This window comes from Paraburkholderia sp. JPY419 (genome assembly GCF_050435705.1).
GTDB lineage: Bacteria > Pseudomonadota > Gammaproteobacteria > Burkholderiales > Burkholderiaceae > Paraburkholderia > Paraburkholderia youngii.
In genome coordinates this window covers 461374-576716 of the sequence record NZ_JBNDKV010000002.1, presented here as the reverse complement: position 1 = coordinate 576716, position 115343 = coordinate 461374, and the positions used below count along the sequence as shown (strand labels likewise).

Below are 115343 nucleotides of genomic sequence, written 5' to 3'. Positions count from 1 at the left end.
GCTCGCGTCGCTCGCCGAGGCGCCGCATGTCGCGTTGCTGCTCGCCCTGGTGGTCGGCGGCATCGTGCTGGGGCCGCGCCGTACGCTGTCGATCGCGGGCCGCTCCGGTGCCGCGGCGTGGATTGCCCGCAATGTGCGGCGCTCCATCGCGCAGTGATCGCTCACGCGCCGACCGGCTTCGCCCGTTTTGCCGCGAAGTCCCAGTACAGCGCCTGCTTCGTCTCGACCGGCGCGGGCAGCAGTCCCGCGCGATAGAACGCGTCGGCGATCGTCTGCTGCTCGCTGAAGTTCGGCGGCGCGAGCGCTCGCACCAGATAGCTGCGCCGGGCGTTGGCGCGTTCGATCGTCGGCGCGTCGAGTCCCCACACCGGCGCGAGCGTGTTGGCCGCGTCGAGCGGATTAGCGCGCAACCAGTCGCCTGCCGTCTTCAACTGCTCGAACACGGTCTCGATGATTTGCGGATGCGCGTCGGCGTAGGTGCGCGACGCGAGGTAGTAGCGCTGATAGGACGCAAGGCCCGCGCCGTCGCTCAGTATGCGCACGTCGCCGTCGCGCTCGACCGAGGCTACATAGGGATCCCAGGTGATCCAGACATCGACGCTGCCGCGCTCGAACGCGGCGCGGCCATCGGCCGGACTCAGGTAGTTCACGCCGACGTCGGCGGGCTCGAGCCCCGCGCGCGCGAGCGCCGCAAGCAGCAGATAGTGGCTGCCCGCCGCCTTCGTCACCGCAATGCGGCGGCCCTTCAGATCGGCCAGCGTGCGCAGGGTGCCGTCCTTCTTCACGATGATCGCTTGCGCGCCCGGCGATGGCGCTTCCTGTGCGACATAGACGAAGCGCGCATGCGCGGCTTGGGCGAAGATCGGCACGGTGTCGGCGACATCGGCGCTGAAGTCGACGGCATCGACGTTGAGCGCTTCGGTCAGCGGCAGTCCGCTCGCGAACTCGTTCCAGGAGATGCGCACGTTGAGCGGCGCGAGCGCTTTTTCTAGCGATCCGCGTGCCTTCAGCAACGTGATGAGCGTAGACGATTTCTGATAGCCGATGCGCAGCGCGACAGGCGGGGTTTGCGAGAAGCCGCGCGGAGCGCTGGCGGCCAGTAGTGATGCCACTGCGAAGCGGGTGAATGCGCGCCGTGTTATTTGCGTCATGATGTGGGCGTCCTGTCGAGCGTTGAAAACGGGGGAATCGAGCGATCGTAACAACCCGATGTCATCGCGCTAACCGACGGATTTAGCTATCGATCGCAGCGATCGTCATATGCGCCAAGCCACAACGCTTTTCGCGACTTCGCGATCCGTATAATGCCGCCCGGTTGCCTGCAGGCGTGCTCGCGTCAAGGCTGGCTCGGCTGTCCGGCGCCCATGAGTTACGGACAGCCGCAGCATGGCACTGAGTTCCTATACTGCGTCGTCCGCTGTTCATGGGACGCCATGTCGGCGGTGAGCGGAGCAGGACGTTGCGGACAAATAGAAGTAAAAAGCGCTGTGCAAATGACAGAAGCCGAGACCGCGCGCCCCAACTGACCTACACTCGTCGGCAGCGGTATCGGCGCGGTATCGGCCCTTACGCCCGCCTTGTGCGCGGGTGCCCGTCAACATCGGTGGAACATCATGGCTCCCAGTGCTGACGAATTAGCGAGCCGTCCAGCCAAAGAGGCTGATTACGCCCGAGAGAACCAGTCGCTGCTGCGGCTCGCGCGCGCGCAAACCGGCTCGCGTGAACAGCTGCTGAACGCGATTGCCAGCGAGGCCATGGCGTTATGCTGCGCGGGCAGCGCGGGCATCAGCCTGGTCGAGGGGCCACCCGACGGCCGGCGCTTTCGCTGGCTCGCGGTGGCAGGCCTGTGCGCCGGCCTGCAGGGGCGCACGACCGCGTGGGACGAATGTCCATGCGGCGTCACGCTCGAAGGGGGCGCGGCGCGCCTGTTCGTCGATCCGCAACAGCAGTTTCCCAGTCTGAACTTTCCGGGCGTCGAGGTGCCCGAGGGGATCGTCGTACCCATTCCGTGCGATAACGGCCACCTCGGCGCGATCTGGGTGATGTCGCACAACAAAGGGTGCCGCTTCGACAGCGAAGACGCACGGGTGCTGTCGGATCTCGCGATGGTCGCGGGCGCGGCCGTGACGATGGTCAACGTTCGCGACGACGGCGCGGACAACGACCGCCGCCACAACGAGTTCATCGCGATGCTCGCGCACGAGTTGCGCAACCCGATGGCGCCAATCGATGGCGCGATCGCCGCGGCGAAGCGTCTCGTGGTCGATAACGACAAGGCCGACGCGGTGCTGACCATCGCGCAACGGCAGATGAAGCATCTGCGCACCCTCGTCGATGACCTGCTCGACGCCGCGCGTCTGAAGCACGGAAAGCTGACGATCCGGCGCAGCGATACGTTGCTGGCCGAGATCGTTTCCGACGCGGTAGCCGCGATCGACCACGACGTGCGCTCGCGCGGCCATACGCTGAAACTGACCGGTCTGGACCGCGCGATTCCGGTGCGCGCCGATCATGTGCGGCTCAGTCAGGTGCTCGGCAATCTGTTGTCGAACGCGGCGAAGTACACGCCGGCGGGCGGACTGATCGAGCTGACGGTTCGCTCGGGAAATCCGTCCGACGCGCGGATGCTGGTGATCGAGGTCAGCGACAACGGCATCGGCATCGATTCGTCGATCGCCCCGCATGTGTTCGACCTGTTCGCGCAGTGCTCGAGCGGCAGCGCGCGCTCGGAAGGCGGGCTCGGTATCGGTCTGGCTGTCGCCAAACGGCTGGTGGAGCTGCACGATGGCGAAATCGACATCCATAGCGATGGACCGGGCTGCGGCACCCGCGTCACCCTGCGTTTGCCGATCCTGCGAACGCAGCCGCTAGCGACGCCTGGCGACGCCTCGGACAAAAGCAGGGACTTCCGGGCGCTGCGCATCGTTCTTGTGGACGACAACGTCGACGCGTTGCACGTTCTGTGCGTGCTGCTCGACCTGGAGGGTTATCGCGTGTCCGCGGTCGACAACGGTCTCGCGGCCATCGACCTGATCACGCGAACGAGGCCGGAGCTTGCCATCGTCGACGTGGCGATGCCCGTGATGGACGGCTTCGAGGTGGCACGCAGAATTCGCGCGAACCCCGAGCTGGACGGCACGATACTCGTCGCGCTGACCGGCTATTCGTCGGACTCGGACCGCAGCCAAATGCTTGCCGCGGGCTTCGATCATCATCTGAGCAAGCCGTTGTCGCTGGAAAAGCTGCGGGACCTGCTGGCGGATTCGGCGGAGCGGCTGGTTGGGGGCGCCCGGTGACCCGGCGGAGCCTGCGCAACTCTTCCAGCCTGCTAGACTGGAAATTGCCCTGCAAGCTACGGAGGGAGATATGACGACCGTCTACGTCGTAAAGACCGGCGAGAAGTTCCTCTGCACCGCGGAGGATGGCGACATCGGCATGGCGCCGGAGATCAAGGAGGCCACGTCGTTTCGCTCGTACGAGGAAGCGAATAAAGTCGCGACCGAGAACGCCGATCCCGGATACGAAATCCTGACCGTCGACGTTAATAAACGTTGATATGTGTTAGCTGTTCGCGCCCAGGCGCTCAGCGAAAGAGGATCAGCGATTCAGCAGGCGTCATGCAAGATGGCGCCGGGTGCGGGTGCGGGCGAAATTCGGCAAATATTCCAAAGCAAGCGCGTAAAGCACGACACTCCATGCCGTCCCGGGCAGGGACGGCATTTTCAGCATCGTCGAGCCGGTCAGACGAGCAGCTCAAGATCCGCCAAAGAACACCGGCTTCATCCCGGTCGCGCCGGCCGGATGGCCCATCTGCTGCGTACCGCTGGTCGCAGGGCCATAGCCGCTGCTCTGACCTGCGGCAGGGGCGGTGATGGTCGGCATATAGGTAGGAAAGTCGACGGTATTCGCATTGGCCGGATTGAAGCCGGCTTGTTCGAGTTGCGCGATCTCTGCCTGGACTTGTGCGTGCGTCAGCGTGCTTTCGGTCTGTGCCGCCGATGCAATTGGCAAAGCCATGACAGCGACCGCGCAAACCGTGTGGACTAACGTCTTCATGATGGCCCACCTCCTTGTTAATTACTCCAACTGACTCGCGCTTCGCTTTTCGCGGTCAGCTGATCAAAGATTAGGTGAGGAACCATACAGTGTTCGTTTATTTTTTATGGTAACGGACTCGTCGATCAGCCGAGGCTGATCGACGTTCGCGCCCGAACCCAGCTCAGGTACGGGTAATTGAAGCCCCACCGTCGACCAACGAAGCCGTACCCGTCACGAAGGACGAGTCGTCGGAAGCGAGGTACAGCGCCGAGCGGGCAATCTCTTCTGGCCTCGCGACCCGCTTGAGCGCATGCAGCCCGCTCACGAACGTCTGCGATTCAGCGGTATCGTTCATGCCGCGATACATCTCCGTGTCCACCGCGCCCGGCAGGATCGCGTTGACGCGCACGCCTTGCGCACCGTATTCGGCCGCGAGCGCTTGTGTCAGTCCGATCAGCCCGGCTTTGCTCGCGGCATAGGCGGCCGTTCCCGGGAAGGCGAACGAGTAGCCGACGAAGGTCGACGTGAAGATGATCGATCCGCCGCCTTGCTTGATCATTTCAGGAATCTGATGCTTGGCGCCGATAAACGCGCTGGTCAGGTTGGTGGCCAGCGTCGCTGACCAGCCTGCTTCCGACACGCCGGTCGACGGTCCCATCTCACCGAGCTTCCCCGCATTGTTGTACGCGATGTCGAGACGGCCGAAACGGCTGACGGCGAGTGCGACCAGCGCTGTCGCGAATTCTTCGGATTGCACGTCCCCTGCCAGCGGGACAGCCGTACCGCCGTCGCGAGCGATCTCGCTGACCAGCGTGTCGAGTTCGGCTTCGCGGCGTGCGGCCACCACAACCTTCGCGCCTTCCGCGGCGAACAACTTTGCGGCAGCGCGACCAATGCCCGCGCTGGCGCCGGTGACGATAGCGACTTTTCCTGTCAAGCGTTGCATGTTGAATCTCCGGTTTGATCAGCGGCCGATGCCCACTGCGTCGGCTCGTTGAGAAGCACTATAAGATTCCGTTCTTGAGACAGAAAGACCAAAAACATCGCAGTATCATTCAGGTTTTATGAATGATCGGAGCGCCATATGGACCGGCTGCGCGCGTTTGAGGTTTTCGTAACGGTCGTCACCCGGGGCAGCTTTGCGCGCGCGGCCGATGCGCTCGAAACCTCGCCCGCGAACGTGACCCGCTATGTGAATGACCTGGAGGCGCACCTCGGCGCGCGACTGCTGAATCGCACCTCGCGCAGATTGTCTCTAACCGAGGCCGGTGAAACGCTTTATTCGCGCTGCAAGGCCATTCTGGAAGACGTTGCCGAAACGGAAGGACTCGTATCGACAACGTCGATCGAACCGCGTGGACGGCTGCGTATCAATGCACCGGTCAGCTTCGGCATCCAGCATCTCGCGCCGCTGTGGCCACGGTTCATGCAGCAATATCCCGACGTCGAGCTCGACATCACGCTGATAGACCGCGTCGTCGATATCGTCGAAGAGGGCTTCGATCTCGCCATTCGCATCTCGCGCGCCGGCACGGTCGATCACGCGGCCCGCAAACTGGCGACGTCGACAAACATCCTGTGTGCATCGCCCGATTACCTGAAGCGTTCGGGATATCCGGAAACGCCGCTGGACCTGCTCGGACATCGATGTATCGGCTATACGTACGCGGCCACGGCGGACGTCTGGCAACTGATCGACAAAGACGGCAAAACGCATGCTGTCGAGGTGAACTGCCAGATGCACACCAATAACGGCGACACCGCGCGCGCGGCGGCGCTCGCGGGGCACGGCGTGATCTGGCAGCCGACGTTTCTGATCGGCGAGGACCTCCGCGCGGGCCGGCTGCTGCGGGTATTGCCTGAATACCGCTTGCCGGATATCGATGTGCTCGCGCTGTATCCGAGCCGTCGCCACGTGAGCGCAAAAGTTCGTGCGGCAATCGATTTTCTGGTCAACGCGTTCTCGGGCGTGCCGCCGTGGGACAAGACGTGAAGGGATGGGGTCGGCAATTCCCGACACGGGATGTCTGCAAAACCGGCGGCGGGCGCCGGCCGTGGCGCGTTCGATAGCATGATTCAACTGGAATTCGGCCAGGCACCGTTCTTTAATGTGCGATATGGCGCGTAATGCAGGAGAGCCACACCCCGGATGAAAGCTGCACATTGAATCGCCGGCACGGTCGCCCTCCAACGAGTTCACGCACTGCAGGTCTGGATCAGCGATGTCCCGGAACAAGAACCGACGGGAGACATTGGTGAGAACACTGAGCGCCATCAGCGCTGGTCTGATTTGCTGTTCATGCGCGGCCGCTGCCTACGCGGCCGACATCAAAGGAGCCGGCAGCACGTTCGCCGCTCCTCTCTACACCCGCTGGGCCGCCGACTACCAGAAGTCGGGTGGAAGCAGGGTGATCTATCAGGGCACGGGTTCGTCCGATGGGCTCAAGCAGGTGATCGCCCGGGAAGTCGACTTTGCTGGCTCGGACGCGCCACTGAGCGACGATCAACTGACCCGCAACGGCCTGCGGCAGTTTCCAATCGCGATCGGCGGCGTGGTGCCCGTCGTGAACCTTCCGGGACTCAAAGCCGGCGAAGTGAGGCTGACCGGGCCGGTCATCGCCGATATCTTTCTCGGCAAGGTTCAGTTCTGGGACGACCCGGCAATCGTACGGTTGAACCCGAAGATCAAGATGCCGAATTACCCGATCGCCGTGGTGCGTCGCCAGGATGGCTCCGGCACGACGCTGATCTGGACTCACTACCTCGCGCAGGTCAGTCCCGAATGGAAGCGCAGGGTCGGCGAAGGCACTAGCGTGCGATGGCCGCTCGGCATCGGCGGCAAAGGCAACGAAGGCATTGCCACGTACGTCGGCTATCTGCCCGGCGCGATAGGCTATGTCGCGTGGGATTTCACGAAACAGAACCGCTTGAAGTACGTGGCCATGACGAATGCGGCGGGCAATGTCGTGCAGCCCAGCGCCGCCACCTTCAACGCAGCGGCGGCGAGCGCCGACTGGTCGGGCTCCCTGTCGCAGTTGCTGACCAACCAGCCGGGCAAGGACGCCTGGCCGGTCATGGGCGCGACCTATGTGTTGCTACCCGCGACGCCGAACCAGCCGGGCCACGACAAAGCCACGTTGAAGTTTTTCGAATGGGCGTTGAGCCACGGCAGACCGACGGTCAACGCACTGGACTACGTAGTGCTGCCGGACCTGGTCGTGACGAAGATCCGCTCACAATGGCCCGCCGATACCGGCGAAAAGCCGGTGCGCAAAGTGCTCGCGGTGCCGTGAGTCGAACTGCGCTTCGTGTCGCCGCGATGGCTAGCCTGAGCTGTGACGCGCGGTCATGTCGCCGGTGGCGAGGGTTTAGCGACGTGTCCGGGGCGTGCATAGAGGGACCTACGATGTACGCGAACTCGACGAGAGGGGGGCGTCAGGACGAGTGGGGTGAGCTTGTCCTGATCGTGATGAAGACCAGCCTGGCGGTGGCGCACGAGCTGGAATTGACGCCCGACGCCGTGCTCGACTGTGCCGCGAGGCATCTGCGCTTCGATGATTTCCGGTGTTTCGCAGCGGCGATGCTGGGTGCGGCGCGCGCGCAAGCGTGGTGTCGCCGGCGCGACGCCGGTCCATCAGTGCAGGCGTCACACATCAAGACCCTTGCTGCGCGCGTCGATATCGACAGGAACGTGCTCGCCTTCATGCCGGCGCTGTGCACAGCCGAACCTCCGGACCACACGAAAGCGCCTGCTCACGCGTATGAAAAGGTCGTCGCGGCCCTTCAGCAGTTGAAAGAAGACGTGCAACGCGTCTTTTCGCGCGGCAGCAGTGCTTTCAGCCGTGCGGACATCGAAGGCGCATCCGGCTTCGCAAAGGCGCTCGAGGCGATCATGCCGGCCGACGATGCCAACGCCTTCGAGCGCGCGTTCGCCGCGGTTTTGCAGGTGCGGTTTTCATCCCAACCCCAGCTCGTGCCTGGCGATGCGAAGCCCGTGATGCGGGTTCAGGGTATCGATGTCAATGCTCAAGGCAGCCAGACGCCTTTACCCTGATCGAGAAGCGTTCTGTAAATCGGAGCAGGCGTGTGTTGCGCATGTCGATTTCTCCCGTGATGATTCGTCGTAGTCACTGGAGGCGCCGTTGCCTTCAGATATTTTCGTCTTCAAAGGGAAAACCCAAATGCGCGTCATGGTCATCATCAAGGCAACCCCCGAATCGGAAGCGGGGCAAATGCCGAGTACGGAACTCCTCACGGCGATGGGGCAGTACAACGAGCAACTGGTCAAGGCCGGCATCATGCAGGGCGGCGACGGGCTGAAGCCGAGCTCGGCCGGCGCTCGCGTGCGGTTCTCAGGGAAGGACCGCACCGTCATCGACGGCCCGTTTGCGGAAACCAAGGAATTGATTGCCGGGTACTGGTTGTGGCAGGTTGAATCGATGGACGAAGCGATCGAATGGGTCAAGCGCTGCCCGAATCCGATGATGAGTGATTCGGAGATCGAGATTCGCCCGTTCTTTGAGCCGGCGGACTTTGGCGAAGCCTTTACGCCCGAGCTTCAGGAAGAGGAAAACCGTCTGCGCAAGCAAATCGACGGGCAGATGCGTTGACGATTCTCACCCCATCGGCGTGCGGGCTTCCGGTCCGTTGTCCGGAAGCCCGATTCCATGGGGCGACGATTGCCGTCAATGCGAAGGTATCTGCTCGATTTTGGCGGCGCTCAGGTCGCTCGGGAAGCAATGCGGATGCTCGAAGCCCATCGGAGATCCGCTCGTCGAGTAGACGATGTTATCCGTGTTGTTCGGACCTTGGCCGGCGGGCACACTGCCGAGCCCCGCGAGCTTGCGCATGCGATACGCGATCGCATGATCGGCGCAGGCGCTATCGCCGCTCACGCCTAATCCTCCGATGACTTTCCCTCCCGCATAAAGTGCGACGCCGCCGCCGAAGGTAATCACGCCGCCAAGCGTGTGTCCGATGCCGCTGCCCTGTTCGAGGAAGCGCGCGTCAAAAGGATTCGAATTATTCAGTCCGTAAAGCGAGCCGCCGGGTTGCGTGGCCGCGTAGAGGTTTGCCGTGGATAGCGCGAGTGCATCGTTGCTAAAGCCGTTCGCGGTATAGGCCTTCGCGATGGCGATGGCCCGACTGCCAGGCCAGGCGTCCCCGGTCACGATCACCGAACAGAGATGTCCCTGGCGATCGACGATGGCCGCCCACATCCGGTTGGGTGTGAAGATCCCGCCGTTGCCATCGGGCAGGTTCACGACCGTACGCAACTGTTTTTCCACCAAGGCGACCGTACCTTGAGGTAGCGTGCATCGGGCTTGTGGGACGTCATCGTCGCCAGACGCGCGACTTTCGTGTGAAAAGGACGCAATGCAAAACGCTGCGACAGCGAGGGTAAGCATCTTACGCATGACGATTCTCCTGACGATCGATTTGACAGCAGGCACGCTGCGGGCGAGAAGGTGCGCAAACAGTAGGAGAGCCAATGAAATAAACGACTCATTGTTGTTGAATGCGGGGCGCGAGTTCATGACAGCGAACTCGCGTAAATAGTGAAGACCGTCATGCAAAGTGAATAGCCAAAACAGAGTCCACGTCGGCCACGCGGCACGTCGGGAACGGGATAGCAATGGCGATGGTTTTGATCGATTTGATGGTGCGGCATATAGTTGGCGCGTGCGAAAAACTTTCCTCGGAGATCGACGCGATGCCTTATCTGCAGCTTGATGTAAACGATCACTACTCTGTCGAGAGTAAAAGACTGCTCGCAGCGAAAATGAGTGAGACGTATGCCCGAATGATGTCGGTCGATGTCAGGCGAATCAGCGTAGCCATACGAGAACTCGGTCCGGGCAGCGTGTGGCGCATTGAGGAGGAGAGCGGGGAGCCAGTGCCTGTCGCGTTGATGATGCTCGATATCAGAAGAGGGCGGCCGCCGGAGTTACGCATTGAGTTGGCCAAAGCACTTTGCTCGCTCTGCATCGAGATTCTGGGCTTGCGCGAAGACCGGCTCAACGTCGAATTCACTCAGCACTCGGGCGATGAGATGTATCACCCGGCGCTTGGAGGTTATAGTCCGGAGTGGGAGCCGGGCCAGCGATGAGTGTTCGCAGGATCGTGTCCGCACCCGTTGCGCCACAACCTGATTCGAAGTAGGAGAAGGACCATGAGCAGGCTTGCCACATCCCTGGCAGAGAATCGGCGGATGCGATCGCGGTGGATCGTCCTGATCGCCACGGTGTTCTGCTTCTTGTGCCACAGCCTCGTCGCGCAAGCGGACGACAGCGCGGCTCGCCTGCGCGAGAAATATCAAAGTCTGACGCAGCAACTCGCGCACAACCAGTTTCATCGACCGCTGTTCCTCGAATCGCAGGAGTTGCCGTCGGCGCTCAAGGGTGACATCTACGGCGTGCTCAACCATCCTTTCGCGATAGTGAGCGGCGCGCTCAGCGACCCGACTCAAGGCCCGGCCAACTGGTGCGACGTGCTGATCCTGCATCAGAACACCAAATACTGTCACGCGTCCACTAGCGACAGCGGTACGGTCCTCACCGTGAACATCGGCAAGAAGACCGAGGAAGCTCTTTCGTCGTCGTACCGCGTGCAATTCAACTTTCGCCCGGTAGCGAGCACGCCTGATTATTTTCGCGTCGAGCTCTCCGCGGCCACGGGTCCGCTGAGCACGAAAGACTACCGTATCGTGCTGGAAGCGATCCCGGTCGGCGATAACCGCACCTTTATTCACCTGACCTACGCATACGGATACGGCACCGCGGGACGGATTGCGATGAAAACCTATCTGGCGACGATCGGCAGCGACAAGGTCGGCTTTTCCCTGACACCCGATTCGTCGGCGAGCGAGCCGCAATACATCGGCGGCGTGCGCGGCCTGGTCGAACGCAATACGATGCGCTATTTCCTCGCCATCGATGCCTATCTTGGCGCGCTTGCCAGCCCGCCCAACGCCCGTCTCGACAAACGTCTGACCGACTGGTTCGATGCGACCGAGCAGTATCCGCGGCAATTGCACGAGGTCAGCCGCGCCGACTATCTGCAGATGAAACACAACGAGTATCAACGTCAGCAGACCGCCCAGTGACGTGCGCGTGATCTGATCAATGCAACGGCCTATCGCGTTGAAGATTTTTTCCGCCTGGATGTCGATCCGGTGGTGCGTCGAGCGTCGTTACCTGGCAAGACAATCGGTCAGGAACCCCTCGTAGTCCCACTCAGGAGCACACACTGTGAACAAACTCGACAATCCGATCCTGCAAGTCCTGGAAGGCTACAAGGCCGCGGTATGGGCCAAAGACGTGGACTCGTTCGTCGCGCTCTACGACCGCGATGCGGTGGTGTTCGACATGTGGGGTACATGGTCGTACAACGGCATCGCATCGTGGCGCGCGATGACTGAGGGCTGGTTCGGTTCGCTGGGTGCGGAGCGGGTGATCGTGGATTTCAGCGCCGCGCACACGATGGTTGCCGCTGACCTTGCCGTCGTTCACGCCTTCGCGACATACAAAGCCGTCGACGCCGGCGGCGTGGAACTGCGTGCGATGGACAATCGCCTGACCATGGCGCTGAGGCAGCAGGCCGACGGATGGAAGATCGTCCACCAGCACACCTCTTCTCCGATCGAGGCCGGCACGGCGCAGGTCATTTTCCGGCGCTAGCGGTTTGCCGGTTCGACATCGCGCTTCGACTCGCGAATAATCATGGCTGCGCGACTTTCCAATTAGCGATGTACCTTCTGTCTAAAGGCAGCCATGAAACCATTGCTTGCCGGCCGATGCCTTTGCGGCGCCGTCCATTACTCGGTAAGAGACGAATTCGTCTATGCGTTGAACTGCCACTGTTCGAACTGTCGGCGCGCAACCGGCTCGGCGTTCAAACCCTTCGCAGGGATCGAGCGCGACAAGCTGCGCATCACGGAGGGCGAAGACAGCCTGTTGATCTTCGGTGATGAGCAGGCGTCGCACGATGTGCGCTGCAAAAAATGTGGAAGCCTGATGTTCTCAGTGGTTCGTAACGGTGAATACGTTCACGTCACGCTGGGAACCCTCACGGACTCGCCTTCCATCTGTCCCACTGCCCACATTTTCGTGTGTTCCAAGGCGCCGTGGTATTCGATCACTGATCAACTGCCCCAACACGACGAATTCGGCTAACTCTTTTCCTATCGCAGCATCGCCTCGAAAGACCGTACCACCTCGGCATTGAATCGTTGATGGAACGCCGCCCGGTCGAAGCCCGGCGCGCTGTCGCAGATCTGCGGGCGCAGCCGCGCAAGACGCGTATCGCAGGGCGGCAGGAAGTCATAGTGGCCTGCGTTAGCCACCAGACGATAATCGGCAGCGCGGGGCAGGTCGTCCCGCACCGGCTCGTCGTACCACGGATGCGGCTGATGACGATCGTCGGCGGCGCTCCACAGCTGGAGCGCAGCGCGCACGCGGCCCAAGCCCGCGCGGCCGAACGCGAAGCCGAACGAAGGCGCGGCGATAACAACGGCTTTGATGCGCGCATCGTGGACCCAGACACCGGCGGGAACATGCGCGCCGAAATGGACGTCGACGCTCGCATGCCGCAAAGCGTCGCACAGGTCATGATCCGGGTGGACTTCGCAAAACGGGGCGATTTTCGACAGATCCGGGATGCCGCCCGCGGCCACGAGCACGGTGAAGCCGCCGTTGGAAAAGCCGAATGCGCCGATGCGGTCTGCATCGAGCCGCTCGTGCCCCCGCCAGTCGTCGAGCATGTAGTCCACCAGCCGATTAAGCTGCGCGGGCCGGCGCCAGAGTTCCAGCACGTGGCTCTGATCATCGAAGGTATCACCGGCGTGACTGACCGCCGCCGCGACGAAGCCCGCGCGAGCCAGCGCGAGAGCCGTGTCGTAATGAGCGCCGTACCAGCCGCCGCCGCCGTGCGACAACACCACCAGCGGCAGGTGATCGCCCGCGATCGGAGCGTCGGCGGCGACGGTCTGGGTAGCGCCGCCCAACGCGTGCGGTGTGGCCGGCGCGTCGGTCGGGTACCAGATTCCGGCAGTGAGCGGCGGCTCGGCCCCGTGCGGTATGTCGACCTTCTGAAAGCCGACCCCGGCGGCGCGGGCTGGCGCGCCAGCAACCAAGGCCAGCAGAACGGCGACGATAAGCATCAATCTCACGGTGCTCTCCATGATCGTCGTCGGCGAGCGGAACGCCGGACGGTTCAAAGCTATGAGACCAAAGTCCAATTGAATATTCGAGGTGCGGGTTCAATAGTAGTGAAACGCCGCGTTCTGTCGACGACAAGGCCGGCGCGATTCTCTTCCTGAAGATGCCGAAATTGCAGGCAGGCCTTGATATTGGCGTCAAAAACGTTCCAGTGGGTTCGAGTTTTCGCGTTGCTGGCATATCACGGTGTCGCCGCGCCACCGCGCCGCGACCTGGCCGGAGAGGAACCTATGCTGCTCACACCGCTTTCCCAACGCACGCCTGCGAGAGAGATGCTCGATGTGCTGATCCGCGCCGGACTCATTGCGATCCTGGCCGTGTTCTGCTTTCGGATCTTCGCGCCGTTTCTTAACCTGATGGCCTGGTCGGTGATTCTGGCGATCACGCTGTATCCGCTGCAGGTCCGTCTGCGCCATGCGCTCGGCGGCAAGGATGGTCTGGTCGCCACGCTGATCATCCTCGTCGCGTTTGCCGTGATTCTGGTGCCCACGTATGCATTGGGTCTCGCGGTTGCCGATTCGATCGAGAAATCGATAGCCATTGCGAAGAGCGGTAGCTTCCAGATTCCGCCTCCGGCCGAGTCGGTGGAGAGTTGGCCGCTGGTCGGCCAGCGTGTGTACGACTTCTGGCAACAGGCATCGACGGATCTGACCGGCCTTGCACAAAGGTTCGCACCGCAGCTGAAGGAGGCCGGCCTCGCCGTGCTGGCAACGGTGACGGGCCTCGGCGCCGGACTGGTGATATTTTTTGTCGCGCTGATCATCGCTGGAATCCTGATGGCCCACGGTGAGAAGGGCTATCAGAGCGCGGTGCAGATCGCCTCGCGCATTTCGGGTCCCGAGAACGGGGTACAGATCGCCGATCTGTGCACGGCGACGATTCGCGCGGTGGCCCAGGGCGTGGTGGGCATCGCGTTTATCCAGATGCTGCTGATCGGCATCGGCTTCGTCGTGAAGGGAATACCCGGCGCGGGGCTGCTCGCGCTGGCCGTGCTGCTGCTCGGCATCATGCAATTGCCGGCCACGCTGATCACCATTCCGGTGATCGCCTTCGTGATCGTCACGGACGGCGTGAGCACCGCAAACATCATCTTCGCGGTGTATGTGTTCGTCGCGGGCCTCGCCGACAACGTGCTCAAACCCTTGATGCTGGGCCGCGGCGTTGCGGTGCCGATGCCCGTCGTGCTGATCGGAGCGCTCGGCGGCATGGTGACGGGCGGCGTGATCGGGCTATTCGTCGGGCCCGTGATGCTGGCCGTCGGCTATCAGCTGTTCTGGCGCTGGGTCCGTGACCAGCCGCAACCCACGCAAACCGCGCAGATCCACGAACAAAAGCAGACCTGAAGCGCGAGGATGGCTCCGTGTCACCGTTCACGCGTCCGTACGGGATCGCAGCGCTCTTTGGGGCGCTCGGCCTGAGCGGATGCATGCGGGTGGGTCCGGACTTCAAGCCGCAGCATGAAGCGTGGAGCGAGCACTGGAGCAGTGCGTCGATCACGCAGGTCACGCAGCAAAGCGCACAGCCGGACGTGCGCCAATGGTGGCTGATTTTCGGCGACCAGAATCTCGAACGTCTGATCGCGGAAGCCGACGCGAACAACGGCGACCTGAAGATCGCCGGACTGCGCGTTCTCGAGGCGCGCGCACAGCTCGGCATCGCGCTCGCGGGACGCTATCCGCAGGTGCAGCAGGCGAGTGCCGAGGTACTCGCGTCGGCGCGCAAGCGCTCGGGGGGCTCCAATCCGCGCTCGGGTGCGTTCGTGCAGTACGGCGCGGGTTTCGCCATCGGCTGGGAGCTGGATTTCTGGGGGCGTTTCAGCCGCGCGATCGAATCGGCCGACGCCGCGTTCTTCGCCGCGCAAGCGAACCGCGACGATGCGCTGGTTCTGTTGCACGCTCAGGTCGCGGATACCTATTTCACGCTGCGGGTCGCACAGGCGCGGCTACGTATCGCGCGCGAGAACGCGCAATTGCAGAAACGCAGCTACGACATCGCGCAAAAGCTTTTCAAGGCCGGCGAATCCGATGAACTCGACTTCCAGCAGGCGAAGACGCAGTACCTGGGGACACTGAGCAGCATCCCCGATCTCGAAAGCCAGATCGTGCTGGCGCGTCATGCGCTGTCGGTGCTGATCGGGCGAGCGCCTGGGCCGCTGCCGGAACTCGACGTGCAGGCGGGCAAGGAAGGCGTGGTGCCGCTAGTCGATCATGCGGTGCTGCAAGACGTGCCGGCCGATCTGCTGTTGCGCCGCCCCGACGTTCGCGCGGCCGAGTATCAGATGGCTTCGCAGTCGGCGCTGATCGGCGTCGCCAAAGCGGATCTGTACCCGTCCGTATCGTTGCTCGGCACGCTGACGTGGAGCGCCAGTTCGCTCGCGGGCGCACCGAGCACACTGCTTTTTGCGGCGGGCCCGAGCGTCACGTGGAACGTGTTCGATTACGGCAGGATCACGAACAACGTGCGCGTCCAGGACGCGCGGCTGCAAGAGTTGACGCTCGCTTATCAGAACACGGTGCGCGAGGCAGCGCGCGAGGCCGACGATGCCGCGACCGCGCTGATCGCCGCGTTGCAGCGCGACACCATTCTGAATGACGCGCAAGGCGCGGCGCGGCGCTCGCTGACGCTCGCCAACACGATCTATCGGGAAGGGTATTCGGACTTCCAGCGGGTGCTCGATGCGCAGCGCGCGCTGTTTGCGCAGCAGGACGCGTACGTGGTCAATCGCAGCAATGCGCTCGGCAGTGTGATCGCCCTTTACAAGGCGCTCGGAGGCGGCTGGGAGACCGAACAGCCGCTCGTCGATGCGGCGACGCGCGCGCAGATGCGGCAACGCACGGATTGGGGCGACCTGCTCGACGAAACGGCGCCGGCTTCCGGTACGCCGGGGCAGGCCGAAGGGGCGTCACGATGAGCGATACCCAGGATACCCGCGAGCCTCCAACCGCCGCCGCGCCGAAGTCGTCGACGCCCGCCGCCGACCCTTCCGGTAGGGCGGTCAAAGTGGTGGTCTGTCTGATCGTACTGAGCCTGATCTGGTATCTGCTCGCCGACCGTTTCACGCCGTATACGCAGCAGGCGCGCATTCAGGCCTATGTCGTGCCCGTTGCCGCCGAGGTGTCGGGACGCGTGACCCGGGTGTTCGTCCACAACAACCAGGATGTCAACGCCGGGGACGTGCTGTTCGAAATCGACAGCGAGCCCTACCGCATTGCCACTGACCGCGCGCGCGCCGATCTGGAGTCCACGCGCCGTCAGGTCGGTGCCGGCACGGCCGGCATCGAGTCGGCTCTCGCGGCGTTGCGGGCCGCCGTCGCGAACGAGGTCAAGGCGCGCCAGGACAGCGACCGTCTCGAGCGGCTCTATCGTGAAGACGAGGGCACCGTGTCGCTGCGACGTCTCGAGGTCGCGCGGGCGACGCATGAACAGGCGCGAAGCCAGGTCGACGGAGCGCGTGCCGAAGTCGAGCGCGCGCGGGAGCAACAGGGCGGACACGAGGCGGAAAACGCCCAGTTGCGCAGCGCAGCCAGCGCATTGGAGAAGGCCGAACTCGATCTCGCCAACGCGCGGATCAGGGCCCGCTCGAGCGGTGTCGTGACCGATCTGCGCACGGAAGTCGGTCAGTTCGCGGCGGCGGGCAATCCGGTGATGACGCTGATCGCGATCCGCGACGTGTGGGTTAGCGCCGACATGACGGAGAACAATCTGGGCCATCTGAAACCCGGCACGCGCGTCGAGATCGCATTGGACGTGCTGCCCGGTGAAGTGTTCGACGGGCGGGTCCGCAGTGTCGGCTATGGCGTGAGCGTGGGACAGCCCACGCCGGCCGGCAGCCTGCCCACCGTGCAGAATAGCCGCGATTGGCTGCGTCCCGCGCAACGTTTTCCGGTGATCGTCGAATTCGACGACAGCGAGCGCGCCCGTCTGCGTGATCTGCGGGTGGGCGGGCAGGCCGAAGTGATGGCGTTTCCGACCCAGGGCAATCCGCTCAATCCGCTGGGCCACGCGTTCATCCGGCTGATGAGCTGGCTTTCCTACGTCTATTGAGAAGCCTATGCAGCTCATGACCCAGCGCCTCGGTTATCGCGCGATACGTGTTGCCCTCGGAACGGCCACCGCTGTTGCGGTTAGCTTCGGACTCGATTTTCCGATCCCGGTCGTCGCGCCGGTATTCACGGTTTTTTTGCTGGCCACGCAGAATCGTCCGCTGTCGTTGAAGGCCGGCGTGATTCTGTCGCTGGTCGTCGCGTCGACCACCGGCAGCGGCTTGCTGCTGGTTCCGTTGCTGCGTCATTACGCGCTGGCCGGCGTGATGATCGTCGGCCTGATGTTGTTCTTCGCGTTTCGTTATGGTCTGCGCGGCGGCAACAATCTCGTCTCCACTTTTCTGGTCGCGGGACTGACGATGATTTCCGCCGCGGGCACGGCCGACTTCGAGCTGGCCTTGACAGTAGTCGGCGCGCTGGCGAAGGGGCTGCTGCTGGCCGTGCTGGTGTCGACGCTTGCGCACAACCTGTTTCCCGAGCGGACGGACGCACGAGAACAGCCCGCCGCGGCAGCGATGGCGCAAGACAAGGCCGCCTATATCGCGCTGCGTGCCGCGCTCGTCGTGATGCCGGCTTATCTCCTCGCGATGACCGATCCGGCGAATTACATGCCGATCATCATGAAGTCCGTGAGCCTCGGCAGACAAACCTGCACGACCTCGGCTCGCGGCGCCGCGCGCGATCTGATCGGCTCGACGCTGCTCGGCGGTCTGCTCGCGATCGCGTTCTGGTTTGCGCTGAGGCTGTTCGTGCATCTGTGGATGTTCTTTCTGTGGATGCTGCTGTTCGGCCTGCTCGTGGGGCGCAGACTGTACGGCCTGCAACCGACGCGTTGCTCGCCGGGCTTCTGGCTGAACAGTCTCGTGACGATGATCATTCTGCTCGGGCAATCGGTGCAGGACAGCGTGGCGGGCAAGGATGTCTACACCGCGTTTGCAGTGCGAATGGGGCTCTTTCTGGCCGTCACGGTCTACGCATGTTTGATGCTTCTGCTTTTCGAACAACACCGCCGGGTGGAGTGAGGTGGTGCGTCATGCCGCAAAGCCGACCCGGTGATCGCAACAGGAGCGTGCAATGGGAAATGCGACAGGCGACGGCGCGGGCCGACCTCGGGCCGGCGAGATCCTGAAGGAAATGGCGATCACCGTGTGGTATCTGCGAGCGATTCTGATCGGCCTGCTTCTGCTATTCGTGCTGCTGACGATTGGCATGTACTACTGGGGCGCGCCTGTCGAAACCGCGAACCGCACACCGTCGCCGCTGGGCGAAACGGTGTACTTCTGTGCGATCACGGCGCTTACTATCGGGTACGGCGACGTCGTGCCTACTTCGTCGTTTGGCAGGATCGACGCCGCATGTCTCGGGCTGATCGGCGTGGTCTTCACCGGCTTGATCGTGGCCGCCGCTGTACGTGGTGTGCAGGAGGCCGCGCATCGGGCGCAAAGAATCGGATAGCAAGGTAAGGTATCGCGTGCGGGCAAAGTCCGGCCGTGCGATGTCGACGTCGCCGTCGCCGGGAAGACGGGCTGGCGCGCGGTATGCTTCCCTCGAAGTCTTGACGCAATGGAGACGACACACAATGGCACGCTTGCTTTGCGATATCTGCGGTGTCCGGCCGGCGACGGTGCGGCTTGCCGTACTTCAGAACAACCAGCGTCAGGTGCTCGACGTCTGTGATTTTCACTACGCGCAACTGACCCGCCATCAACGCTCTATCTCGCCGCTCGAAGCGCTGTTTCGCGCGCAGGCATCGGCCCAGGAGCCGTCCGCTGCCGATCCGCATGCCGCGCAGCAGCCCGTCGAAGGCGGCGAATCGTTCAGCATCGAGCGGCATTTCAGCGACGTCGCAATGGAGATGCTGCAGCGCGCCGCTGAAACCGCGGCGCAGTTCGGCCGTCGCGAGGTCGATACCGAACACCTGCTATACGTGCTGGCCGACCATGCGGCCGTCGAAGCGATCCTCGCTTCGCTCGGTGTGAAGGGGAGCGATTTGCGCGCCTATATCGACGCGAACGCAGAGAAGCGCGAACCCGCCGCACCGAGCCCGCGCGAGCCGATGGGCGTCTCGCCGCGGCTGAAGAGCGCGCTCGATCGCGCGTTCCTGGCTTCCCGCCAACTGGGTCACAGCTCGGTCGGCGCCGAACATTTGCTGATCGGTCTGGCCGAAGTGCCGGAGAGCTTTGCGGGGCAACTGCTGGGCCGGCTCGGCGTTCAAGCGCCGGCGCTGCGCCAGCAGACGCTGCGCGCGGCCGGCGTGCAGAAGCCAGCGGCGCCGCGCCAGCCGTCGCGCACGCCGCAGCTCGACAAGCACAGCCGCGACCTCACGGTCCTCGCGCGCGAAGGCCGGCTCGACCCCGTGATCGGACGGTCCAGCGAAATCGAAACGATGGTCGAAGTGCTCGCGCGCCGGCGCAAGAACAACCCGGTGCTGATCGGCGAGCCCGGCGTCGGCAAAACGGCGGTCGTCGAAGGGCTGGCACAACGAATGGTCAACGGTGACGTGCCGGAGTCGCTGCGCAATAAGCGGCTCGTCGAGCTCAACGTGAATTCGATCGTCGCGGGCGCGAAGTATCGGGGCGAATTCGAAGAGCGTGTGAAGCAGGTGATCGACGAAGTGCTGGAAAACCAGGACTCGCTGGTGTTGTTCGTCGATGAAGTGCATACGATCGTCGGCGCGGGGCAGGGCGGCGGCGAAGGCGGTCTCGACATCGCCAACGTGTTCAAGCCGCCGATGGCGCGCGGCGAACTCAATCTGATCGGCGCAACGACGCTCGCCGAATATCAGAAGTACGTCGAAAAGGATGCGGCGCTCGAGCGGCGCTTTCAGCCGGTGCTGATCGCCGAGCCGTCCGTCGTGCAGACCATCAACATTCTGCGCGGGCTGCGCGACAGGCTGGAGGCGCATCACAAGGTGACGATCCAGGACGATGCGATCGTCGGCGCGGCGGAGTTGTCGGATCGCTATATCTCCGGGCGGTTTCTGCCCGACAAGGCGATCGACCTGATCGATCAGGCCGCGGCGCGTGTCAATCTGTCGTCGACATCGCGGCCTGCCGCCGTGCTCGAACTCGAAGCGGAAATCGGCCAATTGCGCCGCGAGCAGGACTATGCGGCATCGCGCAAGCAGTTCGATCGCGCGCATGCGCTCGGCGGCGAGATCACCGCGAAGGAAGAGCAGTTGCGCGAGTCGACCGACGCGTGGAAGAAGAGCATCGGCACCCACACATCGCATGTGAGTATCGGGCAGGTCGCGGAAATCGTCGCGCGACTCACCGGCATTCCCGTCGCGCAGTTGACGGCCGAGGAAAAGGAGCGGCTTCTGAATATGGAGCAGCGCTTGCATCAGCGCGTGATCGGCCAGGATGAAGCCGTCGTGGCCGTCAGCGATGCCGTGCGGCGCGCGCGTGCCGGCTTGCAGGCACGGCACCGGCCCACCGCCGTGTTTCTGTTTCTGGGGCCGACCGGTGTCGGCAAAACCGAGCTGGCGAAAGCGCTCGCCGAAGTCGTGTTCGGCGACGAGGATGCGATGCTGCGCTTCGACATGAGCGAATACATGGAGCGCCATACCGTCGCGCGTTTGATCGGTTCGCCGCCCGGATACGTTGGCTACGAAGAGGGCGGCCAACTGACCGAACGGGTGCGGCGCAGACCGTACAGCGTGATCCTGCTCGACGAAATCGAAAAGGCGCATCCCGACGTGTACAACGTGCTGCTACAGGTTTTCGACGATGGACGCCTGACGGACGGCAAAGGGCGTGTCGTCGATTTCAGCAATACGCTGATCATCGCGACGAGCAATCTCGCGTCCGACGTGATCACCGGACAGAATCGCACGGGGCCGGGATTTTTCAGCCAGGCGGGCTCCGTCAGCGTGGAAAGCGGCGTGATGAACGTGCTGCGGCAGCATTTCAGGCCGGAGTTCCTCAACCGGATCGACGACATCATCGTGTTCAAGTCGCTGGGCCGCGACGAGACGCGCCATATCGTGCGGATTCTGCTGGAGCAGGTGCGGCGCATTGCCAGCAGTCAGGACATCGAGTTGAGCTTCGACGACTCGCTCATCGACCATCTCGCGACCGAGGGCTACCGGCCCGAGTTCGGCGCGCGCGAACTGCGCCGGCAGATTCAGCAGCGCGTCGAAAATCCGTTGGCGAAGGCGCTGATCAATGGCGATATCGGTGAAGGGATGCGGGTGGTTTGCCGCTACGACTCGCAGGAGCAGCGGGTGGCGTTCGAGCCCGTCTCCGAAGCAGGGGGAGCATCGTCGTAGAAGGCGCTCAAAATGCTTACAGAGCCTCTTCGCTGGGGGCTCTCGACTATTGACTACCGGCGCAAAAAGGGGGAGCTTGTCTGCTTGGGTTGGGTTCGCTGTTGTCTCGATCGTTTCGACTATCCGAGGTGACCATGTGGATCTTCCGTGTCAATGAGCCTCGTCTTGGAGCCATCCGTATTCGCGAATGGCGCCGCCGCGCACGCCACACGGTCGGCCTTCTCGTTCTGCTGCTCTGCAGTGCCGCCACCGGGCTGTTCATTCTGGATCAGTCCAATACCTCGTTCCCAAACAAAGTACTTACATCGGTGTGGGATGGGCTCAACCTCGTCACGACACTCGGCGCCTTTGGCGAATTCAATCGGCCTCAAAAGATCTTCATGCTGGTAGCCATGATCGCGACCATGCTGATCGGCGGATTCGCGGTTTCGAGACTCACTGGCATGCTATCCGGCGACGACGTGATGGCTTATCGGGAGAACAGGATCATGGAGCGCAAGCTCGACCAACTTGCCGATCATGTCGTGGTAGTGGGATTTCATTCGCTCGGTGAACTGGTCGCCGGGCGGCTGCGCGACGCCGGACATACGGTGCTCGTGCTCGTGGGCGATCAGGGGCAGGCCGAACGGGCGGCGGATCACGACTTTCAGGTCGTGCAAGGTCCGCCAGGCGAATTCGACGACGTGCTTAAGCACGCGCGGCTGGACCGTGCCAAAGCGCTCGTCGTGACGACCCCCGACAGCAACAACAATCTGGCGATCACGCTGGCGGCGCATACGCTGAATGCGTCGCTCGCGATTGCAGTGCCCAGTGAAAACCCCTTGAGAAAGATGTTGTTCGAGAGCGCGGGGGCATCCAACGTGGTGATCGCGAACGAGATCATCGCGAACGCGCTGGTCGGCAAGCTCACGACCTGAGTGGAGGTGGACACATGAAACCAGCGGCTTCCACGCGCGCTCATCTGCATCACTCGCCGTTTCTGCAAGGGCTTCTGCCCTTCAATTCCTCTCAACTGCCGCGCGACATCATCGCCGGGCTCACGCTGGCGGCTCTCGGCATACCCGAGGTGATGGGATACACGAAGATATCGGGCACACCCACCGTCACGGGCCTTTATACGATCCTGTTGCCGCTGGTGGCGTTCGCGGTTCTGGGTGCTTCGCGTCAACTGGTAGTCGCGGCGGACTCCGCGACGGCCGCAATCCTCGCCGGTACGTTGACGACCGTCGCAGCATTGGGCAGCAAGGAATACATCGGGCTGACGAGCACGGTGGCCCTGACGGTCGCCGTGATGCTGGTGATCGCGCGAATCTTTCGGCTCGGCTTTCTGGCCGACTTTCTTTCACGAAGCGCGTTGATCGGCTTTCTGACCGGGGTAGGCGTGCAGGTCGCGGCGGGGGAACTCGCCGGGCTGCTCGGGCTCGCGAAGCAGGGGCATGGCCCCGTCATGCAACTGGTGAGCGTGGTTCAACGTGTGGCCGAAGCGAACTATCCGACCACGCTCCTTTCGCTTGCCGTACTCGCGGTGATCATCGGCTGCAAGCGTCTCGCGCCGCACGCGCCAGGCGCGCTGATCGCCGTGGTCGGCTCCATCGTGGCGAGCGGGGTGTTCAATTTCGCCGCACACGGCATCGCGGTGACGGGCGAAGTGCCCGGCGGACTGCCGTCGCTGTTCGTGCCGCCGCTGCACATGAGCGAGATCAACCAGGTACTGGCGACGGCGGCCTCGTGCTTCATCGTCATCATCGCGCAGAGCGCGGCGACGGCGCGTGCCTACGCGGCCCGCAACAACGAGAAGGGCGACGATAACGCCGACATCATCGGACTCGCGGCGGCGAACGCGGCCGCGGCGTTTACCGGCACCTTCGTCGTGAACGGCAGTCCGACCAAGACCGAGATCATCGACGATGCGGGAGGACGCACCCAGGTCGCCCATTTGAGCACCGCCGTGATCGTGCTGCTGGTGCTGCTGTTCCTCACGAGGCCGCTCAGCCTGATGCCTGCCGCCGTGCTGTCGGCAATCGTCTTCATGATCGGTGTGAAGCTGATCGACGTGAAGGGGATGGTCGAACTGTTTCGCATGCAGAAGGACGAATTCGTCGTTGCGTTGCTCGCGGCGGGCGTGGTCGTGTTCGTCGATGTGATGCACGGCATTCTCGCCGCCGTCGTGCTGTCGCTGATCGCGCATGCGCGGCATAGCTATCGGCTGCGCACGCGCGTGTTGACGCGCGGCCCCACCGGCCACTGGATTCCCCATCACGTCGAGCCGAATGTGCTCGCGGCACCCGGCATCGTCATCTACCGGTTCGAGGCGGATCTGTTCTATGCGAACACGGGGCGCTTCACCGAGGAAGTGCTGAAAATCGTCAACGAAGCGAACGTTCCGTTGCGCTGGGTCGTGATCGACGCAACCGAGATCAGCAATATCGACTACACGGCCGGCAAGACCTTGCTCCAGCTGGGTGCCGAACTCGACCAGCGCGGCCTGGGTATCGCGGTGGTCGCGGTGCCGGCTGGCGTGCGGCACGAACTCGAGCGGTATAAGGCACTGCGGATGAGCGGCGCGCATCGCGAGATCTTCGAGACGGTCGATGCGGCGATCGACGCACTGCGCGATCTGTCGCCACCCGCGTGGGCGGCAGCCCCGGACGCCGACAAGCCGGGATAAAGCAAGGCAAAGTGAAGTGACGGGAAGGGAAGTGACATGACAAGGCCGCTTGATCCCGATTCGAAAGGAGTGACGCGTGTCTGATTCCGCTGCTGAGAAGTCCATCCAACCCGCCACGGATCGCGCCGATCCGAAGACGCTGGCGGCACAGGAAGATCCGTCCATGCTGTTCGCCGGGCGTGGCTCGCTGGCCGCGCGCATGGAGCAGGGCAAGGCGGCGCGCAAGAAGGCGCCGCGCGCGGAGCTGGGAATCTGCAAGATCGTCGATCGCGATCCCATCGCTCTGCTCGATGCGTCCAACGTGGGCCGCGTGCCGGAGCTGATACCGATCCGCTACGGTCGGATGGTCGCGAGTCCGTTCGCGTTCTATCGGGGTGCCGCGCCGCTGATGGCGCACGACCTGTCGAAGCTGCCTCATTCCAACGTGAGCGTGCAATTGGGCGGCGATGCGCATCTCGCTAATTTCGGGCTGTTCGCGAGTCCGGAACGGCGCATTCTTTTCGGCCCCAACGACTTCGACGAAACCCTGCCGGGTCCGTTCGACTGGGACGTGCGCAGGCTCGCCGCTTCGTTCGTGATTGCCGCGCGCGAACGAGGCTTTACGATTCGCGACCAGCGCGCCGTGGTACGCCGGCTCTGCGAGACCTTCCGGCAACGGCTCGCCGGATTGAGCAGCATGGACACGCTCGACGTCTGGTATTGCCAGTTCAAGGCAGCGAGCATGCTGGCGATTGCCGATTCGGTGGAGGAAAGACGGAAAGAACTGGCCGTCATCGAAAAGGCGAGGCAGCAGTCATCACGTTCCGTGCTGACTCGCGCAACCGAGATGGTCAACGGCAAGCTGCGCATCAAGGACTCGCCCCCGCTCGTGTACCACGTCCCGCTCGAGAGCAAGCACGACCAGAAACAGTACCAAACGCTGGTACGGCGCTTTTTCGCCGACTATCGACTGACGCTTCCCGATGACAGGCGCGCACTGTTCGATCGCTATGAGCTGGTGGATATCGCCATTCGCGTGGTGGGCATCGGCTCGGTGGGAACGCGTTGCTACGAGACGCTCTTCATGGCCGACGGAGAGTGCCCGCTGTTCCTGCAACTCAAGGAGGCGCGGGCCTCCGTGCTGGAGGAGTATCTGCCGCCGAGCCGCTATGCCAATCACGGCCAGCGCGTGGTGAACGGGCAGCGTCTGCTGCAGTCGGCCAGCGACATTTTCCTCGGCTGGTCGAAGATGCATCACACCGGCAACGACTTCTATGTGCGGCAATTGCGCGACATGAAGGGGGCGTTCGACTTCACCACGTTCGACGTCGAAGATCTGGGCGAATATGCGGTGTCCTGCGCTCACGCGCTGGCGCATTCGATGGCGAAAGCAGGCGACCCCGCATTGCTCAGCGGATATGTCGGCAAGTCGGAGGCATTCGACGAAGCCGTCGTGCAATTCGCGCTGGCTTATGCGGAGCAGAATGAGGCGGACTGGACGGTTTTGAAAGCGGCAGTCAAGGCGGGACGTATTCAGGCCATTCGTGAATGAGGTTCAAGTCCCAGCCTGACTTCTTCTCAGCCAGATCGCCTAATTGCCTTCCGGCATTTTCGACGAATGATGGCTGGTAATCAGCCACTTGTGTCCGTTCCACGAGTAGGTGAACGTATAGCGCGCCTTGACGACCGAGCCGTCCGCGAACTTGAACGTATAGAGCCCCGAGTCGATCGCCGTATTGCATTCAATCATGATGTCGCGGAAGTCGATCGTGCCGACCGGTTTGTTTTCGAGGAAGTGTTTGAAATAGTCGAGCTTTTCGTCGGCGGTCAAACGCGGCTTGTTCGAGACGGTCGGCAGCAGGATCGAGTTCGGTGCGTAGTTCGCCACGACCTTCTGCGGGTCGCCGGTTTTCAGCGAGTCGTTCCAGCGATCGAACAGTGCGGAAATCTGCTTCTCCGAGGCCGGATGGCACGCTTCGGACCTCGCGAAGGCGCTGCCATGCACCACGAGCGCAACCATCGCGAGGGCGACGGACGGCCCATATACGTTGATTCTCATGATGCCCTCCGCGATCGACATTAGAGGACGACAGACCGGGTGATTTGGGTAACTTCAGCTCGCTTCTTCCAGGACCACGACACTGCGTGCTTCCACCCGACATTGCTCGCTTTCGATGACGCCCTGCTGCGCAACTTGCACGATGTCATGCGGACTGTCGCGCGCGGTATCGACGATACGCCGCCAGTGCGGCGCGTCTGGCGCGGGCAACTCGACCGTGCGCGCGCAATCGCTCATGTTGAACACCATGTGCAGTGCCGGCTCGCCCGGCTTTTCGCCGCCCAGCGTGACGGCGAGAAGCCGCGCGCCGGCATCGTGCCAGCCGGGCTCGTTCAGGCGCTCGCCATGCCATGCCACATCCGGCCGCGTTTGCCCGGGCGGTGGCCGGCCGGTCAGGAAATTTTGCCGGCGCAAACTTGCGTGGCGCATGTGCAGCGCAATCAATTCACGCACGAAGCGCGACATGGCCGAGCCGGTTTCAGTGGGTGTCCAGTCGAACCAGCTGAGCGCGTTGTCCTGACAATAGGCGTTGTTGTTGCCGCGCTGGCTGCGCAGCACCTCGTCGCCGGCGAGCATCATCGGCACGCCCTGGCTCAGGAACAGAATGGCCATCAGGTTGCGCGCCTGGCGCAGCCGCAGCCCGAGAATCGTCGGGTCGGAGGTCTCGCCCTCGGTCCCGCAGTTCCACGACAGGTTATTGGAGCTGCCGTCGCGATTCCCGTCGCCATTGACCTCGTTGAGTTTCGTCTCGTAGCTCACCAGATCGATCAGCGTGAAGCCGTCGTGGCACGTGACGAAGTTGATGCTGTTGTCGGGCAGCCTGCCGCCGTCCGCATACAGGTCCGAACTGCCCGCGATGCAGGTGGCGACCTCCCCGATCAGGCCCGGGTCGCCGCGCACGAAACGGCGAATCACGTCCCGATAGCGGCCGTTCCACTCGGCCCACGCCATGCCGGGAAAGGCGCCGACCTGGTACATGCCGGCGGCGTCCCACGCTTCCGCGATCAACGGCACATGCGCAAGCACACGCGAAGACTCCATCGCCCAGGGCAGCGGTGGATCGGCCATCAGCTCGCCGTGCTGGTCGCGCGCGAAGACACTCGCCAGATCGAAGCGGAACCCGTCGACGCCCAGCTCCTCCACCCAGTATTCGAGGCAATGAACGATGAACGCCGTCACCAGCGGATGGTTGCAATTGACCGTGTTCCCGCAGCCGGTGTAGTCCCGATAGCGACGCCGGTCGGTCTCGTCGAGGTGGTAGAAAATATCGTTGACGAGGCCCTTGAAGTTGATGACGGGTCCCGTCTCGCCGGCTTCCGCCGTATGGTTGAACACGACGTCGAGCAGCACCGCGATGCCGGCGGCGTGCATCGCGTCGGTGAGCGCGCGAAACTCCTGCGGCGCGCGCGCGGGGTCCCGGCAGTAGCGAGGATGCGGGCTGTAGAAGCTATGCGTGCTGTAGCCCCAGTAGTTGATCAGGCCGAGGGCTGCCGTCCCGGGCGGAACGTCCTGCTCGTCGAAGGCCATCACCGGCAGCAGCTCGACGTGGGTCACGCCGAGTTGCGTGAGATACGGAATCTTCTCGATCAGGCCGGCGAAGGTGCCGGGATGCTGGACGCCGCTCGACGGATGACGCGTGAAGCCGCCCACGTGCAACTCGTAGATGATCGCGTTGTCGAGGCCGCGCGAGATACGGTTGGGGGGCGCGTGCAGCGGTTCCGTCACGATCGCGCGGTGCGTGGCGTGCGCGGCGGGGTTCGGGTTGCCGGCCCGACGCCGTGTCCACAGAACGTCGCTGACCGCGCGGGCATACGGATCGAGGAGTTCGCGTTCGGGATCGAACGCGAAGCCGCCGGTCTGCGTATCGCGCGGACCATCCACTCGCCACGTGTAGTGCGTGCCGAACGGCAGTCCTTCCACCATCACATGCCAGAAGAAGAAGGTTCGATTCTCATCGGTACAGAGAGGGATGATCTGAAACGGCTCGGGACTGTCCGCGGCCTCGTACAGCAATAGCTCGACGCGCGTCGCGTGGCGGCAGAAGATGCAGAAATTGATGCCCCCGGGCACCGCGCTGACGCCCGTCGGAAACCGCGAGCCGGGGCGAACCGCGTGAGCACGCAGCAATGCCGTTTCACGGTCATTGGTCAAGGGTGATCCTTATCGGGCAGATCCTCCAGATCTTCTTGCAGTATTCGCCGATGGCCCGGTCGGAGGAGAACTTGCCCGAGCGCGCGGTGTTCAGGATCGACATGCGGGTCCAGCGCCGCGTGTCCTGCCAGGCGGCGCTGACGTCGTCCTGACGCGCCACGTAAGCGGCGTAATCGGCGAGCACGAGAAACGGGTCCGCGTGCAGCAGATTGTCGATGAGCGGGCGGAACATCTCACGGTCGCCGCGCGAGAAATGACCGTCGGCGATCAGTTGCAGTACTTCGCCCAGTTCCGCGTTGTCCTTCACGTAGTCCGCGGGGTGATAACCCGCGCGCTTCACGCCTGCCACTTCGTCGGCGGTCAGGCCGAACAGGAAGAAGTTTTCGTCGCCGACTTCTTCGCGGATTTCGACGTTGGCGCCGTCGAGCGTGCCGATCGTCAGCGCGCCGTTCATCATGAACTTCATGTTGCCGGTGCCAGACGCCTCCTTGCCGGCCGTCGAAATCTGCTCGGACAGATCGGCGGCAGGGTACATGAAGTGGGCATTCTTCACGTTGAAGTCCGGATAGAACACGACCTTCAGCCGGCCGTTCACCACCGGGTCGTTATTCACCACTTCGGCGATGCCGTTGATCAAACGGATGATCAGCTTGGCCATCACATAGCCGGGCGCGGCCTTGCCGCCGAAGACGAAACAGCGCGGCGTCAGCGCGAGTTGCGGATCGCGCAGCAGGCGCCGGTACAGCGTGACGATCAGCAACGCGTTCAGATGTTGCCGCTTGTATTCGTGGATGCGCTTGACCTGCACGTCGAACAGCGCGGCAGTATCGACGCCGATGCCCGTGACGCGGCGGATATGCTCGGCGAGCACCGCCTTGTTCGACTGCTTCACGCTACGCCAACGCTGCTGGAACGCGGCGTCGTCGGCATAGGCTTCGAGCTTGCGCAATCGCGCGAGATCCGTGACCCAGCCAGCGCCGACGGTCTCGTCGAGCAGCCGCGCGAGCCCCGGATTGCAAAGCAGCATGAAACGGCGCGGCGTGACGCCGTTCGTGACGTTGTGAAAGCGCTCGGGCCACAATTCGGCGAAGTCCCGCAGCACGGTCTGCTTGAGCAGCCCGGAATGCAGTTCGGCCACGCCGTTGATCGCGTGGGCGCCGACGGTCGCGAGATGCGCCATGCGCACGAGCTTGTCTCCGCGCTCGTCGATCAGCGACATGCGTGCGAGGCGCGCTTCATCGCCCGGAAAGCGTTGCCGGACCTCGTCGAGGAAACGCCGGTTGATCTCGTAGATGATTTCGAGCAGGCGCGGCAGCAGGTTGCGCATCAGCGGCAGCCCCCAGGTTTCGAGCGCCTCGGGCAGCAGCGTGTGATTGGTGTACGCGAGCGCGCGCCGTGTGATGTCCCAGGCCTCGTCCCACGGCAGCTCCTTGTCGTCCACCAGTAGACGCATCAGCTCGGCGACCGCGATCGACGGGTGCGTGTCGTTCAGCTGCACGTTGAACAGATCCGCGAAGTGTCCGAGCGGTTCGCCCTTGATTTCGAGCAGGCGCAGCATGTCCTGCAGCGAGCACGACACGAAGAAGTATTGCTGCGCGAGCCGCAGGCGCTTGCCGATCTCCGGCTCGTCGTTCGGATACAGCACTTTCGACAGCGTCTCGGAGATGACCTTTTCGTTGACGGCCTCGTAATAGTCGCCGGCGTTGAAGTCTTGCAGGTCGAACGACTCGACCGCTTCGCTTTTCCACAGCCGCAAGGTGTTGCAGGTGTTGACGCGATAGCCCAGCATCGGGATGTCGCAGGCTACGCCTTTGACCTGCCGCGTGGGGGTCCAGCGCACACGCAGATGCCCGCGTGCATCGATTTCGTTGTGCGTGCTGCCGCCGAAGCCGACGTAGTACGCCACCTCGGCGCGCACGATCTCCCATGGATTGCCTCTTTGCAGCCACTTGTCGGTGGTTTCGACCTGCCAGCCGTCGCGAATCAGTTGGTCGAAGATGCCGAATTCGTAGCGGATGCCATAGCCGATGGCCGGGATTTCCAGCGTCGCGAGCGAATCCAGATAGCAGGCCGCGAGCCGGCCCAGCCCGCCATTGCCGAGCCCCGGTTCCTCCTCGATCTCGAGCAGCGTATCGAGGTCGACGCCGAGCGAGGCCAGCGCTTCACGCGCGTTGGCCTCGATGTCGAGGTTGGCGAGGTTGTTGCCGAGTTGCGGGCCGATCAGGAATTCGGCGGAAAGGTAGCAAGCTACGCGCGAATCGCTGACGGCGTAGGTCTGGACGGAGGCTGCCCAGCGCGCCAGCATGCGGTCGCGCACACTGTAGGCGAGCGCCATATACCAGTCGTGCGGCGAAGCGATGGCCGGATAGCGGCCGAGCAGGCACAGCAGATTGTCGAGCACGCCGCGCTGCAGCGCGGCGGCGCTCAGGCCGGTGCGCGCCGCATCCGTGCTTTGCGGCGTGGTCGTGGTGGGAGCGTCATCCATGGAGCTTTCCCCCGGTGCGTGCTGCGCGTGAGGTTCAGAAGGGCCAAACCCAGTCGGCGACCTCGGCGCGGTCCGTGGCGTGCGTATGCGCATGGTGCAAGTGGTGGGCGCGTTGCGCAGGCGCTTCGATGATTGACGGGGTCCGGATCGCACCTGTTCGCGAACCTCTGCGACCGCGTATTTTTTGCCAGCCGACGAAGATTCATAACGCAGAATATGTTACTGCGCGAAGATTGCAAGGATGATCCGACACCGTATTGCGCGGCCCGGAAAACCGCCTCTGGTATCAGGCTGCGATCCGATGTTCGTAAAACGGCCGGTCCCGATCGTCGAGAATCGCGTGCAACGCTGCCAGATCGTGCGGATCGGGATTCAACCACGCGTCGATATGCTCGGGCTTGATCGGAATGATGCAGCGATCATGGCCGGCGGCGGCAACCTCGGGTGGCGGATCATCGGTGATAGCCGCGAAGGACAAGAGATCGGGCTCGCCTTTGCCGCTCCAGCGGGACCATAAGCATGCGACCAGCATGTCGTGGGGCGGGTTGGGGCTGAACTCCAGCTGGACATTTTCATCTTTGTCGCCGGGCGCCAGTTCACGGCCTTCCATCCGCGCGCGCGATACGTTCTCATAGAACGAACTGGCCAGCACGAGTCCATGCGAGTAGCCGAATAGCGTTTTCCAGAAACCTTCGAGACTGTCCCGACGAGCGTTGTACGTGCCCGGATAGCGGGTGTCGTACGATGCGGGCTTGCCGGCGAGGCGGCACTGATAGCGCATCGGCTTGACCACGCGCTGGCCGTTTTCCATCACCAGTACCGGCGCGTAGTAGCCTGGAAAGATGCGCGAGTCGGCTGCTTTGGGATCGACCCGGCGGAGGTCGTCGAGCCGTTCGAGCGTGCGGTCGATCTTGTCTTTGGCGATCCGTTGGCTCTCGGTCGCCGCCTTGGTGACTTTGGTCTGCAAGGAGCGCTCGGCATCGGCGAAGCGGGTGCGCTGTTTGAACAGTTCCTGTTCGAGCTTCACGGTCTGCTGCGACCGGAAGCGTTCGATCAGCGCCCAGACTTGCCGTTCCGCGTCGGACTGCGGTTCCGAGAAGGCGTCTTCCATCGCTTTGGGAATCCTGGCCTGACCGTCCTCAGCGCGTTCGAAGAAAAGACGCGCGAATTCCTCGATGCTCATCTGCGCGCCGAACATGCGGACATAGCGCCGGTAGTCCGCCAGAATCTGAGCCGAATAGCACATGGATGCCCTCCGTTTGCTGTTCCGATGATACGCATTCGCGCGCTCGCGTCAGCAGAAGTTTCTGCTCGTCGTTTGCAACTTGCCCAGCAGATGAGACATATCGACGAGCCGCTGCGCGACGAGGTGCCGTACTTCTCCCTGACACTGCCACGTGCCGTACACGGCGAGCAGCGTGGCGCCCAACGCTTCCTTGCGCTGTTTTTCGAGCAGGCCCGGCCAGATGATCACGTTGACGTTACCCGTCTCGTCTTCGAGCGTGACGAATACGACGCCCTTGGCCGTGCCAGGTCGCTGACGCACCGTCACCAGTCCACAGGCGCGCGCGAGGCGGCCGTCGCGATAGGTCCGCAGCGTCGCGGCCGGCATCAGGCGGTTCGCGAGCAACTGCGGCCTGAGCAGTTCCAGCGGATGGCGGTTCAGCGTCAGGCCGAGCGAGCGGTAGTCGGCGACGATGTCGTGCGCTTCGGTCGGTGCGCCCAGTTCGGGCGTTTCGTCCTGAGTCGCCGCGGCCGCGAGCATGTCCTTGTCCGGCACCGCGGCGACCGACTGCCACAGCGCTTCGCGGCGGTTTCCCGCGAGCGCTGCCAACGCATTCGCATCCGCGAGCGCATGCAGGTCTTTGCGGTCGAGCTGCGCGCGGCGCGCGAGATCGTTGACGCTCGCGAACGGACGAACCGCGCGCGCGTTCTCGATCCGTTCGGCGGCGCCGTCCTTCATGCCGCGCAGCAGCGAAAGACCGAGCCGCACGGCGGGGCGCATCGCCCCCGCACGCGGTTCGAGCGAGGAGTCCCAGCCGCTCACCGTCACATCGACCGGCAACACCGTGACGCCGTGCCGCTGCGCATCCTGAACCAGTTGCGACGGCGAATAGAAGCCCATCGGCTGGCTGTTCAGCATCGCGGCGAGAAATGCCTCCGGTTCGTGACACTTGAGCCAGCTGCTCGCATAGACGAGCAGCGCGAAACTGGCCGCGTGACTTTCGGGGAAGCCATATTCACCGAAGCCCTTGATCTGCTCGAAGATCGCCTCGGCGAAGGCCTGGTCGTAGCCGCGCTCCTGCATGCCGAGCACGATGCGGTCATAGTATTTTTCGAGCCCGCCCTTGCGTTTCCACGCGGCCATCGCGCGCCGCAGCTGGTCGGCTTCGCCGGCCGTGAAGCCGGCCGCGAGAATCGCCACCTGCATCACCTGCTCCTGGAAGATCGGCACGCCGAGCGTGCGGCCCAGCGCGGTCTTCAACGCGTCGCTCGGATAGGTGACGGGCTCGAAGCCCTGGCGGCGCTGCAGGTACGGATGCACGGCGCCGCCCTGAATCGGACCCGGCCGCACGATCGCGACTTCGATCACGAGGTCGTAGAACGTCTGTGGCCGCATGCGCGGCAGCATGCTCATCTGCGCGCGCGATTCGATCTGGAACACGCCGACCGTATCGGCGGCTGAAATCATCGCGTAGGTCGCCGGATCTTCAGACGGAATGTCCTGCATTTCGAAACGTTCGCCGCGCTGTTCCGAAACGAGGTCGAGTGTGCGCCGGATCGCGGACAGCATGCCGAGCGCGAGCACGTCCACCTTCAGCAAGCCCAATGATTCGAGATCGTCCTTGTCCCACTCGATCACCGAGCGGTCGGCCATCGCCGCGTTTTCCACCGGCACGAGCCGCGTGAGCTTGCCGCGGCTGATTACGAAGCCGCCCGAATGCTGCGACAGATGGCGCGGAAAATTCAGCAGTTGCGCGGCGAGCTTCGCCCAGGCCTGAATCAGCGGCTTGTCCGGATCGAGGCCGGATTCCGCGAAGCGCGCGAGCAGATCCTGGCGGCCATCGAACCAGTGATGCGACTTCGCGACTGCATCGACGATCTGCGGATCGACGCCGAGCGCCTTGCCGGTTTCCCGCAGCGCGCCACGCGGACGATAGGTCGACACCGCCGCCGCGATCGCGGCCCGGTCGCGGCCGTACTTGCGATAGATGTACTGGATCACTTCTTCGCGCCGCTGGTGCTCGAAGTCGACGTCGATATCGGGCGGCTCGCCGCGCTCCTTGCTGATGAAGCGCTCGAACAGCATGTTGCCGCGCGCGGGGTCCACTTCGGTCACGCCGAGGCAGTAGCAGACCGCCGAGTTCGCGGCCGAGCCGCGCCCCTGACACAGAATGTGCTGGCTGCGCGCGAAGCGGACGATGTCATAGACGGTCAGGAAATACGGCTCGTACTGCAGGTCCGCGATCAGTTCGAGTTCGTGCTCGATCTGCTGCTGCACGTGATGCGGGATCCCCGCCGGAAAACGCCGCTGCGCGCCGATATAGGTCTCCTGGCGCAAATACGAGGCCGGCGTATGGCCGGCCGGTACCAGCTCGTCGGGATACTCGTAGCGCAGCTCATCGAGCGAAAACGTGCAGCGGCTCATGATGTCGACCGTCGCGGCCAGCGCGTCTTCCGGGTACAGGTTGGCCAGGCGCAACCGCGAGCGCAGATGCTGCTCGGCGTTCGGCGCGAGCTCATAGCCGCACTCATGGACCGGCTTGCCGACCCGGATCGCGGTCATCGTGTCCTGCAGCGGCTTGCGCGAGCGCACGTGCATCACGACTTCGCCGAGCGCGACGACGGGCACGTCGCGGCTCTTCGCGACGAATTCGACCGCGCCGCGATGCATGTCGTCCATCGCGCGTTGATGCAGCACGAGACCGACCCATGCGCGGCCGGTGAAGGTTTCGTCGAGCCATTCGACCTGCGCGTCGAGCGCGTCTTCGCTGGCCGGGAAATCCGGCACCAGAATCGCGAGGCAGTCGGGCATGCCGAGCAGGTGGCGATATTCCTTCTCCGGCCGCGACAGATCCTGCGGCGTGAGCCGGTATTCGCCCTTGGGCGCGCGCATGCGCGCGAGCGTGATCAGCTCGGACAGATTGCCGTAGCCGTTGCGGTTGCGGGCGAGCAGGATCAGGCCGAAGGCCGGCGAACCATCGGCATTGACGAGCCGGAAATACGAACCGACGATGAACGGCAGCTTCGCTTCCTTCGCCGCGACATGCGCGCGCACGACTCCCGCGAGCGAGCATTCGTCGGTGATCGCGAGCGCGGAGTAGCCGAGTTGCGCGGCACGCTCGGCCAGTTCCTCAGCGTGCGACGCACCGCGCAGAAACGTGAAGTTGGAAAAGCAGAACAGCTCGGCATACGCCGGCAGCATCGTGAAGGTGGTGTCCATGGCCGTTCATCCGCGCATATCAGCCGCGCCTGTCAGCCGAACAGGCCATGAAGGAACCAGCGTTGCTCTTCTTCCGCGTCGCGGCTGCTCACGCGTTCGCGGTAGATCCAGTAGCAGCTCTGGTCGTCCGCCTGCGCGACGAAGTAATCGCGCGTGACGAGCTCGCCGTCGAACCAGCCGCTCTCGATACGCTCGCCCGGCGACACCATGCGCAACGGCGAGCCATAGAACGGACGGTGCTGGCGCATCAACAGACGCACGGGCGTGTCGAGCATCCACGTCGGGCGCGGCAGATTCTGCGGCAGCGGTTCGGGTTTGACCGGCTGCGACACCGGCAGCCAGCGGTTCGCGATCTCCGGGCGATGATCGGCGCTCGGTGCGGGTTTCAGCACGTTCTCTTCGCCGAGCCGCGCGACCAGCAGTTCGAGCAGCCGCTCGTGATCTTCCTGCGAGCCGCCCGGTTCGGGAAACAGCGTGTCGGACGCGGGCGCGGCCGACTCGACGTTCGATGCGTCGAGCCGCAACGCAATCACGGGCGCGGCGAGCTCGATGCGATGCAGCCGCTCTTTCAGCAACCGCATCAGATGTTCTTCGCGCCAGGTCGGCTCGCCGAGCGCGATGTCGATCGTGGTCGGCTCGATCGCATTGCGTCCGCGCTCGTGTTCGAGCGACAGGCGAATGCCGCTGACCGCAAGCTGCTTCGCGCACAGCCATCCGCACAGCTGCACGACGAGCCGCTGCGCGCCGAACACCGCGCCATCCGCGTGTTCGAGCCGGTCCGGCATCTCGATGCGCGCCGAGAACGTGGGCGGCAGTTCGAGCCAGTCGAACAGTTCGGGCGCGGTTCCGAACGCGCGGTCGAGCGAGTCGAGCAGATGTTCGCCGCAGCGGCGCTGCAAGCCGGCGCGGGGCAGGCGGCGCAGATCGGCGATGCGCTCGCAACCAAGGGCCGTGAACCAGTCGGCGAACGGGCGGACTTCGGGCACGGCGAGCATCGGCAGCGCTGAGAGGCGCTGTTCGAGCGACGCGAGCTTCAGCACGCGGCGGTTGCCGAACTTCGCGAGCAGCCACGCGCCCTGGCCGGTCGGCGCGGCGCTGATGCGCGCGGTGAAGCCGAGCGCATCGAGGATGGCCTTGGCGTCGCGACACAGCGCGAGCAGGCCGCCGAAGAGCCGCAGACTCGCGCCGATCTCGACGACCACCGTCGCCTCATCGAGCAGCGCGACTTCGGGCGAGAAGCGCATCAGCGCGATCCCCACCTCGCGATGGGCCGCCGCCTCGCGGCCGCTGTCGCGCTCGTACATTGCCGTTTCCGGCGACAGCGTCAGCACGCCGCCGCGCTTCATGCCGGGACGCACGCCTGCCGAGCGCGCGGCGGGGTCGGCCATGACCACCTTGTCTTTCTCCAGCACCGCGCAGCCATGCGCGGGCTCAGGCGACCACTTCGGTCTGAAGACCTCGAGCGGCAACTTTGGCAGATGAACGGCGAGAAAGACGCGCATGTCGGGAAAGCAGAACGGGTGTGGGTTGAAGGGGAATCGACAGGGGCTCTGCGCGAGCGGGCCCTCGTCGTTTCACGATGTCGATGGTGAGACCCTCGGCCGATGGCCTGAGCGCGAGCCGCAGCAGCGCGGGCGACGCGTCCTGCGCGGTGGCGAGCGGCCGCACCATGATGAACAGCGTCTCCGACGACTGCGCGGCCAGATGCAGGCGGCGCAGCGACGACGCCTGCGCGTATTGCGCCCAGAAGATCAGCGCGCCGCAACTGCCGGCGCGCAGGATCTGCTCGGCGGACCACAGCGCGTCGGCGGTTTTCGGCGCGTTGATGCGCAGCACCTGCTGCAGCGACAGGCCGATGTAGTTGAGCCCGAGGCCGTCCGGCGTGTGCGGCGGCTGCACGAAGGCGACCGGACGCTCGCCGACGGCGCTGAGCGCCGGCTGCAACAGCCGCAGTTCGCCGACGCCGGCCTGCTGCACCAGCAGATCGACCAGCGCGCCGAGCGGCCAGCCGCCGCCGGGCAATTCCGCCGACAGGGCCGGATAGCCGGTATCGACGCTGCGGCCGCGGCCAGCGCCAAGCTGGGACGCCCGCCACAAGGACGGGTGAATGGCTTCCGGTGCTGGCAGGGCGGTTGTCATTTGCGAAAATACCTGTATGGATATACAGTATCCTACATCGTTTTTAAGATATGGCGAAGAGGCACTTTTTTCGGGAGCGGATGAATGGACATGCGAGTGCGCAAGCCGGCCGGGCATCCGATGCCCGAGATCGCGGCGTTCGTGGCCGAACTGAAAGCGGTGTTCGGCGAGCCGGGCATCGATGAAGCGATTCGCCGCGGCAAGGCCGGGCGAGCCGAGCTTTCATGCGCGGGAAAACGGCCGCTCGGTGGGAACGGCGCGGCCGGCCGAGGCTAACGTCTGGCGCGTGGATCGCGCGGTGCGCGACCGCCACTACTGCGAGGGTTGCGACGGCTCGTGCGTTGGCAGCGCGAAGTCGTGCCGTCCATAATTGCAGCGGCCCTCAACCTCGGAGAACCCCATGCTGCGCACGTACCTCGGAAGCTGCCATTGCCAATTCGTGAAGTTCGAGGCTCGCATCGATTTCGACAAGGGCACGTCGAAATGCAATTGCAGTTATTGCAGCAGGCTGCGATTCTGGCACGTGCAGGTTCGCCGGGAGGACTTTCGTCTGCTTTCGGACGAAGCCGCGCTCAGCGAATATCAGGGGAAAAATGCGGTCGCGCATCACCCGTTCTGCCGGCGCTGCGGGGTCCATGTATTCGATCGGATCGATATGCCGAACGGCACGGGGTATCCGTATATCAACGTCAACATCATGTGTCTCGATGAACTCGATCTCGATGCGGCGTTGAGTGCGTCCGTGACTTATCGCGATGGGTTGCACAATGACTGGGGCAATCCGCCCGAGCAAACGCGGCATCTTTGATCGCCGCGTCTCCTGAATAATGCAAAATAATCGGTTTCCAAGATGCGGAGACCGGTCGTGGGCGTCAACTTCGACTTGAACGACTTGCAGGCGTTTCGCGCGGTGGTGGAGCTGGGCAGCTTCCGCAAGGCCGCCGAGGCGGTGAGCATTTCCCAACCGGCCTTGAGTCGTCGGATCGACAAGCTCGAGGAAGCGCTCGGCGTGCGTCTCTTCGAGCGAACCACGCGTAGCGTCACACTCACAACTGTCGGCCGCGTGTTCGCCCCGAGCGCAGAACAACTGCTGGATGACCTTGACATCGCACTGCTCGGCATTCGCGATGTTTCATCGAGCCGCCTGGGTCATGTGACTATCGCGTGCGTGCCATCGGTGGCGTACTACTTTCTGCCGGGCGTCATCGCGAGCTACCATCGCCGCTTTCCACGCATCCGGGTCAAGCTTCTGGATGCGAGCGCCAACGAGGTGCTTGGCGCCGTCATCAGCGGCGAGGCTGATTTCGGCGTGAGCTTCATGGGCAGTCAAGAGTCCGAGATCGAGTTCAAAGTCCTGCTGCAAGAGCGGTTCGTTGCTGCTTGCCGCCGCGATCATCCCCTCGCACGCAAGAAGCGCGTGACCTGGACCGAGCTTTACGAGCACGATTACGTCTCGGTCGACAAGACTTCCGGCAACCGTCTGTTGCTCGACCAGGCGCTCTCGAGCGTCGCGCCACGTGCGCCGAGCGTCTGCGAGACGCGACACGTGACGACCATGCTCGGGTTAATCGAAGCGGGGCTCGGCGTCGCCGCCGTGCCGTCGATGGCCATGCCCGGACATGACCACCCGATCCTCACGAGCGTGCCGCTCGTCGAACCGGTGGTGAGACGACGCGTGGGAATCGTAAGACGGCGCGGACGGCCGCTCACACCGGCCGCCCAGGAGTTTCATCGGACGATCATCGAGATGAAGCGCGCCGGAGCCGCAAGCGGTGATGCCGTGGGCAATAACGTAACGGCGACAGTCAAGACAGGAAGGAAGTCCGCATCGTGAGGTTGGCAAGACCGCTTCGTCCGCTCTATGTGCAAGTCCTGCTGGCCATGGTGCTCGGCATGATCCTCGGCCATTTCTGGCCGGCAACGGGCGCGCTGCTCAAGCCGCTCAGCGACGCGTTTCTCGGGCTCGTGCGGATGATGGTCGCGCCGATCGTCTTCTGCACGATCGTCTCGGGCATTACGTCGCTCGCCAGCGGGAAGGCCATCGGACGCACGATCATCCGGGCGCTGGCGCTTTTTTATTGCCTGACGGCCGTCGCGCTCGTGTTCGGACTCGGCATCGCGTTCGTGCTGCGACCCGGCGCGGGCATGCACATCGACGTACATCATCTCGATTCGAGCATCCTCGCGCAATATGCGAAGCACGCGCAGGCGGGCGGACTCGTGGCGTTCGGGTTGAGCGTGATCCCGGAGACGATGCTCGGGGCCTTCGAGAAGGGCGAGGTGCTGCCGGTGCTGCTGCTCTCGCTGCTGTTCGGCTTCTCTCTGAATTCATATCCGCAGGCCGGCCGGCCCGTGCTGGCGCTCATCGACGGCGTCGCCCAGATCCTGTTTCGCGTCCTCGCGACGATCATGCGGCTCGCTCCGCTCGGAGCGTTCGGCGCGATGGCGTTCACGGTGGGCCGCTTCGGCATCCGCTCGGTCGGCTCGCTCGGCATGCTGATGGTGTCGTTCTACGTCGCATGCGTGATGTTCGTTGCGCTGGTGCTCGCGCCGCTTGCGCGGCTGCACGGTTTCGCGCTTTGGCGACTTCTGCGCTACATGCGCGAGGAATTGCTCATCGTTCTCGCGACATCGTCGACGGAGCCGGTGCTGCCGCGTTTGATCGGGAAGCTGGAGGCGCTCGGTTGCGACAAGGGCGTCGTCGGGCTCGTGCTGCCCGCGGGCTATTCGTTCAATCTGGACGGCACCGCGATCTATCTGACGCTCGCCTCGATGTTCATCGCTCAGGCGTGCGATGTGCCGCTATCGGCGTCTCAGACCGCGACGATGCTCGCCGTCATGCTGCTCACTTCCAAGGGCGCGGCCGGCGTGTCCGGCAGCGGGCTGGTCGCGCTCGTCGCTACGCTTACGGTGATTCCGGACTTGCCGGTTGCCGGGGCGGCGCTGCTGGTGGGCATCGACCGCTTCATGTCCGAGGCGCGGGCGCTGACGAGCGTCATCAGCAACGCGTGCGCAGTGATCTTCGTTTCGATGTGGGAAGGCGCGTGCGATCGAGCACGTCTCGCACAGATGCTCAGGGCGCCCGAGCCAGCCCGCCCGGACGTCGCGAATGATCCCGCGACAGACGCCTTGCGGTGACGTGAATGCTGGCTGAGACAAGCCTTCCCGTGTTTCTGCCTCAATGCGCCGGGACGGAATCGAGCCCGGTCGATTTCACTTCCGCTTGCACATCGGGTGAAGCAAGATAGTCGAGAAGCGCTTTCGCTTCCTTCGGATGCCGCGCACCGACGGGAATGCCGGCGGCGAAGCGCGTGACGGACTGCAGAGACTCGGGAATCTTGCCGACGAACGTGGCGCCCTGGACGGGCAGCAATTCGCTCACCTGCTGGAAGCCGATTTCGTAGTCCCCGTTTGCCACCACCGACGCCACCGGAATCCGCGGGATCATCTTCGCCTTCGACCTGACCTGATCCTCGATGCCCAGCTTCTTGAACAGCTCTCGCTCGATATAGACGCCGCTCGCGCTGTCCGAGTAGGCGATCGACTTCGCCCGCAACAGGGTCTGCCTGAGGCCCTCGGGGGAGCCGATGTCGGGCTTCACCGCCCCTTCGCGCACGACCATGCCGATGCGCGAATCGGCCAGCTCTACCCGCGATCCGGGGATGACCTTGCCTTGCTTGATCAGCTCGTCGAGTGCGTAGCCGACCATGATGACGGCGTCCGCGGGCTCGCCGCGCTCGAGCCTGTTGGGGATCGCTTCGGGCGATTTGCCCATCGAGGGCCCGAGCGAGGTGTCGAGCGTGTTGCCAGTCTGGGACGCGAACCTCGGGCCGAGCACCTTGTACGCGGCGGTGAAGCCGCCGGAGCTCATGACGTGCAGGTCGGCGGCCTGCACGTTCGCCGCAGCGGCCGAGCTTGCGACGAGCGCCGCGGCGCAAAGTTTCAGAAGCAGATTTTTCATGGTGATGGTCGTGTGCGGTTGCGATGGATGCGGGGCAAGCGCATCAGTGCGCCGGCGTCAGCGTGACTGCGCGGCGGCGATAGAGCGCGAACGTCGCCAAAAGCGCGCACGCTGCGGCGAGGCTCATCCAGTATCCGGGCGCGGCCTTCTCGCCAGTCATATGAATGAGCGCCGTCGAGATCGCGGGCGTGAAGCCTCCGAACACGGCCGTCGCGAGGCTGTAGGCGAGCGAGAACCCGGCAACGCGCACCTGCACCGGCATCACTTCCGTGAGCGCGACGACCATCGCGCCGTTATAGATGCCGTACATGAACGAGAGCCAAAGGAGGACGAGCAGCATGTTGACGAAGCTCGGCGCGTGAGCGAGCAGCGACAGTGCCGGGTAGGCGGTCGCGATGGCGAGCACCGTCATGGCGACGAGGAGCGGCCGGCGGCCGAGCTTGTCGGAGAGCGCCCCGCCGATCGGCAGCCACACGAAGTTCGATACGCCGACACACAGCGTCACGAGCAGGCTGTCGGCGGTGCTCAGGTGCAGGACCGTCTTGCCGAAGGTCGGCGCGTAGACCGTGATGAGGTAAAAGCTCGTGGTGGTCATCGCCACCAGCATCATGCCTGCGACGACGACGGCCCAGTTCTGGACCAGCGTGCCGAATACTTCCTTCATGGTCGGACGATGCTGGCGCGCCTTGAACTCCTGCGTTTCCTCCAGATTGCGACGCAGCATGAAGATGAACGGCACGATCATGCAGCCCACGAAGAACGGCACGCGCCAACCCCACGCTGCGATGTCCGATGCGCTCAGCCACTGATTGAGCCCGAAGCCGAGGCCCGCGGCGACGACGATCGCCACCTGTTGGCTCGCGGACTGCCAGCTCGTGAAAAACCCTTTGCGGCCGGGCGTGGCCATCTCGGCAAGATACACCGACACGCCGCCCAGCTCCGCGCCCGCCGAGAAGCCCTGCAGCAGCCGTCCGAGCAGCACGAGCGCGGGCGCCAGAAGTCCGATCGTCGCGTAGCCCGGTACGAACGCGATCAGGATCGTGCCGCTCGCCATGATGGAAAGCGTGACGATGAGGCCCTTGCGGCGGCCGACGTCGTCGATGTAGGCGCCCAGCACGATCGCGCCCAGCGGGCGCATCAGGAAGCCGGCGCCGAACACGGCGAACGTCATCATCAACGAGGCGAACTCGCTGTGGGCGGGAAAGAAAACGTTGGCGATCTGCGTGGCGTAGAAGCCGAACAGGAAGAAGTCGAACTGCTCCAGGAAATTCCCGGCCGTGACACGGAAAACCGTGGCGGCCTTCGAACGTCCGGTGGAAAGGTTAGACGAGGGGTGCATCGAGGTGTCTCCTGAGATCTTGAAAAGACGCGGTGGTCCGGCCGATTGTGATTTTGGAAATATTGGCCTGGAGGCGGCCAAACGATAAGTGCAACTTTCGGAACGATTGATGTTCTGCCGTTATCAATCGCGGCGGCTTTGCATGCGACCAGTGCTGCGCTTCGTTCGCAGCAGGTGCGAGCGAAACCCGCATCATCGAGCGCGTTCTTATGGCAGCGGGAATCAACGGCGACGTGTGTCTTGCAAAAGATGCGTTGGTGCGCAGCGCCGCGAACGTAACTCGAGCTCGCAGTCGGATGCGCTGATAGGAACGGCGTCACGCGCTTGTAGGTTCTTCTTCTAATGCGCTGTTCTTTTGAACCGTTTTCTCGGGCTTCTGGTGACACATAGTTGCCCAAGAAGACCAAGAGTAGAAGTGCGATTTTTGGAAGCATTGATGCATAGGCGTTATCAATGCCAATGCTGCGACCGGTGAAGGCAGGCCCTGATGAGGCTTTTTGACGTCAGTGAGGTATTCCGCTCCGCTTTGACTGCGTCTGATCGTGATGAAGTGCAGGGGATACGGACAGTGACAGCGCTCGTAGTTTCACGAAGATCTTTCGAGTCCAACTAGCTCCAACAGCGAGAACATTTGAACCGGAGCAGATCGATGTCAACTCCCTGGACGGGGCGCTGCCTGTGCGGCGCGGTGCAATACAAAGCTCACGGTGATTCACTCGCGCAACTCATCTGCCATTGCAGCGATTGTCAGCGCGCTTCCGGTTCCGCGGGTTTGCCGGTCGTCGTGGTGAGAGCCGCCAGCTTTTCGTTCGAAGGTGAAATCAGGCGCCTTATACGAAGATCGGCGGCAGCGCAATGCCGACGACGCGCAACTTCTGCCCTCATTGCGGCAGGTTCGGGAGACCAAGAATACATGCGGCGGACAGTAGCTTAGCAGCGCTCCAACGTCGTTCAGCAATCGCATCGAATCAGCGAGCGAAGCGTCGGCAGATCCGTCGCGCGTGCGCCGTTTCGCGCCGCACCCACGGACCAGCGCTCAAGCTCGTGGCGCATAGACGTTGCACCAGCCTTCAGCGGCAACGGATTTGCCGGGGAACATCGGGCACGGTCCGGCGGCCTCACCCGCTGCGCCGGTATAGAAACGACAGTTCGCGCAGGTCTGGCCCGCGTGGTACTTGGGGAACTTCGCGGCGTCGACGCTGCTCGCTTTCGCACGATAGCCGAGCGAGCCGGCCGTGGCGTCGTTTTCATCGACGGGCGGCGGCGCGGCGAGCGCGAGGTCGGCGCTGGCGAGTGCGGCACACAGGCCCGCGGCCTGGAGAATGAAGTGTCTGCGATTGTGAGAGACCATGATGATGTCCTGAGAAAAGAAATGGGTCGGCCATGCCGCATCTCATTCGATCGAAGCGGCGTGGCATTGCAATGCAGTGCGATGCAACGTGTCAGTGGCGCGGTCCGGCGTTCAGCGGCGTGGTAGAGGATTGCGCGGCCTGCGCGGTCAGCTTCGCGTTGCCGGTGTCGTAGCCATTCGTATAGAGCAGGAAGGCCATCAGATCGGCGTACTCCTCGTCGCTCATCTTGCCGGGATGGTCCGCGGGCATGTTGGTCGACATGTACTGATAGATGCCGCCGATCGTGAGATGCGAGTTCGCCGCTGGCGCGAAAGCCGGTCCGATCAACGAGGGCGCCGTGTTGCCTTCGAGCTTTTCGCCGTGGCATTTCGCACACGAATCGGCATATAGATGTTCGCCGTGGGCGACCTGATCGTGATCGAACGATGGTGCCTCGGTCGTCGCCGCAACCTTGATGAAGCCGCCGGCGGCCGGCATGCCGCTCACGCGCCATACATTCGCACGCGGCGACGGCTGCGTCGGGCCGTCGAGATAGCGTGCGGGACTGCGCACGAGGCTCGCGCGAGTGGTCGCCGAAACGGTCGCGATGGTGGCTGGTAACGCCCAGTTGCGCGTCAGCGCCGCGAGCCGGCCATCGCTGCGCAAGCGCGCGAGCGCGCCGTCGATGCGCTTTTGCAACTGCTGCGTGCCGGGTCCCGACGCGAACACGAGATTCCAGTCGGCATAGGGCGATTCGGTGACGGCGACGTCGAAGTGCTGCTGCGGGTGCGCACGCCGATATGCCACCACGGCCGGGTACCAGACGATCGCGCGCTGGGCGCGTCCTTTCGCGACGGCGTCGACGGTCAGCCTGGAGGTGGTTTCCAGATCGAAGCGCGCGTTCTTCTGCTCGACCGCGATCAGTTGCGACGGGCTCGACCAGGTGGCCGCAATCGTGATCTTGCCGTCCGGTGCCGCGACGTTAGTGTTGGCCGCATGGTCGCCGCGCAGCGCAATGCTGACATAGCCGGAGTGAAGATAGCCCTGGGAAAAGAGTAGCTGCGAGTCGGAGCCGTCGGCCACGCTCGAACGCGGAAAGCCCGCGATCACATCGCAGTCGCGCTGCAGCGATTTCGACAGCTCGCGAGCGGAGATGCCTTCGTCGCCGCCGTTGTCGTCGATGCCGCGCGACGCGAAGGTCGCGGCGATGCCCGCGGTGTTCAACACCGCGCGTGCAACGGACTTGTCCAGCTCGGCCGAAGGGCTGCCGGGCATCGTGCATACGCGGACGCTGGATGGCGTCTGCGCCGCCGCATGGACGGCAACCTGCGCGGCGCCGGCGACGAGCGCGCTGGCGAGGGCAACCTGAGTGAGTCGAATGTTCATGATGGTGCGTTCCTGTGATGGCGGGAACACCGCGCCCGCCTGAACTGCGTGCGGGCGCGGAGAGACGCAGCTGCGAGAGTCGGAGGTGCAGAACGATGCGCGTGCGGTGGCTGCTATGCTCAGCCGCGATCGAGCGCGAACACATACAACGTGCCGCCGCGCGGAACGTCCTTCGCGACGTCGGCCATCGGGCCGCCCCAGATCGGGTTCGCGCCGCCGTAGCCCGCGAGCACGGCCACGTATTCCTTGCCGTCGACTTCGAACACGGAAGGTTGCGCGACGATGCCGCTCGCGAGTTGCGGGCTCTCCCACAACACCTTGCCCGTCGTCACGTCGAACGCGTACAGATGGCCGTCGAGCGAGCCGCTGAAGGCGAGCCCGCTCGCGGTCGTGGCGACGCCGCCGTTCCACGGCATTTTGGTCCAGTGACCCCACAGCTTCTTGCCGGTATTGACGTCGATGGCCTGAAGCTCGCCATAGCCCTGGCTGCCCGGTTCGGGCTGAATCTCAAAGCCTTCGCCGAGGTAGGGCAGGCCCTCCATGTAGCTGACCGACTTGCCGGACAGGCTCATGCACGCATGCAGCGATGGCACCACCGCGATGTGCCGCTCCGGATCGTAGGAGGTCGACCACCAGTTCTTGCCGCCGAGAAAGCTTGGGCAGGTGTTGATCGTCGTGCCGGCCTTCGGAAATCGGCTGGCGTCCTGAACCGGTTTGCCGTCGCCGGTGTAGCCGGTCACCGACAGCGCCTTGACGAACGGCTCCGCGTAGATCAGCTTGCCGGTCTTGCGATCGATCGCGTGGAAGAAGCCGTTGCGGTCGGCATGGATGATCGCGTCATACGGCTTGCCCTTGTAGCTGATGTTGGCAAGCACCGGCGTGTTGACGCCGTCGTAGTCCCACGTGTCATTGTTCGTGTACTGGTAGTGCCACTTCAGCTCGCCGTTTTTCGGGTTGAGCGCGAGCAGTGAATCGGAGTACAGGTTGTCGCCCGGACGCAGCGCGGCGAGCCACGGCCCCGGATTGCCGACGCCCCAGTACAGCGTCTGCGAGGCCGCGTCGTAAGTGCCGGTCAGCCACGCCGCGCCGCCGCCATGTTCCTGCATGCCGTCGGGCCATGTGTCGCTACCTTTCTCACCGGCACTCGGGATCGTGTAGCGCTTCCAGATGATCGAGCCGTCGTCGGGATTGAGCGCGGCGATATAACCGCGAATCCCATACTCGCCGCCCGACGTGCCGACGACGATCGCGCCATCGAGCGCGAGCGGTGCAAGCGAGAACGCGTAGCCGAGACCCGGCTCGAACATCTGCTTCTTCCACACGAGGTTGCCGCTCTGCGCGTCGATCGCGGCCACCTCGCCGCTCAGCATCGCCACGTAGACGTTCTTGCCATACAGCGCGACGCCGCGATTCACGACATCGCAACAGGCGGTCTTGAACGATTCCGCGCCGAGCTTCGGCTCGTATTTCCACAGCTGCGTGCCGGTTTTGACATCGAACGCATAGACGTTGTCCTTGGGTGTGCTGACGAAAAGGTACCCGCCGTTGACGATCGGAGTTGCTTCGAATCCCTGCTTGAGTTCCGCGGGGAAACGATAGCTCCAGGCCTGCTTGAGACCGGCGACGTTCGATGCATCGATCTGCTTCAGAGGGGAATGCGACTGGCCGCTATAGCTGCGGTAATAGGTGAGCCAGCCCGGGTCGCTTTGCGCTTGAGCGAGGCGCTCGTAGGTCACGGCGGGATAGTCCGGGGCGGCGCCCACCGGAGCCACGTTCAGTGCCATCGCGATCGCGATGCTCGCTCCAAGGACAGCCAGCCGGCCAGCGGCGGGCGAACGGTTCTTCATGGTCGTCTCCTGAGTGTTTGTCGATGCAGTGCCGGGAGAGGCGTCGCCCCTCGTTCCGTGTCGTCGATCCGGATGCGATGCCGTTACTGCAAGTCGCATGCCATTTTTGTGAGCGAGTCCGAAAGGGCGGCGCGCCTGAACGTGCTGCGGCATATATCGCTTGCGCGGCGTTCCATCTGTTGCATCCCGGTACAACGCCGCGCGATAGAGTGTTGAGAAACAGCACAGTTGCGGCGCTCGCGCACATCGCTCGGGGCGAGGGCGACGCCAGCAGCGCGGGTCGAGCGCCACTCGGGGTGACTCCGCATATCGCAACGCGCATCGATTTGCGGTAATACAGCCTCTTCGCTTCGCCACCGTCGATGAAATGAATGGCCCGGAGCTTGCTTAAGAGAACGGAGAAAAGTCTGGCAAGGTACCAGGCTCCGGAGGGAGACAATGCGCGATGACGTTCATCCGGCCGTGGCTCAGACGACCGTCCGGTCCAATGACTTTCCCGCGCCGGCGATTCAGAAAGCGCACCAACGGTCCGAAACGTTTGGCCTGTGCGCATCGGCGCGGCCGGAGTACGAGGTTCTTTCGAACGCGGGACTCGTGCTCAAACGCGAGCAGAACCGGGTGCTGTGCGCGCACGCGATGCCGGTGATGGAGACGCTGCGCGAGCAGATCGCCAACACGCAAAGCATGATCGTGCTGACCAATGCCGAAGGGCTGATCCTGCATTCGATCGGTGACGACGATTTTCTCGCGCGCGCGGAGAAAGTCGCGCTGCGGCCCGGCGCGAACTGGGCCGAGGACCGCCAGGGCACCAATGCGATCGGTACGGCGTTGGCCGAGCGCTGCGCGATGGTCGTGCACGGCGACCAGCATTACCTCGCGGCAAACCGCTTCCTGACCTGCTCGAGCGTGCCGATTCTCGATCCGTATGGTGATGCGATCGGCGTGCTCGACGTGACGGGCGACTACCGCAGCTATCATCAGCACACGATGGCGCTCGCCAAAATGTCGGTGCAGATGATCGAGAATCATCTGTTCACGACCACCTTTCACGAAACGCTGCAAGTGTCCTTCCATAGTCGTCCGGAGTTTCTCGGCACGCTGATGGAAGGCATCGTCGCGTTCACGAGCGACGGACGTTTTCTGTCGGCCAACCGCAGTGCGCAGTTTCAGCTCGGCATGCCGCTCGCCGGGCTGCGCGCGCATACGCTGTCGTCGCTGTTCCAGACCACCAGCGCGCAACTGATCGATCGTGCGCGCGCGAGCCTCGACCCGCACCTGATGCTCAATCTGAGCAGCGGCGCGGTGGTTTGCGCGCGCGTGCAGTTCAGGCGGGCGTCGCTGGCCGAAGGCAGCCGCCCGGTCGCCGTGCACGAGGGCGCGCGGGCGGCGGCGCGCGAGGAGCCGCCGCAGACCGTTGCCGGGCTTTCACGTCTGAGCTATCTCGACACGGGCGACCCGCAGATCGCCGCGGTCATTGCGAAGGTCAAAAGAGTGATCGGCAAGGACATTCCGATCCTGATCAATGGCGAGACCGGCACGGGCAAGGAACTGCTCGCGCAGGCGATCCACAACGATTCGCCGCGGCACGCCGGGCCGTTCGTCGCGGTCAACTGCGCTTCGATTCCCGAGACGCTGATCGAATCTGAACTGTTCGGCTACGAGGAAGGCGCATTCACCGGAGCGCGGCGCAAAGGCGCAATCGGCAAGCTGCTGCAAGCGAACGGCGGCACGCTGTTTCTCGATGAGATCGGCGACATGCCGTATTCGCTGCAAGTGCGGCTGCTGCGCGTGCTGCAGGAACGCGTCGTCAACCCGCTCGGCTCGACGCGCAGCATAGCGGTGGACGTCGCGATCATCTGCGCGACGCACCGTGACCTGCGCGTGATGATCGCGCAAAACCGCTTCCGCGAGGATCTCTACTACCGGCTCAATGGCCTCGTGGTGCGTCTGCCGCGTCTGCGCGAGCGGACCGATCTCGCGGTCGTGATCCAGAAGATGTTGCTGCGCGAATCGCTCGCGAGCGCGAGCGGGCAGCCGCTTCACGTCGCGCCCGACGTGATGGCGATGTTCGAGCGCTGTCCGTGGCCGGGCAACTTCAGGCAGCTCGGCAATCTGCTGCGCACTGCGGCGGCCATGGTCGACGCGGACGGCGAGATCCGGCGCGAGCATTTGCCCGATGACTTCTTCGATGACCTGCGCTGTAGCGTTGCGTCGAGCGGCGCGGCGGATACGCGAGGCGCGGGCAATGCGTCCGTGCCGGAGTGCGCGCGCCTGCAGGACGTGACCGTATCTGCGATTGCCGCGGCGCTCGCGCGGCATGGCGGCAACGTTTCGGCGGCGGCGCGCGAGCTCGGCGTGTCGCGCAACATGATCTACCGGAAGATGCCCGCGGTCGAACCGGGGCGTGCGGTGGACGATTTTTGAGCCCATCACCGCTTTCATCGGCACGTCGGTTTCCGCCAATGTGTTGTCGCACCGCTGTTGCATTGCGCAGCAGCGGTGCTCCAAAAATCAACACCGCCCATCTCCAGAATGCCCGCGCCTCGCATTACGACATCGGCATATCCTTTGCTTTGAAGGGAGCGGCCGCGCATCGAGTGCGGTTTTTCATCCAATCGCAAACAAGGAGACATGCCATGCAATGGATTACCCCGTCGTATGCCGAAGTGCGTTTCGGCTTTGAAATCACGATGTATGTCGCCAATCGCTGAGCGGGCTGCGGCGTGCCGCCCGCGCTGCACGTAGGGCGCCGCGGGCGGCGCAACGAACGACCATGAACACACTGGGAACGCAATGAACACGCGTGACTCGGATAGCGGCGTGCCGCTGCGCCCCCGCCTGCGAAGCGTCTTCCGCCTGCAGTGGGAAGCGGCGCAGGACGCCTACGTGCTGCTCTATGCCGAAGGGATGGTGAAGCTCAACGCTAGCGCCGGCGCGATCCTCGCGCGTTGCGACGGAGAACACGAGCTCGATGACATCATCGGCGAACTCGAACGGCTTTTCGGCACGTCCGAACTTGCGCCCGACGTCTACCGTTTTCTCGATCACGCGCGGCTGCGCGGCTGGCTGGATTGACCAGCCCCAGGACTTTGTGCTCGTTGCCCGCAGGTTCGATGCCGTTGACATCGTGGCAGGAGATGACTCGCAGGGGCCAACAAGTGTGTAATATCGAATGCAACGTTTCTTTGGGAGCAATCCCATGCTACGGGTACTTGAGCCGGGCGACTACTTCGGCGCTACCACCCTGCAATACAGGGATGATGGCATCTCGGTCGTGGAGACCCAATTCGCAACGGATCTCATCATTCCGCAGCACGAACATGTGAATCCGTTTTTCTGTTTCGTGCTGGACGGCCGCGGTACACGATCCTGGCCGTCACGCGGTGGCGAAGATGGGCCCATGTCACTGACGCTTTTCCCCGCAGCCGTACCGCACGCAAATTGCTGGTACGGGGCCGGCGGCAAGGCGCTCCATGTCGAATTTTCGTCTTCGTGGCTGGAGCGGATGGGCGGTCGGACCCAAGTCCTCGATCGCCCGGATGACTTCGCCAGTGGAGCTCCGTTGTCGTTCATGCGCCGTCTCGTCCGCGAGTGCCGTGAGCAGGATTCGGCTACATCGCTAGCAGTCGAAGGGCTGGTACTCGAACTTCTTGCGGCGTGCGAGCGGGCCGTCCCGCGCGCGGCGACGGTTGGCGGTTCACGTCGATGGCTCGCTCGCGTGGAAGCATTGCTGCACGATCGTTTTCGTGAGACGTTGACGTTGGACGAAATCGCTTCGGACAGTCATGTTTGCGCCGACCACCTCGCGCGGGAATTCCGCAAGCACTATGGCTGTACTGTCGGAGATTACGTGCGCCAGCTTCGACTCGATTTTGCATGCGCTCAATTGACCGGTGGACGCCATTCGCTCAAAGCGATTGCTCAGGCCGCCGGTTTCGCCGACCAAAGCCACTTTACACGCGTGTTTCGGCGCAGGATGGGGCTGACACCAGGCGCGTACCGCGCGCAGTTGCTCGAAGGTCGCTCCCGTACCAAAGATTGACGGTCCGGTACAAGACCAACAGAACTGGCAACGCCTAGTGGCTCGCATCTTCGACACGAACTAACGTTCACGGAGACTGATGTGAGCACCGATTCCTTTCCGTACTCGACCCACCTTAACGTCCTCTACTCCTTCGGCGAAGTCATCGACGTGCCCGCCCTCGTGGCGGCAAACGGCCATCCCTGGTACAACCAGACGCTGTGTCAGGTGGACCAGTCGGTAGTTCGGCTGGGTGTCGTGCAGGGCGAATATCATTGGCACAAACATGACGCGCAGGACGAATTCTTTTATGTGGTTAGCGGACGCTTCCTGATTGACCTCGAGGACCAGGTCGTCGATCTGGGCCCGGGACAAGCGTTTGTCGTGCATAAAGGCCTGCTGCATCGCCCTCGAGCGCCTGAGAAAACGGTGATCCTGATGGTCGAGGCGGCGGGAATCGTTCCCACCGGTAACACCTGATGCAGATCGTCAGCGAGGCTCGGTCAGCAGGACGGTCTGGCCAGCCGAATCCAGACCAATTCCGCCGTCGCATATGATGGTTTGCCCAGACATGAAGGAGTTCGAAATCAGAAACTCAATCGCCATGGCAATGTCGTCAGGCTGGCCAATTCGTCCTACCGGCGTTCTCGCCGCATAACCGGCAAAAGCGGACTCCTTATCTTGCTCCGAGAGAAAGTCCCACCACGGCGTATCAATGACGCCAGGCGAAACTGCGTTAATCCGCAACGGGCGTAGCTCTGCCGCCAGGATCGGCACGATCGCAGCGATCGCCGCGTTCGCTGCGCCGAGTCCCGCTGTTCCGGGCATGGCCGAGTGTGCCGATACGGCAGAGAGAAAAGTGATGCTTCCGGTTTCCGCAATAGACGCAAGGGCCGCCTGGGCACACGCGAAATGAGGAAACACTTTCTCATCGAATCCCATACGCACCGCATCGAGACTGACGGCTGAAAACGGGCCGCCACCCTTGCCACTGCCGAGCGCGAGAACGAGGTGATCGATTGCGCCAATCTCGGCAAACGTGCCGGCGATGGTCGATGCATCGGATGCATCGAATCTCACCGTATTTGCAGCGCCGCGCAACGCGGCCTTCGCTTTGGCCAGTTTCGCCGAATCTCGCCCGGCAATCGTAACCGCGTATCTCCGCTCCAGTAGCCGGCTCGCTGTAGCGAAGCCAATTCCGGAAGAACCGCCGACAATGAAGACATGATCTGACATGGTTGAAGTTTCCGCTCTTTGAAAAATGCCGGGTATCCGGAACCCGGGCGGACCGACATCGAAGTTCGATGTGTCAATGTGCCAGCGACGGGTCCGTCAACTGAAAGCTGAGCTGACGCAGTCGCTTGCGAAGCGCAGGGTTGTAGGCGTCGGGATGAGCTCTGGCGAGCCTCATCCCGTCGAAATAGAGGCCGGCACGGCCTTCCATTGCGGTGCTGGCCGCAAGATGAAGAACCGCGTCAGCACCTTCCTCGACCGTGCTCAGAGGCGTGATTCCCCCATTCCTCACCATGGTCGTATCCATGTATGTGGCCGGATGCAGACAATTCGCCGTCACGCCGGTCTGCGCCAGTTCGTCGGCCAGATCGAACGTGAACATGATTTGCGCGAGCTTGCTCTGGCAATAGGCCGCGGTACCGCTATAGCCGTGGCTCAACATCACGTCGTCGAAATCGATCGGGCGTTGTCCCACGGAAGCAACATTGACAATCCGCGATCTCGAGCCCGTCAGCAAAAGAGGCAGCAGAAGCCTCGTCAGGGCGAAGCCCGCGAGGTAGTTCACCGCGAACCGCAATTCGATTCCATCCGCCGTGACTTGCCTGATCGAGCCACGCGGACCGGTCCCGATGCCGGCGTTGTTGATAAGCAGGTCGAGTCGATCGTGCGCGCGCCCGATCGCGCTTGCCAGCGATTGAACTTCCGCGAACGTAGACAGATCGGCCGGATAAAAAGTCGCTTTGCCTCCCGCACCCGCTATCTCGCGAACGACGGATTCGCCCCGTTCCATGTTTCGCCCGTGAATGAGCACGTGCGCGCCCTCGGCTGCCAGTCGCTTCGCGACGCAGCGTCCGAGTCCGTCGGTGGAGCCGGTAACCAGTACAAGCTTGTTCGTCATGTTCATGATTGAATAGACTGGAAGTTGGTTTCGTCTTCATCCTGTGCGCTTTGCCGCGCGACAAACAGTGCTGGATCGATACTGGTATAGGGAGCTACCACGATGACGATGAACGTCAGAACCCTCGCCGCCGAACGGCGCCGTGGTGAGCTAGGAGCATTCCTGAGGTCGCGGCGCGAGCATCTGAGTCCGGCCGCGGTCGGATTGCCGGACGGTTTTCGACGACGCACGCCGGGGCTGCGCCGCGAGGAAGTCGCGATGCTCGCGGACGTCGGTATCACGTGGTACACCTGGCTCGAACAGGGGCGCGACGTCCGCGCGTCCGAAGAGGTGCTGATCGCAATCGCGGATGCGTTGCGACTGGACGCCGTTGAGCGGCGGCATCTGTTCGTATTGAGCGATCGTCCGTCGCCGGAACTCCGCTCGACGAATCCGGAAAAACTCGAGGAGCCGGTGCAACGGATGCTTGCCAGCCTGTCAGGCCAGCCCGCTTACGTCACTGGCCGTCGCTGGGATATCCTGGGCTGGAATCGGGCCGCCACCTTGGTATTCGGTGACTACGGGCAGCTTTCGGTGGATGAGCGCAATCTGATGTTCATGGTTTTCGCGAATGCGCGGCACCGCCGTTTGCTCGTTGACTGGGAGGAAGTGGCGCGTGCGTCCCTTGCGATGTTCCGTAACGACAGTGCGCGCTATGTGGGCGATCCTGATTTTGAACGGCTGATATCGACGCTGCGACACAGGAGCGACGAATTCAATGCGTGGTGGCGCAGGCACGAGGTGCTCAATCCGTTATCGAATATCAAGCGCATCAGGCATCCGCGAAAAGGCCTGATGGTCTTCGAATACACCAGTTTCGCGCTGCTGGACGGCTCCGATCGCAAGCTCACCGTCTACACGCCGCTTGACGAATGCCGGACCGCGGACAAGCTGGACGCTCTCATCGTGTCCGCCAGGCGCGAGCTATAAAGCATTGAGGCAATCAATTCTGCGCGCGGGATGCCAGCCTCAAACACATGAGGTGGACGGTGTCCTTTCCGAGCGCAGTCAACTGCGGGACTGAAGTTCGCAGCGCGATGCCCAGAATCTTCATCAGCCACGCCAGCGCGAATAATGCTCTCGCGCTTGCGATCGGACACTGGCTTGCCGATAACGGCTGGGATGATTACTTCCTGGACCTCGAGCCGGTCGAGGGGGTGGCTGCTGGGGAACGCTGGCAGGAAGCGCTCAAGTCTGCGGCCGACCGCTGCGAGGCCGTGCTGTTTCTGATTTCGCCCGCATGGTGCGACTCTCGCTCGTGCCTGGCTCAGTTAACCTTTGCCAGATTCCTGGGCAAGACAATCTTCGTTGTGCTCGTCGAGGCGACGCCGATCGACGCCTTGCCGAAAGAATTGACGGCGCAATGGCAGGTCTGTGACCTCACCGCCGGGACTCAACGCCAGAGCTTCCGGGTCTCGCATGACCCGCTCGTTTCGGCAACTGAAGTCTCGTTCGCCAAAGCGGGGCTTGCCCGGCTCGAGCTTGGGCTGCGACGGGCCGGCTCCGCTCCGTCGGGCTTTCCGTGGCCGCCGGCCAACGATGCCGAGCGCCCCCCTTATCCGGGACTGAGAGCGCTGGAGGCCGCGGATGCGGCCGTGTTCTTTGGCCGGGACACGGCGGTCTTGCGCGGGCTCGATACGCTACGCAGCGTCCGCGAGCAGGGGATCGAGCGGATGTTGGTCATCCTCGGCGCATCCGGAGCGGGCAAGTCGTCCTTTGTGCGGGCCGGCCTGTGGCCGCGCCTGAAGCGCGATGACCGAAACTTTTTGCCGCTTCCAGTGATCCGGCCGGAGCGGGCTGTTGTTACTGGCGCCACCGGACTCGTCGTCAGTATCGAGCTGGCCTTTCAGGAACTCGCGGTAGTCAGGACGCGCGCCGAGATCCGCCAGGCAGTTCAGACTCCTGATGGATTTGGGCACTTGCTTGGCCAGCTTCAAACGCTGCACTGCTCGCGGCTCGCGTCAGATGCCGTTGCGCCGACCGTTCTGGTCTGCGTCGACCAGGGCGAGGAATTATTCAGCGCGGAAGGCGAAGAGGAGTCTTCGCACTTCCTGTCCCTGCTTGCGAGGACGCTCGCCACGGCGGAACACGAGGGCATTCAGACGATCGGCAACCGGCAGCGTGCGCTTGCGGTCGTGGCAATCCGCACAGACGCTTACGAGCAATTGCAGAGCGCGCCAACGCTGCGCGGCGTGCCACCGCGTGTGTTCGGTCTCCCTCCATTGGAGCGCGCGGAATTCAAGGCGGTGATCGAGGGTCCTGCCGCGCGGGCTACCGCCGCTGGGCGTAAGCTGACGATCGAGCCAGCGCTGACCGAGCGGCTTCTTCGGGATACTGAAGGGGCAGACGCATTGCCCTTGCTGGCCTTTACGCTCGAGCGGCTATTTACCGACTATGGCGCCACCGGAAACTTCAGCGTAGCCGACTATCAGGCGATCGGGGGTATGCGCGGTTCCATCGAGGCCGCGGTCGAATCGGCATTTGCCGATCCCGGACGGGAGCCCGCCGTTCCAGCAAATAAGGCCGAGCGCGAGCGCCTGCTGCGCGAGGGCTTGATCCCATGGCTCGCACACGTCGAACCGCTGACGCAACAGCGCAAGCGCCGCGGGGCACGCTGGGATCAGCTTCCCGAATCCGCCCATGCCGTCCTGAAGCGTCTCATCCGGTATCGACTGCTATTGCAAGACCGGCGCAAGGCCGAAGCTGGCAATGAGGAAGGCACCATCGTTGAAATCGCGCACGAGGCGTTGTTACGGCAGTGGCCTGTCCTTGCCGCCTGGCTCGACGCGGACGCGGATGCGCTCAAGACAGTCGCAACCGTGCAGCGAGCGGCGCACGAGTGGCAAAAGCACGGGCAGGGGACGGCCTGGCTGGCCCACGCCGGCGAGCGGCTGACGAGCGCGGAAGCAATCCTGCAGCGTTCGGACTTCGAACGAATGCTGGGCACGGATGACCTTTCCTATGTGCGGGCTTGCCGCGGGCGCGAGGAGCGCGAGTCGCAGTTGCAGCGAATCGCTCAGACACGGACAGCGGCCACGCAGCGACTCATCCAGGTACTGATGGGCGTAATCGCGTTCATTCTGATTGCGACAGGGGGGTGGATCATTCATCAGACCCGGACGGTCGCACGCCAGACTTCTGTTGTGCTGGCGTCGGCGGCGACGTTGGCGAACGACGCGGGAATTTACGACCGCGCAATGCGCTTCGCGATACTGGCGATGCGCAAGAGTTGGCTCGCGCCGGGATCGGTTGACGCAGAGCTGGAGCTCATGCGCGGCGCGCAGGCATCAATGCAAATTGCGTTGCTCGGCGGGCATCAGGATGCGGTCGATTCGGCCGTGTTCAGCCCCGACGGTAAGCGGGTGGTGACCGCGTCCTGGGATGGGACCGCGCGGGTGTGGGACGCGGCTACCGGCAAACAGATCGTGCAGCTCAGCGGACATCAGGGGCTGATTTATTCCGCCGCCTTCGGCCCGGACGGCCGGCGCGTGGTGACCGCGTCCGCGGACAGGACCGCGCGAGTGTGGGACGCGGCTACGGGCAGACAGATCGTGCAGCTCAGCGGGCATCGGGATCTGGTTTATTCCGCCGCCTTCGGCCCGGACGGCCGGCGCGTGGTGACCGCCTCGGCGGACAAGACCGCGCGAGTGTGGGACGCTGCTGCGGGCAAACAGATCGTGCAGCTCAACGGGCATCAGGGGCCGGTTTTCTCCGCGGCCTTCAGCCCGGACGGCCGGCGCGTGGTGACCGCGTCCGCGGACAGGACTGCGCGGGTGTGGGATGCGGCGACCGGCCAGGTGATCGCGCAGCTCAGCGGGCATCGGGAACTGGTGAGCTCCGCGGCCTTCAGCGCGGATGGCCGGCGCGTGGTGACCGCGTCCGATGACAAAACCGCGCGGGTGTGGGATGCGGCGACCGGCCACGTGATCGCGCAGCTCGCCGGGCATCAGGGACCGGTTTTCTCCGCGGCCTTCAGCCCGGACGGCCGGCGCGTGGTAACCGCGTCCGATGACAAAACCGCGCGGGTGTGGGATGCGGCGACCGGCCACGTGATCACGCAGCTCACCGGACATCAGGGACCGGTCAGCTCCGCCGCCTTCAGCCCGGACGGCCTGCGTGTGGTGACCGCCTCCGATGACAAGACTGCGCGGGTGTGGGATGCGGCGACCGGACAGACGATCGTGCAGCTCATCGGACATCAGGGGCCGGTGAACGTCGCCGTCTTCAGCCTGGACGGTCAGCGGGTGTTGACTGCATCCCGTGACAGGACAGCGCGCGCGTGGGACGCGGGGAAGGGGATCTTGCTGCTCAGCGGACATCAGGAGCCAGTCGTTTTCGCCGCCTTCAGCCCGGACGGTCAGCGGGTGGTGACGGCGTCCCGTGATAGGACCGCGCGGGTGTGGGACGTCGCCACGGGCAAGCAGATTGCGCTGCTCAGCGGGCATCAGGGGTGGGTTGACTCCGCTGCGTTCAGCCCTGACGGCCAGCGGATAGTGACTGCGTCCGCGGATCAGACCGCGTGGCTGTGGGATGCGGCCGCGGGCAAACAGATCGCGCAGCTCAGCGGGCATCACGGGGCAGTTTTTTCCGCCGCCTTCAGCCCGGACGGCCAGCGGGTGGCGACGGCGTCCGCGGATGGGACCGCGCGGGTGTGGGACGCGGCCACGGGCAAACAGATCTTGCTGCTCAGCGGGCATCAGGAGCCGGTTGATTCCGTCGCCTATAGTCCGGACGGCCAGCGGGTGGTGACTGCGTCCTGGGATGGGACCGCGCGGGTGTGGGACGCGGCCACCGGCAAACAGCTCCTGGCGCTCAGCGGCCATCGCGGCACCGTTTTTTCCGCCGCCTTCAGCCCGGACGGACGGCGCGTGGTGACCGCGTCCAAGGATGGGACCGCGCGGGTGTGGGACGCGGCGACGGGCAAACAGATCGGCCAGTTCAGCGGGCATCAGGGGGCAGTGGACTCCGCCGCCTTCAGCCCGGACGGCCAGCGGGTAGTGACCGCGTCCGCGGATCAGACCGCGCGAGTATGGGACGCGGCGACTGGCCTGGTGATCGCGCAACTCGCCGGGCACCTGGGAGCCGTGAGCTCCGCCGCCTTCAGCCCGGACGGCGAGCGGGTGGTGACCGCGTCCGCGGATCAGACCGCGCGGGTGTGGCCTATCCGATGGCTTATGCGGAATCGAGGGCGGAGCCTGGCGATGGCGGTGTGCAAGGAAAGGATTGTGGGAGCAAACTTGCTCACAACCGGTGATGGAGCCGCCCTTTCTCTCGTACGCGGGCGCCGGGGCGAAAACGTATGTGGATCCTGATTTGCCGACCGGACGACAGGAGCATCGAATGAAGCCGACACGCAACGCCGATTCCGTCCCAGGCGAGTGGTACATCGACACAGCGTGCATCAATTGCGGTGCATCGCGTCACGTCGCGCCGGGGCTGATTGTCGAACGAAACGACAAGAGTGTCTTCTTGCGGCAGCCCGTTACGCCCGAAGAGCACGTCGACGCATGGCGTGCGGTGCTCGTGTGTCCCACGGCGTCGGTACGGAGTGAAACGAAGCAGCCTCGTCCGGGTGCCGCGATCTTTCCACAGCCGATCACATCGGCTGTGTGGCGCTGTGGATTTAACGCGCGGTCGTCGTTTGGCGCGCACTCTTACTTTGCGAGGCGTCCGGACGGCAATCTGATGATCGACTCACCGCGCTACACGGCGGAACTCGTGAAATGGTTTGATGAGAACGGTGGTATCGCGCACATCCTTCTATCGCATCGTGACGACGTCGCGGACGCAGATAAATACGCCCGTCATTTCGGCGCGCGCGTCTGGATTCACCGGGAAGACATGTCGGCCGCGCCTTATGCAACGGACCTGCTCGACAATGGATCGGCAACGGACATTGCGGTCGGCGTAAGCGCGATCCCTGTGCCCGGGCACACGCGCGGCAGCGTCGTGTACCTGCTCGACGACAGCGTGTTGTTCTCGGGTGATTCGCTTGCGTGGAGCCCGCGCGCGGGGGACCTCGTCGCGTTCAGGGACGCGTGCTGGTATTCATGGTCTGAGCTCACCGAATCGCTTGGCAAGCTAGCCGCGTATCGCTTCGACTGGTTGCTTCCTGGTCACGGCTGGCCCACGCACTTGCCGGCCGATGAAATGCGCGCCCGCTTGCTCGCGTTGGTTGTTCGCATGCGGAAGGATTGATGTTGACGGGCTTTCGTGGCGAGATCGGCGCATGTGCCGCAATGCAGGTGGGGCTGAGAGCGTGGCCTGGCGCTCCGGAAGCCCAGCTGTGAATAACAAAAAACCCCGTAAGACTTGATCTTACGGGGTTTCTCGAACTACTTCGGCTTACGCCGGAACAACTTGTGGTGCCCAGGAGACGACTCGAATTAAACACATAACAAACTGAAAAATAACAAGAAAATTGATTTCTATAACGGCAGTATACGTACCTGTATGCGCAAAAAACTTGGATGTTAGCGGCGCGTTGTGGCTCACGTGGGACGAATATTATCTCGGGAGGACGCTACCCTAGCCGCCTTACGAAATGCGACAACGTCGGGGGCATTGTGGCCAGAGCGTCGCAGGAAAACGTCCGCTGTGGGTCATCGGCGAGCAGGCGGAAGCGCTGGAGATATCGCTTGGCAATGCAGCTGTACCACCGCGACAACCCGGGCTATGACGGGGTCGCGCCCGACAGCTTCCCGAGCTACAGCTACAACTATGTCTACGGCAACGGCAGCCCTGACGTGCGCAAGCTGTTCGACATGACGAAGTATCCGGCGGCCGGCGTGCCGCAGACTGCGACCAATCCGTAAGCTGAACGGGCGATAGCGGTTACGGGCGTTCGCCGCGGTGAAGAACCTTGGAAAGCACGGCAGGTGTGAATCTCACCGGCCGTGCTTTCTCATTTCACTTTCTTCCGGCATGGAACACAGAATGCAGCGCCTGACGGGCCGCTGCCCATGTGCTGATTGGCTATTCGAAAGGCGCGCCGGACGTCCTAGAAGCGCTGGTCGCCAATCCAGAGGTCCGCAGCCGCCTTGCGGCTGTGGTGAGCACCGCCGGCGCGGTGGGCGGATCGCCGCTTGCCGACGCCGCGAGCAGTTACCAGGCCGACCTGCTGCGCCATTTTCCCGGCGCGACCTGCACGTCGGGCGACGGCGGCGCGGTGCAAAGCCTGAGACCAGCGACCCGCAAGGCTTTGCTCGCGCAGAACCCGCTTCCGCCCGGCGTCACCGACGTTTGGTGAGCATGACGGTATCACCTTTTTAGGTAGTACCCACGCGCATCACGGTGCCAGATACTGTTGTGCCGCACATGCGCACCGTTGAATCTGGCTGGCCGTTCAAATGGCCGCTGATCACCGGAGGAGTGGCCATCGATGTTCCAACAACCGGTGGTCCGCTTCAGGTCGAACTGAGTCGGCCGGCACACGATCGGGGACGCTCATCTGTGAAACGCAGCAGAGAACACGCGCATCAACCAGACGCTCCTTTCTGGAAGGTGGGTATGTCGACCTTCGTTGTGGCGTCGGATAGCGCCCCGTCGGGCAATGGCAAACACATTAGGGTGCAACTGATTGCATTGAAAGGCCGTGGGACGAGCGCAATACCGCGAGGCCCGAATGCCCCTCGGTCCGTCGCTATGTCATTCGCGCGCTTCGATTTCTCACCCGCACCCGGAAAGGAGAGTCACATGAGTTTCCTACGCCCGATCAGCGTCGGTTCGACTCCGCGGGCGTCTTCAGAGGCTTCGGTCGTCAAGACTTTCTGCGTGCTGCTCGCCTTCCAGTGGCTGGGCGAGACGATCTCCTACGCAACCGCGGCGCCCGTTCCCGGCCCTGTTCTCGGGATGGTCCTTTTCCTTTGCATGCTGTGCGCGGCACCCTCTCTTTCACAACATGTCGAAAACGTGTCGCGCAGCTTGCTGAATCATCTCTCGCTTCTCTTCGTTCCCGCTGGAGTTGGCGTCATGGTGTTCGCTGGCCAGTTGAAGGTTCAACTACTGGCGATCGGAGTTGCACTGACTGTCAGCACCGTCCTGGCGATCGCCGTCGCGGCACTCGTCACCAGCGCGTTGATGGTGCGAGCCGAACGAAACAAGGTTGCCATGGACGAGGTGCAGGCCAGCAATCACGCTGATGTCCGCCCAGACTGAGGAGGCGGGAAACCGTCATGAATATCCAGGACATGCCCGGTATCGCAACCGCGTTCATCGGTAGTTCGCCAGTACCGGCGCTCACGACGACACTTGGTGTCTATCTGGTTGCGTGCAGGCTGCACGCGCTGGCCCGGCGAAATCCATTGGCCAATCCCGTCGCGATCTCCGTTGCACTTCTCGTTGGCCTGCTCAGATTGACAGGTACGCCGTACAGCACCTATTTCGACGGAGCGAAATTCCTTCACTTCCTGTTGGGTCCGGCCATTGTTGCGCTCGCCGTACCGCTTCACCGTCAGATTCCGAAGCTTCGGGGCGCCCTCGTGCCGCTTCTCGCCGGCCTCGTGGCAGGGTCGGTCACGGCCGTCGTTTCGGCGGTGACTATTGCGATGCTGCTGGGTCTGCCGGGGAGGACAGTTGCTTCTATCGCACCCAAGTCGGTCACCGCGGCCATCGCCATGCTGATTTCAGCCACGATAGGCGGCGTTCCGTCGTTGACCGCAACCATGGTCATTGCCACCGGCATTTCAGGCGCGGTGCTCGGAAGCTTTGTGTTGGGCTCGCTCGGCGTTCGCCGCGACGATGTGTGTGGCTTTGCATTAGGCATTGCCGCTCACGGCATCGGCACCGCGCGTGCGCTCCAGATCAGCGAGGAGGCAGGGGCGTTCGCGGGGCTCGGCATGGCGGTGAATGGCATCCTGTCGGCCTTCGTGCTACCGGTCGTTTTCCCGATAGTGATGGCATGGGTGTCCGCATAGACGATATACGGGCTCTCCGACGGTTCGCGGCCAACAAGCGTCGTTCACCCCTCCCCGTGGACTGACGTTCAGCGTCGGCTCCGCCCTGCGACCGGTCCCCGGCCTTTCGCGTCCGTTAGCAGTTTCACATTGATGTTCTGGACGCATAAGGTGAGCCGCCAAACAGCGACCGCAACCGCACAAACAATAAGGCGCAAAACGCAGAGACATCGGCAGGCATGCGCAGGGCCAAGAGCTATTCTTCAGACGCTGCGACCATTGCATTTGCGCTCGACTCAGCGGGTCATCGGCAGCCCTCCCGCGTGCACGCGGGAAAGGGGGGTGTATGTCACGTCAAAAGCTACCTCGTCCGGCGCGACGCGAACTGCGTCGTCAACTTTCAAACGCAGGCTTCTTGCTGGTCATCGGCATTTCGCTGACTGGACTGTCCCTGACACCCCTGGTGTTCGCGGCGGGTGTCCTTCCACAAGGCGGGACCTACGTCGCCGGCGCGGGCACGATAGCCAGCCAGGGGAATGGCCTCCTGATCACGCAGTCAGGCTCGACGCGCGGGGTGATCGACTGGAACAGCTTTTCGATCGGCAAGATCAACAGCGTGACGTTCGACAACGGCTCCGGCGCGACGCTGAACCGGGTGACGGGTGGTTCGCCTTCTGCCATCCTGGGCAGGCTCAGTGCGACGGGCAGCCTCTATGTGATCAATCCGCAGGGCGTCGTTGTCGGGTCATCCGGCGCTATTTCAACCGGCGGACGTTTCGTCGCGTCGACGCTGGACATCTGCAACGACGCATTCATGCGCGGCAGCAGCACGCTCACGCTGTCGGGCAACTCGAACGCAGCTGTGATCAATCTCGGCAAGATCAGTTCGAGCGGCGGCGATGTGTTCCTGATTGCGCGACACGACGTGATCAACGCCGGGACCGTGGCGGCGCCCAGCGGCACGGCGGAACTCGCCGCGGGCGAGCAGGTGCTGCTGCAGGACTCGGCCGGCAGCAGGCAGGTATTCGTGCAGACGGGCAGTCAGGGCACGGTCGTCAACAAAGGGCGGATAGCCGCCGCGCAGGTCAGCCTGCAGGCGGCCGACGGCAACGTCTATGCGTTGGCGGGCAAGCACAGCGTGGTCCGCGCGACCGGCACCGCGACGCGCGACGGACATGTCTGGCTGGTTGCCGACAGCGGGACCGTCGCCCAGTCTGGTGCGATTCGCGCGACCAATGCCGACGGTCAAGGCGGCACGGTCGACACGACCGCGAAAAACGTATCGTTCAGTACCGGTGACAGAAGCGGCTACTTTGACAAGCCGTTCGTCACGGCGGCTCAGTGGAACATTTCCGCCGCGACCTTCACGGTCAACGACACCGCTTCCGGTGCAATGTCGCGCAGCCTGAATGCCGGCACTTCAATCGATCTGGCGACAACCGGCGCTCAAGGTAGTAGCGGCGATCTGAACGTCGCGTCGAATATCCATTGGCAAGGCGCGGCATCGCTGACGCTGGCCGCTTATCGCAGCCTCACAATTGCCCCGAATACGACCCTCAGCAACAGGGGCAGTGGCAACCTGACGTTGAACGGCGATGCATTGGCGCTCGATAACGGCGGCAGCGTGACCAATCTTGGGACCGTCGACTGGTCGAAAAGCACAGGCATCGTGACCGCGCTCTACGATATGGGCGCATACGGCGGGAGCTTTACGCAGGGAACACTCCTCAGTAACGCCGCATGGTCGGTCCCGTCAAATAGCGGCCTCGTCACGCAGATTACAGCTTATCGGCTCGTCAATTCGCTGACCGATCTTCAGAGCGTGTCGGCTAATCTCGCGGGCAACTATGCGCTCGGCAAAGACATCGACGCGAGCGCCAGCACGAACATCGGGTTCGTCCCATTAGGCAATTACAGCACGCCGTTTTCGGGGCAGTTCGACGGACGAGGCCACCAGATTCAGTCGCTGACGCTCGCGCAGTCCGTGGACGGGGGCGTTAGCCAGCCGCCCTTTACGTTGCAGGCAGAAGGCCTATTCGGTCTGATCGGCAGCGCTGGCGTCGTGCGCAACATCGCAGTGAATGGCTCAATCAACGCATATGGCACATATGGCGGCTTCGGCATCCTTTCCGGCGTGAATGAAGGTACCATCGTGCGCGGCGCCAGTTCAGGTTCGATCAGACTGCTCGGTAGCGCTTACGATGCATCGTCCGGCGGTCTGGTGGGAATGAACCTGGGCACGGTCGCGCGCTCGTCAAGCAGCGTCGGCGTTTATACAGAAGGCTTGCCCGGGGGGCTCGTCGGCGATAACGAACTCGGCGGCGTCATCGAGCAGTCGTATGCGAGCGGCGCGGTTACTGCTGTCGCCCACACGACTGGCGGCGGTGGTCTTGCCGGCGGCAATGAAGGGACCATCACGCAGTCGTATGCGACTGGATCTGTGGCGTTCCAGCCCGACTATTGCGGCGGAACATCCTACGCTTGCCTCTCCGGAGCCGCAGGGCTTGTCGCATCCAACTCCGGGAAGATCACTCAGTCGTTCGCGACGGGCCAGGTCATGCAGGCGGGCCTGCCCGGTCAGGTTCCCCCGTCAATCGGTATCGCGTTTTCGAACACAGGCACAATCGGTAGCGACGTCTACTGGAACAAGGACACCACCGGGGCGAACCTCGGGGTGAATTCTGGTACCGCCATAGCCGCCGCTAATGGGCTTACGAGTGCGCAGATGAGCATGCCGTCGTCCTTCGTCGGCTACGACTTTGGACCGAACGGCGTATGGTCGATGCCTGCGGGTGCACCGCATCCAGTGCTGAGCTGGCAGCTCGCACCTTGACCAGCGGTGACTGCTATCCTGGGAGCGACATTTACTGGAACGTCCAGACGACGGGGCCAACCATCAAGCGGCGGCAATCTGCCGGCGTCGAACAGGCTCACTACCGCCCAGATGAGCGACCCGACGAGTCTTGCCGGGGTGGGACTTCGCTCCGAACGGCGCGTGGGTGATGCTGCCCGGTGGCACTGCGTCTACCGCGTTGCACGACGCGGTAGCGTCGTTTCCCCATAATTTGCGTTGCCGTGGTCGTTGTTCCGTCCGGACGACGTTCACCGATCCTGCCGACCTTACGATGTAACGCCATCTTGCTGTGCGTACACATGGCCTGCAATCGCGAACATTCGTCGACGGAGCAGTCCATCGGTCCGCCTGATCAGTTGCGACGACCGATGTGGCACCCGAAACCGCCATTGGGTCGGTGAATGCGCGACCGGCGGCAAAGGGTCGTGAGGACTCGTTCGCCAATAGGGAAAGCTGACACACCCCGGCACCGGGTCGCGAGTGTCCGCGAGACGATCTAAAACGGCCACACGTTCCTGATCGGCCGCCGTCGGCTTTGGCCGATCAGCCGCCGTCCGGCTCAGTTAGGCAACTGTGACCTGACGGTATCGCAGACGGTCTCAACCTCCGAAGTCATCTGGAGACGCATGGTTTAGACGATCTTTCTCAAGCAGGCCTTGCTGATTTTCCGATGCGGCCCACCCAAGGCCGTTGAGTGCCGGGCGGGAATGTCGGTATCGCTGACGGTATCGGCGGGCGCCATGGGACCCGTGTCAGGCCCAGCGTTGGGTTTGCGGTGGGTAGTTGCTAATCGAGTGGGGATTCGCAGCCATCGGTATGCGCATTCGTGAGCGACATATCGTGCGAACCGCGGTGTCAATCGACTGCGCCACCTGCCGGCGTTGTTCTGCATAGTCCGTCGATATAGTCCGCCCACTCTTGCATCACGCGGCGAGGATCGTCGTCGAAAGTTGTTCGGTCATAGGCTTTCTGTACGTCGCCTCGTTTTGCATGTGCGAGTTGCGCTTCGAGGACGTCGATGTCGATGCTGAGTCGCTCCCGGCCAACGGTTCGCAGCATGCCCGGAATCCGTGCGTGGCGTGCTTTCCTTTGAATCCCATCTCGCGCAGAGCCTTGCTTAACCCGTCTCGATGCAGATGCGGCGTTTTCTGGCGAGCCGGAGATGGAAACACATAGTGTCCCCGGCCTGTGAGCGACTGCAACTCGCCGAGCAACGTAACCGCTTGCTTAGGTAAGGGCACAATATGGTCGTGGCGCATCTTCATCCGCACGGCCAGAACATGCCACTCGCCCGCTTTTAGGTCAATTTCGTCCCACGGTGCGGCTGCGATCACTCCGGGGCGTAAGCCCGTGAGCATGGTCAGTTTCAGTGCGGCCCTGGTGATCGGTGACTTATAGGTATTGATCGCTTGCACCATCGGGACGATATCCGTGGTTTTCGTAATCGCCGGGATGTGGCCTTTCTCGTGTCGCGGGATGACGCCGCGCAGCGACAACGGAACACCGTCCTCCCGCAGACTATGGTGGATTGCGTACGTCACGATGCCGCCCACGTATTGGCGTGCCTTGGTTGCGAGGTTGGGGGCATGCTCCGCTATTGCTTCCAACACCGGTTTGACTTCCGATGTCGCGAGCGTCGAAATGGGCTTGTTGCGTAGTGGCGGGATCAGGTATTGCCGAACTACGAACTCCGCTTTGCGGTAAGTCTCGTCGGCCCACTCGTTGCGCTTGAACGCGAGCCAGTTCTCTGCGACGAGATGGAACGCTCCTTCAGCGGCGCGCTTGCGTGCAGCGGCTTCGGCTCTGCGGTGCTCGACCGGATCAGTACCATCACGCACGAGACTACGCGTGACCGCAGCCGACTTGCGCGCGTCGACGAGTGCAACTTCGGGATAGGGACCAAGACTGAGAAAGTTCTCTTTACCAGTACTCGGGCGGCGATAACGGAGCAGCTACGTTTTGCTTCCGTCCGGCCAGATGCGTAAGCAAGCCCGTTCCCGTCTGAGAGCAGGTAAGGGCGCTCGCGCGGTTTGGCGACGCGAAATACGACTTCGGACTTCGGTTCGGCGCGTTTGGGCATCGCTCGGCACCTCGATTCCGTGTATACGCAAGAGTACGCAAAAATCGCTGATGCCCCCGGTATATGACGGCTGCCCCCGGAAACAAAAAACCCCGTAAGACTTTGATCTTACGGGGTTTCTCTGACTTCACCGGCTTTCGCCAGAACAACTGTTGGTGCCAGGAGAGGACTCGAATTAAACACATAACCGATTGAAAAATAACAAGAAACATGGTTAAAAGAACGGCGGTATACGTACCTGTATACGCAAAAAACTTGGACGTTAGCGGCGCGTTGGGGCTCTCGTGGGACCAATATTCGCTCGGGACGACGCTACCCTAGATTCTCCGAAGAGCGAACCAGTGACCTAAGACGGCCTTTTGGCGGCTCGCTCCTGGGACATTGCGCCTCGTACTAACTGCAGTCGTCCCCAATTGATGAGAATCAGGTTTTGCTGAGTCGTCCGCACCCGCTCAAGCAACCATTAAGCCAGACCACGCCATCGTTCAAGAAATTCGCATTATGAGGAGTCGATACACTATTGGCTGCCGCTATTGGGCAGATGAAACCGAGCAAACTAAGCTGAAGTATTGTTTGATGCGGCTTTTTCTTTCGGGTGGCTTTCAGTCATGGCAAGCGCTACATGCGAACTGGGTTTTCTCTGTCCCAAATGCAGTGTTCCGATGGAAGACTGCTGGGAAATCCTCGCCGCAGGTGAGGTTCACCGCCTCACTTGTCAGTGCTGCGGCGCCGTGTTTAACGGTTTGATCATGGAGTGTGATGCGTGTGGGTCCGAGGACTTTATCTCTAGTACGTCAGAAATCGATGCTGAAGGGATTGCCTGCTCCTCCTGTGGTCATCGCAATCTCCGTGACGGAGTCGATGATGAAGAGCCTTATTTTTGAGCGCGGGCTCCTTATCGGCGGAGAGCGGGTTGTGCTCAGTCTTTTTAGGGCTCCCCGGGGGTTCGTTCTGGAGCGACGACTGATTGAAAGAGATCAATCGACATTCGTCCAAGTGCTTCCCATAACGGTTCCGTACGATGTCCAACGATTCGCCGTTGCAGATAACTATTCGAAAGAACTCGCCCCGTTGTATTACGAGGTTCGGCGTCAACTTCTAGAAAGTCGCACGCTCGGATAGCTGGAGAGATCGGGAAGGGATAGAGGCGGAAGAGATGGCCACCCAACTGACGCCCCCAGACCTAAGCGTCCTTTTTGAAAGGCTCATCACCGCCAGCGGCGATTGCGAATTGGCCGATTACGTGAAGGCCATAGTCAGCGCACTGGGCGGAGAGTCGTACGTCTTCGTTGCCATTTACCCCGGAGGGTCGACGGCGGCCCGTCCTACGCATCGTTTTTTGATCGGCTGCAGCCCCGAATGGTGCCAGATGTACAACACCAATAAGTGGTATATGACCGATCCATTTTTGGAGTACGCGCGAAGCAACACTGCACCAATCACAGGTTCGGAGATTGCGCTCGAGACGCAAGGCCAGTGTGAAATGCTTGCAGCCGCGAGTGAACATGGCTTCAGAAGTGGAATCGTCGTTCCCGTCCACACGAGCGTTTCAGACCGTCTGGGCGTTCTGTACATCGGTTCCGACGATAGCCAGGAAATCGGGGAAAAAAAGCTCGCTACACATCGGTTGTACTTCAGGGCGCTCGCCTCGGAGCTACTGGATTGGTTCAATCGAGTCTCAAAGCGCGAGCTAGTTGAGGCGCATGGAATTACCGAAATGGATCTTCGTGTAATGGGCTACTTGAAGATGGGATTTACTGCTGAAGATATTGCTCGCGAATTAGATGTTTCTATTCAGACGGTCTACGGAAATTTTAAAAAGATAAAAGACAAGATTGGGGTTTCTCATATTTCGGAAGCGGTTAAGTTCGCTCAGATAAATGACCTTCTGGCGTAACTCGTATAGCGCATTTTGGTTATCACTAACTTTGCCGATAGCCGCGGCTGGTCTGTTCCTTATCGGACGCCCGTGGGTGTTCGCGATGATCGTCCTTCTTCTCGTTCCTATGCTGGACGCGGCGATAGGTCGTGGTGCTCCGGGAGCGGGGAAAGTCTTCGATAAAACAACTGAGGGTCAGGTGCCGTGTTGGTTCGCGGTCGCGTGGATGGTCGCGATGGGAGTCGGCGCATGGCGCGCAAGCATGTCGTCTTGGATAGAGTTGATCGGACTTGCGACAGCTTGCGGATTACTCAGCGCGACCGCGATGGCGCACCTTCATGAACTTGCGCATCGACCGAATAGATTCTGGAGGGAGACAAGTGACATCGCATTCGCCGTCGCCGGCTATCCTCACTATCGATTCGCACATCAACTACATCATCAACACGTGGGAAATCCGAAGTTCGGTTCGGCGGCGCCGTTGGGAACGTCGGCGTGGCGCCATGCCGGTAGATCCTACACGGCTGCCTTTACCTCTTCACTCTCTCCGCAGTCATATCGTGACGGGAAGGTACCGTTGAGTTTGTTTAGAAATTTAGTTTTCTCCTCCTCTCTACTGATCATAGCAGCGGTTCTGCAAGGTCGAGTTGCAATCTTCTATATTGGCTATTCCATTGTTAGCATCTTTGTTGTCGAAACAGTGGGGTATATCCAGCATTACGGTATCGCCGCGGATTCCTCCCATCCCGCGATAACAGCTTGGGACGTCGACTTCTGGCTGTCGAACTGTCTGCTTGTCAATAACGGATTTCACAACGCTCACCATCGCGAAAGTGAAGTGAGATATTTGAATCTCAGTTCGCAAGGCGTCGCTATGCCCGCAGGCTACTTTCAGATGCTTTGGCTAGCGCTGTTTCCGCCGGCTTGGTACTACCTAATGGATCGACGCGCAAAGATCTTACTCACGCGTCAATGACGTCGGCGTCTCGCTCTCAGAAATCAAACGCTTTGCGACCGTAGCAAGATATGATGAATCTAATGTCTCAAGTTCGACCTCTATAGGACAGCCGCTACGCGAGTAGTTTTTTTTCGTGGAGCGCGAGTATGCAGGATCATAGTAATCGAGCATGATACTCTCGAACAAGGCGACGATTTCATGTCGCTCAGCTAGCGACACCCATTTTTGTAGGGTTACGCCGCTTATAAGGGCTTTTAGATAGCTTAGGCGGGCGACTAGACCCTCGGGGTCTTTTTCGAAGTGGGGATACTCGCGACGCCACATTTCGATTCGCTCGTGCATTGGCGTTTTGACCGAAAACAAACGTCCCTCATGCATTCGATCGAACAGCGCAGTAGGCAATTGGACTTGCCCAATACGTTTGCTCTCACCTTCAATCCAGACACGTTTTGAAGCGTCCAGCCGATAAAGCTCGGCAAGCAACATGCTGTCGAATAGCTTCTGAGTGGGTTGTTGTCGTCCGGGAATTGCCCCAATGATCGATCCTCGGTGCGAGGCGAGAGCTTCGAGGTCGATGATCTGTGCACCAGACTCTCTCAAAGCAATCAACAAACGCGTCTTCCCGCATCCTGTGGGACCGGAAAGCACATTGAACTGCAAGCGGGAAGGGATCTTTTCAAGAGTTTCACGAACCCAGCTCCGATATCCTTTCCAACCCTTCGGGAGCCGTTCGACCTTGTAGCCAATTGTTTCTAACGTGTCTGCCCAAAGCTTGCTTCGTTTCCCACCCCGGAAGCAATAAACCAGAATTGACATTTTTCGACTTGGCCGAAAATACGGAAGCTCAAGGTGACGCGCAATGTTTTTTAAAGAATAGGCGACGCCGATCTGATACGCGCGCATAGGATCGGTTCGATGCGTAGTGCCGACTTCGGCGTACTCATCATCGAATACAACGGGCAGGTTTATCGCGCCTGGCAAATGGTCTTCGGCGAACTCACGCGGGCTCCTCGCATCAATCACCAGGTCAAACTTCTTCAAAGCATCCACGTCGTACATGTTTTGCCTCAGCTATCACATTGACGGTTAAAAGTCAATGTAGTTTGGTATGGTGCCGATCCCTCAGCCAGCGAACTAGACTTTTTCTTGCCGCGCTGCGTCCGACAACAGGTGCTGCCAGGCCAGCTCGTACGATCGTTCGACTACTGACCGGCCGTCAGAGTGTCATGTCTGACTTCAGGATACGCCGCCCCAACGGGGCGCTGTAGTAATCGAGTGAGGGAATTGCGGGAGTTGCAGGTCAACGCTAAGGGACCGTGCTGCACATTTGGATCGGCTGGACGATCGATGTCGCCGTCCGGTTTGATTTGTGGCAAGTAACGGGGAACTGATGCGGCAGAACGCTGCAGGCGATGAGGACGATCATGGATCACTCAGAGAACCCATGTCAGCCAGCAGGAGCACGCGACGATAGCACGCTAGCGCTTGCTCCAAATTCACTGCAGAGGCGCGTCGACCAGGCCGAGGCTGACGTTCGCCGCCTAACGGAGCAATTGAGAGGGAAGGAGCGACAACTGAGCGATATGGGAAAGGCGTTGCTTCGTACCGTGGCCGTGCATCATGCGATAGAAGAGCGACAGGAGCAGGAGCTCGAGTCGTTGCGTGCGATGGCCCCATCATGGAGGACGTTGCAATGCGCCTGCGGGGAGCAGCCGGAGCATTCTTACGGGATCACCGTTCGGCTGCCGTTTATTACCGAGATTCTTTCCGGAATGTTTGATGTCATGCAAATTTTCTGGTCCGACTATGACGAGAACAATCCGCCCAAGTCGTCCGTCGTAGCGCGGGCGATCGACGAACGGTTGAATCTGAAAGCTCAACCCGACGGCGAGGCGTCTCGAAGCGCGCAGACCTATGCGTCAGCAATCCGACCTGACTGGCTGAAGGAGACGGGCAGCCGATACCCGAGGTCGCGGTCCTGACGGAGTGTCGTGACGGTAAGACGGACTTCCCCGTCTGTGCTTCCTGTTGCTTGAATCGGATCTGTGCCGGGCTGATCCGCACAAAGCCAGGAGGACGGAAGTCATGTCGGATTCGATACGTGTGGCAGGCGCGATCCTGCGCCGCAAGCAGGTCGAGCAGGTCGTTGGCCTGTCCCGTTCCACCATCTATCAGCGCATCAAGGACGGAATGTTCCCGAGGCCAGTATCGCTGGGCGGCCGAATGGTCGGATGGCGAGCGACGGATATCGAACTATTCCTGGTCGATCCGGCCGGATATCGCGCGGCAGCGAGTTCATCCGACGGGGAGCACGATGATGATTGATCCATCCCGTGCGTCCCTGGAGTCCCGTCTCGATAACTGGGCCAATGCGCCACGTGGCGCCTACGATCCGATCGACGCAGCTAGGATCGAGGCAGCTTGGCGATGTCTCGATCCTCGTCACAGGGAACTGCTTCGTGTGGTGTTCCTGTGGCACGCCGGTCGCGAAGTGGCCTGTCGCCGCCTCAGGATTCCGCGCCATCCGCGCAGTCGTTACGAGCTGGAGCTCGCTGCCGCCGAGCACGCGCTCGCCCGACTGCTGGAGACCAAACGGCCGTAAAAGATATTTCCGGAATTTGCCGGATACCCCCGGAAACTGACGGACGGTAGAACGGAAATGCCGGGGATTTTTGACACTTGCCTCACCGCAAAATCACACCTAGAGTGCAGTCAACAACCTGTTTCCGGTCGACGCGCAAATGCGCGACCGAGTACGCGCCAGCGGCCCCGATGTCCCTACGTATGTGTGTGGGCGTAGTGGTCGCAATGCGAGTCAAGCCTGTGAACCTCATGGTCGCAGGCGTTTTTTTCTGCTGATCCCCCTTGAACCCGCGGCGTGCCTACCCGGCCTCGCGGGTTTCTTTTCCGCGCACATCCGTTCCGGTACATCGGTGCGCAACGGATTGAATCGATGGAAGGTGGATCATGAAGATGGATCGTTTCGTTCTCTGGTGTTGTGAACCGCGCGCGATGCGAGGTATTGCGCGGCGCTGGTCGCTTGCGCTGGCACTGCTCGCCGGCACCTCGTTTTTCGCGCCGGGCGTGGCACATGCGGACGACTGGGGCTGCCAGGTCATGCTCTGCCTGTCGAACCCCGGCGGCCCCGAGCAGTATGGCGAATGCGTGCCGCCGATCGAGAAGCTATGGCGCGCGCTACGGCACGGCGACCCATTTCCGACCTGTGATTTCGGTGCGGGCGGGGCGCACGGTACGTCTGCCACCAGCACGTTCGCGAGCGGCGGTTATTGTCGCGAAGATCTGCTGGTTTGGGGCGGTCCGGAGCAGAGCGAACTGCTGTGTCGCGCAACCGGTGCCATCAACGTCACGATTGACGGCCAGCTCTATACGCGCGTCTGGTGGGACGTCGGCGGACAGGGGCCAACGATCACCGAATTCTATGGGGCAGGCAGTACGCAAGCGCCTTATGACCCTACACAGTCCGCGGCGCTCTTCCTGCAGCGCATCGACGAGCAGTGGGATCGCTTCGGCGGGGGAAACTGATCATGTCTCTCGACTTTATGGCACTCGCGCAGCAATGCGCGCCGCAGATCGCGCCGGTCACGATGGCCGCGATCGTGCGCACTGAGTCTGGATTCAATCCCTATGCGATCGGCGTGGTGCATGGCCGGCTACTGCGGCAACCATCGAATGCCGCCGAAGCGATGGTAACGGTGCGCGCGCTGGAGGCGACGGGCTGGAACTTCAGCGTCGGACTCGCGCAGGTGAATCGCGCGAACTGGCGGGCCTATGGCCTGACTGCCGGGAACGCTTTCGAGCCGTGCCGCAACCTGGCGGCGGGCGCCGCGATCCTGCAAGGCTGCTTCGTCGCGGCGCGGAACCGGCAGGGCTATGCAGACGCCGATTCCCAGTCTGATTTGCAGACCGCGCTACGCGCGAGCCTGTCCTGCTATGTGAGTGGCAATTTTTCGACCGGCTACCGGACGGGGTATGTACAGCGCGTCGTGGACAACGCGGCGGATCGGTGGCCATTGCCGCCGGGCGTGCCGGCGATCCTCCCCCTCCCGGTCGTGCCTGTCGACTCTGCGACGCCGGTTCGCCCAGTTCGCTCCCTCTCTGTCATTCGACAACCATCGCGGCAAGCCCGCAATGGAGAGACTGACACATCACCCGCGAAGGATCAGCGGCATGAGCCGGACAGCAGTGCCGTGGTGTTCTAACCCGTCGTTCTGAAGAGTCAGATAGTGATCGATTGAACAGGAGCCGGTCATGTACTTAGGAATACTCTATAAATCACGAAAATTCGGCATGTGGACGATGCGATGGCTGTCCGGCCGAACGGCGGCGCGCGGAATCGCGATCGCCACTTCGTCCCTGATGTTCGCGGAGCCGGCATGGGCGCAGCTCTCCCAGGTCAATGCGCTGCTGAGCACGATCCAGACGACGTTGCTGGGCGTGGGGGGCGTGATCTGCTCGATCTCCATCATCTGGGCGGGCTTCCGGATGATGTTCCAGCACGCCCGCTTCGGTGATATCGCGAACGTGTTCATCGGCGGACTTTTCGTCGGCTGCGCGACGGTCATCGCCGGCATGCTGATTCCGACGAGCTGATCCGGGAGCGCCGAACCATGAACCCGCTCAAGGATCCCGTATTCAAGGGCTGCACGCGTCCCGCAATGCTCTGGGGCGTGCCACTTGTGCCGTTCCTGATGGTCGGCGGCGGCATGCTGATTCCGGCCATCTGGGCACTGCTCGCGAGCCCGCCACTGGGTGTCGCAATCCTCTTCCTGATGATCCCCGTGTTCGTCGTGATGCGGGTGATCACACGCCACGACGATCAGCGTCTCGCGCAGTACATGCTGCGCCTGCGTATGGTGCTGCGTCAGGGCAACCGTCGCTTTTGGGGCGTGCATGCCTACGTGCCGGTCCGCCTCAAGAGGAGGGCGTGACATGCAGGCCGAACCGCAACCCGTGTCCGTCGCGAACCGGGAAGTGCCGCTCGCCGGTTATATCCCGTACTCGACGCATGTGAGCGACCACATCATCAAGACGCGCGAAGGTGACTACCTGCAGGTCTGGAAAATCGCTGGCATCGCGTTCGAGGCAGCCGATCCCGCCGATATCCTTGCGCGGCACGACGGCCTCAACCAGTTCGTGCGTGGGCTCGCGGGCGGGCACGTGGCGGTGTGGTCGCATCGCTTGCGCCGGCGCGTGTCGGATCGCTTCCCGACGGAATACCGCAACCGCTTTTGCGAGGAGCTGGCCACGCGCTACTACGCGAGTTTCGCAGGCTACCGGATGATGGCCAACGAGCTGTACCTGACGGTGGTCTACCGGCCGAACCGCACCCGGCTTGGACGCGTATTCAGTCGCGCCGCGCGTCGTACGCGCGACGATATCCGGCGCGACCAGCTCGACGCACTGAAGGTGATGGCCGAACTGGCCGCTCAGGTAGAGGCGAGCCTCAAGCCCTACGATCCGGTCGCCCTCGGTGTCTATACGCGACAAATTCCCTTCACGTCGCGCCCGCGCCGCTACTCGTCGGCGTTGGAACTGCTTGGCTATCTGGTGAACGGCGTCTGGGAGCGGGAGCCCGTACCCTCCGGCCCGATCCGCGAGGCGCTGCCAACGTCGCGCCTCTTCGTCGGGGCCGAAAAGGTCGAGATTCGCATGCCGGTCGAGACCCGCTTCGCCGCGATGCTCGACATGAAGGATTACCCGGAAGACACCGAGCCGGGCATGCTCAACGGTCTGCTGTATGGCGACTTCGAGTACATCGAGACGCAGTCTTTTACGATCCTCGACCGGCCCAGTGCGAAGGAGGCGCTGGAGCGGCAACGCAACCAGCTCATCGCGGGGGAGGACGTCGCCGTGTCCCAGGTCACGGCGATCGATCAGGCGCTCGACGATCTGATCAACGGCGATTTCGTTCTCGGCGAATACCACTATTCGCTGGCCGTGCTCGGCGACACGCTGGATGAGGTATCTCGAAGCGTCGCGAAGGCCCGCACGCAACTCGCCGATGCCGGTTTTCAGACGGCACTGATTGACCTCGTCGCCGATGCGGCCTGGTTTGCCCAGCTACCGGCGAACTGGCGTTACCGGCCGCGCGAGGCGAAGCTCACCTCGCGCAATTTTTGCGGCCTGTCGAGCCTGCACAACTTCGCGACGGGAAAGCGCGACGGCAATCCGTGGGGCGAGGCGATCACGATCGTCAAGACGCCCAGCGGGCAGCCGCTCTATCTGAACTTCCACGCGACATCCGACAAGCAGGACTCGCTCGACGAGAAGGCACTCGCCAACACCCAGATCATCGGCCGGGCCGGCGCGGGCAAGACCGTGCTCGAACTGTTCCTGCTGGCGATGGCGACGAAGTACGGCATCACGGCGGTGCTGTTCGACAAGGATCGCGGCACGGAGATCGCAATCCGCGCGATGGGCGGCACCTATACGGTGTTTCGCCGCGGTGAACCGACCGGGCTGAACCCGTTCCAGATGGCGCCCGGCGAACCGGTGATCGACTTCTGGGAGCGCCTCGTGCGCAAGCTCGTCGACATCGGCGAGCCGCTGTCCGCGCGCGACGAGCTCGACATCTCCCGCGCGGTGCGCGAAGTCGCGCGCATGGACAAGCCCCTGCGTCGTCTGTCGATGGTCCGGCAGCTCCTGTCGAACGTGGGCGAAAACAGCCTGCATGCGCGGCTCGCGAAATGGTGCGCGGGCGGGCGCCTGGGCTGGGTGCTCGACAACCCGACCGATCGCATCGATCTCGCCCACGCGACGCTGTTCGGCTTCGACGACACCGAACTGCTGGCCGATGGCGAGGTGTCCACGCCCATCACGATGTACCTGCTGCACCGAACGGAGAACCTGATCGACGGGCGCCGCTTCATCTACGTGATGACCGAATTCTGGAAGCGCCTGGACGATCCGGTTTTCACGGACTTCGCGAAGAACAAGCAGAAGACGATCCGCAAGCAGAACGGGCTTGGGATTTTCGATACCCAGTCGCCGGCCGACGTGCTGCGCAGTGACATTGCGAGTGCGTTGATCGAGCAGAGCGCGACGTTCTTCTTCCTGCCGAACCCGCGCGCCGATTACGACGATTACGTGCGCGGTTTCAAGCTGACCGAGGCCGAATTCAACATCGTGCGCAACCTCGGCGAGAACAGCCGCCTGTTCCTCGTCAAGCAGGGCCATCGCTCGGCCATCGGCCGACTCGATCTCGCGGGCCTTGGGGATGTGCTCGATGTGCTGTCGGGCACGACCGACAACGTTGAATTGCTCGACACGATCCGCGCCCAGGTCGGCGACGCGCCACAGGACTGGTTGCCCGTCTTCCATGAACAGCTTGCGAAGCGCCGCGCCGCACAGTTAGAACAGGCCAGTGCGCGCCTATCTTTGTTGCCGGGGCCGGGAGGTGTGCGATGAGCGGCCTCTTTACCGCTGTGGGCGGCACGCTCGAGAACGGCATGTCGATCTACGTGACAAACGTGTCGTCGGCGCTGTCCGGCGCGCTCGTGCCAGTTGTCACGACGGCTGTCACGATCTGGGTGTTGGCCTACGGTCTCGCGGTGGTGCGCGGCGAAGCGCACGAAGCCGTGCCGGCGTTCGCGTGGCGCGGGCTAAAGGTGGCGATCACGCTCGCGTTCGCACTGAGCGCAGGGGTCTACCAGCAGCAGGTCGTCACCGCTGTCGACGGTGCGACGTCCGGACTCGCCCAGACGATCCAGAACGCGGCGAACACGACGGGCGGTGGCAATCCCGGCTGCGGCTCGGCCAACGGCAGCAGCGTGACGGGGCAGGGTACAGCGACCGGCTTCTACCAGACGCTCGACTGCTACGACCAGCAGATCGATCTCGTGATGGACGCCTACTTCGACAAGGCGACGCACGAAGGAATCAGCCCGAGTGGCCTCGCCGCCGCGATAGGCGATTTTCTGTGTGGCCTGGTGGCCGCGCTCGGGGGCTCGATCTTCCTGATCGTTCTGGCTTTCGAGGTCGTGATGGCGAGGATGCTGCTCGATCTCGTGCTCGGGCTTGGGCCCATTTTCATCGCCTGCGCGGCGTTCGCGCCGACCGCGCGGTTTTTCGAGGCGTGGACCGCGAAGGTCGCCAATTACGCGTTGCTGCAGGTCCTCGTGGCCGCCTTCCTCGGTATGGCGCTCACCGCGTTCTCGGCTGATCTCACGTCGCTTCATGCGACGGGTAGCGCACCCGGCGCCGATGCATCGGTCCTCGTGCAAGCCATTTCCGCCTCCCTGGACGACAGCGCGGCGGCCGCCGCCGCGATTGGCCTCTTCGCGACCGGCGTGTTCCTCGCGATGGTCGGCTGGCAGTTGCCGTCCGTGGCGGCGGGCTTGTCGGGCGGCGCAACGCTATCGGGCTTTGGCGCATTCGTGGCGGGCTTGGCCTCGCGGAGTTTGGCGGTTGCGATCGGCCGGGCGATCAGCGGTAACGGGCGAGGGCCGCGCCCAGGCGGCGAAATTCGCGATCGGACGGGCTCAGGTGGTGGGCCAGGAGGCGGCGGTGCGACCCCGGTCTATCAGAGAGTCGCGCGCGCGAACCTCGGTCAGCAGGGACGTTGAAGCGGAGGAGACGATCATGAACGGACGATGCAGATGGATGAGCGCCGCATGCGTGTGGGCGGCAGGGTGCGTGGGTGCTTATGCGCAGGGTATCCCGGTCTATGACGCGCAGAACGTCTTACAGGCCATTGCATCGGTGGGCCAGCTCAAGCAGGAAGTGCAGCAGGAGATCCAGATCTACCAGTCGACGGTCGGCACGCGCGGTTTCGGCGCACTCCTGAGCAATCCGGTCGTGGCGAACTCGTTGCCCTCGAACTGGCAGAGCGTCTATACGGCGATCCAGAACGGCGGCTATGCGGGCCTGACAGGCAGCGCGCAGGCGCTGCGCTCGGCCAGCCAGATTTACAACTGTGAAGACCAGACCGGGATCGACCAGCAGGTATGCCAGCGCGCGCTCAACAAGCCCTATCAGGACAAGGCTTTCGGCCTGCAAGCCTACCAGACCGAGATGCAGGAGCTGGACCAGATCCAGGGCCTCGCGCGGCAGATCGACGTGACGCAGGACCAAAAAGGCATTGCGGAGTTGGAGGCGCGTATCCAGACCGAGTCCACGGCGGTCGGCAACGAGATGACGAAGCTGCAGCTCTTCCGGATGCTGGCCGAAACCGAGGACAAGCTCACGGCCGAGCAGCAGAGTGAACTGGTGCTGAGCCGGGCAGCCAAGACCAACCGGCTGCAGGACCAGATGGTGCCGGCGTCGTTCGGAAACTGAGATCACCATGTCCCTGCTGACCTCTTTTGCACTGGCTTGCTGCGTCGCCTGGAGCCTGGCTGCCTGCAGTAGCGGGCCGACGAAACCCGTGTTGCCGGACGGGCTGCATCGTGTGCCGGTCAACCGCGTGCCGCCGGTGCCCGATGTGCCAACTGCAGCACCAGCCACGGTACAGGCGGCTCCGGATCAGCACGCGTGCTCGGATGCCGGAGACCGGTCATGAGTGCGTCGCACGATTACGGGCGCGTGCTCGACATCGAGGCGTCGCTGACCCACCTGCAGGAGCGTTCCGAACGGCGCGCGTGGCATGTCGCCTATGCAGCGATCGGCGTCGCCGTGCTCAGCGCCACTGCGCTGGCGGTGATGGTGCCGTTCTATCGCGTGGTGCCGCTGCCCATCGAGGTCGATCGCCTGACGGGCGAATCCCAGGTGATCGACGTGCTCGATGCTCGCCACGTGCATACGAAGGAGATCCAGGACAAGCACTGGGTCGAAACCTATGTGCGCGCACGCGAGCGCTACGACTGGGGGCTGCTGCAGATGGATTACGACAGCGTCCTTGCGATGAGCGACGACGTGGTCGCTCGCGATTACCGCGGCATTTATAGCGGCCCCGATGCGCTGGACCGGCAGTTGGGGCCGGGCATCGAGCGGCGCATCCGGCTCCTCTCTATCACGCTGCCGCCCGACGAACCCGGTCATGCAGTCGTGCATGTCGAGCGCACATCGTTCAAAAACGGCGAGGCGCATGCCGAACCAACGCAGCGTTTCGTGATCACGCTGGCCTACACCTACCGGCCGCCCGTATTCACGCGCGAAAGCGTGGCGATTGCCAATCCGTTCGGTTTCAAGGTCACGGCCTACAGTCGCGACCCCGAATATACGCCGCCGGCTGCGGCCTCCGCCTCGAATGTCGGGGGCACGCCATGAGAACGCCTGCTTTAGTCGTGGTGCTCGTTGCGGTGTTGCGCTCAAGTACGACCTACGCGTTCGACCTGCCTGGATGGAACGACGACTCGCGCGTTCGCCAGGTGATCTATCGCGCGGACGACGTTGTGCGCATCGAGGCGCAGCGCGGTTTTGCCACGCACATCGCACTCGATTCCCATGAGCACATCCTGGTCGTCGCGCCAGGAGACCGGGACGGCTGGCAGGTGGTCGCCGACAAGGGCGATCACGACGTGTACCTGAAGCCGAAGCTCGCCGCGCACGACTCGAATCTCGAGATCCGTACCGACCGGCACAGCTACAGCTTCGATCTGGTGGTGCTCCCGCTCAAGGCCAGGTTCGGCAACGACCGTGAGATGTACCGCGTGACATTCGTCTATCCGGATGAGCTGGCGACGCAGGGACAGGGGGATTCGGATGCGGCGCGGGTCGCGAAGCGCCTGGCGCAGCTGCCCACCGTGCGCAACGCGCGGTACTCGATGCAGGTCATGCCGGACTCCGACGACATCGCACCGACTGCGGCATGGGACGACGGGCGCTTTACGTATCTGCGCATCCCGAACAACCGACGCATGCCGGCGATTTTCCGGGTGGCCGACGACGGCACGGAAAGCGTGGTCGACAGGCACGTCGAACGCGACACGATCGTCGTGCACGAGGTCGCGAAACGATTCGTGCTGCGACTCGGCAATGAGGTCGTGGGCATCTGGAACGACGCCTACGACATGGACGGCGTGCCGCCCTATGACGGCACGACGGTCAATGGGGTAAAGCGCGTTCTGCGGAGTCATGATGATGAATGACGAACCCCCGCGCAATGTGATCGAACCCGACGATCCGCCCGGTTCGCTGCTTCGAAGTGGTCAGAACGAGGGGACATCGGGTGCTACTTCGGATCGCGGTATGCCCGCATTGGGTCAATACCGTGGTGCCCGCCCACGCGCCTGGTGGCTGACGCCGGTCGTGATCGTGGTGATGGTCGGCGCCGGCGCCGTCTGGACGGTGCATGGCTTTCTCGCGCGCCACGATGCCGAAGCGAAGGCTAGGCGCGACACGCTAACCGATACGTCTTCCCAGGGACGCGTGTTCAAGGATCTGCCTGGATCGTCGGTCGATCATGCGGCCTTGGCCCCGGTGCCGCCGAGCGCGGTTGCGGCTCCTTCCACGCCGGCGTCGGGTGGGGCCCCGGCTGCCGCGCCTGCTCGCGCCACACACGCGGTGGCAACCCGCAGCTACTTCGATGCGCCGCTGCTCGCAACGGGCGGTGGACAGGAGTCCGCGGGTGGGCTGCCAGACGGGATGGCGGGCGCGGCTTCCTCAGTTGTAGTCGCGGCGAGCGGCGCTGCCGGAGCGTTGGCCCAGGGGCCGGCCGGCGGCGCGCTCGCCCAGACGTTGACGCCAACCGTCACGCAGCGCGTTCGGGCCGGGACGCTGGGCAACCGGAGTCTTATGCTCGCGCAGGGCGCCAAGATCGACTGCGCGGGCGATACGGCGTTCGATTCGACCGAGGCCGGCATCTCGACGTGCACGGTGACGAAGAACGTGTATTCGGACGATGGCCGTGTCGTGCTGATCGAGCGGGGTTCGCAGATCAACAGCCAATATCGCTCGAACCTGTCGCCAGGCCAGAAGCGGGTGTTCGTGCTGTCGGCCCGTATCGAGACGCCCCACGGCATCACGGTCGAGATCGACTCGCCCGCGGCCGACGCGCTCGGCCGCATGGGCATCGACGGTTACGTGGACAACCACTGGCGCCAGCGCATCGGCGCAGCGATCCTGCTCGGCCTCACCCAGGACGCGATTGGCTATCTGTCGACCCGCGGCGGCAACTCCGGCGGGTCGGTGATGTATGAGAACACGCAGCAGCAGGGCAACGACTTGGCCACGCGCGTGCTCGACAGCACGATCAATATTCCGCCGACGCTGACGCAGAACCAGGCCACGGAGTTCACGATCGTCGTCGCGCGCGATCTGGACTTCGGATCGGTGTATGCCTTGGAGCCGGAGGGCACGCGATGATGCCGCATATCCACCTGCCGGATGCATCTCGTGACCCGGTACTGGCCCGGCTGCCCGACGACGCATCGGTGCGCGAGCTGATGCGTCCATTCGCCCCGCTGCTCGACGATCTCGACGTGACGGAACTGGTGATCAACCGGCCGCAACGTGTGCTGACCGAGAATGCGCTTGGCTGGTATGGCCACGATTGCCACGAACTCGATTTCGACCGGTTGATGTCGTTCGCCGTGGCGGTGGCCACGCTGACCAGTCAGGAAATCTCGTCCCAGCATCCGATACTGTCGGCGCTGCTGCCGGGTGATGCGCGCATCCAGATCGTGGTACCGCCGGTCGTGCCGCCGCGAACGGTGTCGGTGACGATCCGTCGGCCGTCCGCACGCGAGAAGACGCTCGATGCGCACCGTGACGAGGGGCTGTTCGACGACACGGTCTGGCATCGTCCGGATGGGCTTGATTCAGCCTTGCCAGCATTGCGAGCCGAAGACCGCAAGCTGGTTCGATGCCTGGAAGAGCACGACTGGGGCAGCTTCTTCGACGGGGCGGTCACGGGCCGGCTCAACATCGCGATCGTCGGCAATACGGGATCCGGCAAGACCAGTTTCATGAAGACCCTGTGCCGCTCGATCCCGGCGACCGAGCGGATCGTGACGATCGAGGATGTCCGCGAGCTGTTCATCCGGCACATCGAGAACTGCGTCCACCTGCTGTACAGCAAGGGCGGCCACTGCCGGGCGCGCGTGACGCCCGCCGATCTGATCGCGAGCACGATGCGCATGCGCCCGGATCGCGTGCTGCTCGCCGAGCTGCGCGGCGCCGAAGCCTATGACTTCCTGAAGCTTCTGACGACCGGGCACGCGGGTTCGATCACCAGCTACCACGCGCCCAATGCGACGGTCGCGATCGAACGCTTCGCGCTGATGGCGAAGGAACACCCGGAAGCCGCTGCCTGGGACGATGCCGCGCTCAAGCGCCTGCTGTTCCTGACCATCGATGTCGTCGCGCACATGGATGCGCGCCCGGTCTTCAATGCAGCGGGCGAGCAGACCGGCAGGCAGTGGGGCATGACGGAAGTCTGGTTCGACCCGGTGCGCAAGGCGCGCACCGCATTCGTCTAGGGAGCGGCGATGAACCACCCGTCTTCCTCGCTGCTTCAGCACACCAGGACAGCCGCCATGACATTGGCCGTGCTGGCTTGCCTGATGGGTGGAGTAGCCGCATCGTTCTGGCTCGCGTCGTTTTTCCTGTACGCAAGCCTGCGGATCAATCCGCTGCACGCGGGACTGTGGGGCTGGCTCGATGCGGCGCTGGCCTGGCGGCACGGGATGATGCCGAACGTCGGTCGCAAGCTCGCGAGAGCGGCGCTGTTTGGCGTGCTCCTGTCCTTCGGTGGACCGATCCTGGGTCTGCATGCGCTATGGGCGAGCGCGAACCGCCGTCGTCTCTATGGCAGCGCGCGCTTTGCAAGCGAGTCGGACATCCGTCGGGCGGGGCTGCTATGACGATGCGCACGCACCTCGATACCGCGCCAGCGATTGTGGTTGGCATATGGCGCGGGCGTTACCTGCGCTTCGCCGGTCAACAGTTCGTGCTTCTGGCGGCGCCCGTCCGCTCGGGTAAAGGTGTGGGCATCGTGATCCCGAATCTGCTCAATTTCCCCGATTCGGTGGTGGTGCTCGACATCAAGCAGGAAAACTATGCGGCCACGGCTGGCTTCAGGCGTGCGCATGGACAGAATGTATACCTGTTCAATCCGTTCGCCGAAGACGGCCGCACGCATCGCTACAATCCCCTGTCGGCGATCTCGGACGGCCTGTTCCGAGTGGGCGACATTCTTGCGATCGGTTATGCCCTCTATCCGCCGGGCGGCCACGATGACTTCTGGAAGGACCAGGCGCGAAACCTGTTCCTCGGCATCGTGCTCCTGTTGTGCGAATGGCGTGACGCGCGCCAGGCCGGTCGGGGGACGTCGATTCCCGACTACCCGGTCACGATGGGCGAAGTGCTACGGCAGTCATCAGGCAATGGCATGCCGGTGAAAACCTGGCTGCAGCGCGCGTTGTTGCAGCATCGCGACTTGCTCTCGGGGCAATGTGTCGATGCGTTAAATCGCTTCCTGTCGAACGACGACAAAGTGCTCGCGAGTGTGCTGGCAACCTTCAACGCGCCGCTCACGATCTGGGCCAATCCGATCGTCGACGCGGCAACCAGTTCAAACGACTTCGACCTGCGCGATGTCCGTCGCCGCCGGATGTCGGTCTATATCGGCATCACGCCCGACCATCTGTCGGAGGCGGCGCTGCTCGTCAATCTAGTGTTCTCGCAGTTGGTCAACCTGAACACGAAGCAGTTGCCCGAAGCCGATCCCGCGCTGAAATTCCAGTGCCTCGTGCTGCTCGACGAAATGACGTCGATCGGGAAGATCCACATCATCGCGCGCGCGGTCGCCTATATGTCGGGCTACAACCTGCGTCTGCTGTCGATCGTCCAGTCGATCGCGCAACTCGAGTCGGTCTACGGACGAGCCGACGCGCGCACCTTCATCACGAACCACGCGATGCAGATCCTCTATGCGCCGCGTGAGCAGAAGGATGCGAACGACTACTCGGAAATGCTCGGCACGTTCACGGACCAATCGCGCAGCGTCAGCCGCCCGAATGGATTTTTCGGGAGCCGGGGCGGGTCGAGCGAAAGCGTGTCAGAGCAGCGCCGGCCGTTGCTGTTGCCGCAGGAGCTGAAGGAACTCGGTCGAGACAAGGAAATCATCGTGCTCGAAAACACCAGGCCGATCCTGGCCGACAAGATCTGCTACTGGCGCGATCCCGAGTTTGCGTCGCGCGTCACGGCCGCGCCCTCCGTGCCCGCACTGAATCTGGTCCATTTCAGCGCTGTGGTCGAGCGCCGGCTGCGCGATCTGCATCCCAACGAGATCGAACAGGACAGCGCGGGGCTGATCCATCTGCCACCCGAGTACCTGGAAGTGCTGCAGGCGTGGGAGCCGCGTGACCTGCCGTCGAACCTCGCCGACATCAGCGAGGAGGAGGCCGTGGCCTACGTGGAACGGCATTTCATGCTGCTGGGTGTCCCGGCCCGCCAGGTGGTGCAGGCGAGACGTCACCTGAGCGTCGACGATCTCGATGTGGCGGAACTCGATTTTGTTGAGCCGGCGCGGCGCGCAGCCGCGGACGGCTCACGAGCCATGGGAGCGCTGCAATGACGACCCCCTTCGTGGATGAGACGGACCGTGCGCGTGCCGCGCTGGCCGTGATACCCGCTGACGACTATGAGACTTGGGTCGACATGGCGTTCGCGCTCAAGCAGGGCTTCGGCGACGAGGGTTTTGAAATCTGGGATGCGTGGAGTCGAACGGCCGCTAACTATAACGAGCGCGCGGCCCGAACTACATGGCGCTCGGTCAGCGCATCGGGCGGCAAGACGCTCGCCACGCTGTTCTGGCAGGCGCGCCAGCATGGTTTCGACCTGAAGAGAACGGCTTATCCGGACCGCATGGCCGCCGTGCTTGCACCGTCGCCGGAGGTGCTGGCGCAACGCGCACGCGAGGAGGCGCAACGGCAGGCGCGCCATGCGGCAGTGGCGCGAGAGGCCGTGTCGATTTGGCAGTGGGCAAGGCCAGTCGGGCCGGAGCATCCGTATCTCGTGCGCAAGCGCCTCGAGCCGATGGACACGCTGCACGAGCTGGATGCACTGGAGCTGCACGCACTGCTCGGCTATGCGCCGGCCAGCGAGCAAGAACCTCTGATGGGGCGCGTGCTGATCGTGCCGGTCTGGAACGGGCCGATCTCGACACTGGAGCTGATCGACGAACACGGGCGGAAATCGTCATTGGCCGGCGGCGTAAAGAGGGGCGGCTACTGGATGACGGAGCCGACACTGGTTCCGACGAATGAATCGTCGCGGATCCTGATCGCTGAAGGCATGGCGACGGCCTTGTCCGTTTCGCGCGCGACAGGCTGGTCCGCGGTGGCGGCGCTCTCGAGCGGGAATCTGTCGATGGTGGCAACGAACCTTCGCGAGCGGTATCCCGATGCAGACCTGATCGTACTCGGCGAACTGGGCAGTGGCGAGGCGCAGGCGCGGCAGGCTGCGGAAGCGGCTCACGCCCGTGTGGCCTGGCCGGCGTTTGCCGCTGATGCGCGCATCGACGACAAGGTGCCGACCGATTTCAGCGACATGGCGGTGTTGTCGGGCTTTGATGCCGTCGGCGCACATCTGCGCGCCGTGGTCCGCTCTGTCGTGAAGGCGGAGGGTCAACCGGGTGTCTCCACCGCATCCGGCGTGACAGTGGTTGAGGTGGATGAGCGCGAGGAGGACAGGATGATGAGCAACGTCAAGGAAAGGCTGCTGGCCGACGAGGAAGGGAAGCCCCGTCGCCGGTCCTCGAAGCTTAGTGCGCCGAAACAGGCGGCGCCGGAGGTGCCGGCAACGGACGGGGCATCCGGCTCGGTGCCCTCCTCGGTGGATGCCCCTGCGGCGTCGTCGCCGGCTGCTGCTGCGCCGGTTGCGGATCCGCCGCTGTTTGCGTCGACGCGCCCGCCGGTCGGCGAGCCGCTGTTTGGCGTGGGTGACGTGTCAAACGAGGTCAGGGCATTGGCCGAGCACCGGTTCGGCTCGCCGCTCAGGATGGGGACGCCGCGCGAGAACGGTGGCCCTTATCGCGGCGAGGTGTTCAACACGGAACACTATCTGATCCAGGAGGTCGCGACGCGCAGCGTCGTGTTCCATCGCAAGGATCAGATGACCTTCGTGTCCGAGCGTCTGAAGTGGATGGACGAAAACGCGCGGCTGAACGGTTCCGAGTTACAGGTTGGTTATGACGGCGGCGAGGCCCGGGTCTATCCGTGGGACCGTGCGCGCGAACTGCTGGAACGCGCCGTCGGCTCGCTGAAAAAGTCCGCCCGCGAGTTGAATTACAGCCCGAATCTGGAGGGGATGCTCGACCAGTTGCAGGCAAGATCCTGGGCACGTATCCGGGAGGCGCGGGCGGCCGCGCTGGAGAAATCCCGGGAACAGAACGCGTCGCGCGAAGCAGACTCGACGCCCGACCGATAAAAGACGGCAGTTGTGCTCACGTGCAATGCGGATCTTAAGGATGGGAGGTGGTGACATGGCTCAGACAACTTCCGCTCACGAGGCCGATCCGGTCATCAACGTGATCGAACCGGACGTGCCGGGCAACAGCGGCGGCGGCCCGGCGGCTGCGGACGAACGTCGGGACGGGCTGGACTCGGCCGCGAGGGATGCGGTATCTGCCCGACGCCGGCGCGAGTTCGGTGCTGCCCGCGCGCGGTTGCGCGATCAGGCGATCCGTGACGATGCCGTCACGCCACAGCAGGCCGATACCAGATCGCCAACCGGGGCGACGGTCGAGGCGGATCGGGTCCGTGCGCTGCTCGACCAGCCGCCCGAACGCGTGTGCAAGCGTTATCTGCGCGCGGGCAATCAGTATTTTCTGAAGGACGCGCCGTATCAGCTTGCGTTCGAGGATCTGGGGCCGTACCTCGTCACCGAACACAACCGGCCGGACGTGGTCGAGTCGATGATCGACATGGTGCAGGCGAAATTGTGGCGACGCATTCGTGTGTCGGGTCATGAGGCATTTCGTAGCGAGGCGTGGTTGCAGGGCACGCTACTCGGTATCGAGGTGAGCGGCTACGAGCCGAAAGCCGCAGACCTGGCGCGTCTGGCGAATGCCCGGCAGGCGCGGCTGGACAATCGCGTCGAGGTGGCGCCGAAGGTCGGCGCAACGGCTGATGCAACCGAGCAGGATCGCGTTCCGGCCGTCGCTTCGGCCGTACCTCGAATCAACATCGGCGCGACCGTCAACGGAACCGCGTCTTCCGCGCCAGTCCATGCGCCTGCATCGAAACCGGCTATCCCTGAAGCAAACCGGAACGCTGCCAACGACGAGGCCGACGTCCCTCGACGGTACGTCGGCGAACTGCGTGAGCATGGGGGCGCCCCGTACCAGCACAACCCCGCACGCAGTGACTCGTACTACGTTGTGTTTCGCGATGAGGCCGGAATCGATCAGGTCGTGTGGGGCGTCGATCTGGAGCGTGCGATACGCGAAGCTAATGGTCAGATCGGGCAGCAGGTCACTCTCGAAAACCTCGGCAAGCGCTTCGTCACTGTGCGGCTGCCCATCCTGGATCAGGAAGGCAGGGCGATCGGCGAAGAGGAGAAGGACGTCTATCGCAATACGTGGCAGGTGCAGGTCGCGCAGAGGGATCGGACAGCCGCTCGCTTGCCGTCACGATCCGACGAGTCGGCCGGCCGCGAGAGCCGATCTGCCGATTTGCGTGCCGAGCCTGTTGCCGCGGAGGAATCGCATCGCCGACTTGACGCGGAATATTCGGAGCGCGAACGAGCCTTGCATGTCGCGGTGCTGGCGGCTGCCATGAGCGAGCAAGGGTTCAGCGAGCGTTCCGTTGCTCGCGTGCAGCAGCGTGCGGAGCGCATGCTGGCTGCATTCCAGCACGAGGGCATTCCGGTCCCGACACCGAGGGTATTCGATCCGACCGCGCCATCGGGCCGGGATCGTCGTAAGCGTGCCGTTTCGGAGCGCACGCCTGCCCGCGAGATCGACCGGACACCCGTTGAGCCGTCATCCCCGTCGCCGTCCCGCTGAGGTGAATCGTGGTCACGCGCGAGCGTTTGTGTGTCGAACTCGGGGCTGTCAGAGTGCGCTGGGACGACTGGTGCGCACGGCGGGGTTTGACGGCGGCTGAGGGTGTGCGCCAGTTGATCGCAATTGCGGTCAACGACGATCCGGATGGAGAATCCGGCGCGCTCCTGCCGGGCCTGCCCCGGCCGGTCGTCGGGGAGCCGCGCAGTCGCATCGAAATCCGGCTGACCGCGTCGGAACTGGGCGCGGTCGAACAGCGTGCCGCTGCGTTGGGTCTCGGTGGGAATCGATGGATCGTGTCGCTGGTTCGCGCGCAATTGACGCGGCAGCCTCAACTGGGCGAGCACGAGATGCGCGCGCTGTCGGTGTCCAGCCAGCAGCTCGCCGGGATCAGCCGCTTGTTGAGCCAGCTCGCGCGCGCTGGTGGGATAGAACTCTCGCGTCAGGATCTGACGGTCGACTGGGCGGAGACGCGAAACCGTATCGACGACCACCTGCGTGCAACGGTCGCTGTCATGCGCGCGAACCTCGATCGATGGAGTCGCTGACATGCCATATCCGAAAATCTACATCGATGCGATGCTCGTGAACTGGGGCGATCGGTTGTTTCAGGAGCCGTTGCGGCATGCACGTGCGTTGCAGCTCTCGCGTGTGGGCATTCGGGACGAGGGCGCCCGCATGCGCGCGCAGATTGCCCGCACCCTCAGGCGCACTCCGGAGGTCATGGTCAAGATCACCAACAAGGCGGCCAGCGCCCAGGGCATGGGTGCCGTGCGTCGGCACCTACGGTACATCTCCCGTAATGGCAGGATCGAGCTGGAAGACCAGAACGGCGAGCGTATTTCCGGAAAGGATGCCCTCCGCGATCTCACGAAGACCTGGGAGCTTGGTGGGTGGGGTATCCCGGAGACCAGCACGCGGCGCGAGGTTTTCAACATCCTTTTGTCGATGCCACCCGGAACGGACCGGCAGGCGGTGCGCGATGCGGCGCGGGACTTCGCGGCGCTCGAGTTCGGAGATGGCCGGGCGTACGTTTTCGCGGCGCACGACGACGAGGCGCATCCGCATGTCCATATGAGCGTGCAGGTGCGCGGCCCGGACGGTCGCCGCCTCAATCCGCGCCACAAGGATCTCCAGCGCTGGCGCGAGCGTTTTGCGGAAGCGTTGCGTGTGCATGGTGTTGACGCGAATGCGACGCCGCGGCGCGCGCGCGGCGTGACGCAGCGGTATCCGAAGCCTGACGTCGTTCATCTGATCGCGCGCGGTGAAACGCCGCGATACTGGAAGCCGTGGCCGACTGATGCGCAACGCGACGCGCGCTGGATCGCCCATGGTGCTGTATTTGCCGGCTGGCGAGAAATAGCCTACGCGATGGCGAGGTCGCGTGCGCGTGAGGATCGTGCAATGGCCGTTGAAATGGCTTATTTCGTTGGCGGCATGCCAGTGCAGCGAGACCGGCCGATGCTAGGGCGCGGGCTGGATACCCGACGCGAGCAATCGGGTCGTCAGGGGTCGGACCCCACAGATCGTCCGGATGTCGACGGGCCGGACGTGGAGCGTTGATGTCGGGAAGGCGTAACGGCTGCACATATCATGTCGTGGATCGGCGGCATACATCGTCGGGCCGATATCCTGATTCCCCGGTTTCCCCGCATACCTGCTATGTCGAGGTCTTTGCCGCCGCCGCAGCGCTATTCTTCATGCGGCCGCTGGCAGGGGGCGAGGTATTGAACGACGTCAACGATGATTTTTGAGCGTGTGGAAATTCAGTACATGGTCGGCGGTGCGGAGGCCCTTGGACCGCGTGGGGAACTGATCTTCTACAGTTGGAGCAGGGCGGATGAGCCAACGGGGCTGTTTTGACAGGGTGAGCCGACAGTGTAGAGGCTGCTGGTCGCGAGGAAGGTCGGGCATGCAGTCTCGCTCGACCGGGATCGCTCATCGATCGATGAGCCACGCCGGCGTTCCTTTGAATGTCGCGAAGAGCAAAAGCAGCAGGGCGATCACGAGAAGGGGAACACCGTAGAGCGCCACCGGGAAAAACAGCGCGAGCTGGAGGACCGATCCACCTGCGCCATACGGTAGGTTCGTGTCCCGGATGTTTTCGTAGATCAACCAGGCGACTGCTGCCAGACCCAGTGCCATGAGGACGACGCCGCCCGACGTCGGTTCATGATGGAGGAAGGCTGTGCCCCACGCGACGTGTCCCCACCAGAGCAGATTGATGCCAATGGCCGCAAGCCAGAATCCGCGTGCGGTGAAAAAGCGGTAGCCAAATCGTTGCCGACAATGGCGGCTGAAGAACTGGATACCCTTGGCGATTCCAAAAATGAAGCCAAGAATAATCACAAGTTTTAGAATCTCCATGGAATATTCTCCCGGATATTTAATTCGATCGTATTGCTTGCGCCGTTCAGTAGAAAAGGACTGGTGGCAAAGGGCGAGATTTAGACCCCGATCTTTCCAAGAATAGATGGCCATGCCACGAATGCAACAGTTCCTATCCAGATGCTACATGGGAGGGCAGTAGCAGTAAGCCCGACCGGCGGTAAACCGGAATTGCACACTCGGTTTCTCCGACGGAGCACGCAAATGGATACGCCTGGCTTGGCACAGCCCTCCCACATCTAGGCTTTTGATTAAACCGCGAATCGAGGGACAGTAGCGCTTCCTTGAACATAGACGGTCATTGAAAGATCGCAACGATAAGCTGTTCATCAAGCCTGCCCGAGCGAACGTCCAGCGCTTTTTGCACAAGATGAGCCAAACTGTGAAGGTCGGTGCGCCGATGCGACAGGATCAACTGATACGTAAGCTCAATCTGTTGATCTGCACGGGATATTGACCCGGCGATGCGTTTTCACACACCCTTATATGGACGCCGCCCGGTTTGCCAGTTTGATCTTGATGTGATGTGCTAACGAGGTGTCGGCTGCGGTCTCATATGCGGCCTTTTGCAAGCCGAAACTGCGGGCCCTGATGGAATACTCCAGGAACGTCCTCATCTCGGCCACGTACCTGTCAGTACAAGGTGTGTTCAGGTTTGCGTTCCTGCGGTCCGACCTGTTTCGCCATCACATGTCAATCAACCTCAGCAACCTATCGAGACTACGGTCTTGGACTTACTGCTTCCGTGCTAAACAGATTTCACACTGACGTGATGCTTCTCGTACGTGCCGCCGCGAGCGAGAATTGCCCACGCGATGCGTGCGATTTTGTTGGCCAGGGCCACCGCTACTACATTGGCTGGTCGTCGCTCCCGAATTCCTTTCTGCCATGCTGTTGGAACCTGGGTGTGACACATCACCGAGCGCCCACCGTGGATTAGCAGGGTGCGCAGGTAGGGGTCTCCTCGCTTCGAGATTGAGCCCAGCCGGACCTTGCCTCCGGTGCCGCTTTGCCGTGGAACGAGTCCGAGAAACGACGCAAAATCGCGGCCAGATTTGAACGTCTTTGCATCCCCGATCGTAGCACCAGCGCTGTTGCAGTCAGTCTGCCGATGCCAGGCACTTCAGCGATTGCACGGCACGCCGTTTCCTGCTTGTGCCAGACGCGGATCCGTTTCTCGGTGGCTTTTGAGAGCAAAGCCCTTTCAATCCAGCATCCCCGAAGCGACGTAGCCACTTGCGCAGGGTTGGTAGCGAGATGCCACACCGCGCGCAGACGAGACCGGCGTTACCGGTTCGTGACACATCCGTACCCATCGGAATCGCGCGGCAATTTCGCGGTCCATCGCCTCATGCTGGTTGAAACGATGTCTATGAGTCACACACCTCATGAAACCAAGCGACAGCTTTCGCCCCGTGGCCGATGGCATGGACGAAAAGCAACTTTGGCATCCGGCGCCTGCGGCTTATGGTCGCATTCACGCCATGTTTATTGCGCGCGATCATCTGGTTTCCAGTAATGAATCGTATTCTCAATAAATCAATGAATTCACCCATACTCGCCTCGCGATCGCGCTGGTGGCTCCGAGTTCTCGCCATCGCCGGGCCGGGGTTGGTCGTGATGCTGGCCGACACGGACGCGGGCAGCGTCATCACCGCGGCGCAAAGTGGCGCCCAATGGGGATACCGGTTATTGCTGCTGCAACTGCTGTTGATTCCGGTTTTGTTCATCGTTCAGGAGTTGACCGTTCGCCTCGGCATGGTCACGGGCAAGGGGCACGGCGATCTGATCAAGCAGCATTTTGGCGCCCGTTGGGCATGGCTGTCGGTAGGCACCTTGATTCTGGCTTGCCTAGGTGCCTTGTTATCAGAGATGAGCGGGTTGGCCGGAGTTGGCCTGATGTATGGCATTCCATCCTGGCTTACGTTGACGCTAACGGTCGTCGGGCTATCTTGGATGGCGTATACAGGGTCATACCTGTCGGTGGAACGGATCGCGATTCTGCTTGGCGCTTTCGAATTGGTGTTCGTGCTGGTGGCTTGGCGCGCCCATCCGGATGCCTCGAGCATACACGCCGAGCTCGCCAGCATGCCGCTCGGCAACCACGACTACCTGTTCCTTCTGTCAGCCAACATTGGCGCTGTGATCATGCCGTGGATGGTGTTCTATCAGCAATCGGCCGTGGTGGAGAAAAAACTCCATCTTGAAGACCTGCGCGCCGCTCGCTGGGATACAGCGGTCGGCGCGGTATTGACCCAGCTGATTATGGCGGCCGTGCTGGTGGTCACAGCAGCGACCTTGGCGCGTTCCGGCCTGCACAAACCGCTGGACACAGTGCAGCAAATCGGTGATGCCATTACTCCGTTCCTTGGCGCGCAGACCGGCAAACTGCTGTTCGGCATGGGAATGGTTGGCGCGGCGCTCGTGGCCGCCATCGTAGTGACGCTGACTGCGGCTCGCGCGCTTGGCGAGATAATGGGCTACCGGCATGCGCTTGAACATACGCCGCGCGAAGCACCGTGGTTTTACGCTACCTATACCGCGGTGTTGATCATCGCCGCATTCATCGCGGGCTCCGGCGCGAACCTGGTCTCGATGGGCGTCGGCGTGCAGGTGATGAACGCGCTGCTGTTGCCGATCGTGCTCGGCTTCCTGTACCTGCTCGCCCGGCGCCTGCCCGAGCCGTATCGACTAAGGGGAAGTTACGGGTTGTTGGCCGGAGCGGTGATCGCCATTACCGTCGGATTGGGCCTGTACTCGGGAATTGCCGGAACTTTTTCTTGATCCGCTCGATGACGATCGGCGGTAAGCGTTTGGGTTTATTCGATTCCTGCCCTCAAGCATAGCTCGTGAGCGAACGACAGCGCGTGCGGGCAGGCATTGAATAAACCTCAACGGAAGCGGTCAGTCGAGGCCCTGACGTGGGTGACCAAAAGTGCCTCCGCTGGCACGATGTAGATCATATACCGGTGGCCGTCCAGCAAATTCCATCGATTGGCTCCACGGCTTAAAACATAGGTTGAAGACTACCGCAAACTTTAAGCGTTACCAGTGTCCGGTTTTCGCAGTGGCCGGCTCAGCGCACCAATGCGGCGGACGGCTGTCGTATCTAGGAAGCCGTCGTGAAAGTCACGGCTGCTAGAAGGGCTGTAGTGGCTCAATCGGAGATGGACACGTCGGATCCGGCTCGGCCACGACGCGCCATTCGCCACTATCACCGCTCTAAAGGCCGGGCGTCGAATACGCACCGGACAGCAGACTTTCGCGCGGCCATGGCCACAGCCGCATTTTCGAGCCGTTGAGACATATGCCTGCCGAGTCACCCGCGCAGGTGACTCTAGCCGAGTCGCGGCACCCCCGGGTACGGGGGGTTTACAACGGAAGGACCGGGCAACAATATAGCTCCCGTCCCTGGTAGCTTACTGCCAGCCGGGATGACTTTCCCGATAGTATTTCAAGGCCGCATCACGCTCGTGCTCCGCTTGTTCGGCCAATTGTTCAGCACGAGCCATGTGGCCGCCAAACTCATCGCCGTGTTCCTGTTGAATGACATGCATTTCACTAATGGATTGTTGCAGATCGTGCGTTGCAGCCATTGCCTTGTCATGCAGTTCGTCGGCAAAAGCGACATTGGCGACGAAAAGAGCGCACACGAGTACCGGAAGTTTTTTAATTTTCATCATGTTCAAGTCTTTTCAAATAAGGGGATATTCCCTGCTTGGAAACGCCTCATTCACACATTTGGTGGACAGCACGTCGCGCGAAATGTGTAAGTCTATGTGAAAGCACTTCTCGGGACTGCGATTTGGGCCAGCGACTTGGCGTATCACACGGTCGCCGGCATGCCCCGTGTCGCACCGTAACTCGACGCAATTGGAATCGCCCAGTCGCGATCTTCAGCACTCGGTCTGCTCTTTAAGTGACGCCGCGGCGGCCGCGGCCTGCTCGACCAGCGCTGCGGTCTGCTGGGACATTTCGTCGAATTGCGACACCGCGCGATTCACTTCTTCGATACAGTCGCGTTCGGCGGAAGCCGTCGCGATATCGTTCATGATGGCCGTCACCCGGCGTACTGCGGTACCAACCTGGCTGATCGTCTCACCCGCCTTGCCGACGAGCCGCCAGCCATCCGCCACGCGCTGTCGAGTTGCCGATGAGTTCCTTGATTTCGTTCGCCGCCACCGCCACGCTGCGCAAGCGTGCGTACCTCGCCAGCGACGACCGCTAAACCGTCTCCGTGCTCGCCTGCACGCGTTCGGGCTTTGTCCTCAGGTTCGCGGCGCATGAAGCAGTTTGACCGTTCGCTAAAATCTGTGCCGGTAATCTGTACCCCTCTTTCGTCACGAAAACTGTACGTGCCGACGCAGCCGCGTTGTCGATATAGTCGGACGTGCAAGATGATCCCGGCGTTGCTTTCGGTCCTGTATTCAGCGAAGGACAAGTGAATTACCGGGGAAGAAGGGGCGGCAATGTCATCGTCGGAGAAGTGATTCTCGTGCGAGCCTGAACTCGCATCAAGTTCCAATTCCATTGGAAACTCGCGAGCTGCGGCAAACAGTCACCTGATGGTGCGCAATAGCTTTCGACTTCAGCTCCAGCCTACATTCATGACACAGCCTCGCAATGATCAAGCTATCAGGATGCAACCGGATTGATGCAAACGCTTCGGCCGCAGCCTTTCGTTTTTTACGCGGCTGCGCTGAAGAACGCGCCGGATGGATTGGAGGCAATGAAGTTCGTGGACTTTGTCTCAAGTCCGGAAGGACAGGGGCTATTCAGACAGTACGGATATGGGCGACCAAAAGGCGATCCGCTCTACTGACATCGTGGTTGGGCATATCCTGAGTCGGCGTGAAAAACGCTTTCGTGCATCGGAGTGGGTACTTCCGCTTCCTTCGCTCGTGCTGTTAGCCTGGCCCTTGCTGTCGCTGATCGGACAGACCCGATGGGCGGAGTCCGAGCCCGCTAACGGCGATTGGCACGCAGTCAAGGTATCGGTGACGTTGAGTGCCTTCGCCATGGTCGTTATTTTCGCGCTCGGCACGCCGTTGTCGGTGTGGCTGGCGCGAACGGGACTCGGGGCTCGGGAAGGCAGTCGAATCGCTCGTTCTGTTTTCTCTTTTGATGCCTTCTCTTCCGACGGGAATATTACTTGTTTCCGCTTACGGGCCCTACGGATCCGTCGGTCGACTTCTCGCGGGTCTCGGCGTTTCGCTTATATCCTTGAGGAGGCCGCCCAAAATCTGGGCTGTGCAGAGTGGCAGACCTTCCGCCATGTGAGCCTTCCTCTTGCACCCAGGGAAATCGCCGCGGCCGCAATCATTTCTTGCTGCGCATCGTCGGGGAGTTCGGCATCGTATCCGTCTTTTCGTATTTCCCACAAGGCGTTCCAATCAAGCTATATGTCAATCTTCAGAGTGACGGGGTACAGTCAGTCTACGTTCTCATGTGGATAGTGATGCTGCTCAGCCTGCCGTTCCCGATGATTCTATTGTTGTTGTTCAGGAGGGGACAAAGATAGCGTGAAAAGCTTCGTGGTCACATCTCGGCAAAGATAGAAACGTCGCATTGTTTGCAGCATTGGGTGTCGCAATGCCGTACGAGGTTGAACATCGTGTCTTATCGCGGACTTCTGCACGACAAATTGTTTGTCGCACTGCCTGACGGCGCCTCGTGCTTTGGTCCGCAAGTCGATAAGGCAATGCGGAGCGTGAATGAGTGGCGTCGTCTATTTCATCTAATGCGTGCATTAGCGCGAATACAATCATAGTCATCCTTATCTGGCCCAGTGCAATGAACACCTCTCCAATTTCAGACCGTCCGTTAACCCGTTACGCGCGGCTTCTCGCCGTTGCCGCACTGACTGGGCGTCGGTGCCGGATTGAGCGGCATGTTTCTGGCGCTGTTGCTCCACGCGGTCCAGCATTTGGCTTATGGCTACAGCCTCGGTCGGGTGATCAGCACAGAAAGCTTTTTGAGCGGCGTGAGCGCCGCATCATACAGCCGTCGACTCATGGCATTTGCGCTTTGCGGCGCGGTTGCCGGCTTCGGATGGTGGGCGCTTTATCGTTGGGGACGTCCGCTCGTCAGCATCCGGGAGGCGGTGCGCTCTGAAGATCCGCGCATGCCGGCGTCAAGCACGCTGGCGCATGCCCTATTGCAGATCATCACGGTCGCCCTGGGCTCGCCGCTCGGACGCGAAGTGGCGCCACGCGAGGTCGGCGCGCTGTGGAGCGGCTGGATCGCGCAACGTGCGGGACTGTCGGTGACGGACCAGCGCGTCATGGTCGCATGCGGGGCCGGTGCTGGCCTGGCTGCCGTGTATAACGTGCCGTTGGGGGGTGCGCTGTTCGTGCTCGAAGTCCTCCTCGGAACATTCGAGTGGCGCGTGTCGGTCCTCGCACTGTTCACTTCCGCACTCGCGGCCGTGACGGCATGGATTGGACTTGGCAATGAGCATCAATATGCGGTACCGCAACTGGTGCTGAGTGCGCCTCTATTCGTGTGGTCCCTGGTCTGCGGACCGTTCTTCGGGCTTGCTGCATGGTGCTTCGTCAGGCTGACGGGGCAGGCCCGCGCGCGCGCGCCGAAGGATGCACGCCTGCCGCTCTGCGCATCGCTGAACTTCATGCTGATCGGCGTCCTGGTGCTCCTGTATCCGCAACTGGCAGGCAACGGCAAAGGGCCTGCCGGACTTTCTTTTGATAGCGATCTCACTATCGGGCTTGCAGCGACACTGCTGGTACTAAAAGTGGCAATCGAGGTGAGCAGTCTGCGCGCGGGCGCTGAAGGCGGCCTGCTGACGCCTGGCCTGACGAACGGGGCACTGCTGGCCGTCGTGCTGGGTGGTCTTTGGAACATGATCTGGCCGGGCACGTCACCGGGTGAGTTTGCGGTTGTGGGCGCAGGCGCATTTCTCGCCGCTTCGATGCAAATGCCACTCACAGCGATCGTCCTGATGGTCGAATTCACGCGGGCAGGCCACGACATGCTCGTGCCGATGCTGCTCTCCACGACAGGATCCGTTGCGGCATTCAAGCTACTCGCGAAAGCGGTAGATGTACGATTGCAAGCCACGCAGCAATGCACTCGATCACAGGGCCAGTCAAGGATTGGCGCCGTGCGCGGCGAAGGCCAGAGTTAGTTCCAGTACCGGCGACGCAGCGCCTGCTCAAGTCGGTCGAGATCGTGTGCGCATGCGACGACTCAGAACTACGAGTTGGTTGACGACAACCGTAGCTTCTGGAGTGTCAACTCGAACCGTCGCCTTGTGCCAACTGCGGCTCGCAGCTTCAACGACTTTGTGCTTCCGCACTATCGGGTGCAAGCATCGGAATCCGATGCGGAAATCAGCGTAAATCGGTCCGTCGAACTGCACAGGCTTGAGTTTCGATCTCGCGGTGGGCTTTAATTGCAGGTGGCCTGTAACCACCCGAGGGAACATACGCTCATCCATCGCGAGCGCGCAGTCATGGCAGCCGCAGCGAAGGAGCGCATACAATTGAGGCGGGCACACTGAAAACCGAACTGCGATGCACATTCTCGTGATAGAAGACGAGCCAAAGACGGCCGCATACCTGAAGAAGGGTTTCGAGGAATCCGGCTACGCTGTGGACGTTGCGGCGGACGGCGCGGAAGGCCTGATCCTCGCGAAGGATGCGGCGTACGACGTGATCGTGCTCGATGTGATGCTGCCTTCCATGGACGGCTGGGCGGTGCTCAAGGTGCTACGCGCGACGCACACCACGCCAGTGCTGTTCCTCACCGCGCGCGACGACGTCAACGACCGCGTAAAAGGCCTGGAGCTGGGCGGCGACGACTACCTCGTCAAGCCTTTCGCGTTCGTCGAACTGCTCGCGCGCGTGCGCACGCTCGCGCGACGCGGGCCGCCGCGCGAGAGCGACGTGCTGGCGCTCGGCGATCTCGAAGTCGACGTCACGCGCCGGCGAGTAAAGCGCGGCGCTGCGCGCATCGACCTCACGCCGAAGGAGTTCTCACTGCTGCAACTGCTCGTGCGCCGCCAGGGCGAAGTGCTCACGCGCACGCAGATTGCCTCGTACGTGTGGGACATGAACTTCGATAGCGACACGAACGTCGTCGAAGTCGCCATTCGTCGCCTGCGCTCCAAAGTAGACGACGAATATCCGGTCAAGCTGATCCACACGGTGCGCGGCGTGGGCTACGTGGCCGAAATCAGAGATCCCGCCTGATGGCCGTGCGTTCGCTGACCGCCACCCTTGCGCTGAGTTTTGCCGGCACGACGCTGGCCGTGTTCGCGCTGGTAGGCAGCACGCTGTATTTCACTCTCGATCGCGAGGTCAAGCGGCAGGACGATCTCGATATCGTGCTGATCTCGCGGCATACGCGCCGCCTTGCGGAGGAACTGCACAGCGCGCAGGACGTGCGGGAGCACGCCGAGCGGCTGACGAGTCAGGTGCTCGGCCATGCCGCACTATCCATGAAAATACTCGACGCGGGCGGCGCGCAACTGATCGAGCACAACACGCAAAGCATCGCCGATGCGGGATTTGCGCAAGCCGCGCTCGCGCGGCGTCTCGGCTCGGCGCAACGCATTACCGAAGGCGACGTGGTCGAATGGCACAACGCGCGTGGCGTTCCGGTGCGCGGACTCGCCACGCAAGCGGCGCTCACCGACGGAACGCCGGTAACCATCGTCATCGCGCGCGACATGACGGACCGCTGGCTGCTGCTCGATCGCTATCGCGAGCGGCTCTACGTGTTCGGTTTCGCGGGCATGCTGCTCGCGTTCCTGATGAGCTGGCTGCTCGTACGCGAGTCCCTGCGCCCGCTGCGCGAGATGGCGGCGCGGGCCGCCACGGTCACGGTCGACCGGCTCGACACGCCGATCGAAATCGAGCGCGCGCCGAGCGAGCTGCAAGCACTCGCGAAATCGCTCAACGCGATGCTCGACCGTCTGTACGGCGGCTTCCAGCGCATGTCGCAATACACGGCGGATCTCGCGCACGACATGCGCACGCCGCTCGGCAACCTGCGCGGCGCGACCGAAGTTGCGCTGTCTCGCGCGCGCAGCACGGCCGAATATGAGGCGCTGCTCGAATCAAATCTCGAAGAGTGCGAACGGCTGTCCCGCATGATCGAGAGCGTGATCTTTCTGGCCCGCGCGGAGCACCCGCAGTTCATGACGACGCTCGCCGAGTTCGACGCCGGGGAGGCGCTCTCGAAGATCGCCGACTATTTCGAAGGTCTTGCGGACGACGCGGGCGTCCATATTCGCGTCGAGGGCCGGGGGCGCCTGCGCGCGGACAAGGAGCTGTTCAAGCGCGCCGTCGGCAACCTGCTCGCCAATGCGTTACGCTATACGCCGCGCGGTCGGGAGATCACGCTGAGCGTCAGCGAGACGCACGCGGCGGTGGAAGTCACCGTGTCGAATCCGGGTCCGCCGATCGACGCCGCGCTATTGGAACGCATCTTCGACCGCTTCTATCGCGCCGACGCTTCGCGCCACAACGAACCGCACGCGGGTGCTTCTGCCGGGCTCGGGCTCGCGATCGTGCGCACGATCATGACCCTGCACGGCGGCTCGGCGCGCGCCGAAAGCGATGCGACAGGCACGCGCTTCATCCTGACGTTCGCGCGGATATAGGGGTTGTACTCGGGTCGGCCAAAGACGCGCGGTCCCATCCGCCGCCCAGTGCTTCGAGCAGACGCACGCTCGCATCGAGCCGTCGTCCGGCGATCTGCTCTTCGTTTCGCTCATTCGACAGCGCGATGGTCTGGGCCGTCACCACGTCGAGATAATCCACCGCGCCTGCGTGGTAGCGATTGGTCGTGAGCTTGAGCGACAGTTGCGCGGCGGCCGTTGCGCGCCGCTGGCTTTCGGCTTCACTGGCTAGCGTGTGCAGCGTGCTCAGATTGTCTTCGACCTGCTGGAACGCCGTGAGTACGGTCTGCCGGTAGCCGGCCACGGTCGCGTCGTACTGCGCGTTCGCGCCCTTGAGCATGGCGTCGCGGCGGCCGCCGTCGAACAGCGTGCCCGCGAGCTGCGAGCCAAGCGACCAGAACAGGCTCGGCGCGGTGAGCCAAGGCGCGAAGAACGTGCTTTCTAGCCCGGCCGAAGCGGACAGCGTGAGGTCAGGGTAGAAGGCGGCATGCGCCTCACCGATTCTCGCATTCGCGGCAGCCACGCGCCGCTCGGCTGCGGCAATGTCGGGGCGCCGTTCGAGCAGCGCGGAGGGCACGCCCGCCGGGATCGGCGGCGCGGCGACCGGCTCGACTTGCGCAGGCAGCGCGAACGACGAGGCGGGTACGCCGACGAGCGTCGCGATCGCGTGTTGAAGCTGTGCGCGCTGCACGTCGACGTCACTGTCCGCCGTGCGCGCGCTTTCGAGTTGCGTTTGTGCCTGGGCGACGGCAGAGGCGTCGATCGCACCGTCGGCGAGCTGCTGTTGCACGATGCGCAGGGCGGCGGCGTAGGCGGTCACGGTGTCGTCGAGCAGCTTCTTTTGTCGGTCCAGCGTGCGCAATGCGAAGTAGTGTGAAGCAAGCTGGGTCGCGACCGAGAGCCGGACCGACTCGAGATCGGCCTCAGTGGCTTGCGCGTTGGCGTGCGCCTCGACGGTGGCGTCCTTCACGCGCCCGAACAGATCCGGCTCCCAGCTTGCCGTAACGCCCGTCGAATAGTCGGGAACCGTCTTGCCCGCGAGCGAATGGTCGATCAGATTCTGCGAGGTGCGGTAACGCTGCGCTGCCACGCCGGCCGTGACGGTGGGCGCGAAGCCCGCGCGCTGGTAATCGAGCATCGCGCGCGCGGCTTCGAGGTTGGCGACGGCCTGGCGCACGGTCTGGTTCGACACGTCGACGCGCGCTTCGAGCTGGTCGAGTTCCCTATCACCGAAGAGCGTCCACCAGGGGCCGCGCGAGTCGGCATCGGCGGGCGCGGCGACCGCCCAGCCGGGGGCGGCGGATTGCGTCGCATAGTGCGCGGGCACCTCGACCGAGGGCACGCTGTAATGCGGCAGCGTGGTGCACGCTGCGAGCGAGGCCAGCGTGCATACGGCGACGATTGTGCGCAGTGACGTGCGAGGGCTGTTGAACATGATGGACCTCACCGTCTAGGCTTTGCCGCCGGCTGCGGGCGTTGCCGCCACGCGCACGCTTTCGCCGTTGGCGATGGCGTCGCCAGGATTGTCGATCACCCGATCGGTTGCCGCGAGTCCCGTTGCGACCTCGACGTAGGTGCCGAAATCCCGGCCTATCGTGACCTTGCGGAGCTGCACCTTGTGCTGTGCGTTCACCACGGCGATCGTCACGCCGTCCGGACGGAACAGCAGCGCGCTCACGGGCAGCTCGAGCGCGGGTGTGGCAGTGGTGAGCGCGAGATGCACCTGCGCGTAGGCGCCGGGCATCAATGCGCGATCGGGGTTGTCGACGTCGACTTCCACGCGCAACGTGCGGCTCACGGGGTCGATCACGTTCGAGCTGCGGGCGACGCTAGCGTCGAAGCGGCGCCCCGGATACTGCTGGGTCGCCACCCACACCGCGGTGCCGGGGGCGACGTGGCTCGCCTCGTCCTGGGGAACGTCGACGTAGACGCGCAGCCGGTCGGTTTGGGCGATGTGGAACAGCTCGCCCGGCATCGTGGCGAGGCCGGGTGTGCCGCCCGCCGTGACGAGCGCGCCCACCTGAACGTTGCGCGCCGTAATGACGCCGTCAAACGGCGCCGTCACCTTCTGGTACGAGACCAGTTCTTGCAAGCGCGCCACATTGGCCTGAGCCGCCTGGAGCGTAGCGAGCCTGGCGGCGGCGTCACTCGTCTTAGCCTGCGCGTCCTGCTGCGACACCGATTGCGTTTGCAGCATCGTTTGCCAGCGCTCAGCCGTGCTGCTCGCGAAGCGATAGTTCGCCTCGGCAGTCGCTACGTCGGCGCGCGCCTGTTGAAGCTGCGCGTCGAGCTCGGGCGTGTCGATCTGGGCGAGCGTCTGGCCGGCCTTGACGTGCGCGCCGATATCCGCGTACCAGTGCTGCACATAGCCGCTCGTGCGCGCATAGATCGACGCATCGGCCCAAGACATGATTGAGCCGGGCAGCAGCAGGTCCTGCGTCGCCGGCGCGTGCGCAGGAGTGAGAGTCGAGACGATCAGCTCACGTTGCGCCGCGAGCTGTTGTGTCTGGGCCGTGCGGGCTTCGAGGCGCGGCACGATACCGACGGTCAGAAACGCTACAGCGAGGCAGGCGAGGCCGAGGGCGATGCCTGTACGACGTGCTGCGGACGCGGCGCGCGGGACCGGCTGTGCTTCCGCGGCGCGATCCTCGGGCGGGATTTGCGGTTTCATTGGGGATCCTTATTCAACGTAAGTGGTTGCGGTGGCGCGCGCATCGTCTGTGGCGTCGCGCGCCCCGCGGCGCTTCTCGAGCCAGCCGTGCACCATGCCGAACACCACGGGCACGAACACGAGCGTCGACAGCGTGCCGATGGCAAGACCGCCGATCACGGCGCGCCCGAGCGGCGCGTTCTGTTCGCCGCCGTCGCCGAGACCGAGCGCCATCGGCAGCATGCCTATCAGCATCGCGAGCGCCGTCATCAGCACGGGCCGAAAGCGATTGAAGCCCGCGTCGAGCGCCGCGGCGAGCGGCGCCATGCCGGCGGCGAGCGACTCACGCGCTGTGTTGATGACGAGAATGCTGTTGGCCGTCGCGATGCCCATGCAGAGGATCGTGCCGGTGAGCGCCGGCACGCTGAGCGTGGTTTGCGTGACGAACAGCATCCATGCGATGCCGGCCAGCGAAGCCGGCAGCCCGCTCACGATGATGAGCGGATCGAGCCACGACTGGAAGTTCACGACCATCAGCAGGTAGACGAGCGCAATCGCGAACACGAGGCCTGCGGCGAGGCCGCTGAACGAGGCGTTCATCGACTGCACCTGGCCGCGCATGACGATCGACGAGCCCGGCGGCAACTGCGCCCGCGCGGCGGCGACGAGGCGGTTCACGTCCGAGGCGGCGCCGCCCAGGTCGCGCCCCTGGGTCGACGCAAAAATGTCGAGCACGGGCTGCACGTTGTAGTGCGAGACGACCGCCTCTTGCGAACTGCGCGAGATGGTGCCCAGCGTGCCGAGCTGGTTCTGCGGATTGACCGACACCGATGGCGTGGTTACCGGAATATTGGCGAGCGTCTGCAGCGAGTGGATGTCGTATTGCGGCACCTCGGCCATCAGGGGATAGCTCACGCCGTTGTTCGGATCGAGCCAGAAATTCGGCGTGGTCTGCGAGCTGCCGGAAAGCGCGATCAGCAGGTTCTGTGCAACGTCGCGCTGCGTGAGGCCGGCCTGCATGGCCTTGGTGCGATCGACGTTCACGTTGATCGTCGGCTCGTCGCCGGGCTGCTGGATGCGCGCGTCGACGAGCCCGCGCACGCCGCGCATCTGATCGAGCAGGCGGTTCGCGACGAGCCGGTTCTGCGCGAGCTTGTTGCCGACGATCTGCACGTCGATCGGCGCGGGCAGGCCGAAGTTCAGGATCTGGCTCACGATGTCGGCGGGCAGGAACGCGAAGGTGACGCCCGGAAACGTCGCGTCGAGCACATTGCGCAGCTTCGCGACGTATTGCGCGGTGGGCTTGTGCTTCGGCGCGAGAGTGATGAGGATGTCCGAGTCTTCGGGGCCGATGGGGTCCGAGGAATCGTAAGTGAGGTTGATGCCGCTTATCGGCACGCCGATGTTATCGAGCACCGCGGCCTGTTCAGCGGGCGGAATGACGCTGCGGATTTTCGCTTCCACTTCATCGGTGATGCGGGCCGTCTCCTCGATGCGCGTGCCGGTGGGTGCACGCAAATGCAGGCGGATCTCGCCGGTATCGACTGCCGGGAAGAAGTCACGGCCCGTAAATGGCAACAACACGAGCGAGCCAGCACAGAGCGCGAGCCACAGCACGACGAAGCGGCGGCGCTGCGCGATGGCGGCTTGCAGAAGCTTGCGATAGCGGTTGCGCAGTGCCTCGAAGCGCTTTTCAAAGCCCGCCTGGAAGCGCGTCAATGCACCGCTTATACCTCGTGTCGGTGCGGTGTGCCGTGAGGGCGCCCGCAGCAGATACATCGCAAGCGTGGGAATCAGCGTGCGCGAGAAGAAGTACGAGGCGCACATGGCAAATACCACGGCCTCGGCCATCGGCACGAACAGATACCGCGCGACGCCGGAGAGCAGGAACATCGGCACGAACACGATGCAGATGGACAGGGTCGAGACGAACGTCGGCACGGCGATCTCGCCGGAGCCGTTGAGGATGGCATCGTGCAGCGGGGCGCCGCGTTCGAGATGATGCGTGATGTTCTCGATCGCGACCGTCGCGTCGTCGACGAGGATGCCGACGGCGAGCGCGAGGCCGCCGAGCGTCATGATGTTGATGGTTTCGCCGAGCGCCGAAAGCGCGATCAGCGAAGTGAGCACGGCAAGCGGAATCGTCACGGCAATGATGAGCGTGGCGCGCCAGCTGCCGAGAAAGAGCAGGATCATCGCGGCAGTGAGGCACGCGGCAATGAGCGCCTCGCGCACCACGCCCGTAATCGCCGACTTCACGAACACCGACTGGTCGCCGAGCGGCGTGATCTTGAGCGCGTGAGGCAATCCCGCTGCAATCTTCGGCAACATCGCCTTGACCTGACCGATGATGGTAAGGGTCGAGGCGCTGCCGGTTTTTTCCACCGTGAGAAGTGCGGCGCGCTTGCCGTCGGCACGCACGATATTGGTCTGCGGCGCGTAACCGTCGATCACGTGTGCGACGTCGCGTACGTACACGACACTGCCGTTCACGGTCTTGATCGGCAGATCGTTGAGCGCGGCCACCGATTGCGTGCTGCCGTTCATCTCGACGTTGTACTCGCGCGAGCCGATTTTCGCGGTGCCACCGGGCAGGATGAGGTTCTGCGCGTTGACGGCGTTCACCACGTCGATGGGCGCGAGTCCCTTCGCCTGGAGCGCCTTCGGGTCGAGCTGCACCATGATCTGCCGGATCTTGCCGCCATAGGGCAGCGGCACGGCCGCGCCTTGCACCGTGGCGAGCTGCGTGCGGATGAAGCTGTTGCCGAGATCGTAAAGCGACTGCTCGGGCAAGGTCGTGCTCGAAAGACCCAGTTGCAGCACGGGCACCGTCGAGGCGTTGTACGTGATGATGTTCGGCGGCAGCGTGCCCGGCGGCAGGACACGCAGAATCGACGCGGAATTCGAGGCCGCCTCGGCAATCGCGCGATTGATGTCCGCACCCGGATGAAAGAACACCTTCACGACCGAAACGCCGTTGAGCGACTGCGATTCGATGTGCTCGATGTCGTCTACATCAGAGGTGAGAGCGCGCTCGTAGTTCGAGGTAATGCGATGCGCCATGTCCTCGGCCGAGAAGCCGTTGTAGCTCCAGACGATGCTGACCACGGGAATGTTGATGTTCGGAAAAATGTCGGTCGGCGTGCGCATGATGGCGAGCGGGCCGAGGATGAAGAGCAGCACGGCGAGCACGACGAACGTGTAAGGCCGTCTGAGAGCCAGTTTGACGATCCACATGACTTGTCCGGGTTGAGGCAGGGAGAGCCGCGTTCGAGGCGGCAAGGTTGGCGCAAGTATCTGGATTTCGCGATTACCCGCTGCTGACCTCGACATTACGGATTTGTCATGTACGGGACGTGCTGCCCAGATAACGAACTCGTAATCAGCAAGTCAGCTTGGGGTCAGCGCCGCCCGGCCAGAATGCAGCCCAACCCTCGCGACATCGCCGAGGGCGGCTGAAGCGGCATCGCTTCCGATGCAGCGGCCATCCATTGTGAGGTGAACATCATGAAAGCACTTGCTTCCGCATTGCTCGTTGCCTGCGCGCTCGCCGCTCCGGCGGCCGCGTTCGCACAGACCGCCGATGCGCCCGTGACGCGCGCCCAGGTAGTGGCCGATTACGTTCGTCTGGAGCAGGCGGGTTATCGGCCTGTGGCTTCGGATCCCTACTATCCTGATGACATTCAACGTGCCGAGGCCATCGTCGCGCAACAGCAGGTTCAGAATGCGGCGCCGGCAAGTGCCGCAGTTGGCGGCGTGTCGATGAAGGGCAGCTCGGACTCGGGCGCGCCGGTTGCGACCTATGTCAGCGAGCGTTCAATCTATGCAGGACATTGAGGGCGAAGGCGCGGCAAGGAAGGGGCGGCGACGACGCTGCTTGCCGCGCTTTCTGACAGCGGCGGCGCGTTCGCATTGTTATCGCTGCTGTCGCGGTCACGTTGACCGCGCCAAAATCTGAACCGGCGCGGTCCGCAAGCCGCACGATCGATATCGGCCAGGGACCGGTGTGTGTCAACGTATTTGTCATGTCACTTCACGCGCACAGCTTCAATTCGGCCGGGGGCGTGCGCTCCGGACGTGGCCAACGATTTTGCGGCTGGACACGTCCAACACCATGTACCCGTAGTAATACTCCCTCTTGACCGCCGCCGGCATCCAGGCGATGTCCCACGACCAGACCTGATTTGGTGCCTTCGCGCGATGACCGGTGACGGCCCGCGAGCAAGGCTGGCGTGCACGAACTCGGTGGTGCTGCTGCGACGCGGAAAGCCGCGAGGCAATGGTCGCTGCTCGCGGCGTGGCTGCCAGCATCTGCGCGTCGCTTTAGTGCTGACGCGCAAGCGCCGCCGCCAGCATGCGCTCGGCTAGTTACTTCATTGGTTGGCCGGCCAAGCTCGATCCGCCGATAACCGACCTTGGCATCCGTGTGCTGGATCTGCGCCAGCGGTTTATCGATCAGTCCAGCGGGGAACAGCTCCCGGGCCTTCCGATTCTTGCTTTTCTCGGTGAGAGTTGGTTCGGCCATGGGACGTAGTTTCGGTAATCGTCTTATGAACTCCGGCACACACTTAAAAAGCTGAGAGGCTCCTCTGACGACACGTTCAGCCTCGCGGTTACATGTCATTGCTTCATCCTTTCAAAAACCATAGAACGGCAGAGAGTACGGTTCTGTTAGCATCTCGACCAGCAGGGCACTGTGCTCGGTTCGCCGAGGAGCCGCTATCGCGAGTTGAACAGGGTTGCGATGCACAACTTGTCCCATGGCTGACCGGCGGAGAGGCACGGTGAAACTGTACGAACGGTTCGCAGACGATATCGAAAATCTCGTCAGACAAGGCGTATTTCGCCGCGGGGACAAGGTGCCGTCGGTACGGCAGGCCAGCCAGCAACACAGCATCAGTGTCACGACGGTCATTCGCGCATACTTGCTTCTCGAAAGCCGGGGCGTTCTGGAGAGCCGTCCGCAGTCGGGCTATTTCGTGCGATCGCATCCCGGCGGCAGCGATCGAAACGCGCTCGAACTGAAGACAACCAAGCCCATCGCGATTTCGACGTCGGTCGATGTCAGCCGGCTGGTACTTTCGACTTTGCGTTCGATCGGGCGCGACGATGCCGTGCCGCTTGGCTCTCCCTATCCGGACCCCGGTCTCTTTCCCTCCGACAAGATCAATCGCTACGCCTACGCGGCCGGCAGGGACAAGGGCCTCTGGGGCGTGACTGATGCGTTGCCTCCGGGGAACCCGAACCTGATCAGGCAGATCGCTCGCCGCTATATCGAGAATGGCATTGCAGTCGATCCGAACGAGATTGTCATCACCATCGGTGCGACGGAGGCGATCAATCTGTGTCTGCAGGCCGTCGCGAAAGCTGGCGACGTAATCGCGGTCGAGTCCCCCACGTTCTATGCCATGCTTCATGCGATCGAGCGCCTGGGCATGCGGGCTATCGAGGTGCCGACGCATCCCGAGTACGGCATCGACGTCGGCGCGCTCGCCACGATCGTGAATACGCAAACCATCGCCGCCTGCATGGTCATGCCGAATTTCCAAAACCCACTAGGGTTCCGGATGCCTGACGAGCGCAAGCGGGAACTGGTGGATTTGCTGACGAAGGTCAACATCCCGGTGATCGAGAACGCGGTCTGTAACGAGCTGTACTTCGGCAGCAGCTATCCGACGACGTTGAAAGAGTACGACAAGAAAGGACTCGTCCTGCATTGCTCATCGTTCTCGAAAAGCGTGACGGCGGCGTACCGCATCGGATGGGCGATGCCTGGTCGCTATCGCGACCAGGTTGAGAAGCTCAAGTTTCTGAATACCTTGACCACGCCTTCCATTCCTCAGCGGGCCATCGCCCGGTTTCTCGAGAAGGACGGTTACGAGCACCACCTCAGGCGCGTAAGAAAGAGCTACGAACAGCAGGCGAAGCTGATGAAGGTAATGGTCACGCGCTTCTTCCCCGACGGTACGCGAATTTCCAATCCGGCCGGCGGCTACGTGCTCTGGGTCGAGTTGCCGACCGAGGTCGACTCGATGAAGCTGTATCGGTTCGCCCTCGATGAGGGCATTACAATCGGCCCGGGCTATATGTTTTCGGTCTCGGACAGCTATAGAAACTTCATCAGGCTCAACTACAGCTATCCGTGGTCCAGCGAAATAGAACAAGCGGTCATGACTGTCGGAAGACTGGTGGCGGCATGCGCGCGATGAAGCCGCCGTGCCGGCGCCCGCATGGTGATCTATTGGCGCGAACGGCTTTGTGCAGCTTCACATGCGGCGCCGTGGCTCAGACCTCTGAGTCGCAGCCAAGCACAACGGAAGCCGTAGTGCGATAGCCGCCAACGAGCGACATCCGGACCGTATCATAGGCCCTGCCGAGCCGCTCTCGAGCTTGTCGTCGCAAAGCTCCGAGTATCGATCCAAACGGCGATGCCATTTAACGTGAATGGCGTTGGAGATTTCCTCTACGCAGACCGCGTCCGATAGCCATGCCTTGAGGTCCATGCCGTGCGCCGCGAACAGGCAGGCTTTGGACTTCGCCCACGAGAATGCAGACGATGCAAAACAAGCGCCGTTCAAACAGGACCGCCCCCGGGCTCGCGCTGGCGCAGGCTGATGGCGATATCGAGCTTCGCGATCCACCCGGCGTCGTCGAGCGACGCGCCGAGCATCTTTTCGATGCGTTCGAGCCGGTAATTTAGCGTGTTCGGGTGAATACCCAGCGCCTCGGCAGTCGTACGACGGCGCCGGCCTTGCACGAAATAAGTGGTCAGTGTGGCGAGCAGCTCGGGTTCATTGTCCAACTGCTCGATCAGCGAAACGAGGTAGCGCAATACGTTCGCCGTGCTTCGCACGCTTTCTTCCAGCGCAATCGACGAATAGCAATAAACCTTCCCCGCAATCGCGCCGCGTGGCGCATGCTCGATCGCCCTGAGCCCCTCGGTCGCGGACGCCGCCCAGCCGGCCGCACCCTGGTTCATCAGGCCGACTCCGATCGCACGAATGCCTTGCTCGGCCGCGCCAATTTTTTGCGCGCATTCGTAGGCGGTGCGGTCGCATCGGCTGATCGTCTCGCCGCGCCCGCACGGAATCCAGAAAACGGCGCGACCGTGATGCAGCACCTCGACGAGCGTCTCCGGCGGCACCTGAAAATGCCGCGCGACGCTCAACGTGAGCCGGTCGATTTCCCTGTTGCGCAGTTCGGGCGGGAGCTTGTCGAGCGCCGCATCGATCGTCAGCGCCAGGCGCGGGACGGTGGCGTCGAGCCCCAGCGCATGAATGGCGTCCGCGAAGCTCGCATGGTCGCTCGGCGCATGAAACACCACTGCATAGAGCTGCTGGACGATAGAATCGCGCCAGCGTTCCTGCTTGAATTGCTCGCCGACGTAGGCGTTCGTGAAGACTTGCGCCATATCGTCGAAATGGTCGAACAAGAACGGGGAAATTACGAACAGCATCTCGCCGGCTAGTGCCTTGTCCACTTTCGCGAGTTCCGTGCACGCATGCCAGATTTCCCGCGCGCCGAGCTGGAATGCGCGCAGGATCGACTGCAACGGAACCTGCTGGTGCACGCGCCGTCGGGCGGAATTCTCGGCTTCCGCCATCGCGTCGTCGGCTGGCGTCGCACCCGCGAGCAGCAGCGCAAACCACAGGTCTGCCGATCTGGCGACTGATCTCAGAATGTCATCCCTCACGGCGGGCGCCAGCGCCTGATATCCGTCCAGCTTCATCAGTGACGCGTAAACGCGTTCGACGATGACCGACGGGTCCGTTGCGAGGGCTGCGATCCTGCGGTGCAGTCGCTTGCTGATATTCGGTGCAGTAGACGGCACGGTGAATTAACCAGGAGATGAACGGGCATATCGAGGCGGCCGAAGGTGCAATGCCGCCGGCATTGGACCCGTGTCGCGGGCAGAACGCATGCGAAACGGGAGGTCGCGTTTGTTAGTTGATCCAAATCGATTTGTGCTTTTTGACAATTTATCACGCGTCGGCGGACGGTTACGATCTCATTCGAGTGACCGTCCGGCCAGCACGGCTTGATCGATTGCTCGCCCGATCCAGGGGCTGCGGCCGTGCGTCGTGCGGCTCCAGCGAACTCGTAACGGGCGGCGCCGGACCGGCGCTGTTTAATTGCCGCCCAATGGCGGAGGCTCACTCAGTCTTTGCATACCCGCGATGCGGGTATTTGATCAATGGCCCTATCGAACCCACTCAGGCTCGTCACGCTGACGGCCGTCGGCTTGCTGCTCGGCGGTTGCACGTTCGCGCCGTCAATTCCCGTTTTCGGCGCCGCGTTCCCCGACTGGCTGTTTTGCATCGTCGGCGGCGTCGCGGGCACGGTGATCGTCCATGTCGCGCTCGGCCGCCGCGGTGCGCGCGGCGTGCTTGAGCCGGTCGCGGTCAGCTATCCGGCGCTTTGCGCGCTGTTCGCGATGGCTGCGTGGCTGATTTTCTTCTCTCACTGATCGCGCGTACCGCTCATGAATGACAATGCTCGCGCTTCGCGCAAGAGCCGGCTCCCGGCATTGGCGATCGTCCTGATCGCCGTGGTATTGGTCGGTGTCGTGCTGTGGCGGACCGATCGCTCGCCCAGCACGGACGACGCCTACGTGTACGCCGACACCATCAACGTGGTGCCCGAGGTGAGTGGCAGGATCGTCGAGTTGCCGGTCCGGGACAATCAGCTCGTCAAGCAGGGCGATCTGTTGCTGCGGATCGATCCGCGTCCATACCAAGCCGCGCTCGATCAGGCTCGCGCCCGTCTCGACGCGCTGAACAGGCAGATCGCGCTGACCCAGCGCACGGTCAACGCGCAGCAGTACAACGCGGAGTCGGTGCAGGCGGCGGTCGAGCGCGCCCGGGCAGTGGCGAATCAGGCGGCCGACACGCTGCGGCGCACGGAGCCGTTGCTAGCGCAAGGCTATACCTCGGCGGAGGAAGTCGATCGCGCGCGCACCGCGCAGCGCTCGGCGCAGGCGGATTTGAATGCGGCGATGCTGCAATCCCAGCAGGCGCAAGCGGCCGTGAGCGGCGTCGACGCGCTCGTCGCCCAGCGTGCCGAGGTGCAAGCGCAGATCGCTATCGCGCAGCTGAATCTGGAATTCACCGAGGTGCGCGCGCCGTTCGACGGGCGAGTCGCCTCGCTACGCACGACGGTCGGGCAGTTCGCGTCCGCGCTCAAACCGGTTTTCACGCTGATCGATACACGGCACTGGTATGTCGTCGCGAACTTCCGCGAGACCGAGCTGAAGAACATCCAGCCGGGCACGCCGGCTTCGCTGTATCTGATGAGCGATACGGGCCAGCGCTTCGCGGGGGTGGTGGATTCGATCGGCTATGGCGTGCTGCCCGATGATGCAGGTTTGGTCCTCGAAGGGCTACCCCGTGTGCAACGCAGCATCAACTGGGTGCATGTGTCGCAACGCTTCCCTGTCAAGATCGCGGTGCGTGATCCGAATCCCGCGCTGTTTCGCATCGGCACGTCGGCGGTCGCGACGCTCGAGCGCGGCCCGTCGCGGTGAGCATAGGCATGAACGTCGCGGACTATCTCCCAGAGGGCCTGTGGCGGTTCGTGCGCTTCGTGCGCGACGAGATCCAGGCCTATCCGGGGCGTGCAAATGTGATGCTTCGCTGCGTGCTCGCGAGCGCGCTCGTCATCACCGCGTCCATGGCGCTTCAGGTGCCGTTTCTCGCGGTGTCGCTGATCGTCGTGTTCTACGTCACGCAGTCGAACGTCGTGATGACGCGTCTGATCGGCGTGCTGTTCATCCTCGGTTCGACATTGGCGGTCGGCAGCGCGATCCTCGTCATCAAGTTCACATACGATTTTCCGTTGCTTAGAATCCTGCTGGCGGCTGCGCTGTTTTTCGCTAGCGTCTACATGATGCGCGTTGCAAAGATCGGCGTCGTGTTTTTCCTCGTCGCCCTCGTCGTCATCTATGTACAAACCTTCGTGGATCTGACCGATCAGCCCGAGGCCCTCGTGCGGATCGCGCTGTGGGTGTGGGTCGCCACGAACTATCCGATCCTGGTCACGCTGTTGATCAACACGCTGCTGCTGCCCGCTGAGCCGGTCAGGCAGCTGGAGAGCACGATGCTCGGACAACTGAAGGCGGTCGACGCGTGTCTCGCGGACGTCGAGCGCGGCGCGCCTGCCGCGGACACACCGCGCGCCCGCGACATTCAGAGCGGCATGCTCGCGTTGCAAAAGCTGTTGCGATTCTCGACGATGCGCGACGCCGGATATCGGCGGCGCCGCGCATTCCATCTGGCTCGCGTCACTACCGTGTCGCGGCTCTATGCGGCGGCCGGGCAACTGCGCGATATGGCAACCGGCCTCCCGGACGGCAGCGCGTCGGCGCTGCGTGAAGCGTGCGATGAACTCGGGCGAAGCATTCGGTCGGGCGAACGCTTCGTCGTGCCCGATGCGCTGAACGGGACGGCCGACCTGGCGTTGCCGGGCCCGCTCGAAGAGATGCGCAATGGGCTCAACGCGTTCGCGCACCGGTCGGCGGCGCCCGACTCGACGGAGTCGAAAGAGGAGAAGGAACGCCTGCTCGTGCCCGACGCGTCGACCAATCCGGTTTACGCGCAATTTGCGCTGAAGACACTGCTCGCCGTGATGGTCGGTTACGTGCTGTACATCGGCTGCGATTGGCAAGGTATTCACACGGTGATGCTGACCTGCCTGATCGTCGCGCAGCCTAGCCTCGGGGCGACGGCGCAGCGTTCGCTGCTGCGGATCGGCGGCGCCGCTTTGGGCAGCGGCATCGCGCTGGCTATGGTGGTCTGGGTCGTACCGCACATCGACGACATCGTCGGTCTGTTGATTATCTCGCTGCCGGTGATGGCGCTCGGCGCGTGGGTCGCGGCCGGTTCAGAGCGAATCAGCTATGCCGGCGTGCAGATCATGTTCACGTTCGCGCTGTCGCTGCTCGAGCATTTCGGCCCGACGACTGACTTGACCGAGATCCGCGACCGGATGATCGGCATTGTGCTCGGCGTCGGCATATCGACGGTCGTGCACGCCACGCTGTGGCCCGAGGCGGAAGGCGAGGCGCTGCGGCAGCGCCTCGCGCGGCTGCTGCACGGTCTTGCCGGACGCCTGCGTGGGCTCGGCGCGGATGAGCCCGCGCCGGTGGCGCTGTGGGCCGAGCTGGGGGACTGCGAGGCGGTGGCTGCCCGGGTTGCCGTCGAGCCGGGCTGGCGAATGGCCGAAGGGCAATCCGAGGGCTTCACGATGCATGTGCAGACGATGCTAGCGCAAACGCGCGAAATTCTGCTGGCGGTGGATGCGCTCGATGCCGAGCGGCGCGCGCAAGCTCGGGAGGGTGTGGCCCCCGAGGCGAGCGCGTGGCGCGAGGCGGTGGGCGCATCGCTCGACGCCTACGCGGTCGACCTTACCGAGCATGCACAGGCGGTGCGGGCGCCGGCAGCCGTTTCGCTCGATGCCCTCGTCGCGCAGCTCGCGCCCAACGCGGCGGAATCGCCCAGCGACACCGCGCGGCTCGCGCATCAACGATTGCTGGATCGCGCGAGG

The 115343-nt window shown here is 63.0% G+C and carries 96 protein-coding genes and 8 pseudogenes (2 of these 104 only partly in view); 72 read left to right on the top strand and 32 right to left on the bottom strand.

The window, feature by feature from the left end; genetic code table 11:
• Positions 1–157, top strand: the 3' portion of a protein-coding gene (locus QFZ91_RS08890) for a hypothetical protein (protein WP_368598506.1). 146 nt of this gene lie to the left of the window's left edge; only the last 157 of its 303 coding nucleotides appear in the window; the start codon falls outside the window, past its left edge; the stop codon is at positions 155–157.
• A gap of 4 nt (positions 158–161) precedes the next feature.
• Here QFZ91_RS08890 and QFZ91_RS08885 read toward each other — a convergent pair whose 3' ends face one another.
• Positions 162–1151 carry an aliphatic sulfonate ABC transporter substrate-binding protein gene (locus QFZ91_RS08885; RefSeq protein WP_429567013.1) on the bottom strand — a complete coding sequence of 330 codons (990 nt, stop codon included), beginning with the start codon at positions 1149–1151 and terminating at the stop codon, positions 162–164.
• Positions 1152–1613: 462 nt separating this feature from the next.
• Here QFZ91_RS08885 and QFZ91_RS08880 point away from each other — a divergent pair, with 462 nt between their 5' ends.
• Both QFZ91_RS08880 and QFZ91_RS08875 read left to right on the top strand, forming a co-directional pair.
• Positions 1614–3296, top strand: a complete 1683-nt coding sequence (locus QFZ91_RS08880) for a hybrid sensor histidine kinase/response regulator (RefSeq protein WP_429567012.1) — start codon at positions 1614–1616, stop codon at positions 3294–3296.
• A gap of 70 nt (positions 3297–3366) precedes the next feature.
• Positions 3367–3555, top strand: coding sequence for a hypothetical protein (locus QFZ91_RS08875; protein ID WP_176108878.1), 189 nt, complete (start codon positions 3367–3369; stop codon positions 3553–3555).
• A gap of 198 nt (positions 3556–3753) precedes the next feature.
• Here the strand turns inward: QFZ91_RS08875 and QFZ91_RS08870 are convergent, their stop codons facing one another.
• Both QFZ91_RS08870 and QFZ91_RS08865 read right to left on the bottom strand, forming a co-directional pair.
• On the bottom strand, positions 3754–4056 hold the full coding sequence (locus tag QFZ91_RS08870; protein ID WP_176377973.1) for a DUF4148 domain-containing protein: 303 nt from the start codon (positions 4054–4056) through the stop codon (positions 3754–3756).
• Positions 4057–4219: 163 nt separating this feature from the next.
• Positions 4220–4984, bottom strand: a complete 765-nt coding sequence (locus QFZ91_RS08865; protein WP_429567011.1) for an SDR family oxidoreductase — start codon at positions 4982–4984, stop codon at positions 4220–4222.
• Between the two features lie 138 nt (positions 4985–5122).
• On the opposite strand from QFZ91_RS08865, the gene QFZ91_RS08860 reads away from it, so the two are divergent.
• The 4 genes from QFZ91_RS08860 to QFZ91_RS08845 all read left to right on the top strand — a co-directional run bounded on the left by QFZ91_RS08860 (position 5123) and on the right by QFZ91_RS08845 (position 8648).
• Positions 5123–6031: a LysR family transcriptional regulator gene (locus QFZ91_RS08860; protein WP_184225618.1), complete on the top strand. Its 909-nt coding sequence runs from the start codon at positions 5123–5125 to the stop codon at positions 6029–6031.
• 262 nt (positions 6032–6293) lie between these two features.
• Positions 6294–7331 (top strand): phosphate ABC transporter substrate-binding protein PstS, encoded by a 1038-nt coding sequence (gene pstS, locus QFZ91_RS08855; RefSeq protein ID WP_429567010.1) that lies wholly within the window; start codon positions 6294–6296, stop codon positions 7329–7331.
• Between the two features lie 113 nt (positions 7332–7444).
• Entirely contained in the window at positions 7445–8092 is a 648-nt protein-coding gene (locus QFZ91_RS08850; protein ID WP_429567009.1) for a hypothetical protein, read from the top strand.
• 127 nt (positions 8093–8219) lie between these two features.
• On the top strand, positions 8220–8648 hold the full coding sequence (locus QFZ91_RS08845) for a YciI family protein (RefSeq protein WP_429568611.1): 429 nt from the start codon (positions 8220–8222) through the stop codon (positions 8646–8648).
• A gap of 75 nt (positions 8649–8723) precedes the next feature.
• On the opposite strand, the gene QFZ91_RS08840 is transcribed toward QFZ91_RS08845, so the two are convergent.
• A complete protein-coding gene (locus QFZ91_RS08840; protein ID WP_429567008.1) occupies positions 8724–9575 on the bottom strand; it encodes a GlcG/HbpS family heme-binding protein in 852 nt (283 codons plus the stop codon).
• 176 nt (positions 9576–9751) lie between these two features.
• On the opposite strand from QFZ91_RS08840, the gene QFZ91_RS08835 reads away from it, so the two are divergent.
• The 4 genes from QFZ91_RS08835 (at position 9752) to QFZ91_RS08820 (ending at position 12212) form a co-directional block, all read left to right on the top strand.
• Positions 9752–10147: a 4-oxalocrotonate tautomerase family protein gene (locus QFZ91_RS08835; protein WP_368717336.1), complete on the top strand. Its 396-nt coding sequence runs from the start codon at positions 9752–9754 to the stop codon at positions 10145–10147.
• A 63-nt stretch (positions 10148–10210) separates the two neighbouring features.
• Positions 10211–11143: a hypothetical protein gene (locus QFZ91_RS08830; protein WP_176377969.1), complete on the top strand. Its 933-nt coding sequence runs from the start codon at positions 10211–10213 to the stop codon at positions 11141–11143.
• Positions 11144–11288: 145 nt separating this feature from the next.
• The gene (locus QFZ91_RS08825) at positions 11289–11717 is read left to right on the top strand and encodes a YybH family protein (protein WP_429567007.1); all 429 of its coding nucleotides are present in this window, start codon (positions 11289–11291) and stop codon (positions 11715–11717) included.
• Positions 11718–11810: 93 nt separating this feature from the next.
• The gene (locus tag QFZ91_RS08820; protein WP_429567006.1) at positions 11811–12212 is read left to right on the top strand and encodes a GFA family protein; all 402 of its coding nucleotides are present in this window, start codon (positions 11811–11813) and stop codon (positions 12210–12212) included.
• Between the two features lie 8 nt (positions 12213–12220).
• Here the strand turns inward: QFZ91_RS08820 and QFZ91_RS08815 are convergent, their stop codons facing one another.
• A complete protein-coding gene (locus QFZ91_RS08815; protein WP_429567005.1) occupies positions 12221–13276 on the bottom strand; it encodes an alpha/beta hydrolase family protein in 1056 nt (351 codons plus the stop codon).
• Positions 13277–13486: 210 nt separating this feature from the next.
• Between QFZ91_RS08815 and QFZ91_RS08810 the strand changes: the two genes are divergently transcribed.
• The 9 genes from QFZ91_RS08810 (at position 13487) to QFZ91_RS08770 (ending at position 25768) form a co-directional block, all read left to right on the top strand.
• The gene (locus tag QFZ91_RS08810) at positions 13487–14599 is read left to right on the top strand and encodes an AI-2E family transporter (RefSeq protein WP_429567004.1); all 1113 of its coding nucleotides are present in this window, start codon (positions 13487–13489) and stop codon (positions 14597–14599) included.
• Positions 14600–14616: 17 nt separating this feature from the next.
• The gene (locus QFZ91_RS08805) at positions 14617–16167 is read left to right on the top strand and encodes an efflux transporter outer membrane subunit (RefSeq protein ID WP_429567003.1); all 1551 of its coding nucleotides are present in this window, start codon (positions 14617–14619) and stop codon (positions 16165–16167) included.
• On the top strand, positions 16164–17300 hold the full coding sequence (locus tag QFZ91_RS08800; RefSeq protein ID WP_429567002.1) for an HlyD family secretion protein: 1137 nt from the start codon (positions 16164–16166) through the stop codon (positions 17298–17300). The genes QFZ91_RS08805 and QFZ91_RS08800 overlap by 4 nt, the downstream gene beginning before the upstream one ends.
• 7 nt (positions 17301–17307) lie before the next feature.
• A complete protein-coding gene (locus QFZ91_RS08795) occupies positions 17308–18321 on the top strand; it encodes a DUF2955 domain-containing protein (protein ID WP_429567001.1) in 1014 nt (337 codons plus the stop codon).
• 52 nt (positions 18322–18373) lie between these two features.
• The gene (locus QFZ91_RS08790; protein ID WP_429567000.1) at positions 18374–18754 is read left to right on the top strand and encodes a potassium channel family protein; all 381 of its coding nucleotides are present in this window, start codon (positions 18374–18376) and stop codon (positions 18752–18754) included.
• A 124-nt stretch (positions 18755–18878) separates the two neighbouring features.
• Positions 18879–21569, top strand: coding sequence for an AAA family ATPase (locus tag QFZ91_RS08785; protein ID WP_429566999.1), 2691 nt, complete (start codon positions 18879–18881; stop codon positions 21567–21569).
• A gap of 89 nt (positions 21570–21658) precedes the next feature.
• Complete coding sequence (locus QFZ91_RS08780; RefSeq protein ID WP_429566998.1) at positions 21659–22486, top strand: potassium channel family protein; 828 nt, start codon at positions 21659–21661, stop codon at positions 22484–22486.
• A gap of 14 nt (positions 22487–22500) precedes the next feature.
• Positions 22501–24237, top strand: a complete 1737-nt coding sequence (locus QFZ91_RS08775) for a SulP family inorganic anion transporter (RefSeq protein ID WP_429566997.1) — start codon at positions 22501–22503, stop codon at positions 24235–24237.
• Positions 24238–24313: 76 nt separating this feature from the next.
• Positions 24314–25768, top strand: a complete 1455-nt coding sequence (locus tag QFZ91_RS08770) for a DUF2252 domain-containing protein (RefSeq protein WP_368717286.1) — start codon at positions 24314–24316, stop codon at positions 25766–25768.
• A gap of 39 nt (positions 25769–25807) precedes the next feature.
• On the opposite strand, the gene QFZ91_RS08765 is transcribed toward QFZ91_RS08770, so the two are convergent.
• The 7 genes from QFZ91_RS08765 to imuA form a co-directional block, all read right to left on the bottom strand.
• Positions 25808–26275: an SgcJ/EcaC family oxidoreductase gene (locus tag QFZ91_RS08765; RefSeq protein ID WP_429566996.1), complete on the bottom strand. Its 468-nt coding sequence runs from the start codon at positions 26273–26275 to the stop codon at positions 25808–25810.
• Positions 26276–26329: 54 nt separating this feature from the next.
• Complete coding sequence (glgX, locus tag QFZ91_RS08760) at positions 26330–28402, bottom strand: glycogen debranching protein GlgX (RefSeq protein ID WP_429568610.1); 2073 nt, start codon at positions 28400–28402, stop codon at positions 26330–26332.
• Between the two features lie 13 nt (positions 28403–28415).
• The gene (locus tag QFZ91_RS08755) at positions 28416–30911 is read right to left on the bottom strand and encodes a glycogen/starch/alpha-glucan phosphorylase (RefSeq protein ID WP_429566995.1); all 2496 of its coding nucleotides are present in this window, start codon (positions 30909–30911) and stop codon (positions 28416–28418) included.
• A gap of 286 nt (positions 30912–31197) precedes the next feature.
• Positions 31198–32157, bottom strand: a complete 960-nt coding sequence (locus tag QFZ91_RS08750; protein WP_429566994.1) for an SOS response-associated peptidase family protein — start codon at positions 32155–32157, stop codon at positions 31198–31200.
• A gap of 48 nt (positions 32158–32205) precedes the next feature.
• Positions 32206–35355, bottom strand: coding sequence for an error-prone DNA polymerase (locus QFZ91_RS08745; protein ID WP_429566993.1), 3150 nt, complete (start codon positions 35353–35355; stop codon positions 32206–32208).
• Between the two features lie 32 nt (positions 35356–35387).
• A complete protein-coding gene (locus QFZ91_RS08740; protein WP_429566992.1) occupies positions 35388–36857 on the bottom strand; it encodes a Y-family DNA polymerase in 1470 nt (489 codons plus the stop codon).
• Positions 36787–37494 (bottom strand): translesion DNA synthesis-associated protein ImuA, encoded by a 708-nt coding sequence (gene imuA / locus QFZ91_RS08735; protein WP_026228047.1) that lies wholly within the window; start codon positions 37492–37494, stop codon positions 36787–36789. The genes QFZ91_RS08740 and imuA overlap by 71 nt, the downstream gene beginning before the upstream one ends.
• 84 nt (positions 37495–37578) lie before the next feature.
• Here imuA and QFZ91_RS08730 point away from each other — a divergent pair.
• The 4 genes and pseudogenes from QFZ91_RS08730 (at position 37579) to dctA (ending at position 40632) form a co-directional block, all read left to right on the top strand.
• Positions 37579–37864 (top strand): annotated as a pseudogene (locus QFZ91_RS08730) (hypothetical protein).
• Positions 37865–37894: 30 nt separating this feature from the next.
• A complete protein-coding gene (locus QFZ91_RS08725) occupies positions 37895–38302 on the top strand; it encodes a GFA family protein (protein ID WP_429566991.1) in 408 nt (135 codons plus the stop codon).
• A 57-nt stretch (positions 38303–38359) separates the two neighbouring features.
• The gene (locus QFZ91_RS08720) at positions 38360–39328 is read left to right on the top strand and encodes a LysR family transcriptional regulator (protein ID WP_429566990.1); all 969 of its coding nucleotides are present in this window, start codon (positions 38360–38362) and stop codon (positions 39326–39328) included.
• A complete protein-coding gene (dctA, locus tag QFZ91_RS08715) occupies positions 39325–40632 on the top strand; it encodes a C4-dicarboxylate transporter DctA (RefSeq protein ID WP_429566989.1) in 1308 nt (435 codons plus the stop codon). The genes QFZ91_RS08720 and dctA overlap by 4 nt, the downstream gene beginning before the upstream one ends.
• A 40-nt stretch (positions 40633–40672) precedes the next feature.
• Here the strand turns inward: dctA and QFZ91_RS08710 are convergent, their stop codons facing one another.
• Both QFZ91_RS08710 and QFZ91_RS08705 read right to left on the bottom strand, forming a co-directional pair.
• Complete coding sequence (locus QFZ91_RS08710; protein ID WP_429566988.1) at positions 40673–41455, bottom strand: substrate-binding domain-containing protein; 783 nt, start codon at positions 41453–41455, stop codon at positions 40673–40675.
• A 43-nt stretch (positions 41456–41498) separates the two neighbouring features.
• Complete coding sequence (locus QFZ91_RS08705) at positions 41499–42794, bottom strand: MFS transporter (RefSeq protein WP_429566987.1); 1296 nt, start codon at positions 42792–42794, stop codon at positions 41499–41501.
• Positions 42795–43443: 649 nt separating this feature from the next.
• Between QFZ91_RS08705 and QFZ91_RS08700 the strand changes: the two genes are divergently transcribed.
• Positions 43444–43728 (top strand): GFA family protein, encoded by a 285-nt coding sequence (locus tag QFZ91_RS08700; protein ID WP_429566986.1) that lies wholly within the window; start codon positions 43444–43446, stop codon positions 43726–43728.
• Between the two features lie 102 nt (positions 43729–43830).
• Here the strand turns inward: QFZ91_RS08700 and QFZ91_RS08695 are convergent, their stop codons facing one another.
• From QFZ91_RS08695 to QFZ91_RS08685, 3 genes are all read right to left on the bottom strand, one after another.
• The gene (locus tag QFZ91_RS08695; protein ID WP_176108846.1) at positions 43831–44145 is read right to left on the bottom strand and encodes a high-potential iron-sulfur protein; all 315 of its coding nucleotides are present in this window, start codon (positions 44143–44145) and stop codon (positions 43831–43833) included.
• A gap of 91 nt (positions 44146–44236) precedes the next feature.
• Entirely contained in the window at positions 44237–45511 is a 1275-nt protein-coding gene (locus QFZ91_RS08690) for a c-type cytochrome (RefSeq protein ID WP_429566985.1), read from the bottom strand.
• Between the two features lie 119 nt (positions 45512–45630).
• Positions 45631–47358, bottom strand: coding sequence for a methanol/ethanol family PQQ-dependent dehydrogenase (locus tag QFZ91_RS08685; RefSeq protein WP_429566984.1), 1728 nt, complete (start codon positions 47356–47358; stop codon positions 45631–45633).
• Between the two features lie 438 nt (positions 47359–47796).
• On the opposite strand from QFZ91_RS08685, the gene QFZ91_RS08680 reads away from it, so the two are divergent.
• From QFZ91_RS08680 to QFZ91_RS08660, 5 genes are all read left to right on the top strand, one after another.
• Positions 47797–49782 carry a sigma-54-dependent Fis family transcriptional regulator gene (locus QFZ91_RS08680; protein ID WP_429566983.1) on the top strand — a complete coding sequence of 662 codons (1986 nt, stop codon included), beginning with the start codon at positions 47797–47799 and terminating at the stop codon, positions 49780–49782.
• Complete coding sequence (gene pqqA / locus QFZ91_RS08675; protein ID WP_429566982.1) at positions 49779–50069, top strand: pyrroloquinoline quinone precursor peptide PqqA; 291 nt, start codon at positions 49779–49781, stop codon at positions 50067–50069. The genes QFZ91_RS08680 and pqqA overlap by 4 nt, the downstream gene beginning before the upstream one ends.
• A gap of 82 nt (positions 50070–50151) precedes the next feature.
• A complete protein-coding gene (gene pqqD, locus QFZ91_RS08670) occupies positions 50152–50433 on the top strand; it encodes a pyrroloquinoline quinone biosynthesis peptide chaperone PqqD (RefSeq protein WP_176365808.1) in 282 nt (93 codons plus the stop codon).
• Positions 50434–50557: 124 nt separating this feature from the next.
• Complete coding sequence (locus QFZ91_RS08665; protein ID WP_176377944.1) at positions 50558–51400, top strand: AraC family transcriptional regulator; 843 nt, start codon at positions 50558–50560, stop codon at positions 51398–51400.
• An 81-nt stretch (positions 51401–51481) separates the two neighbouring features.
• Entirely contained in the window at positions 51482–51859 is a 378-nt protein-coding gene (locus QFZ91_RS08660; RefSeq protein ID WP_429566981.1) for a cupin domain-containing protein, read from the top strand.
• A 9-nt stretch (positions 51860–51868) separates the two neighbouring features.
• On the opposite strand, the gene QFZ91_RS08655 is transcribed toward QFZ91_RS08660, so the two are convergent.
• Positions 51869–52615: an SDR family oxidoreductase gene (locus QFZ91_RS08655; protein ID WP_429566980.1), complete on the bottom strand. Its 747-nt coding sequence runs from the start codon at positions 52613–52615 to the stop codon at positions 51869–51871.
• Between the two features lie 73 nt (positions 52616–52688).
• Complete coding sequence (locus QFZ91_RS08650; RefSeq protein WP_429566979.1) at positions 52689–53510, bottom strand: SDR family NAD(P)-dependent oxidoreductase; 822 nt, start codon at positions 53508–53510, stop codon at positions 52689–52691.
• Positions 53511–53618: 108 nt separating this feature from the next.
• On the opposite strand from QFZ91_RS08650, the gene QFZ91_RS08645 reads away from it, so the two are divergent.
• From QFZ91_RS08645 to QFZ91_RS08610, 8 genes are all read left to right on the top strand, one after another.
• A complete protein-coding gene (locus tag QFZ91_RS08645) occupies positions 53619–54479 on the top strand; it encodes a helix-turn-helix transcriptional regulator (RefSeq protein ID WP_368717299.1) in 861 nt (286 codons plus the stop codon).
• 107 nt (positions 54480–54586) lie between these two features.
• Positions 54587–58861 (top strand): TIR domain-containing protein, encoded by a 4275-nt coding sequence (locus QFZ91_RS08640; protein ID WP_429566978.1) that lies wholly within the window; start codon positions 54587–54589, stop codon positions 58859–58861.
• Between the two features lie 28 nt (positions 58862–58889).
• Positions 58890–59747: an MBL fold metallo-hydrolase gene (locus tag QFZ91_RS08635; protein WP_429566977.1), complete on the top strand. Its 858-nt coding sequence runs from the start codon at positions 58890–58892 to the stop codon at positions 59745–59747.
• 440 nt (positions 59748–60187) lie between these two features.
• Entirely contained in the window at positions 60188–60364 is a 177-nt protein-coding gene (locus QFZ91_RS08630; RefSeq protein WP_429566976.1) for a hypothetical protein, read from the top strand.
• A 149-nt stretch (positions 60365–60513) separates the two neighbouring features.
• On the top strand, positions 60514–60798 hold the full coding sequence (locus QFZ91_RS08625) for a hypothetical protein (RefSeq protein WP_429566975.1): 285 nt from the start codon (positions 60514–60516) through the stop codon (positions 60796–60798).
• 446 nt (positions 60799–61244) lie between these two features.
• Positions 61245–61706: a CidA/LrgA family protein gene (locus tag QFZ91_RS08620; protein WP_429566974.1), complete on the top strand. Its 462-nt coding sequence runs from the start codon at positions 61245–61247 to the stop codon at positions 61704–61706.
• 17 nt (positions 61707–61723) lie between these two features.
• On the top strand, positions 61724–62464 hold the full coding sequence (locus QFZ91_RS08615) for an LrgB family protein (protein WP_429566973.1): 741 nt from the start codon (positions 61724–61726) through the stop codon (positions 62462–62464).
• Positions 62465–62789: 325 nt separating this feature from the next.
• On the top strand, positions 62790–65276 hold the full coding sequence (locus QFZ91_RS08610) for a filamentous hemagglutinin N-terminal domain-containing protein (RefSeq protein WP_429566972.1): 2487 nt from the start codon (positions 62790–62792) through the stop codon (positions 65274–65276).
• Between the two features lie 944 nt (positions 65277–66220).
• Here QFZ91_RS08610 and QFZ91_RS08605 read toward each other — a convergent pair.
• Both QFZ91_RS08605 and QFZ91_RS08600 read right to left on the bottom strand, forming a co-directional pair.
• Positions 66221–67135, bottom strand: coding sequence for a tyrosine-type recombinase/integrase (locus tag QFZ91_RS08605; protein ID WP_429566971.1), 915 nt, complete (start codon positions 67133–67135; stop codon positions 66221–66223).
• Between the two features lie 18 nt (positions 67136–67153).
• Positions 67154–67249 (bottom strand): annotated as a pseudogene (locus tag QFZ91_RS08600) (hypothetical protein); the annotation flags it as partial.
• Positions 67250–68533: 1284 nt separating this feature from the next.
• Between QFZ91_RS08600 and QFZ91_RS08595 the strand changes: the two are divergent.
• The gene (locus tag QFZ91_RS08595) at positions 68534–69274 is read left to right on the top strand and encodes an autoinducer binding domain-containing protein (RefSeq protein WP_429566970.1); all 741 of its coding nucleotides are present in this window, start codon (positions 68534–68536) and stop codon (positions 69272–69274) included.
• A gap of 85 nt (positions 69275–69359) precedes the next feature.
• Positions 69360–70232, top strand: coding sequence for a fatty acid desaturase (locus QFZ91_RS08590; protein WP_429566969.1), 873 nt, complete (start codon positions 69360–69362; stop codon positions 70230–70232).
• Here the strand turns inward: QFZ91_RS08590 and mnmH are convergent.
• Positions 70215–71273: a tRNA 2-selenouridine(34) synthase MnmH gene (mnmH, locus tag QFZ91_RS08585; RefSeq protein ID WP_429566968.1), complete on the bottom strand. Its 1059-nt coding sequence runs from the start codon at positions 71271–71273 to the stop codon at positions 70215–70217. The genes QFZ91_RS08590 and mnmH overlap by 18 nt on opposite strands.
• A gap of 524 nt (positions 71274–71797) precedes the next feature.
• Here mnmH and QFZ91_RS08580 point away from each other — a divergent pair.
• The 21 genes and pseudogenes from QFZ91_RS08580 to QFZ91_RS08480 form a co-directional block, all read left to right on the top strand.
• Positions 71798–72196: a hypothetical protein gene (locus QFZ91_RS08580; RefSeq protein ID WP_429566967.1), complete on the top strand. Its 399-nt coding sequence runs from the start codon at positions 71798–71800 to the stop codon at positions 72194–72196.
• A 103-nt stretch (positions 72197–72299) separates the two neighbouring features.
• On the top strand, positions 72300–72539 hold the full coding sequence (locus tag QFZ91_RS08575) for a helix-turn-helix transcriptional regulator (RefSeq protein ID WP_429566966.1): 240 nt from the start codon (positions 72300–72302) through the stop codon (positions 72537–72539).
• Positions 72529–72816: a hypothetical protein gene (locus QFZ91_RS08570; RefSeq protein ID WP_429566965.1), complete on the top strand. Its 288-nt coding sequence runs from the start codon at positions 72529–72531 to the stop codon at positions 72814–72816. The genes QFZ91_RS08575 and QFZ91_RS08570 overlap by 11 nt, the downstream gene beginning before the upstream one ends.
• Before the next feature lie 365 nt (positions 72817–73181).
• A complete protein-coding gene (locus QFZ91_RS08565; protein WP_429566964.1) occupies positions 73182–73757 on the top strand; it encodes a hypothetical protein in 576 nt (191 codons plus the stop codon).
• A 17-nt stretch (positions 73758–73774) separates the two neighbouring features.
• Complete coding sequence (locus QFZ91_RS08560; protein WP_429566963.1) at positions 73775–74434, top strand: lytic transglycosylase domain-containing protein; 660 nt, start codon at positions 73775–73777, stop codon at positions 74432–74434.
• 88 nt (positions 74435–74522) lie between these two features.
• Positions 74523–74825, top strand: coding sequence for a TrbC/VirB2 family protein (locus tag QFZ91_RS08555; RefSeq protein ID WP_429566962.1), 303 nt, complete (start codon positions 74523–74525; stop codon positions 74823–74825).
• 17 nt (positions 74826–74842) lie between these two features.
• Positions 74843–75163 (top strand): type IV secretion system protein VirB3, encoded by a 321-nt coding sequence (locus tag QFZ91_RS08550; protein WP_429566961.1) that lies wholly within the window; start codon positions 74843–74845, stop codon positions 75161–75163.
• 1 nt (position 75164) lies between these two features.
• Complete coding sequence (locus QFZ91_RS08545) at positions 75165–77642, top strand: VirB4 family type IV secretion/conjugal transfer ATPase (RefSeq protein WP_429566960.1); 2478 nt, start codon at positions 75165–75167, stop codon at positions 77640–77642.
• Complete coding sequence (locus tag QFZ91_RS08540) at positions 77639–78799, top strand: type IV secretion system protein (RefSeq protein ID WP_429566959.1); 1161 nt, start codon at positions 77639–77641, stop codon at positions 78797–78799. Before QFZ91_RS08545 ends, QFZ91_RS08540 begins: the two co-directional genes overlap by 4 nt.
• 16 nt (positions 78800–78815) lie before the next feature.
• Positions 78816–79511 carry a type IV secretion system protein gene (locus QFZ91_RS08535; protein WP_176108827.1) on the top strand — a complete coding sequence of 232 codons (696 nt, stop codon included), beginning with the start codon at positions 78816–78818 and terminating at the stop codon, positions 79509–79511.
• 219 nt (positions 79512–79730) lie between these two features.
• Entirely contained in the window at positions 79731–80441 is a 711-nt protein-coding gene (locus tag QFZ91_RS08530; protein ID WP_129956342.1) for a virB8 family protein, read from the top strand.
• A complete protein-coding gene (locus QFZ91_RS08525; RefSeq protein WP_429566958.1) occupies positions 80438–81262 on the top strand; it encodes a TrbG/VirB9 family P-type conjugative transfer protein in 825 nt (274 codons plus the stop codon). Before QFZ91_RS08530 ends, QFZ91_RS08525 begins: the two co-directional genes overlap by 4 nt.
• A complete protein-coding gene (gene virB10, locus QFZ91_RS08520) occupies positions 81255–82478 on the top strand; it encodes a type IV secretion system protein VirB10 (RefSeq protein WP_429566957.1) in 1224 nt (407 codons plus the stop codon). Before QFZ91_RS08525 ends, virB10 begins: the two co-directional genes overlap by 8 nt.
• A complete protein-coding gene (virB11, locus tag QFZ91_RS08515) occupies positions 82475–83593 on the top strand; it encodes a P-type DNA transfer ATPase VirB11 (protein ID WP_429566956.1) in 1119 nt (372 codons plus the stop codon). Before virB10 ends, virB11 begins: the two co-directional genes overlap by 4 nt.
• Positions 83594–83602: 9 nt before the next feature.
• Complete coding sequence (locus QFZ91_RS08510; protein ID WP_429566955.1) at positions 83603–83977, top strand: hypothetical protein; 375 nt, start codon at positions 83603–83605, stop codon at positions 83975–83977.
• Positions 83974–85692, top strand: coding sequence for a type IV secretory system conjugative DNA transfer family protein (locus QFZ91_RS08505; RefSeq protein ID WP_429566954.1), 1719 nt, complete (start codon positions 83974–83976; stop codon positions 85690–85692). The genes QFZ91_RS08510 and QFZ91_RS08505 overlap by 4 nt, the downstream gene beginning before the upstream one ends.
• The gene (locus QFZ91_RS08500) at positions 85689–87545 is read left to right on the top strand and encodes a PriCT-2 domain-containing protein (protein ID WP_429566953.1); all 1857 of its coding nucleotides are present in this window, start codon (positions 85689–85691) and stop codon (positions 87543–87545) included. The genes QFZ91_RS08505 and QFZ91_RS08500 overlap by 4 nt, the downstream gene beginning before the upstream one ends.
• Before the next feature lie 55 nt (positions 87546–87600).
• Complete coding sequence (locus QFZ91_RS08495; RefSeq protein WP_429566952.1) at positions 87601–89124, top strand: LPD7 domain-containing protein; 1524 nt, start codon at positions 87601–87603, stop codon at positions 89122–89124.
• Between the two features lie 104 nt (positions 89125–89228).
• Positions 89229–89669: a plasmid stabilization protein gene (locus tag QFZ91_RS08490; RefSeq protein WP_429566951.1), complete on the top strand. Its 441-nt coding sequence runs from the start codon at positions 89229–89231 to the stop codon at positions 89667–89669.
• A gap of 1 nt (position 89670) precedes the next feature.
• The gene (locus QFZ91_RS08485) at positions 89671–90684 is read left to right on the top strand and encodes a relaxase/mobilization nuclease domain-containing protein (protein ID WP_429566950.1); all 1014 of its coding nucleotides are present in this window, start codon (positions 89671–89673) and stop codon (positions 90682–90684) included.
• A gap of 30 nt (positions 90685–90714) precedes the next feature.
• A pseudogene (locus QFZ91_RS08480) lies at positions 90715–90869 on the top strand (DNA adenine methylase); the annotation flags it as partial.
• Positions 90870–91059: 190 nt separating this feature from the next.
• Here the strand turns inward: QFZ91_RS08480 and QFZ91_RS08475 are convergent.
• The 3 genes and pseudogenes from QFZ91_RS08475 to QFZ91_RS08465 all read right to left on the bottom strand — a co-directional run.
• Positions 91060–91488, bottom strand: coding sequence for a hypothetical protein (locus QFZ91_RS08475; RefSeq protein WP_429566949.1), 429 nt, complete (start codon positions 91486–91488; stop codon positions 91060–91062).
• A 769-nt stretch (positions 91489–92257) separates the two neighbouring features.
• Positions 92258–92688: pseudogene (locus QFZ91_RS08470) on the bottom strand (IS110 family transposase); the annotation flags it as partial.
• Between the two features lie 8 nt (positions 92689–92696).
• Positions 92697–92854, bottom strand: a pseudogene (locus QFZ91_RS08465) (helix-turn-helix domain-containing protein); the annotation flags it as partial.
• A 43-nt stretch (positions 92855–92897) separates the two neighbouring features.
• On the opposite strand from QFZ91_RS08465, the gene QFZ91_RS08460 reads away from it, so the two are divergent.
• Positions 92898–93047: a hypothetical protein gene (locus tag QFZ91_RS08460; protein WP_429566948.1), complete on the top strand. Its 150-nt coding sequence runs from the start codon at positions 92898–92900 to the stop codon at positions 93045–93047.
• Positions 93028–94293 carry an NRAMP family divalent metal transporter gene (locus QFZ91_RS08455; RefSeq protein ID WP_429566947.1) on the top strand — a complete coding sequence of 422 codons (1266 nt, stop codon included), beginning with the start codon at positions 93028–93030 and terminating at the stop codon, positions 94291–94293. Before QFZ91_RS08460 ends, QFZ91_RS08455 begins: the two co-directional genes overlap by 20 nt.
• Before the next feature lie 635 nt (positions 94294–94928).
• On the opposite strand, the gene QFZ91_RS08450 is transcribed toward QFZ91_RS08455, so the two are convergent.
• Both QFZ91_RS08450 and QFZ91_RS08445 read right to left on the bottom strand, forming a co-directional pair.
• The gene (locus QFZ91_RS08450) at positions 94929–95192 is read right to left on the bottom strand and encodes a hypothetical protein (protein ID WP_429566946.1); all 264 of its coding nucleotides are present in this window, start codon (positions 95190–95192) and stop codon (positions 94929–94931) included.
• A 184-nt stretch (positions 95193–95376) separates the two neighbouring features.
• A pseudogene (locus tag QFZ91_RS08445) lies at positions 95377–95761 on the bottom strand (methyl-accepting chemotaxis protein); the annotation flags it as partial.
• A 402-nt stretch (positions 95762–96163) separates the two neighbouring features.
• Here QFZ91_RS08445 and QFZ91_RS08440 point away from each other — a divergent pair.
• The 4 genes and pseudogenes from QFZ91_RS08440 (at position 96164) to QFZ91_RS08425 (ending at position 101134) form a co-directional block, all read left to right on the top strand.
• Positions 96164–96331 carry a substrate-binding domain-containing protein gene (locus QFZ91_RS08440; protein WP_176108813.1) on the top strand — a complete coding sequence of 56 codons (168 nt, stop codon included), beginning with the start codon at positions 96164–96166 and terminating at the stop codon, positions 96329–96331.
• Positions 96332–97302: 971 nt separating this feature from the next.
• Positions 97303–98653, top strand: a pseudogene (locus QFZ91_RS08435) (chloride channel protein).
• Between the two features lie 388 nt (positions 98654–99041).
• Complete coding sequence (locus tag QFZ91_RS08430; protein WP_429566945.1) at positions 99042–99719, top strand: heavy metal response regulator transcription factor; 678 nt, start codon at positions 99042–99044, stop codon at positions 99717–99719.
• Positions 99719–101134, top strand: a complete 1416-nt coding sequence (locus QFZ91_RS08425) for a heavy metal sensor histidine kinase (protein WP_429566944.1) — start codon at positions 99719–99721, stop codon at positions 101132–101134. Before QFZ91_RS08430 ends, QFZ91_RS08425 begins: the two co-directional genes overlap by 1 nt.
• On the opposite strand, the gene QFZ91_RS08420 is transcribed toward QFZ91_RS08425, so the two are convergent.
• From QFZ91_RS08420 to QFZ91_RS08410, 3 genes are read right to left on the bottom strand one after another with little or no spacing between them, the layout of a single operon-like run.
• Positions 101109–102587, bottom strand: coding sequence for an efflux transporter outer membrane subunit (locus QFZ91_RS08420; RefSeq protein ID WP_429566943.1), 1479 nt, complete (start codon positions 102585–102587; stop codon positions 101109–101111). The two genes, QFZ91_RS08425 and QFZ91_RS08420, sit on opposite strands and share 26 nt — an antisense overlap.
• Positions 102588–102602: 15 nt before the next feature.
• Entirely contained in the window at positions 102603–103823 is a 1221-nt protein-coding gene (locus QFZ91_RS08415; protein WP_429566942.1) for an efflux RND transporter periplasmic adaptor subunit, read from the bottom strand.
• A 9-nt stretch (positions 103824–103832) separates the two neighbouring features.
• The gene (locus tag QFZ91_RS08410; protein WP_429566941.1) at positions 103833–107039 is read right to left on the bottom strand and encodes an efflux RND transporter permease subunit; all 3207 of its coding nucleotides are present in this window, start codon (positions 107037–107039) and stop codon (positions 103833–103835) included.
• Positions 107040–107309: 270 nt separating this feature from the next.
• Here QFZ91_RS08410 and QFZ91_RS08405 point away from each other — a divergent pair, with 270 nt between their 5' ends.
• Complete coding sequence (locus QFZ91_RS08405; RefSeq protein WP_429485563.1) at positions 107310–107639, top strand: DUF4148 domain-containing protein; 330 nt, start codon at positions 107310–107312, stop codon at positions 107637–107639.
• 240 nt (positions 107640–107879) lie between these two features.
• Here the strand turns inward: QFZ91_RS08405 and QFZ91_RS08400 are convergent.
• Positions 107880–108068: pseudogene (locus QFZ91_RS08400) on the bottom strand (IS3 family transposase); the annotation flags it as partial.
• 518 nt (positions 108069–108586) lie between these two features.
• Here QFZ91_RS08400 and QFZ91_RS08395 point away from each other — a divergent pair.
• On the top strand, positions 108587–110011 hold the full coding sequence (locus QFZ91_RS08395) for a PLP-dependent aminotransferase family protein (protein WP_429566940.1): 1425 nt from the start codon (positions 108587–108589) through the stop codon (positions 110009–110011).
• A 365-nt stretch (positions 110012–110376) separates the two neighbouring features.
• Here QFZ91_RS08395 and QFZ91_RS08390 read toward each other — a convergent pair whose 3' ends face one another.
• On the bottom strand, positions 110377–111531 hold the full coding sequence (locus QFZ91_RS08390) for a PucR family transcriptional regulator (protein ID WP_429566939.1): 1155 nt from the start codon (positions 111529–111531) through the stop codon (positions 110377–110379).
• 465 nt (positions 111532–111996) lie between these two features.
• Here QFZ91_RS08390 and QFZ91_RS08385 point away from each other — a divergent pair, with 465 nt between their 5' ends.
• The 3 genes in view from QFZ91_RS08385 to QFZ91_RS08375 are tightly spaced (at most 15 nt apart) and all read left to right on the top strand, a layout consistent with a single transcriptional unit that may run on beyond the window.
• Complete coding sequence (locus QFZ91_RS08385) at positions 111997–112269, top strand: YtcA family lipoprotein (protein WP_176108802.1); 273 nt, start codon at positions 111997–111999, stop codon at positions 112267–112269.
• Between the two features lie 15 nt (positions 112270–112284).
• Entirely contained in the window at positions 112285–113325 is a 1041-nt protein-coding gene (gene mdtN / locus QFZ91_RS08380) for a multidrug transporter subunit MdtN (RefSeq protein WP_429566938.1), read from the top strand.
• An 8-nt stretch (positions 113326–113333) separates the two neighbouring features.
• Positions 113334–115343: the 5' portion of an FUSC family protein gene (locus QFZ91_RS08375; RefSeq protein WP_429566937.1), read on the top strand. It continues 87 nt past the right edge of the window; the window shows 2010 of its 2097 coding nt (coding positions 1–2010); its start codon is at positions 113334–113336; its stop codon lies off the right edge, out of view.

Coding starts and splice junctions, on each gene's coding strand:
- QFZ91_RS08615 (WP_429566973.1), top strand. CDS start 61,724: ATGAATATCCAGGACATGCCCGGTATCGCAACCGCGTTCATCGGTAGT.
- imuA (WP_026228047.1), bottom strand. CDS start 37,494: ATGACAACCGCCCTGCCAGCACCGGAAGCCATTCACCCGTCCTTGTGG.
- QFZ91_RS08750 (WP_429566994.1), bottom strand. CDS start 32,157: ATGTGCTATTCGGCTCAGATTCTGGCGGACTACCGGCGCTATGTCCGC.
- mnmH (WP_429566968.1), bottom strand. CDS start 71,273: ATGTACGACGTGGATGCTTTGAAGAAGTTTGACCTGGTGATTGATGCG.
- QFZ91_RS08595 (WP_429566970.1), top strand. CDS start 68,534: ATGGCCACCCAACTGACGCCCCCAGACCTAAGCGTCCTTTTTGAAAGG.
- QFZ91_RS08840 (WP_429567008.1), bottom strand. CDS start 9,575: ATGAACTCGCGCCCCGCATTCAACAACAATGAGTCGTTTATTTCATTG.
- QFZ91_RS08835 (WP_368717336.1), top strand. CDS start 9,752: ATGCCTTATCTGCAGCTTGATGTAAACGATCACTACTCTGTCGAGAGT.
- QFZ91_RS08475 (WP_429566949.1), bottom strand. CDS start 91,488: ATGGAGATTCTAAAACTTGTGATTATTCTTGGCTTCATTTTTGGAATC.
- QFZ91_RS08565 (WP_429566964.1), top strand. CDS start 73,182: ATGAAGATGGATCGTTTCGTTCTCTGGTGTTGTGAACCGCGCGCGATG.
- QFZ91_RS08645 (WP_368717299.1), top strand. CDS start 53,619: ATGAACGTCAGAACCCTCGCCGCCGAACGGCGCCGTGGTGAGCTAGGA.
- QFZ91_RS08725 (WP_429566991.1), top strand. CDS start 37,895: ATGCTGCGCACGTACCTCGGAAGCTGCCATTGCCAATTCGTGAAGTTC.
- QFZ91_RS08845 (WP_429568611.1), top strand. CDS start 8,220: ATGCGCGTCATGGTCATCATCAAGGCAACCCCCGAATCGGAAGCGGGG.
- QFZ91_RS08540 (WP_429566959.1), top strand. CDS start 77,639: ATGAGCGGCCTCTTTACCGCTGTGGGCGGCACGCTCGAGAACGGCATG.
- QFZ91_RS08740 (WP_429566992.1), bottom strand. CDS start 36,857: ATGCGCGTCTTTCTCGCCGTTCATCTGCCAAAGTTGCCGCTCGAGGTC.
- QFZ91_RS08700 (WP_429566986.1), top strand. CDS start 43,444: ATGTCAACTCCCTGGACGGGGCGCTGCCTGTGCGGCGCGGTGCAATAC.
- QFZ91_RS08705 (WP_429566987.1), bottom strand. CDS start 42,794: ATGCACCCCTCGTCTAACCTTTCCACCGGACGTTCGAAGGCCGCCACG.
- QFZ91_RS08650 (WP_429566979.1), bottom strand. CDS start 53,510: ATGACGAACAAGCTTGTACTGGTTACCGGCTCCACCGACGGACTCGGA.
- QFZ91_RS08685 (WP_429566984.1), bottom strand. CDS start 47,358: ATGAAGAACCGTTCGCCCGCCGCTGGCCGGCTGGCTGTCCTTGGAGCG.
- QFZ91_RS08390 (WP_429566939.1), bottom strand. CDS start 111,531: ATGAAGCTGGACGGATATCAGGCGCTGGCGCCCGCCGTGAGGGATGAC.
- QFZ91_RS08870 (WP_176377973.1), bottom strand. CDS start 4,056: ATGAAGACGTTAGTCCACACGGTTTGCGCGGTCGCTGTCATGGCTTTG.
- QFZ91_RS08795 (WP_429567001.1), top strand. CDS start 17,308: ATGCAGCTCATGACCCAGCGCCTCGGTTATCGCGCGATACGTGTTGCC.
- pqqD (WP_176365808.1), top strand. CDS start 50,152: ATGAACACGCGTGACTCGGATAGCGGCGTGCCGCTGCGCCCCCGCCTG.
- QFZ91_RS08680 (WP_429566983.1), top strand. CDS start 47,797: ATGCGCGATGACGTTCATCCGGCCGTGGCTCAGACGACCGTCCGGTCC.
- QFZ91_RS08455 (WP_429566947.1), top strand. CDS start 93,028: ATGAATCGTATTCTCAATAAATCAATGAATTCACCCATACTCGCCTCG.
- QFZ91_RS08765 (WP_429566996.1), bottom strand. CDS start 26,275: ATGAGAATCAACGTATATGGGCCGTCCGTCGCCCTCGCGATGGTTGCG.
- QFZ91_RS08495 (WP_429566952.1), top strand. CDS start 87,601: ATGGCTCAGACAACTTCCGCTCACGAGGCCGATCCGGTCATCAACGTG.
- mdtN (WP_429566938.1), top strand. CDS start 112,285: ATGAATGACAATGCTCGCGCTTCGCGCAAGAGCCGGCTCCCGGCATTG.
- QFZ91_RS08430 (WP_429566945.1), top strand. CDS start 99,042: ATGCACATTCTCGTGATAGAAGACGAGCCAAAGACGGCCGCATACCTG.
- QFZ91_RS08865 (WP_429567011.1), bottom strand. CDS start 4,984: ATGCAACGCTTGACAGGAAAAGTCGCTATCGTCACCGGCGCCAGCGCG.
- QFZ91_RS08560 (WP_429566963.1), top strand. CDS start 73,775: ATGGCACTCGCGCAGCAATGCGCGCCGCAGATCGCGCCGGTCACGATG.
- QFZ91_RS08505 (WP_429566954.1), top strand. CDS start 83,974: ATGACGATGCGCACGCACCTCGATACCGCGCCAGCGATTGTGGTTGGC.
- QFZ91_RS08880 (WP_429567012.1), top strand. CDS start 1,614: ATGGCTCCCAGTGCTGACGAATTAGCGAGCCGTCCAGCCAAAGAGGCT.
- QFZ91_RS08810 (WP_429567004.1), top strand. CDS start 13,487: ATGCTGCTCACACCGCTTTCCCAACGCACGCCTGCGAGAGAGATGCTC.
- QFZ91_RS08385 (WP_176108802.1), top strand. CDS start 111,997: ATGGCCCTATCGAACCCACTCAGGCTCGTCACGCTGACGGCCGTCGGC.
- QFZ91_RS08820 (WP_429567006.1), top strand. CDS start 11,811: ATGAAACCATTGCTTGCCGGCCGATGCCTTTGCGGCGCCGTCCATTAC.
- QFZ91_RS08655 (WP_429566980.1), bottom strand. CDS start 52,615: ATGTCAGATCATGTCTTCATTGTCGGCGGTTCTTCCGGAATTGGCTTC.
- QFZ91_RS08535 (WP_176108827.1), top strand. CDS start 78,816: ATGAACGGACGATGCAGATGGATGAGCGCCGCATGCGTGTGGGCGGCA.
- QFZ91_RS08405 (WP_429485563.1), top strand. CDS start 107,310: ATGAAAGCACTTGCTTCCGCATTGCTCGTTGCCTGCGCGCTCGCCGCT.
- QFZ91_RS08800 (WP_429567002.1), top strand. CDS start 16,164: ATGAGCGATACCCAGGATACCCGCGAGCCTCCAACCGCCGCCGCGCCG.
- QFZ91_RS08690 (WP_429566985.1), bottom strand. CDS start 45,511: ATGAACATTCGACTCACTCAGGTTGCCCTCGCCAGCGCGCTCGTCGCC.
- QFZ91_RS08440 (WP_176108813.1), top strand. CDS start 96,164: ATGCAAACGCTTCGGCCGCAGCCTTTCGTTTTTTACGCGGCTGCGCTG.
- QFZ91_RS08850 (WP_429567009.1), top strand. CDS start 7,445: ATGTACGCGAACTCGACGAGAGGGGGGCGTCAGGACGAGTGGGGTGAG.
- QFZ91_RS08425 (WP_429566944.1), top strand. CDS start 99,719: ATGGCCGTGCGTTCGCTGACCGCCACCCTTGCGCTGAGTTTTGCCGGC.
- QFZ91_RS08665 (WP_176377944.1), top strand. CDS start 50,558: ATGCTACGGGTACTTGAGCCGGGCGACTACTTCGGCGCTACCACCCTG.
- QFZ91_RS08485 (WP_429566950.1), top strand. CDS start 89,671: ATGCCATATCCGAAAATCTACATCGATGCGATGCTCGTGAACTGGGGC.
- QFZ91_RS08580 (WP_429566967.1), top strand. CDS start 71,798: ATGGGAAAGGCGTTGCTTCGTACCGTGGCCGTGCATCATGCGATAGAA.
- QFZ91_RS08885 (WP_429567013.1), bottom strand. CDS start 1,151: ATGACGCAAATAACACGGCGCGCATTCACCCGCTTCGCAGTGGCATCA.
- QFZ91_RS08555 (WP_429566962.1), top strand. CDS start 74,523: ATGTGGACGATGCGATGGCTGTCCGGCCGAACGGCGGCGCGCGGAATC.
- QFZ91_RS08830 (WP_176377969.1), top strand. CDS start 10,211: ATGAGCAGGCTTGCCACATCCCTGGCAGAGAATCGGCGGATGCGATCG.
- virB10 (WP_429566957.1), top strand. CDS start 81,255: ATGAATGACGAACCCCCGCGCAATGTGATCGAACCCGACGATCCGCCC.
- QFZ91_RS08755 (WP_429566995.1), bottom strand. CDS start 30,911: ATGGATGACGCTCCCACCACGACCACGCCGCAAAGCACGGATGCGGCG.
- QFZ91_RS08860 (WP_184225618.1), top strand. CDS start 5,123: ATGGACCGGCTGCGCGCGTTTGAGGTTTTCGTAACGGTCGTCACCCGG.
- QFZ91_RS08410 (WP_429566941.1), bottom strand. CDS start 107,039: ATGTGGATCGTCAAACTGGCTCTCAGACGGCCTTACACGTTCGTCGTG.
- QFZ91_RS08460 (WP_429566948.1), top strand. CDS start 92,898: ATGAAACCAAGCGACAGCTTTCGCCCCGTGGCCGATGGCATGGACGAA.
- QFZ91_RS08610 (WP_429566972.1), top strand. CDS start 62,790: ATGTCACGTCAAAAGCTACCTCGTCCGGCGCGACGCGAACTGCGTCGT.
- QFZ91_RS08695 (WP_176108846.1), bottom strand. CDS start 44,145: ATGGTCTCTCACAATCGCAGACACTTCATTCTCCAGGCCGCGGGCCTG.
- QFZ91_RS08790 (WP_429567000.1), top strand. CDS start 18,374: ATGGGAAATGCGACAGGCGACGGCGCGGGCCGACCTCGGGCCGGCGAG.
- QFZ91_RS08510 (WP_429566955.1), top strand. CDS start 83,603: ATGAACCACCCGTCTTCCTCGCTGCTTCAGCACACCAGGACAGCCGCC.
- QFZ91_RS08575 (WP_429566966.1), top strand. CDS start 72,300: ATGTCGGATTCGATACGTGTGGCAGGCGCGATCCTGCGCCGCAAGCAG.
- QFZ91_RS08545 (WP_429566960.1), top strand. CDS start 75,165: ATGCAGGCCGAACCGCAACCCGTGTCCGTCGCGAACCGGGAAGTGCCG.
- QFZ91_RS08500 (WP_429566953.1), top strand. CDS start 85,689: ATGACGACCCCCTTCGTGGATGAGACGGACCGTGCGCGTGCCGCGCTG.
- QFZ91_RS08620 (WP_429566974.1), top strand. CDS start 61,245: ATGAGTTTCCTACGCCCGATCAGCGTCGGTTCGACTCCGCGGGCGTCT.
- QFZ91_RS08785 (WP_429566999.1), top strand. CDS start 18,879: ATGGCACGCTTGCTTTGCGATATCTGCGGTGTCCGGCCGGCGACGGTG.
- QFZ91_RS08525 (WP_429566958.1), top strand. CDS start 80,438: ATGAGAACGCCTGCTTTAGTCGTGGTGCTCGTTGCGGTGTTGCGCTCA.
- QFZ91_RS08550 (WP_429566961.1), top strand. CDS start 74,843: ATGAACCCGCTCAAGGATCCCGTATTCAAGGGCTGCACGCGTCCCGCA.
- QFZ91_RS08635 (WP_429566977.1), top strand. CDS start 58,890: ATGAAGCCGACACGCAACGCCGATTCCGTCCCAGGCGAGTGGTACATC.
- QFZ91_RS08420 (WP_429566943.1), bottom strand. CDS start 102,587: ATGTTCAACAGCCCTCGCACGTCACTGCGCACAATCGTCGCCGTATGC.
- QFZ91_RS08570 (WP_429566965.1), top strand. CDS start 72,529: ATGATGATTGATCCATCCCGTGCGTCCCTGGAGTCCCGTCTCGATAAC.
- QFZ91_RS08415 (WP_429566942.1), bottom strand. CDS start 103,823: ATGAAACCGCAAATCCCGCCCGAGGATCGCGCCGCGGAAGCACAGCCG.
- QFZ91_RS08530 (WP_129956342.1), top strand. CDS start 79,731: ATGAGTGCGTCGCACGATTACGGGCGCGTGCTCGACATCGAGGCGTCG.
- QFZ91_RS08710 (WP_429566988.1), bottom strand. CDS start 41,455: ATGAAAAATCTGCTTCTGAAACTTTGCGCCGCGGCGCTCGTCGCAAGC.
- QFZ91_RS08745 (WP_429566993.1), bottom strand. CDS start 35,355: ATGGACACCACCTTCACGATGCTGCCGGCGTATGCCGAGCTGTTCTGC.
- QFZ91_RS08450 (WP_429566946.1), bottom strand. CDS start 95,192: ATGATGAAAATTAAAAAACTTCCGGTACTCGTGTGCGCTCTTTTCGTC.
- QFZ91_RS08590 (WP_429566969.1), top strand. CDS start 69,360: ATGATCGTCCTTCTTCTCGTTCCTATGCTGGACGCGGCGATAGGTCGT.
- QFZ91_RS08875 (WP_176108878.1), top strand. CDS start 3,367: ATGACGACCGTCTACGTCGTAAAGACCGGCGAGAAGTTCCTCTGCACC.
- QFZ91_RS08775 (WP_429566997.1), top strand. CDS start 22,501: ATGAAACCAGCGGCTTCCACGCGCGCTCATCTGCATCACTCGCCGTTT.
- QFZ91_RS08640 (WP_429566978.1), top strand. CDS start 54,587: ATGCCCAGAATCTTCATCAGCCACGCCAGCGCGAATAATGCTCTCGCG.
- virB11 (WP_429566956.1), top strand. CDS start 82,475: ATGATGCCGCATATCCACCTGCCGGATGCATCTCGTGACCCGGTACTG.